95 protein-coding genes, 1 tRNA gene, 2 pseudogenes and 1 riboswitch are annotated in these 115,343 nt (G+C 57.3%); of the genes and pseudogenes, 52 read left to right on the top strand and 46 right to left on the bottom strand.

The features are described from left to right. Nucleotides 1-219: 219 nt before the first annotated feature. Together I9184_RS08770 and I9184_RS08775 are read right to left on the bottom strand one after the other, a co-directional pair. Complete coding sequence (locus I9184_RS08770; protein ID WP_209833858.1) at nt 220-921, bottom strand: GntR family transcriptional regulator; 702 nt, start codon at nt 919-921, stop codon at nt 220-222. A gap of 77 nt (nt 922-998) precedes the next feature. Beyond that, nucleotides 999-2,360, bottom strand: coding sequence for a formimidoylglutamate deiminase (locus tag I9184_RS08775; protein ID WP_209833860.1), 1,362 nt, complete (start codon nt 2,358-2,360; stop codon nt 999-1,001). Between the two features lie 82 nt (nt 2,361-2,442). Here I9184_RS08775 and hutI point away from each other — a divergent pair, with 82 nt between their 5' ends. The 13 genes from hutI (at nt 2,443) to I9184_RS08840 (ending at nt 16,766) form a co-directional block, all read left to right on the top strand. After that, nucleotides 2,443-3,654 carry an imidazolonepropionase gene (gene hutI, locus I9184_RS08780; protein WP_209833862.1) on the top strand — a complete coding sequence of 404 codons (1,212 nt, stop codon included), beginning with the start codon at nt 2,443-2,445 and terminating at the stop codon, nt 3,652-3,654. Then, nucleotides 3,651-5,189 carry a histidine ammonia-lyase gene (gene hutH / locus I9184_RS08785; protein WP_209833865.1) on the top strand — a complete coding sequence of 513 codons (1,539 nt, stop codon included), beginning with the start codon at nt 3,651-3,653 and terminating at the stop codon, nt 5,187-5,189. The genes hutI and hutH overlap by 4 nt, the downstream gene beginning before the upstream one ends. Then, on the top strand, nt 5,186-5,980 hold the full coding sequence (hutG, locus tag I9184_RS08790) for an N-formylglutamate deformylase (protein WP_171636190.1): 795 nt from the start codon (nt 5,186-5,188) through the stop codon (nt 5,978-5,980). Before hutH ends, hutG begins: the two co-directional genes overlap by 4 nt. Then, nucleotides 5,977-7,659, top strand: a complete 1,683-nt coding sequence (gene hutU, locus I9184_RS08795) for a urocanate hydratase (protein ID WP_171723807.1) — start codon at nt 5,977-5,979, stop codon at nt 7,657-7,659. The genes hutG and hutU overlap by 4 nt, the downstream gene beginning before the upstream one ends. A 142-nt stretch (nt 7,660-7,801) precedes the next feature. Then, on the top strand, nt 7,802-8,851 hold the full coding sequence (gene nadA / locus I9184_RS08800) for a quinolinate synthase NadA (RefSeq protein ID WP_171230399.1): 1,050 nt from the start codon (nt 7,802-7,804) through the stop codon (nt 8,849-8,851). Between the two features lie 6 nt (nt 8,852-8,857). After that, nucleotides 8,858-10,426, top strand: a complete 1,569-nt coding sequence (locus I9184_RS08805) for an L-aspartate oxidase (RefSeq protein ID WP_209833866.1) — start codon at nt 8,858-8,860, stop codon at nt 10,424-10,426. Further along, complete coding sequence (nadC, locus tag I9184_RS08810; protein WP_171723804.1) at nt 10,423-11,271, top strand: carboxylating nicotinate-nucleotide diphosphorylase; 849 nt, start codon at nt 10,423-10,425, stop codon at nt 11,269-11,271. Before I9184_RS08805 ends, nadC begins: the two co-directional genes overlap by 4 nt. A gap of 115 nt (nt 11,272-11,386) precedes the next feature. Beyond that, nucleotides 11,387-12,367 carry a biotin synthase BioB gene (bioB, locus tag I9184_RS08815; RefSeq protein ID WP_171636182.1) on the top strand — a complete coding sequence of 327 codons (981 nt, stop codon included), beginning with the start codon at nt 11,387-11,389 and terminating at the stop codon, nt 12,365-12,367. Then, a complete protein-coding gene (locus I9184_RS08820; RefSeq protein WP_209833868.1) occupies nt 12,364-13,497 on the top strand; it encodes an 8-amino-7-oxononanoate synthase in 1,134 nt (377 codons plus the stop codon). The genes bioB and I9184_RS08820 overlap by 4 nt, the downstream gene beginning before the upstream one ends. Beyond that, a complete protein-coding gene (gene bioD, locus I9184_RS08825; protein ID WP_171723802.1) occupies nt 13,494-14,114 on the top strand; it encodes a dethiobiotin synthase in 621 nt (206 codons plus the stop codon). Before I9184_RS08820 ends, bioD begins: the two co-directional genes overlap by 4 nt. Then, a complete protein-coding gene (gene bioA / locus I9184_RS08830) occupies nt 14,111-15,397 on the top strand; it encodes an adenosylmethionine--8-amino-7-oxononanoate transaminase (protein WP_209833870.1) in 1,287 nt (428 codons plus the stop codon). The genes bioD and bioA overlap by 4 nt, the downstream gene beginning before the upstream one ends. Further along, entirely contained in the window at nt 15,394-16,014 is a 621-nt protein-coding gene (locus I9184_RS08835; protein ID WP_209833872.1) for a DUF452 family protein, read from the top strand. Before bioA ends, I9184_RS08835 begins: the two co-directional genes overlap by 4 nt. Next, on the top strand, nt 16,011-16,766 hold the full coding sequence (locus I9184_RS08840; protein ID WP_171636172.1) for a methyltransferase: 756 nt from the start codon (nt 16,011-16,013) through the stop codon (nt 16,764-16,766). The genes I9184_RS08835 and I9184_RS08840 overlap by 4 nt, the downstream gene beginning before the upstream one ends. Nucleotides 16,767-16,770: 4 nt before the next feature. Here the strand turns inward: I9184_RS08840 and I9184_RS08845 are convergent, their stop codons facing one another. Continuing rightward, on the bottom strand, nt 16,771-17,544 hold the full coding sequence (locus tag I9184_RS08845) for a DeoR/GlpR family DNA-binding transcription regulator (protein WP_209833874.1): 774 nt from the start codon (nt 17,542-17,544) through the stop codon (nt 16,771-16,773). Between the two features lie 216 nt (nt 17,545-17,760). Between I9184_RS08845 and I9184_RS08850 the strand changes: the two genes are divergently transcribed. The 6 genes from I9184_RS08850 to I9184_RS08875 all read left to right on the top strand — a co-directional run bounded on the left by I9184_RS08850 (nt 17,761) and on the right by I9184_RS08875 (nt 26,172). Continuing rightward, complete coding sequence (locus I9184_RS08850) at nt 17,761-18,705, top strand: ABC transporter substrate-binding protein (protein ID WP_171636168.1); 945 nt, start codon at nt 17,761-17,763, stop codon at nt 18,703-18,705. A 74-nt stretch (nt 18,706-18,779) separates the two neighbouring features. After that, on the top strand, nt 18,780-19,802 hold the full coding sequence (locus I9184_RS08855; protein ID WP_171723798.1) for a betaine/proline/choline family ABC transporter ATP-binding protein: 1,023 nt from the start codon (nt 18,780-18,782) through the stop codon (nt 19,800-19,802). Further along, on the top strand, nt 19,799-21,790 hold the full coding sequence (locus tag I9184_RS08860; RefSeq protein WP_209833876.1) for an ABC transporter permease subunit: 1,992 nt from the start codon (nt 19,799-19,801) through the stop codon (nt 21,788-21,790). The genes I9184_RS08855 and I9184_RS08860 overlap by 4 nt, the downstream gene beginning before the upstream one ends. A gap of 1 nt (nt 21,791) precedes the next feature. Continuing rightward, nucleotides 21,792-22,673, top strand: coding sequence for a phosphotransferase (locus I9184_RS08865; protein WP_209833877.1), 882 nt, complete (start codon nt 21,792-21,794; stop codon nt 22,671-22,673). Nucleotides 22,674-22,681: 8 nt separating this feature from the next. Next, complete coding sequence (locus tag I9184_RS08870) at nt 22,682-25,126, top strand: FAD-dependent oxidoreductase (RefSeq protein ID WP_209833879.1); 2,445 nt, start codon at nt 22,682-22,684, stop codon at nt 25,124-25,126. Between the two features lie 266 nt (nt 25,127-25,392). After that, a complete protein-coding gene (locus I9184_RS08875; RefSeq protein ID WP_209833881.1) occupies nt 25,393-26,172 on the top strand; it encodes an inositol monophosphatase family protein in 780 nt (259 codons plus the stop codon). A 23-nt stretch (nt 26,173-26,195) separates the two neighbouring features. On the opposite strand, the gene I9184_RS08880 is transcribed toward I9184_RS08875, so the two are convergent. The 9 genes and pseudogenes from I9184_RS08880 to I9184_RS08915 form a co-directional block, all read right to left on the bottom strand. After that, the gene (locus I9184_RS08880) at nt 26,196-27,206 is read right to left on the bottom strand and encodes an iron ABC transporter permease (RefSeq protein WP_171636159.1); all 1,011 of its coding nucleotides are present in this window, start codon (nt 27,204-27,206) and stop codon (nt 26,196-26,198) included. 1 nt (nt 27,207) lies between these two features. After that, entirely contained in the window at nt 27,208-28,158 is a 951-nt protein-coding gene (locus I9184_RS08885) for an ABC transporter substrate-binding protein (RefSeq protein ID WP_245218055.1), read from the bottom strand. 16 nt (nt 28,159-28,174) lie between these two features. Continuing rightward, complete coding sequence (locus tag I9184_RS08890; RefSeq protein ID WP_209833883.1) at nt 28,175-28,948, bottom strand: ABC transporter ATP-binding protein; 774 nt, start codon at nt 28,946-28,948, stop codon at nt 28,175-28,177. After that, a complete protein-coding gene (locus tag I9184_RS08895) occupies nt 28,945-29,301 on the bottom strand; it encodes a DUF1636 domain-containing protein (RefSeq protein WP_171636155.1) in 357 nt (118 codons plus the stop codon). The genes I9184_RS08890 and I9184_RS08895 overlap by 4 nt, the downstream gene beginning before the upstream one ends. 97 nt (nt 29,302-29,398) lie before the next feature. After that, nucleotides 29,399-29,596: riboswitch (cobalamin riboswitch) on the bottom strand. 99 nt (nt 29,597-29,695) lie between these two features. Further along, complete coding sequence (locus I9184_RS08900; protein ID WP_209833885.1) at nt 29,696-30,361, bottom strand: D-lyxose/D-mannose family sugar isomerase; 666 nt, start codon at nt 30,359-30,361, stop codon at nt 29,696-29,698. A gap of 16 nt (nt 30,362-30,377) precedes the next feature. Next, complete coding sequence (locus I9184_RS08905; protein ID WP_209833887.1) at nt 30,378-31,304, bottom strand: carbohydrate kinase; 927 nt, start codon at nt 31,302-31,304, stop codon at nt 30,378-30,380. Nucleotides 31,305-31,335: 31 nt separating this feature from the next. Next, nucleotides 31,336-32,394 (bottom strand): ROK family protein, encoded by a 1,059-nt coding sequence (locus I9184_RS20875; RefSeq protein WP_245218070.1) that lies wholly within the window; start codon nt 32,392-32,394, stop codon nt 31,336-31,338. Further along, nucleotides 32,371-33,672 (bottom strand): annotated as a pseudogene (locus I9184_RS20880) (GH1 family beta-glucosidase); the annotation flags it as partial. The gene I9184_RS20875 and the pseudogene I9184_RS20880, both read right to left, overlap by 24 nt. Continuing rightward, nucleotides 33,669-34,706, bottom strand: coding sequence for a substrate-binding domain-containing protein (locus I9184_RS08915; RefSeq protein WP_171723790.1), 1,038 nt, complete (start codon nt 34,704-34,706; stop codon nt 33,669-33,671). The gene I9184_RS08915 and the pseudogene I9184_RS20880, both read right to left, overlap by 4 nt. Nucleotides 34,707-34,927: 221 nt before the next feature. Between I9184_RS08915 and I9184_RS08920 the strand changes: the two genes are divergently transcribed. The 14 genes from I9184_RS08920 (at nt 34,928) to I9184_RS08985 (ending at nt 52,278) form a co-directional block, all read left to right on the top strand. Continuing rightward, complete coding sequence (locus I9184_RS08920) at nt 34,928-36,286, top strand: ABC transporter substrate-binding protein (protein WP_209833891.1); 1,359 nt, start codon at nt 34,928-34,930, stop codon at nt 36,284-36,286. A 55-nt stretch (nt 36,287-36,341) separates the two neighbouring features. After that, the gene (locus I9184_RS08925) at nt 36,342-37,349 is read left to right on the top strand and encodes a sugar ABC transporter permease (protein ID WP_171723788.1); all 1,008 of its coding nucleotides are present in this window, start codon (nt 36,342-36,344) and stop codon (nt 37,347-37,349) included. A 3-nt stretch (nt 37,350-37,352) separates the two neighbouring features. Next, entirely contained in the window at nt 37,353-38,501 is a 1,149-nt protein-coding gene (locus I9184_RS08930) for a carbohydrate ABC transporter permease (protein WP_171636140.1), read from the top strand. A gap of 9 nt (nt 38,502-38,510) precedes the next feature. Further along, on the top strand, nt 38,511-40,166 hold the full coding sequence (locus I9184_RS08935) for an alpha-glucosidase (protein WP_209833892.1): 1,656 nt from the start codon (nt 38,511-38,513) through the stop codon (nt 40,164-40,166). A gap of 3 nt (nt 40,167-40,169) precedes the next feature. Continuing rightward, complete coding sequence (gene ugpC / locus I9184_RS08940; protein ID WP_209833894.1) at nt 40,170-41,252, top strand: sn-glycerol-3-phosphate ABC transporter ATP-binding protein UgpC; 1,083 nt, start codon at nt 40,170-40,172, stop codon at nt 41,250-41,252. 71 nt (nt 41,253-41,323) lie between these two features. Continuing rightward, nucleotides 41,324-42,073, top strand: coding sequence for a sugar phosphate isomerase/epimerase (locus tag I9184_RS08945; RefSeq protein ID WP_171636134.1), 750 nt, complete (start codon nt 41,324-41,326; stop codon nt 42,071-42,073). Further along, nucleotides 42,073-43,119 (top strand): LacI family transcriptional regulator, encoded by a 1,047-nt coding sequence (locus tag I9184_RS08950; protein WP_209833896.1) that lies wholly within the window; start codon nt 42,073-42,075, stop codon nt 43,117-43,119. Before I9184_RS08945 ends, I9184_RS08950 begins: the two co-directional genes overlap by 1 nt. A gap of 22 nt (nt 43,120-43,141) precedes the next feature. Continuing rightward, nucleotides 43,142-43,891 (top strand): basic amino acid ABC transporter substrate-binding protein, encoded by a 750-nt coding sequence (locus tag I9184_RS08955; protein ID WP_209833898.1) that lies wholly within the window; start codon nt 43,142-43,144, stop codon nt 43,889-43,891. 64 nt (nt 43,892-43,955) lie between these two features. Next, nucleotides 43,956-45,602 (top strand): amino acid ABC transporter permease, encoded by a 1,647-nt coding sequence (locus I9184_RS08960; protein ID WP_171636128.1) that lies wholly within the window; start codon nt 43,956-43,958, stop codon nt 45,600-45,602. Next, a complete protein-coding gene (locus I9184_RS08965) occupies nt 45,599-47,563 on the top strand; it encodes a beta-galactosidase (protein ID WP_209833900.1) in 1,965 nt (654 codons plus the stop codon). Before I9184_RS08960 ends, I9184_RS08965 begins: the two co-directional genes overlap by 4 nt. Nucleotides 47,564-47,723: 160 nt before the next feature. Further along, nucleotides 47,724-48,848: an extracellular solute-binding protein gene (locus I9184_RS08970; protein WP_171723781.1), complete on the top strand. Its 1,125-nt coding sequence runs from the start codon at nt 47,724-47,726 to the stop codon at nt 48,846-48,848. A 116-nt stretch (nt 48,849-48,964) separates the two neighbouring features. After that, nucleotides 48,965-50,077: an ABC transporter ATP-binding protein gene (locus I9184_RS08975; protein ID WP_171636122.1), complete on the top strand. Its 1,113-nt coding sequence runs from the start codon at nt 48,965-48,967 to the stop codon at nt 50,075-50,077. Between the two features lie 12 nt (nt 50,078-50,089). Then, nucleotides 50,090-51,010: an ABC transporter permease gene (locus I9184_RS08980; protein WP_209833901.1), complete on the top strand. Its 921-nt coding sequence runs from the start codon at nt 50,090-50,092 to the stop codon at nt 51,008-51,010. After that, the gene (locus I9184_RS08985) at nt 51,007-52,278 is read left to right on the top strand and encodes an ABC transporter permease (RefSeq protein ID WP_209833903.1); all 1,272 of its coding nucleotides are present in this window, start codon (nt 51,007-51,009) and stop codon (nt 52,276-52,278) included. The genes I9184_RS08980 and I9184_RS08985 overlap by 4 nt, the downstream gene beginning before the upstream one ends. Before the next feature lie 40 nt (nt 52,279-52,318). Here the strand turns inward: I9184_RS08985 and I9184_RS08990 are convergent, their stop codons facing one another. From I9184_RS08990 to I9184_RS09035, 10 genes are all read right to left on the bottom strand, one after another. After that, nucleotides 52,319-54,235, bottom strand: a complete 1,917-nt coding sequence (locus tag I9184_RS08990) for a beta-galactosidase (protein WP_171723779.1) — start codon at nt 54,233-54,235, stop codon at nt 52,319-52,321. Then, complete coding sequence (locus I9184_RS08995) at nt 54,232-55,092, bottom strand: SMP-30/gluconolactonase/LRE family protein (protein ID WP_209833905.1); 861 nt, start codon at nt 55,090-55,092, stop codon at nt 54,232-54,234. Before I9184_RS08995 ends, I9184_RS08990 begins: the two co-directional genes overlap by 4 nt. After that, entirely contained in the window at nt 55,089-55,694 is a 606-nt protein-coding gene (locus tag I9184_RS09000) for a 2-dehydro-3-deoxy-6-phosphogalactonate aldolase (RefSeq protein ID WP_209833907.1), read from the bottom strand. The genes I9184_RS08995 and I9184_RS09000 overlap by 4 nt, the downstream gene beginning before the upstream one ends. Then, nucleotides 55,691-56,584 (bottom strand): 2-dehydro-3-deoxygalactonokinase, encoded by an 894-nt coding sequence (locus tag I9184_RS09005; RefSeq protein WP_171636113.1) that lies wholly within the window; start codon nt 56,582-56,584, stop codon nt 55,691-55,693. The genes I9184_RS09000 and I9184_RS09005 overlap by 4 nt, the downstream gene beginning before the upstream one ends. 4 nt (nt 56,585-56,588) lie before the next feature. Continuing rightward, nucleotides 56,589-57,353, bottom strand: a complete 765-nt coding sequence (locus I9184_RS09010; RefSeq protein WP_171636111.1) for an SDR family oxidoreductase — start codon at nt 57,351-57,353, stop codon at nt 56,589-56,591. Continuing rightward, complete coding sequence (locus tag I9184_RS09015) at nt 57,353-59,059, bottom strand: IlvD/Edd family dehydratase (protein WP_209833908.1); 1,707 nt, start codon at nt 59,057-59,059, stop codon at nt 57,353-57,355. The genes I9184_RS09010 and I9184_RS09015 overlap by 1 nt, the downstream gene beginning before the upstream one ends. A gap of 58 nt (nt 59,060-59,117) precedes the next feature. Further along, complete coding sequence (locus I9184_RS09020; RefSeq protein WP_209833910.1) at nt 59,118-60,458, bottom strand: alpha-glucosidase/alpha-galactosidase; 1,341 nt, start codon at nt 60,456-60,458, stop codon at nt 59,118-59,120. After that, nucleotides 60,455-61,303, bottom strand: coding sequence for a carbohydrate ABC transporter permease (locus I9184_RS09025; RefSeq protein WP_170345350.1), 849 nt, complete (start codon nt 61,301-61,303; stop codon nt 60,455-60,457). Before I9184_RS09025 ends, I9184_RS09020 begins: the two co-directional genes overlap by 4 nt. Nucleotide 61,304: 1 nt before the next feature. Then, nucleotides 61,305-62,231, bottom strand: a complete 927-nt coding sequence (locus I9184_RS09030) for a sugar ABC transporter permease (RefSeq protein WP_171636104.1) — start codon at nt 62,229-62,231, stop codon at nt 61,305-61,307. A gap of 92 nt (nt 62,232-62,323) precedes the next feature. After that, on the bottom strand, nt 62,324-63,583 hold the full coding sequence (locus tag I9184_RS09035) for an ABC transporter substrate-binding protein (protein WP_171636102.1): 1,260 nt from the start codon (nt 63,581-63,583) through the stop codon (nt 62,324-62,326). 141 nt (nt 63,584-63,724) lie between these two features. Between I9184_RS09035 and I9184_RS09040 the strand changes: the two genes are divergently transcribed. The 3 genes from I9184_RS09040 to I9184_RS09050 all read left to right on the top strand — a co-directional run bounded on the left by I9184_RS09040 (nt 63,725) and on the right by I9184_RS09050 (nt 68,118). Next, nucleotides 63,725-64,531 (top strand): IclR family transcriptional regulator, encoded by an 807-nt coding sequence (locus I9184_RS09040; RefSeq protein ID WP_171723772.1) that lies wholly within the window; start codon nt 63,725-63,727, stop codon nt 64,529-64,531. Continuing rightward, on the top strand, nt 64,528-65,586 hold the full coding sequence (gene ugpC, locus I9184_RS09045) for a sn-glycerol-3-phosphate ABC transporter ATP-binding protein UgpC (RefSeq protein WP_209833912.1): 1,059 nt from the start codon (nt 64,528-64,530) through the stop codon (nt 65,584-65,586). The genes I9184_RS09040 and ugpC (I9184_RS09045) overlap by 4 nt, the downstream gene beginning before the upstream one ends. 318 nt (nt 65,587-65,904) lie before the next feature. Further along, on the top strand, nt 65,905-68,118 hold the full coding sequence (locus tag I9184_RS09050; protein WP_209833914.1) for an NADP-dependent isocitrate dehydrogenase: 2,214 nt from the start codon (nt 65,905-65,907) through the stop codon (nt 68,116-68,118). Between the two features lie 575 nt (nt 68,119-68,693). Here I9184_RS09050 and I9184_RS09055 read toward each other — a convergent pair. The 13 genes from I9184_RS09055 to I9184_RS09115 form a co-directional block, all read right to left on the bottom strand. Beyond that, nucleotides 68,694-69,656, bottom strand: coding sequence for a glycosyltransferase family 2 protein (locus tag I9184_RS09055; RefSeq protein ID WP_348539516.1), 963 nt, complete (start codon nt 69,654-69,656; stop codon nt 68,694-68,696). Nucleotides 69,657-69,921: 265 nt separating this feature from the next. After that, nucleotides 69,922-71,031 (bottom strand): transporter substrate-binding domain-containing protein, encoded by a 1,110-nt coding sequence (locus I9184_RS09060; RefSeq protein WP_171636092.1) that lies wholly within the window; start codon nt 71,029-71,031, stop codon nt 69,922-69,924. Nucleotides 71,032-71,075: 44 nt separating this feature from the next. After that, nucleotides 71,076-72,338 carry a transporter substrate-binding domain-containing protein gene (locus tag I9184_RS09065; RefSeq protein WP_171636090.1) on the bottom strand — a complete coding sequence of 421 codons (1,263 nt, stop codon included), beginning with the start codon at nt 72,336-72,338 and terminating at the stop codon, nt 71,076-71,078. Between the two features lie 21 nt (nt 72,339-72,359). Then, nucleotides 72,360-73,142: a protein phosphatase 2C domain-containing protein gene (locus I9184_RS09070; RefSeq protein WP_171723769.1), complete on the bottom strand. Its 783-nt coding sequence runs from the start codon at nt 73,140-73,142 to the stop codon at nt 72,360-72,362. A gap of 3 nt (nt 73,143-73,145) precedes the next feature. Further along, nucleotides 73,146-74,183: an FHA domain-containing protein gene (locus I9184_RS09075; protein ID WP_209833918.1), complete on the bottom strand. Its 1,038-nt coding sequence runs from the start codon at nt 74,181-74,183 to the stop codon at nt 73,146-73,148. A 201-nt stretch (nt 74,184-74,384) separates the two neighbouring features. Beyond that, nucleotides 74,385-76,571 carry a serine/threonine-protein kinase gene (locus I9184_RS09080; RefSeq protein ID WP_209833920.1) on the bottom strand — a complete coding sequence of 729 codons (2,187 nt, stop codon included), beginning with the start codon at nt 76,569-76,571 and terminating at the stop codon, nt 74,385-74,387. A 341-nt stretch (nt 76,572-76,912) separates the two neighbouring features. After that, the gene (locus I9184_RS09085) at nt 76,913-78,199 is read right to left on the bottom strand and encodes a dynamin family protein (RefSeq protein ID WP_209833922.1); all 1,287 of its coding nucleotides are present in this window, start codon (nt 78,197-78,199) and stop codon (nt 76,913-76,915) included. After that, complete coding sequence (locus I9184_RS09090) at nt 78,196-80,238, bottom strand: dynamin family protein (RefSeq protein WP_209833924.1); 2,043 nt, start codon at nt 80,236-80,238, stop codon at nt 78,196-78,198. The genes I9184_RS09085 and I9184_RS09090 overlap by 4 nt, the downstream gene beginning before the upstream one ends. Nucleotides 80,239-80,306: 68 nt before the next feature. Then, entirely contained in the window at nt 80,307-81,179 is an 873-nt protein-coding gene (locus I9184_RS09095) for a hypothetical protein (protein WP_209833926.1), read from the bottom strand. A gap of 23 nt (nt 81,180-81,202) precedes the next feature. Then, complete coding sequence (locus tag I9184_RS09100) at nt 81,203-81,604, bottom strand: hypothetical protein (protein WP_171636075.1); 402 nt, start codon at nt 81,602-81,604, stop codon at nt 81,203-81,205. Between the two features lie 52 nt (nt 81,605-81,656). After that, the gene (locus I9184_RS09105; RefSeq protein ID WP_209833928.1) at nt 81,657-83,408 is read right to left on the bottom strand and encodes a dynamin family protein; all 1,752 of its coding nucleotides are present in this window, start codon (nt 83,406-83,408) and stop codon (nt 81,657-81,659) included. Between the two features lie 8 nt (nt 83,409-83,416). Next, entirely contained in the window at nt 83,417-85,429 is a 2,013-nt protein-coding gene (locus tag I9184_RS09110; RefSeq protein WP_209833930.1) for a dynamin family protein, read from the bottom strand. 2 nt (nt 85,430-85,431) lie between these two features. Then, complete coding sequence (locus I9184_RS09115) at nt 85,432-86,025, bottom strand: hypothetical protein (protein WP_245218056.1); 594 nt, start codon at nt 86,023-86,025, stop codon at nt 85,432-85,434. A gap of 661 nt (nt 86,026-86,686) precedes the next feature. Here I9184_RS09115 and I9184_RS09120 point away from each other — a divergent pair. The 3 genes and pseudogenes from I9184_RS09120 (at nt 86,687) to I9184_RS09135 (ending at nt 89,103) form a co-directional block, all read left to right on the top strand. Next, nucleotides 86,687-86,771: transfer RNA gene (locus I9184_RS09120), tRNA-Leu, on the top strand. 129 nt (nt 86,772-86,900) lie between these two features. After that, nucleotides 86,901-87,911 (top strand): annotated as a pseudogene (locus I9184_RS20885) (IS30 family transposase). Between the two features lie 400 nt (nt 87,912-88,311). Then, complete coding sequence (locus tag I9184_RS09135; protein ID WP_209833936.1) at nt 88,312-89,103, top strand: inositol monophosphatase family protein; 792 nt, start codon at nt 88,312-88,314, stop codon at nt 89,101-89,103. Nucleotides 89,104-89,106: 3 nt separating this feature from the next. Here I9184_RS09135 and I9184_RS09140 read toward each other — a convergent pair whose 3' ends face one another. The 5 genes from I9184_RS09140 to I9184_RS09160 are packed head-to-tail and all read right to left on the bottom strand — an operon-like array spanning nt 89,107 to nt 94,506. Next, nucleotides 89,107-89,673: a histidine phosphatase family protein gene (locus I9184_RS09140; RefSeq protein WP_209833938.1), complete on the bottom strand. Its 567-nt coding sequence runs from the start codon at nt 89,671-89,673 to the stop codon at nt 89,107-89,109. After that, on the bottom strand, nt 89,674-90,744 hold the full coding sequence (locus I9184_RS09145; RefSeq protein WP_209833940.1) for an ABC transporter ATP-binding protein: 1,071 nt from the start codon (nt 90,742-90,744) through the stop codon (nt 89,674-89,676). It lies immediately after the preceding gene. Beyond that, a complete protein-coding gene (locus I9184_RS09150) occupies nt 90,741-92,957 on the bottom strand; it encodes an iron ABC transporter permease (RefSeq protein ID WP_209833942.1) in 2,217 nt (738 codons plus the stop codon). Before I9184_RS09150 ends, I9184_RS09145 begins: the two co-directional genes overlap by 4 nt. After that, nucleotides 92,958-93,983: an ABC transporter substrate-binding protein gene (locus I9184_RS09155; protein ID WP_209833944.1), complete on the bottom strand. Its 1,026-nt coding sequence runs from the start codon at nt 93,981-93,983 to the stop codon at nt 92,958-92,960. It lies immediately after the preceding gene. 58 nt (nt 93,984-94,041) lie between these two features. Then, nucleotides 94,042-94,506 carry an NUDIX hydrolase gene (locus I9184_RS09160; RefSeq protein WP_171120775.1) on the bottom strand — a complete coding sequence of 155 codons (465 nt, stop codon included), beginning with the start codon at nt 94,504-94,506 and terminating at the stop codon, nt 94,042-94,044. Between the two features lie 244 nt (nt 94,507-94,750). On the opposite strand from I9184_RS09160, the gene I9184_RS09165 reads away from it, so the two are divergent. From I9184_RS09165 to I9184_RS09190, 6 genes are read left to right on the top strand one after another with little or no spacing between them, the layout of a single operon-like run. Then, the gene (locus I9184_RS09165) at nt 94,751-95,560 is read left to right on the top strand and encodes a DeoR/GlpR family DNA-binding transcription regulator (protein WP_209833946.1); all 810 of its coding nucleotides are present in this window, start codon (nt 94,751-94,753) and stop codon (nt 95,558-95,560) included. Between the two features lie 58 nt (nt 95,561-95,618). Further along, entirely contained in the window at nt 95,619-96,593 is a 975-nt protein-coding gene (phnD, locus tag I9184_RS09170; RefSeq protein ID WP_171636055.1) for a phosphate/phosphite/phosphonate ABC transporter substrate-binding protein, read from the top strand. A gap of 60 nt (nt 96,594-96,653) precedes the next feature. Further along, nucleotides 96,654-97,448: a phosphonate ABC transporter ATP-binding protein gene (gene phnC / locus I9184_RS09175; protein ID WP_170651922.1), complete on the top strand. Its 795-nt coding sequence runs from the start codon at nt 96,654-96,656 to the stop codon at nt 97,446-97,448. Then, on the top strand, nt 97,445-98,260 hold the full coding sequence (gene phnE, locus I9184_RS09180; RefSeq protein ID WP_209833948.1) for a phosphonate ABC transporter, permease protein PhnE: 816 nt from the start codon (nt 97,445-97,447) through the stop codon (nt 98,258-98,260). The genes phnC and phnE (I9184_RS09180) overlap by 4 nt, the downstream gene beginning before the upstream one ends. Continuing rightward, entirely contained in the window at nt 98,260-99,075 is an 816-nt protein-coding gene (gene phnE / locus I9184_RS09185) for a phosphonate ABC transporter, permease protein PhnE (protein WP_171120783.1), read from the top strand. Before phnE (I9184_RS09180) ends, phnE (I9184_RS09185) begins: the two co-directional genes overlap by 1 nt. Further along, nucleotides 99,072-99,977 carry an HAD-IA family hydrolase gene (locus I9184_RS09190; RefSeq protein ID WP_245218057.1) on the top strand — a complete coding sequence of 302 codons (906 nt, stop codon included), beginning with the start codon at nt 99,072-99,074 and terminating at the stop codon, nt 99,975-99,977. Before phnE (I9184_RS09185) ends, I9184_RS09190 begins: the two co-directional genes overlap by 4 nt. Nucleotides 99,978-100,507: 530 nt before the next feature. Here I9184_RS09190 and I9184_RS09195 read toward each other — a convergent pair. Next, nucleotides 100,508-101,686: an acyl-CoA dehydrogenase family protein gene (locus I9184_RS09195; protein WP_209833952.1), complete on the bottom strand. Its 1,179-nt coding sequence runs from the start codon at nt 101,684-101,686 to the stop codon at nt 100,508-100,510. A 193-nt stretch (nt 101,687-101,879) separates the two neighbouring features. Further along, nucleotides 101,880-102,899 carry an AraC family transcriptional regulator gene (locus tag I9184_RS09200; protein ID WP_209834094.1) on the bottom strand — a complete coding sequence of 340 codons (1,020 nt, stop codon included), beginning with the start codon at nt 102,897-102,899 and terminating at the stop codon, nt 101,880-101,882. A 397-nt stretch (nt 102,900-103,296) separates the two neighbouring features. On the opposite strand from I9184_RS09200, the gene I9184_RS09205 reads away from it, so the two are divergent. From I9184_RS09205 to I9184_RS09230, 6 genes are read left to right on the top strand one after another with little or no spacing between them, the layout of a single operon-like run. Further along, the gene (locus I9184_RS09205) at nt 103,297-104,589 is read left to right on the top strand and encodes an amidohydrolase family protein (RefSeq protein ID WP_209833954.1); all 1,293 of its coding nucleotides are present in this window, start codon (nt 103,297-103,299) and stop codon (nt 104,587-104,589) included. A 48-nt stretch (nt 104,590-104,637) separates the two neighbouring features. Further along, on the top strand, nt 104,638-105,621 hold the full coding sequence (locus tag I9184_RS09210) for a BMP family protein (RefSeq protein WP_209833956.1): 984 nt from the start codon (nt 104,638-104,640) through the stop codon (nt 105,619-105,621). 16 nt (nt 105,622-105,637) lie between these two features. After that, nucleotides 105,638-106,996 carry an amidase gene (locus tag I9184_RS09215; protein ID WP_209833958.1) on the top strand — a complete coding sequence of 453 codons (1,359 nt, stop codon included), beginning with the start codon at nt 105,638-105,640 and terminating at the stop codon, nt 106,994-106,996. After that, the gene (locus I9184_RS09220; RefSeq protein WP_209833960.1) at nt 106,993-108,513 is read left to right on the top strand and encodes an ABC transporter ATP-binding protein; all 1,521 of its coding nucleotides are present in this window, start codon (nt 106,993-106,995) and stop codon (nt 108,511-108,513) included. The genes I9184_RS09215 and I9184_RS09220 overlap by 4 nt, the downstream gene beginning before the upstream one ends. Continuing rightward, complete coding sequence (locus I9184_RS09225) at nt 108,503-109,546, top strand: ABC transporter permease (protein WP_171636039.1); 1,044 nt, start codon at nt 108,503-108,505, stop codon at nt 109,544-109,546. Before I9184_RS09220 ends, I9184_RS09225 begins: the two co-directional genes overlap by 11 nt. Beyond that, a complete protein-coding gene (locus tag I9184_RS09230) occupies nt 109,543-110,484 on the top strand; it encodes an ABC transporter permease (RefSeq protein WP_171636037.1) in 942 nt (313 codons plus the stop codon). Before I9184_RS09225 ends, I9184_RS09230 begins: the two co-directional genes overlap by 4 nt. Before the next feature lie 256 nt (nt 110,485-110,740). On the opposite strand, the gene I9184_RS20890 is transcribed toward I9184_RS09230, so the two are convergent. From I9184_RS20890 to I9184_RS09250, 4 genes are all read right to left on the bottom strand, one after another. Beyond that, entirely contained in the window at nt 110,741-111,562 is an 822-nt protein-coding gene (locus I9184_RS20890; protein WP_245218058.1) for a hypothetical protein, read from the bottom strand. A gap of 156 nt (nt 111,563-111,718) precedes the next feature. After that, on the bottom strand, nt 111,719-112,609 hold the full coding sequence (locus tag I9184_RS09240; protein WP_245218059.1) for a cation diffusion facilitator family transporter: 891 nt from the start codon (nt 112,607-112,609) through the stop codon (nt 111,719-111,721). Nucleotides 112,610-112,773: 164 nt separating this feature from the next. Beyond that, nucleotides 112,774-113,682 carry a cytochrome c gene (locus I9184_RS09245; RefSeq protein WP_209833962.1) on the bottom strand — a complete coding sequence of 303 codons (909 nt, stop codon included), beginning with the start codon at nt 113,680-113,682 and terminating at the stop codon, nt 112,774-112,776. A 13-nt stretch (nt 113,683-113,695) separates the two neighbouring features. Next, the gene (locus I9184_RS09250; RefSeq protein ID WP_171636035.1) at nt 113,696-114,163 is read right to left on the bottom strand and encodes a cytochrome c; all 468 of its coding nucleotides are present in this window, start codon (nt 114,161-114,163) and stop codon (nt 113,696-113,698) included. A gap of 86 nt (nt 114,164-114,249) precedes the next feature. Here I9184_RS09250 and I9184_RS09255 point away from each other — a divergent pair, with 86 nt between their 5' ends. After that, a complete protein-coding gene (locus I9184_RS09255; protein WP_171723745.1) occupies nt 114,250-115,095 on the top strand; it encodes a LysR family transcriptional regulator in 846 nt (281 codons plus the stop codon). Nucleotides 115,096-115,343: the final 248 nt, after the last annotated feature.

Here is a 115,343-nt window from a genome sequence, read left to right on the forward strand (position 1 = left end):
TTCGACCTGACCACGCTGAGGTTCGAGACGACCTGCCGCCATATTTGCCATTCCAACGATTGCACAATTGTCTCTGCCTTGGTCGCTGAACAACGAGAGCCAAAACTCGGCCGCCTCGGAACCTGCGCGGGCAAAGGTGACTGCCACTACAGTCAGGAAGGTGGGATCGAAGTGATAAGGTTTTTGCTCCTATGTCAAAACCTGTTCGGTGCTCTGGCCTCAATACGTGGTGCGCATCTGGTATCCCTGATGGAAGGTCATGCGCACGAAAGTAACAGGATCGCTGCGAAACCATGTCGTGCGTTCTAGCTGAAACAACGGTGTGCCGGGCGGTACCGCCAGAAACTCCTGCAAATGCCCTGTTGCCGGGACGGCCGAGAAGGCAATTTCAGCGTTTGAAAACGGCACTTCGGACAGCAGCCATTCATTCGGCCCGGTGGTCAGGAAATCTTCGTCGAGAACCTGAGGCACGGTGCTGACGTTGATCCAGCGTTCCTCGAACTGAAACGGACGGTTGTCGGCGTGGTGCATGCATTGCAGATGGACGACCTGCGCACCTTCCGGGATGCTCAGCTTTGCCTGCAACCACGCGGGGCAATCGATTAGTGTTCGGCTTACCAGAGCATAGCGGTATTCGGCGTTCATTTCTTCGATGGCCTGTCGAACGACAGTGATCGGCAATTTCGCCTGCTTTACCGGTGTGGTCACAACACGCGTGCCACCCTTGCGTTTGCGGGTGACAATTCCCTGTTCGGCAAGTTCCCGCAGCGCCCGATTGACCGTCGCCCGTGCAACACCGAATTCGGCTGCCAGTTCCATCTCGGTGGGCAGCAGGCTGCCCTGTGGCCAGACACGGGTTTGAATGCGGTTCACGACTTCGTCCCGAATGTCCTGAAAGCCGAGAGGTTTTTGATCGGTCACGTGGTGTTCATCCAATTACGTACAAACATATTGTTATTATGAGGCCATTTTTGTCGGCCCGTAAAGGCGCAGCAAGCTCAAAGTCTCGGCATGAGATCAGCCATGGCCTGTCGATAGTCAGATACAATCCGATCCCGAGCAATATGGCGGCCCCGGCGTACCTGATGGCGGCCAGCCGACCACAAATCGGTCACTACGTGGTCCTTCGCGGCAAAGACCAACCCATCGAGCAACTGTTCAGGACGCAGGGCACAAAGCGCGGGATCCTGACTGTCAATAGCAACAAGATCCGCCAGCATCCCTTCTGCGATCTGCCCCGCCGTGCGCCGCAGGGCCTGCGCACCGCCCAAAGCCGAATTGCAATACAGTGTCTGTCCAACCGAACCCTCCCCTTCGACCAGGACATTGCGCGACAGATCTCGCAGGCGTTGGGAATATTCCAGCGTACGCAGTTCCTCTGTCATCGAAACCAACACGTTTGAATCCGACCCGACCCCGAAACGACCACCGGCTTCAAGAAAGACGGCTCCATTGAAGGGGCCATCCCCCAAATTGGCCTCGGTGATCGGGCAAAGCCCCGCGACCGCGCCCGTTGCGGCCATATCGCGGGTTTCCTTTTCCGTCATGTGAGTGGCGTGGATGAGGCACCAGCGATGGTTTACCGTTGCATTATTCAGCAGCCATTCCACCGGGCGGGCGCCCAGACCCTCGTGAACCTGTTCAACTTCCATGGGTTGTTCCGCGATGTGAATATGGACAGGTCCCGTCTTTTTTGCGTCCAGAACCCGGGCAAGATCTTGCGGTGATGTCGCGCGCAAGGAATGTGGGGCAATGCCTATCTGACAGTCATCCGGCAGATCGCCCAGTGCCGCCTGCGCCTGTTCGACCAACGCCAGATAGCGGTCCACATCATTGCCAAATCGTTGCTGTCCCGCTTCCAACGGTTGCTCGCCGACCCCTGCGTAAGAATAAAGTACAGGCAGATGCGTCAGTCCGATTCCCGTCTCGGCCGACGCAGCCATGATCCGCTGGGACAGCTCTGCGAGATTGTCATAAGGTGTGCCGTCTGGCTGGTGATGCAGATAATGGAATTCACCAACCGAGGCATAGCCGGCTTCCTGCATCTCCATATAGACCAGAGCGGCAATCGCCTGCACCTGTTCAGGCGTAAGGCGCGCAGTGAAACGATACATCAGTTCCCGCCACGTCCAGAAACTGTCGCGACCGGCCTTTCGATATTCGGTCATACCCGCCATCGCGCGCTGAAATGCGTGGCTGTGCAGATTGGCCAATGCGGGCAGCAAAGTGTCGACGCAAGTATCGCCTTCTTGCGCCGTCGCGCCCTGTTGCACCGACACCATCAGCCCTTGCCGGATTTCTACCCGCAGGTTCATAGCCCAACCGGTGCTCAGTAATGCGCGATTAGCGAAGATAGCCATTTTTCACCTCATTTTATGCATAGACATATAAATGATAGAAATGTACTAGAAAAGTAGGAAATGCACGGAGGGTGCGAGTCACATGCAGACGCAAACGCAGGTTTTGACGGATCTTGATGCCGCAACGATGACCGAAGGCGGCGCGCCATACGGTTTGGTCCCGGATGCCGCGATCGCGTTGCAGGACGGGCGCATCGCATGGGTCGGCCCTGTCGCGGATCTTCCTCCTCGTTTCGCCGACCAGCCAAGGGCTCGAATGGGTGGGCGCCTGGTTACGCCCGCCTTGATCGATTGCCACACCCATGTGGTTCACGGTGGCCATCGCGCCGCAGAGTTCGAAATGCGCCTGAACGGCGCGAGCTATGAAGAGGTCGCGCGCGCCGGGGGCGGGATCATCTCGACGGTCAAGGCCACGCGCGCAGCCGGAGTGGAGGAGTTGGTCGCACAGGCATTGCCGCGTGTGGATGCGATGCTGGCCGAAGGGGCATCGGTCATCGAAGTAAAGTCCGGCTACGGGTTGGATGACAAGACTGAATTGAACATGTTGCGCGCGGCTCGGGCGTTGCCCGATCATCGCCCCGTCCGTGTTCTGACCAGCTTTTTAGGTGCTCATGCGGTGCCTCGGGACTATGAGGGCAGGGCGTCGGACTACATTCATCAGGTCTGCATTCCCACGCTTCGCGCCGCTCATGCCGAGGGATTGGTCGATGCGGTCGATGCCTTCTGCGAAGGCATCGCCTTTCAACCCGAAGAGTTGATCCCGCTTTTTGATGCCGCGACAGCGCTTGGCCTGCCGATCAAGATCCACGCCGAACAATTGTCGAATTTGGGCGGCGCAAAACTGGCTGCCGGATACGGCGCGCTTTCGGCAGATCATATAGAATATCTTGACGAAGCAGGTGTTCTGGACATGGCGCAGGCCGGTACCGTCGGTGTTATTCTGCCGGGGGCCTTCTACACCTTGCGCGAAACACAGGCGCCACCGATTGACTTGTTGCGCCGGCATGCTGTGCCCATGGCGCTTGCCACGGATTGCAATCCCGGTTCGGCGCCGATGACCTCGCTGTTGCTGGCGATGAACATGGGATGCACCCTGTTTCGCATGACGCCAGAAGAGGCCCTGCAAGGCGTGACGGTTCACGCGGCCCGTGCTCTCGGGTTGGCTGATTGCGGTCAGATCTCAGTCGGGCGGTGCGCTGATCTGGCGGTTTGGAATGTCGAACACCCCGCGGAATTGGCCTATCGCATCGGCTTCAACCCTCTTCATACCCGCATATTCGGAGGTATATTTTGACGACCCTCACCCTTACCCCGGGCACCGTTACCCTGTCGCAACTGGAACTGGTCTTTCGCGAAGAGTGCGCTGTTCGGTTGGACCCCGCCTGCCGCCCGGCCGTCGAAGAAGCGCACAAGCGCATCGCCGATGCGGCGACGGGAGAGGCCGCCGTATATGGCGTGAACACAGGGTTCGGGAAACTGGCCAGCGTCAAAATCGCGGCCGAGGACACGGCAACCTTGCAGCGCAACCTGATCCTCAGCCATTGCTGCGGTGTTGGCCCTGCGATCCCGCGCGCCCTTGCCAGATTGATGATGGTTCTGAAATTGCTGAGCCTGGGGCGCGGAGCGTCGGGGGTTCGGCCAGAAGTGATCACCCTGCTGGAAGGGATGTTGTCACAAGGTGTGACCCCGGTGATCCCGGCGCAGGGTTCAGTTGGAGCTTCGGGTGATCTTGCGCCCTTGTCCCACATGGCTGCCGTCATGATGGGCGCTGGTGAGGCCGAATTCAGTGGCGATGTGATGCCCGGTGACGCTGCGCTGTCCAAAGCGGGTCTGCACCCGATCGAACTGGGCCCTAAAGAAGGGCTGGCGCTGATCAATGGCACCCAGTTTTCGACGGCCTTTGCGCTGTCCGGGCTGTTTGGCGCGTGGCAGGCGGCGCAAAGCGCGTTGGTTACCTCGGCGCTGACGACGGATGCGATCATGGGTTCGACCGCCCCGTTGCAACCGGAAATTCACACGTTGCGCGGGCATCGCGGGCAGATCGAGGCCGGCGTGACCATGCGGGCGCTGCTGGCCGGGTCGGTCATTCGTGAAAGCCATCGGGTTGGCGATACCCGGGTTCAGGACCCGTATTGTATCCGCTGCCAGCCTCAGGTGGTGGGGGCCGCGATGGATGTGCTGAGGCAGGCTGCAACAACGCTGGAAATCGAGGCCAACGCGGCGACGGACAATCCTCTGGTTCTTTCGGAAACCGGCCTGATCGTTTCGGGCGGGAATTTTCACGCCGAACCCGTTGGGTTTGCCGCAGACATGATTGCGCTCGCCGTGGCCGAGATCGGGGCAATTGCGCAACGCCGCATTGCGTTGATCGTCGATCCGGCACTCAGCTTTGATCTGCCGCCTTTTCTGACGCCCAATCCGGGCCTGAATTCGGGCTATATGATCGCTGAGGTGACGACCGCCGCACTGATGAGCGAAAACAAGCATCTGGCCAATCCATGCGTGACGGACTCGACGCCCACATCGGCCAATCAGGAAGATCACGTTTCGATGGCGGCCCATGGCGCGCGGCGATTGGGGCAGATGGTTGCCAATCTGGAACGCATTCTGGGGGTCGAACTACTGTGTGCCACACAAGGGGTCGAGTTCCGCGCGCCGCTGCCTACGAGCGAAACGTTGCAGGCCGTGATGGCACGGCTGCGTGCCGTGGTGCCGGCCTTGGGTGACGATCGCTATATGGCACCCGAGATCGAAGCAGCCTCGGCCCTGATTGCCAGTGGCGAGATTGCCCGTGGCACGGGCATCGCCATGCCGGAACTTGGCGCATGAGCGGCCCGGTCGAGATTTCGCGCGGTGACAGTCCGATCGTGCTGGGTCTGCCGCATACCGGCACCCATGTGCCGGCCACGATCGAGGCCAAGCTGAATGCGCGGGGCAAGGCTCTGGCGGATACGGATTGGCATGTTCATACCTTGTATGAAGGACTTCTGCCCGGTGCGACCACGGTTCGGGCGACCTTCCACCGATATGTGATCGACGCCAACCGGGATCCGTCGGGCGTGTCGCTTTATCCCGGCCAGAACACGACCTCTCTTGTGCCGCTGACGGATTTTGACGGCCAAGGCATCTGGGACATCCCGCCTTCCGAAAAGGATATCCTCGAACGACGGGAAGCTTTTCATGCACCGTATCATGCCGCCCTGAAGGCCGAGCTGGAACGCGTGAAGGCGGCCCATGGGGTTGCGGTGCTGTATGATTGCCACTCGATCCGCAGCCATATTCCTTTTCTGTTCGAAGGTACTCTGCCCGATATGAGCATCGGCACGAACAATGGGGCGACCTGCGCGCCGGAAATCGAAGCCATAGCGCATGAATTCGCGACGTCCTCGCCCTATACGGCTGTTCTGAATGGGCGGTTCAAGGGCGGATGGACAACGCGCTATTATGGCCGCCCCTCCGAAGGGGTTCACGCGATCCAGATGGAGCTGGCTCAGTCGACCTACCTGAAAACTGAAGCGCCGCCCTGGGCTTTTGACACCGACAAAGCCGACCGCCTGCGCCGGTGGCTCAAAGACATTCTTGACGCTATCCATGACACTGCATTGGAGCTTGCCCGATGACCGATCCTCGTAAAAATACCCGTGACATCTTTCCCCCGACAGGGCCCGAACTGAACGCCAAAAGCTGGATGACCGAAGCCCCGATGCGGATGCTGATGAACAATCTGCACCCGGATGTGGCCGAGAACCCGCATGAGCTGGTTGTCTATGGCGGGATCGGCCGTGCCGCGCGGACGTGGAAAGATTTTGATACCATCGTTGCCAGCCTCAAGGATCTGGAGGAAGATGAAACGCTGGTGGTGCAATCCGGCAAACCGGTCGCCATCGTTCGGACGCATGCCGATGCACCTCGGGTGCTGATCGCGAACTCAAACCTCGTGCCGCATTGGGCCAACTGGGACCACTTCAACGAGCTCGATAAGAAGGGCCTGATGATGTACGGCCAGATGACGGCCGGTTCGTGGATCTATATCGGGACGCAAGGCATCGTTCAGGGCACCTACGAAACCTTCGCCGAGGCGGGACGCCAACACTATGACGGGGACCTGACCGGCAAGTGGATTCTGACTGGCGGTCTGGGTGGCATGGGTGGCGCGCAACCCCTGGCGGCGGTCTTTGCGGGGGCGTGTTGCCTAGCCGTCGAGTGCAATCCAGACAGCATCGATTTCCGCCTGCGCACCAAGTATCTCGACGAAAAGGCCGAGACGCTGGACGAAGCGCTGGAAATGATCGACCGCTGGACCAGGGCGGGCGAGGCGAAATCGGTCGGATTGCTGGGCAATGCGGCCGAGATTTTCCCCGAGATCTACCGGCGGATGCAGGCGGGTGGGATGCGCCCCGATATCGTGACCGACCAGACCAGCGCCCATGATCCGGTCAACGGTTATCTGCCATTGGGCTGGAGCATGGCGCAGTGGAAAGACAAGAGGGAAAGCGACCCCAAGGCCGTGGAAAAGGCAGCGCGCGCGTCGATGAAGCAACACGTGGCCGCCATGGTCGATTTCTGGAACGCGGGTGTGCCAACCCTGGATTATGGTAACAACATCCGGCAGGTGGCGCAGGACGAAGGCTTGGAAAACGCCTTTGCCTTTCCCGGTTTCGTGCCCGCCTATATCCGCCCGTTGTTTTGCCGCGGCATTGGCCCGTTCCGCTGGTGCGCGCTGTCGGGTGATCCCGAGGATATCTACAAAACTGATGCAAAGATGAAGGAACTGTTCCCCGAAAACACCCATCTGCACAACTGGCTCGACATGGCGCAGGAGCGCATCGCCTTTCAGGGCCTTCCCGCGCGCATCTGCTGGATCGGACTGGGTGACCGCCACAAGGCTGGGCTGGCATTTAACGAGATGGTCAAAACCGGAGAGTTGAAGGCGCCGGTCGTCATCGGTCGTGACCACCTCGACAGCGGCTCGGTCGCGTCGCCGAACCGCGAAACCGAGGCGATGAAGGACGGCTCGGACGCGGTGTCGGATTGGCCGCTGCTGAACGCGCTGGTCAATACCGCATCGGGCGCGACATGGGTCTCGCTGCACCACGGAGGCGGCGTTGGCATGGGTTTCAGCCAACATGCGGGCGTCGTGATTTGTGCCGACGGCACCGATGCAGCGGCTAAACGCCTTGAACGGGTTCTGTGGAACGATCCGGCTTCTGGCGTCTGGCGACACGCAGATGCGGGTTATGAGGATGCCAAGGCATGCGCACGTGAGCACGGGCTGCGACTGCCGGGGATTCTGGGCTGATTTGCCATTCATCTTTGAATTTGTCTGCATGGCTTAGCGCTAACGTCTCATTTTCCGGTTTCGAACCGGGGATGTTTCCGCTAGGGCTAAGCCGTTAAGCAGCCCGCCAGGCTAACGACAACTGACAAAGGTGGCTCGCCCGTTGCTCGATATTGCACAAGTCCGCACTGTTCTTTCGGACGTCTATGACCTCGCCCCATCGGCCACGTTGGCCAATGAGATGAAAGACACGTTTGCCCGTATGGATCGTGTGATCAGCCCGCCGGATTGGGCGATCTATGCGCCCTATGTGCGGGCGATCAACGCGCTCAAGAAAGAGCGTAACGCCGTGATCCTTGGGCACAACTACATGACACCGGAAATCTATCATGGTGTGTCCGATTTCGTGGGTGACAGCCTGCAACTGGCGATCAAGGCCAGCGAGGTGGAAGAGGATGTGATCGTTCAGGCCGGGGTTCATTTCATGGCCGAGACATCGAAAATTCTGAGCCCCGGGAAAACTGTTCTGATGCCCGACATGGATGCCGGCTGTTCTTTGGCAGAATCGATTACTGCCGAAGGAATCGACGAAATGCGGGCCAAATACCCCGGTGCGCCGGTTGTGTCTTACGTGAACACCACTGCCGAGGTCAAAGCGGCCTCGGATATCTGCTGCACCTCGTCGAACGCCTTGCAGATCGTGAATGCCATGGAAAGCGACACGGTCATCATGACGCCGGATCAATATCTGGCTCAAAACGTGGCCAATGAAAGCCACAAGAACGTGGTGTATTGGCCCGGTTCCTGCATCGTGCATGAACAATACACCGCACAGGACTTGCGCGACTTCCGCGAATGGAACCCCGGAACGCGCCTGATTGCGCACCCGGAATGCCCGCCGGATGTGGTGGCCGAGGCGGATTATTCCGGTTCAACCAGCGGGATCATCAAATATGTGCATGATGAGAAACCCGAAAAGGCGATGCTGATCACCGAATGTTCGATGGCGTCGAACATCGCGGATGAACTGCCCGAGGTCGATTTCGTAGGGCCGTGCAATATGTGCCCGTACATGAAAAAGATCACGCTGGAAAAGATCCTCTATGCTCTGCACACGATGGAAGGCCAGGTCGAGGTCGCCGAAGACGTGGCAGAGAAGGCCCGCAAATCTGTACAGGCGATGATTGATCTGTCCCGCAAGCTCGGCATCTGATCGGCAATGACCGACATCACCACGGATCGCGTCATTATTGTCGGGGCCGGGATTGGCGCGCTTTATGCTGCGCTGAAACTGGCGCCGCGACCGGTGGTGATCATCTCGCCTGAACCTTTGGGCGAAGGTGCTAGTTCGGCATGGGCGCAGGGTGGCGTGGCGGCGGCGATGGACCTGGCCGACAGCCCGGAAAGCCACGCCGTTGATACCGTCAATGCCGGGGCAGGCACCGTCGAACCTGACGTTGCGGATTTGGTGACACGAGAGGCGCGGGACTATATTCTGGACCTGACCACTTTGGGCACACCATTTGATCGCACCGAGGGTGGCGGGTATGTCCTGTCCCGAGAAGCCGCGCACAGTTTTGCCCGCGTCGTGCGGGTAAAGGGCGATCAGGCAGGCAGTGAAATCATGGCCGCCCTGATCGAACGAGTGCGCGAAACTCCGTCGGTGCAGGTGTTGGAGGGGGTCCTTGCCGTTGCGCTGGAAGTGACGGAAGGGCGCGTGGCGGGCGTGGTTTTACAGGATGCCTCGGAAAGCGGGTCCGCGCCCGTGACGCTTCGCGCACCTGCCGTATTGTTGGCGGGTGGCGGTTCTGGCGGGCTTTATGCCCTGACGACCAATCCGGCCCGCATCCGGGGGCAGGTCATCGGAATGGCCGCACGGGCGGGGGCGCTGATCGCCGATGCCGAATTCGTGCAGTTCCACCCCACGGCCATGGACGTGGGTGAAGACCCGGCCCCGCTGGCGACCGAGGCCTTGCGCGGAGAAGGGGCAATACTGAAAAACAAGTACGGCGAGCTTTTCATGCAGGCCGTTCACCCTGATGCCGAGCTTGCCCCGCGCGACGTTGTGGCCCGGGCGATTTTTGCCGAGGTACAGGCCGGCAACTGCCCGATGCTGGACACCCGCAAGGCTTTGGGCGCGAAAATCAACGAACTTTTCCCGGCGGTTGCCGCATATTGCGCGCGCAACGGAATCGATCCGGTCCGGGACGCGATCCCGGTTGCTCCGGCAGCGCATTACCACATGGGCGGGATTGCCACAGGCACTGATGGCCGCGCGACGCTGGATCGGTTGTGGGTGTGCGGCGAGGCGTCTTCGACCGGCCTTCACGGCGCCAACCGGCTGGCCTCGAACGGTTTGCTCGAAGCGTTGGTGTTTGCACGCATCTGTGCCGAGGACATTGCGCGTTCGATTCCGGACACTTCCGCGTCGGAACCTGTGGCCCTTCAATTTGATCAAGCTGACATCCCCGATACGTCTGAAGCGGTCAGTATGTTGCGCACGACCATGTCGCGCGATGTTGGCGTGGTCCGGAACCGCGCCGGGTTATGCCGGGCATTGCGAAGGATTGCCACGCTCGAAGAGCAGCATGGCACATGCCCGTCCTTCAGAAACATGTGTGCCACATCAACCTTGATCGCCGCGGCGGCATTGCAGCGCGAAGAAAGCCGCGGCGCGCATGAGCGATCCGACTTTCCGGAAACTGCCGATGGCCCCGGCAAACGATCCCGGATGTATCTTAGCGACGCGCTGCACATTCGCGCCGAAGCCTGCAAGGAAATATCATGAGTTTTGCGACCCTGCCCGATCTGATCCTCGAACCCGTCATCCGCGCGGCGTTGATGGAGGATCTGGGAGCATACGGTGACGTGACCACCCGCGCCGTGATCCCGCCGAACGCGACCTATACGGCCCGGCTGAATGCGCGTGAGGATGCCGTCGTTTCGGGCATGCAGGTGGCGACGATTGCGTTCCGGCTGGTCGACCCGACGCTTGAGGTTGAGGCGCATGTCAAGGATGGCCAGCCCTGTCGGCGCGGCGACACGCTGATGACCATCAAAGGTTCTGCCGCCTCGATCCTTTCGGGTGAGCGGGTCGCGCTGAATTTTGCCGGTCGTCTGACCGGTATTGCCACAAAAACTGCCAGCTTTGTTCAGCAGACAAAGGGCACGAATGCCCGCATGACCTGTACCCGCAAAACCACGCCCGGACTTCGCATTGTCGAAAAACAGGCCGTGCTGCATGGCGGCGGTTTCAATCATCGCTACTCTTTGTCCGACGCGATCCTGATCAAGGACAACCACATTGCCGCTGCCGGGGGTGTGCGTCAGGTTCTTGAGGCCGCCAAAGCGCAAGCCAGCCACATGATGGCCGTCGAGATCGAAGTCGATCGACTGGACCAGCTGGCGGAAGTGCTCGAGGTTGGCGGCGCGTCCGTCGTATTGCTGGACAACATGGATGACGAGATGCTGCGCGAAGCGGTTGCCATGGTGGACGGGCGGATGAAGACCGAAGCCAGCGGTAATGTGACGTTGGACCGGGTTGCATCAATTGCGGCGACCGGGGTCGATTACATCTCGTCCGGGGCGCTGACGCATTCCGCCCGAACCGTTGATCTTGGTCTTGATTTCTGAAAAGCGCGGCATTTCCGCTTGATTTGGGATCGTTTGCGCCAACACGGTTGCGCCTACAGATTTTATCGATAATAAATCCTCGGCAACGCAAGCTGCAGGAAGTTTTATAGATAAAATGATCATCCCTCATTCCGGCTGGACCCGAAAGTCTGCGCAAGCTGTTCATGACCTCCCGTTGATGGACCTTCTGTTCCGGGCACAGACCGTGCACCGCGAGAACTTTGATCCGAACAAGATCCAGACCTCTAAGCTGTTGTCGATCAAAACCGGCGGGTGCGCCGAGGATTGCGCTTATTGCTCGCAATCGGCCCGCAACGGATCCACCCTGCCTGCATCGAAACTGATCGAGGTTCAGCGTGTACTGGCCGAGGCCAAAAAGGCCCGCGACGGTGGCGCGACCCGGTTCTGCATGGGGGCCGCCTGGCGCGAGCCCAAGCCGCGCGATATGCCTGCCCTGGTTGCCATGGTGGAAGGCGTCAAGGCGATGGGCATGGAAACCTGCATGACGCTGGGCATGCTGGATGACACCCAGGTCGTTCAGCTGCGCGATGCCGGGTTGGACTATTACAACCACAATATCGACACGTCCGAACGCTATTATTCCGAAGTGATCACAACCCGTACTTTCGCGGACCGGATCGACACGATGACCCGGGTGCAAGAAGCCGGGATCAAGGTCTGCTCGGGTGGTATTCTGGGGATGGGTGAACACACTGGCGACCGTATCGATATGTTGCTGACTTTGGCCAACATGACCCCGCCGCCGGATTCGGTGCCGATCAACATGCTGATGCCACAGGCGGATACCCCGCTGGCTGATGCGGAACCGGTTGATCCAATCGACTTTGTGCGGATCATCGCAACCGCTCGCATCCTGATGCCCAAAGCCTATGTTCGGTTGTCCGCCGGGCGCAGCGACATGAGCGACGAGATGCAGGCGATGTGCTTCTTCGCCGGAGCAAATTCCATCTTTGTCGGTGAAACTCTTTTGACGGCGGAAAACCCCGAAGAAGACACCGACTCGATCCTGTTTGCAAAACTGGGCCTTCAGGCCGAAACGGCTGAAGACCATAAACGCACGGAAGCCGCCGAATGAAAGCAGTCGAACGACTGGAATCCATGCTGGGTGCGCTGGAAGCCCGGCACCGCCGCCGGGTTTTGATCCCGGCGCGCGGGCTGGATTTTGCGTCCAACGACTATTTGGGCTTGGCCGGGTCAAGCCTGTTGCAAGAGGCCGCACAGGCCGCGCTGGCGCGCGGCGTGCCCGTGGGCTCGGGTGGCTCGCGGCTGCTGCGGGGAAATCACCCCGAGCATGAGGCGCTGGAACACGAAGCAACTGCGTTCTTTGGGGCCGAGGCCGCATTGTTCATGGGCGGGGGGTTTCAGGCCAATCAGGCAATCTTTTCCACCCTGCCGGCTGCCGGGGATCTGGTTTTGTATGACGAACTGGTTCACGCCAGCGCCCATGAGGGGATGCGCGCCAGCCGAGCGGATCTGCGCGCTTTCCGTCACAACGACGTCGCGGATGCGCGCAACGTTCTGACCGAATGGCGATCCGCTGGTGGGCAGGGTCAGGTATGGATTGCCGTTGAAAGCGTCTATTCCATGGAGGGCGATCTGGCTCCGCTGGAAGATTTGTCATGTCTGGCGCGTGAAGCCCAAGCTGTTCTGATCGTGGATGAGGCGCACGCAACCGGCGTTTTCGGGGCAAATGGCAAAGGTCTGGCGCATGATCTGAACGCTGACCTTTTGACCCTGCACACCTGCGGCAAGGGGCTTGGAGTTTCCGGCGGGCTGATCTGTGGCCCGCGGGCGATGATCGATACCCTCATCAACCGCGCACGGCCCTTTATCTTTGCAACGGCGCCGTCCCCTCTGAATGCTGCGCTGGTACGGGCCGTCCTGCGTGAACTGGCCGGGAATGACGATTTGGTCACTGCTGCACTCAAACGTCTGCGCCATGCACATGATGCAGCCCGTGAAACTGGGTTGCCTAACGCGGCCTTGAACAGCCAGATCATTCCCGTCGTTCTTGGGGACGAGGCCCGCACGATGGCGATGGCACAGGCTTTGCAACATCAGGGGTTTGACATTCGCGGCATTCGCCCGCCAACCGTTCCGAAAGGCACATCCCGTCTACGCGTCTCGATCACCGGGAATGTCAGTCCTGAGGACATTTCGGCCCTGTTTGCAACCATCTCCAGCCATCAGTCGGAGGCCGCATGAGCGCTCTGGTCATTGTCGGAACCGACACGGGCGTCGGAAAAACAGTTTTTTCGGCTGGCCTGACGGCGGCCCTGAACGCCACTTACTGGAAGCCGGTTCAATCGGGGCTCGAGGATGCAACGGACACGGAAACCGTCTGCACCTTGTCCGGCGTGGGCGTGTTGCCCGAGGCGTATCGCCTGAACATGCCCGCCTCACCCCATCTTTCTGCCGAAGATATGGGTATAGAGATCGATCTGTCCCGGCTAGCGCTGCCGCAGGTTGAGGGGCCGCTGGTTGTGGAAGGGGCAGGGGGGCTGATGGTGCCTCTGAACCGCAAATCCTACTATCTGGATCTGATTGCCCAATGGCAGGCCCCGGTCGTTCTGGTCGCGCGCACGGCGTTGGGAACGATCAACCATACTACGTTGTCCCTGATGGCACTCCGAGGCGCTGGGTGCGAAGTGGTCGGCGTTGCCTTTGTCGGAGATCCGGAGCCCGACGTGGAACAAACCATCGTCGAAATGAGCAAGGTGCGACACCTCGGACGCCTGCCTTATCTTGGAGACCTGACGCAGCAAAGCTTGTCAGATGCCTTCTCGTCCATAGACGTGGCGACCATACGGAGGTTTCTGTGACCCCGCTGGAGTTTGACGCCAACCACCTTTGGCATCCCTATACCAACGTGGCCGATCCCGGCGCGATGCATCTCATCGACCGGGCCGAGGGCGTGTATCTCTATCGGGAGGACGGCGCAAAGATGATAGACGCCATGTCGTCATGGTGGTGCGCCATCCACGGCCACAAGCATCCCGAAATTACGTCCGCCATGCAGTCCCAGCTGGACAAGATGCCTCATGTGATGTTCGGAGGGCTGACGCACCATCCGGCCATTGATCTGGGGCGCAGGATGGTCGACATGTTGCCCGAAGGGCTGGACCGCATTTTCTATTGCGACAGTGGGTCTGTTTCGGTCGAAGTGTCGATGAAGATGGCGGTGCAGTATCAAATGGCCCATGGCCGCACCCGCAAATTCGAATTTGCGACAATTCGGGGCGGCTATCACGGTGACACGTGGAAAGCGATGAGCGTCTGTGACCCTGTGACGGGTATGCACGGGCTGTTCCGGGGGGCTTTGTCGATCCAGCACTTCCTGCCGCGTCCCCAGGTTCGGTTGGGGGATGACTGGCCCGAAGATAGCGCGTTGAACGGATTGGAGGCGCTGGAACGACTGTTGGCCGAAAAGGGCGATCACCTCGCGGCCCTGATCCTTGAACCCGTGGTTCAAGGCGCCGGGGGCATGTATTTCTATCATCCCAAATGGCTGCGCGCGGCACGCGCCATGTGCGATGCCCATGACGTGCTGATCATTTTTGACGAGATCGCAACCGGATTTGGCCGAACCGGCAAGCTGTTCGCCGCCGATCATGCGGGCATAACCCCGGATATTATTTGTCTGGGTAAGGCATTGACCGGGGGGCATATATCGTTTGCTGCTACCGTGACCAGCAGGCAGGTGGCGTATGGCATTGGCAACAGTGAGGCCGGAGTGTTCATGCACGGCCCGACCTATATGGCCAACCCTCTGGCCTGTTCCGCAGGTTCGGCCAGCCTCAGACTTCTGGCCGAGGGGAACTGGCAACGCCAGGTGGCTGATATCGAACGCCAGATGCGGACCGAACTGGAGCCAGCGCGCAGTTTGCCGGGCGTTGCAGATGTCAGGGTTCTTGGCGCCATTGGCGTTATTGAAATGAAGGAAACGGTTGATCCTTCGGTCGCTCATCGGCTGGCCCCTGAAACCGGAGTGTGGCTGCGCCCCTTTGCGCGCAACATCTATTGTATGCCGCCTTACATTGTTTCACCTGATGAGCTCGGCCGGATCACCAGCGCGATGGTCGCTTTGGCCGGGGGGAAGCAATGAGACACCAGTGGCTGGCGCAATCGGATGACAGCAAGCTGACACTGGTCTTCGGGGGGTGGGCGCTGGGTTCTGCCCCGTTCCGCGGGCTGACCGGAGGCGGATCTGTTCTGCTGGTGGATGACTATACCCGGCTCGATGATCCCTTGCCCGATCTGGCCGGGTATGACCGAGTCGAAATGCTTGCGTTCTCTTTCGGCGTCGCATCCGCGGCCCATTGGTTGGCCAGCACAGGGTTTCGCCCTGACCGGCTGGTTGCCGTCAGCGGTACGTTGCATCCTGCCTGCGCAGGCCGGGGCATCGCGCCCGATATTGTCCGGGCCACGGCGGATCAGCTGTCTTCGGCAAGTTTCGTCAAGTTTTGCCGACGCGCCGGACTGTCTGCTGACATACCTGAACTGGACATCGAGCAGGCAAGAAAGGAACTTCACGCGGTAATCGAACGCGGCTCGGCGCCTGATCCCGGCTTTGATCGGGTTTGGATATCAGAGCGGGACCGGATCATTCCGTCCAATGCTCAAAGGATAGCCTGGGCCGCGACCCCGGATGTGGTCAAGGGCGTCGCTGCTCCGCATGTACCTTTCCAACCGGGGCAAAGCTGGGCGGAGTGGATGTCATGACCGCGCAATTGGCAGACAAGGTGCAGCGAAGCTTCAGCCGAAGCTTCCAGACTTACAACGATACAGCCAGCCAGCAGGCCTGGGTTGCCCGCAAGCTGGTTTCCGAGATGCGCCGGGTTGGCGCGCCGAACCGGTTTGATGTGGCGTTCGAGCTGGGATGCGGCACTGGCCATCTGACCCGGTTGCTGCGGCAGAACTTTGATCTTCCCGATCTTCACCTGAACGATATCGCGCCGCAGGCTCGGGCGACGGCAGATGCGGAAAATGCGGCTTTCGTTGACGGAGACGTCCGCCTGGTCGAATGGCCCGCAAAGCTGGATTTGGTCGCATCGGCCTCGATGATCCAATGGATGGAGGATCCGGCCGGTTTGCTGCAACAGGTTGCCGAGGCGCTTGAACCCGGAGGGTGGCTGGCGATTTCCGGGTTTGGTCCATTGCAATATCAAGAGCTTGCGCAAATCGGATCGACAGCCCGTGCACCGGGCCTATGCCTGCCTGACGCCCTTGCAACCGCCATAGATGGGCCGTTCAAGATTCTGACGGTAGGCCAAAGTGTTCGGCCATCCTATTTTGACACACCCAGAGATGTGCTAAAACATTTACGCAGTACAGGGGTAAATGGCCGGGCTCAGGGTGCATGGACCCGGTCCACCTTGGCCCGGTTCGAAGCTGACTACGTGCAAAAGTTCGGAGAAGACGGCAGGGTTCCTCTGACTTACCACCCGGTTTGGGTCATTGCCGAAAAGCGTTAGGCGCTTATTCGGCGACGACAAGGTCGATTTCATTTGCCGACAGCATCTGGCAGATGTCCTCGGGCGGGTTCACATCGGTAAAGAACAGATTGATCTTGTCGGCAGGTTCCAATGTGACCGGCGCGCGCTTTCCCAGCTTTTCGCCATCGGCCACGACAATGCGGACCTGTGCGTTTCGAATGGCGACGCGGGCCAGGTTTGCTTCTTGCAGGTCGTGCAGCATAAAGCCCGGGTCCGCATTGACCGCCCCGACTGAAAGAACGGCGAAACGGACGTTCAAACGTTTGATCAGGTCCTGAGCTTCAATACCAAATGCGCCCCCATCGTGCGACCGCAGCTCGCCACCAGCCATGAAGACCCGGTTGTTGTTTCGTGAAGCCAATGCCTGAGCAACAAAAACCGAGTTCGTCACGACAAAGAGGTCACTGTGGTTGCAAAGTGCCTGCGCCAAATAAGCGGTAGTAGAGCCGATATCGAGGAAAACGGAGTCTCCGTCACTGATGACCTCGGCAACCGCCTTCGCCAGCTTCTCTTTCGCGTCAACCTTCTTGTCCAGGCGGCTTTGCAGCGACGGTTCCAGAATGTCTTCGAGAAGATGAACCCCGCCATGGACCTTGCGCACGATGCCGCGCTCTTCCAGATTGCGGACGTTTCGCCGAATGGTTTCCAGGCTGACCCCAAGTTCATTCGCCAGAACACTTACGCGGCACGAACCGCCCGCGCGAAAAAGGGCGCGCAGGATTTCTTCTTCTCGTTGGTTTGTGGTCGGCAGGTTCATGTTTCGCGCTCTGATGGCATCGTCATAAGGGACGTTAAGTCATACCACAATACCCACATAAAGCAACGTTCTACCAAAGAGAAGCCGTTGAAACTTGCCTCGAGCAGGAATTTCTGTGGCTTTACGTGGTTTTTATTGACACAAAACCCCACGATGTGGTCGTCTATACTCAATACCACCGATTCATCAAAAAAATCACGACAGGGAGAAGGTGTTATGAATTGTAAAATGGGAATTTCCGCGCTGGCCCTCATGGCCGCCGGAGCCGCAACAACTGCTGGGGCTGTTGAGTCCACGGACCCAATCAAACTGACGCTGCACGACTGGTCGGGGCAGTTGATCAATACCAAGATCATGGGTTCGATCCTGGAAGAAGCCGGGTACAACGTTGAATATGTTCAGGCGGATTACATTGCTCAGTTCGCCGGTCTGAAAACGGGTGACTTGCATCTGGCAATGGAAATCTGGGAAACCACCGGGCGCGAAGCGCTGGACGAGGCAACCGGCACCGGCAAGGTTGTCAATGTCGGCGAAACCGGCCTGATGGCGATCGAAGAATGGTGGTATCCCAGCTACATGAAGGAACGGTGCCCGGGATTGCCGAATTGGGAGGCACTGAAAGACTGCGCCGAGGAATTCGCGACGGCGGAAACTGCTCCGAACGGGCGTTATGTCGGCGGCCCGGTGACCTGGGGTGGCTTCGATGACGAGCGTGTCGAAGCGCTTGAACTGGATTTCGAAGTCGTCCATGCGGGCACCGACGCGGCCCTGTTTGCAGAATTGGAATCCGCTTATCAAAGGCAGGATCCAATTGTTCTGTGGGTCTATGTCCCACATTGGGCGCCGGCGAAATACGAAGGCGAGTTTGTCGAGTTTCCGCCATTTACGCCAGAGTGTTACAGCGACCCTTCGGTTGGTGTGAACCCGAACATGGCCTATGATTGCGGCAAGCCGCGTGGCCCGATCTGGAAAGCAGCCTGGTCTGGCCTGCAAGAAAAATGGCCGGGCGCTTATGACATCATCGAAGCCTACAAAATCAACAATGATGAAATGAGCGCCATGGTTGGCAAGGCCGATCTGGACGGCGTGGAAATCGACAGCGTTGTTGCAGAGTGGATGGAGACCAACAAAGACCGCTGGTCTGGCTGGATCTCGAAGTAATCCACTGGCCAGAGCGGGCCTGCCGCTCTCTCGGACCGCTCTGGCCTTTTTCGCGAACGAACCGGACCACCCTGATGCCCCCCAAGACCAAACTGTCGTGCCGAAACGTCTGGAAGCTTTATGGCCCCAACGCAGATCGGTTGCTGCGGACAACCCCCGAACCTACGGCAGAAGAAATTCGCAAGGCAGGCGTGATCGGCGCAGTGCGCAACGCCAATATCGAGATCTCGGAAGGTGAGATTTTCGTCATCATGGGCCTGTCGGGGTCCGGCAAATCCACTCTGGTACGGTGCTTGTCCCGGTTGATCGAACCAACCGCCGGAGAAGTTCTGTTCGACGATGCTGACCTCTTGCGCGCCAGCGAGAATGAGCTGATCGAAATCCGGCGTCATAAGATGGGCATGGTGTTCCAGCATTTCGCGTTGCTGCCGCATCTGACCGTTTTGCAGAATGTGATGTTTCCGTTGACGATTCAGGCCACGCCCAGACCCGAAGCCGAGGCCAAGGCCCGCGAGGTGGTGGAACTGGTCGGTTTGAAGGGGCGCGAGGATTATTACCCGCGTGAGCTGTCCGGCGGCCAGCAACAGCGCGTCGGCATTGCCCGTTCCTTGGTGACCGAGCCTGATCTATGGTTTCTGGACGAGCCGTTCTCGGCCCTCGATCCGCTGATCCGGCGCGAGATGCAGGATGAATTCCTGCGGTTGCAGGAGCGGTTACACAAGACCATCGTTTTCATCACCCATGATTTCGAAGAGGCCGTTCGCCTGGCCGACCGCATCGCCATCATGAAGGACGGAGAGGTGATCCAGATCGCCACGCCGGAAGAGCTGGTGATGCACCCGGCCACCGACTATGTGGCTGAATTCACGAAACATATTCCCCGTTCAAAGGTCCTGACCGTCGGCGGTGTCATGACCTGCGGCGCTGTGGGCGAGGGCGATCCGATCTCTCAATCCACGCGCATCTCGGACGTGGCGGAACGGATTATCGCGGCAGATGCGCCGATCCCCGTCGTGGATGCAGAGGGCCAGCCCGTCGGAGCGATTGACCGCAAGGCCGTTGCGCATGTGCTGTTCGGCGGCGGAGACATGGCATGATCCGCCTGACCCGCAGCCAGATGGCCATTCTGCTGCTTGTTCTGGTCACCATCGTGCTTGGCTATTTCGGTCGTGATTTGAGCAAGGCGCTGGATGCGCGCTGGTTGACCAAGTTCCCTTCGGCCTGGGTGATCCCGTTCAAAACCTACATTTCCTCGGCGATGACATGGCTGATCGAGGATGCCGCCATCGGGCCAGTGTCCTTCACCGATGTCACCCGCGCCATCGCGTGGTTGATCGAGCAGCCCTATAATCTGGTATTGGCTCTGCTGGCCGACGGCTTTGTCAGCGGTCAGGGAAATGACGCGCAGGTCATCCTGCCTGCGATCAGCTGGATCGTGGTCATCACCGCCGTTGTCGCCTTGGGGCAATACTGCCGTGACTGGGGATTGGCCGCTCTGGTCGGGGCCTGCTTCGTCTATCTTGCAGTTTTCGGACAATGGGACAGCGCCATGGTGACGCTGGCCTCGGTCCTGATCGCGGTGCCGATTGGCGCGGGCGGAGGGTTGCTGTTGGGCATTCTCGCCTATCGCCATCCGCTTTTTGAAAAGATCATCTCACCAATCCTGGACCTGATGCAGACGATCCCGATCTTTGCCTATCTGGTGCCGATCCTGTTCATGTTTGGCTTTGGCCCGATCTCTGCCTTGGTTGCGACGATCATCTATGCGACCCCGCCGATGGTGCGGATCACAACGCTGGCGCTGAAAGGTGTGGATCCTGAGATTCTGGATTTCGGACGCATGGCGGGCACGACCCGGCGGCAGTTGATGTGGCGCGTGCTGGTGCCTTCGGCCAGCCACAGCCTGATGGTGGGCGTCAATCAGGTGATCATGCTGACTCTGAACATGGTCATCATCGCCTCGATGATCGGGGCTGGGGGGCTGGGCTTTGACGTCCTCGCCGCGCTGCGCCGTCTGGACATTGGGGCAGGGTTCGAAGCTGGCATCGCCATCGTGGTACTGGCCATCGCCGTCGACCGTCTGAGCCAGGCCTTTGCCGAACGGATGGGGCAGGTGCATCATGAGGTCCCCGGCTCGTGGATCGCACGTCATCGCCGGACGGTTCTGGTTGTGGTCCTGATGCTGCTGACCTGGGTGCTGGGACAGTTCTCGCCTCTGTTGCTGGAATATCCTGAAAATCAGACCATCACCACCGGCGCGTTCTGGGACAACACGGTCGAATACCTGAACGTCAACTATTTCGACACGTTCGAGGCCATCAAGGTTTTCTTCCTGACCTGGTTCATGATCCCGATCAAAACGGTTCTGCTGGGCATCCCGTGGCCATGGGCCATTGCAACGCTGACCCTGTTGGGCTGGCACGCGGGCGGCTGGCGTCTGGCACTGTTGTGCGGAGGAATGGCCTCTCTGATCCTTGTGTCGGGCCTGTGGTCCAAGGCGATGGTGACGGTCTATCTGTGCGGCGCATCTGTCACTCTGGCGACGCTGATCGGGGTGCCTCTGGGTGTTCTGGCGGCACTGAACAAACGCGCTGGGACGGCCATCAACCTGCTGATCGACACGCTACAAACCCTGCCCAGCTTTGTTTACCTGATCCCTGTCGTCATGCTGTTCCGGGTTGGCGATTTCACCGCCCTGATTGCCATCGTTCTATATGCGCTGGCCCCGGCGGTCCGTTATGCCGCCCATGGTGTGCGCTCGGTCAGTGAGGAACTGATCGAGGCGGGTCTGGTTTCGGGCTGCACCCGCAGACAACTGCTGCGCCATATCCGCCTGCCGATGGCGTTGCCTGAAATCCTGCTGGGCATCAATCAGACGATCATGCTGGCGCTGTCGATGCTGGTGATCACCGCCCTCGTCGGCACCCGCGATCTGGGGCAGGAGGTCTATATCGCCCTGACCAAGGCCGATACCGGCCGTGGTCTGGTGGCCGGCCTGTCGATTGCCTTCATCGCCATCATCGCCGATCGGTTGATCAATGCCAGTGCCCGTCAGGCCCGCATCCGCTTTGGACTGGAGAGTTGATATGAGCCATCCCGACCTGATGACCCGCATCCGCGCTCTGCCGATCTGGCAGGGAGAGATCGAGGCCGCTCCGTTGACCGGTGGCATAACCAATGTGAACTACAAGGTCACGGATGGCAGCGGGTCTTATGTGGTGCGTGTAGGCGACGACATCCCCCTGCATCAGGTGATGCGGTTCAATGAGCTGGCCGCCAGCAAAGCCGCCCATGCGGCGGGTTTGTCGCCAGCGGTTGTACACTCGTCAGGCGATCTGACGGTGCTAGAGTTCATCGAAAGCCGTACACTGACCGAGGAAGATGTCCGCAACCCGGATATGCTGCCGCGCGTGCTGGAATTGGTTAAGGCGTGCCATGCCGAGGTACCGAAGCACCTGCGCGGTCCATCGCTGGTGTTCTGGGTGTTCCACGTCATCCGCGACTATGCCGCGACACTCACTGAACGCGGCAGTGTCCATACAACGCTGATCCCTGACCTGATCGATGCAGGCGCTACGTTGGAACGCGAGGCCGGCCCGTATGACATGGTGTTTGGCCATAACGATCTGCTCTGTGGCAACTTTCTGAACGACGGCAACCGCCTTTGGCTGATCGATTTCGACTATGCCGGGTTCAATTCTCCGCTGTTCGATCTGGGCGGGCTGGCGTCGAACAATGGCCTGTCGCCTGAACAGGAAGACTGGGTGTTGGAGAGCTATTTTGAAGCCCCGGTCGCCGACGATCTGCGCCACCGCTATGCGGCGATGAAATGCGCCTCGCTGCTGCGGGAAACCATGTGGAGCATGGTGTCCGAGATCACCTCGGATATCGAATTCGACTACGCAGCCTATACGGCCGAAAACCTGGCGCGGTTCCGCGCAGCCCTAACCGATTTCAAAAACACCTGAGGACAGACATGACCGACCTTCCGAATACAGCCAAAGCCGTCATTATCGGTGGCGGGATCATCGGCTGCTCGACCGCCTATCACCTGGCCAAGCTGGGCTGGACCGACACGGTGCTGCTGGAGCGCAGGAAACTGACCTCGGGCACCACCTTCCACGCCGCAGGGCTGGTGGGACAGTTGCGTTCGAACGCCAATATCACGCAATTGCTGGGCTATTCCGTCGATCTGTACAACAAGATCGAAGAGGAAACAGGGCTTGGCACTGGCTGGAAGATGAACGGCGGCTTGCGTCTGGCCTGCAACGAAGAGCGCTGGACCGAGGTGAAACGCCAGGCCACTACGGCGCATTCCTTTGGTCTGGACATGCAGCTTCTGACCCCATCCGAGGCGCAGGAGCTGTGGCCCTTGATGGATGTCTCTGACGTGATCGGCGCGGCTTACCTGCCGACAGACGGTCAGGCGAACCCGTCAGATATCACGCAGGCATTGGCCAAGGGCGCCCGCATGGCCGGGGCGAAGATATTCGAAGATACCAAAGTCACCGATATCGAGATCGAAGATGGCAAAATTCGTGCGGTAATCACCGAACACGGTCGGATCGAGTGTGAAAAAGTGATCTGCTGCGCCGGGCAATGGTCCCGCACCTTTGCCAGCCGCTTTGGCGTCAACGTTCCTTTGGTTCCGATGGAGCACCAGTACATGGTGACAGAACCTTTCGACGTGCCCGGCAATCTGCCCACTTTGCGCGATCCCGACCGGCTGACTTACTACAAGGAAGAAGTCGGAGGTCTGGTCATGGGCGGCTATGAGCCGAACCCGATCCCCTGGGCCACCAAGGGTATTCCGCAAGGTTTCCACTATACCCTTCTCGACAGCAACTTCGATCATTTCGAACAGCTGATGGAACTTGCGCTGGGGCGCGTGCCCGCGTTGGAGAACGCTGGCGTCAAGACGCTGACCAACGGGCCGGAAAGCTTCACGCCCGACGGCAATTTCATCATCGGCGAAGCGCCCGAGTTGAGGAATTTTTTCGTCGGTGCGGGCTTCAATGCCTTTGGCATCGCGGCTGGCGGTGGTGCGGGCATGGCGCTGGCGGAATGGGTGCACAAGGGTGAGCCGCCCTTCGATTTGTGGTCTGCCGATATCCGCCGCTTTGGCCGCCCGCATTTCGACACCGACTGGGTTCGCACACGTACCGTCGAGGCATATGGCAAACACTACACGATGGGTTGGCCGCATGAGGAACATGACTCGGGCCGCCCCTGCCGAAAGTCGCCGCTTTATGACACGCTGAAAAAGCAGGGCGCGTGTTTTGGCGAGAAACTGGGCTGGGAACGCCCCAACTGGTACGCGGACGCGTCAAAGGGCGAGGTGCCCAAGGATGAATACAGCTTTGGCTGCCAGAATTGGTTCGATGCTGTCGGGCGCGAACATAAAGCGGCACGCGAAGCGGCTGTGTTGTTCGATCAGACCTCTTTCGCCAAATTCGCCCTCAAGGGCCCGGATGCTTTGGCGGCGATGAACTGGATCTGTGCCAATGATGTGGACAAGCCGGTTGGTGCGCTTGTCTATACCCAAATGCTGAACGACAAGGGCGGGATCGAGTGTGACCTGACTGTTGGGCGCGTAGCCCATGATGAGTTCTATATTGTCACCGGCACCGGCTATGCCACGCATGACTTCGACTGGATCAACCGCAGCATTTCCGAGGGCATGAATTGCCAGCTGTTCGATATCACCTCATCGAATGCGGTTCTGTCATTGATGGGGCCAAAATCGCGTGAGATTCTGGCGACGGTGACGCGCGATGACGTCTCGAACAGCGGATTCAAGTTTGGCACGATCCGCACCATCGGGATCGCGGGGTGCCCGGTCAAGGCGCTGCGCGTGACTTATGTGGGTGAGCTGGGCTGGGAACTGCACCTGCCGGTGGAATATGCACAGACCGTGTATGACGCCTTGACGGAGGCAGGGCGCCCGCATGGTTTGATCAATGCGGGCTACAGGGCGATTGAATCGCTGCGTCTTGAAAAAGGCTATCGCGCCTGGGGCTCGGATATCGGGCCAGATCATACGCCGTTCGAAAGCGGCTTGGGCTGGGCCGTGAAACTCCGGAAAAATATTGATTTCAAAGGGCGCGCCGCATCTGAGGCGCAAAAAACCGGCGGCGTAAAGAAGATGCTGGCATGTTTCACGGTTGACCCCGAGGTTGTACTCTTGGGGCGTGAAACGATCTATCGGAATGGCGAAAGGGTCGGATGGCTGACTTCGGGCGGCTATGGTTACACCGTCGGAAAGTCGATCGGCTACGGTTACATCCGAAACGCCAACGGTGTCGACGCACAATACGTCACATCAGGGACATATGAATTGGATGTCGCCACTCAGAGGGTTCCTTGCGAAGTGACGCTGCAACCGCTTTACGACCCGCAGATGAGCCGGGTGAAGACCTGACCCGAGGGTGCAAGAGCTGATCAACAGACACACGCACAGCGATCGGAACACACGGGGAAAGCATGCAAACAGGGCAAATCCGCCCCGAATGTGCGAAAGTTCGTCGAATCTGACGGGTTTCGATCCATAAGCCATTGATAAAGTTTCAGTATTGTCACACCTCATGCCCATCTGAAAACTGAACTGCAAGACTTCTCATTCAGCTTTCAGGGTAAACAACCTTTCATCCGTCGGAGATTGGATGACTTCAGCCGAAAGGACCGGAAATGGTAACCCCAGATGCGTTGACTGAGCATGCGATGAAGATTGCTGATATTGCCTCGGAATCCGCGATGCATTTTTTTCGGGGGTCTTTGGGCATTGAATTCAAACAGGATGAAAGCCCGGTGACGCAGGCCGACAAGGCAGTTGAGGCAGAAGTACGTACCTACCTGAAACAGCATTTTCCCGGACACGGCATCTTTGGCGAAGAGCACGGGCAAGAAGCAGGCGACGGGCGTCATATGTGGGTGATTGACCCGATTGACGGAACCCGTTCGTTTCTGTCCGGCCATCCTTTGTTCGGGTTCCTTTTGGCGCACCTTGTGGATGGGCGCCCTCGGTTGGGGCTGGTCGGAATGCCGGCCTTGCATGAGACCTATTTGGGTGTGGTTGGTAACGGGGCCAGCCTGAACGGGCGGCCGATAGAGGTGTCGCACACCACGCGTCTGGATCATTCAGTTTTGTATGTGAATGAAGGCGACAAGATTTTTTGCGACCATCCTGACCTGTTCAACCGGTTGATGAATGCAGGGCAGACGCGCCGATTTGCCTATGATTGTTACCCCCATGCCTTGCTTGCTTCGGGCCATGTCGATGCTGTGGTGGATTACGATCTGCAACCTTATGACTATCTGGCGCTTTCACCTCTGATCACGGCTGCTGGCGGAGTGATGACCGATTGGCACGGGCATGCGTTGGCCCTCGATTCAGATGGCGCGGTCGTTTCCGCCGCAACCCCTGAACTGCATGCTGAACTGCTTGACCTCATCAATGCTGAGAAATGACAGTGTTGCGCAACCTTGGAAAACTAGCTTCCGCGATCAGATTTGAACAAATACAAAAAGACAAAAAGTGATCCTATTGACGTTGTGACGATTCCGACGGGCAACTCCTGCGGGGCCAGAAGAAGGCGTGACAAGATATCGGACAATGTCAGCAGAATCGCGCCCACGATCGCCGAGACAATCAGCAGGTTTCGGTGCAGAGTACCGGCGATGCCGCGTGCAATATGAGGCACCATCAGCCCGACAAAGCCGATGACACCGGCAACTGAAACGAAACTGGCCGTCGCCAAAGCGGCAACGAAAAACATGCTGAACCGCAGACCTTGAACGGGAATACCCAGTGACGAGGCTGTGAAATCCCCGGTCAGCAGCGCGTCAAGCCACCGACTGCGATAAAGTGAATAGCTCAGGATCAGGCCCAGTCCGATCAGGACAAGCGGGAATGTTTCCCATCTTGCCAGTCCCAGGCCGCCAAGCATCCAGAATATCACCGAATGAGCCGCGCGATTGTCGCCAGAGAAAATAAGGTAGTTGGTGATTGCGGAAAACAGAAAGGACACCGCCAGGCCAGCCAGGATCAGTTTTTCGGGTGCGCTCGTACGCAAGCCCTGAACCAGCGCCAGAACAATGCCGGACGCGATCAGGCCACCGCAAAATGCTGCCAGCGGCAACGTCCAGATTCCCAGGACATCCCCTGTGACGGTGATCACCAGAACGGCGCCGGCAGCAGCACCCGAGGACAGACCGAACAGAAACGGATCTGCCAGATCGTTTCGCGTCGTTGTTTGCAGAACGACACCAACGACGCCCAGCCCCGCACCAATCACGGCGGCAAACAGGGCGCGGGGCAGGCGAAGGTCGAAGACGATCCGGTGCAAGGGCGACATGTCTCCTTCCACCATACCGGTTCCGAGGCCGATGGCCGAAAAGACTTCGCGCACGGGGATTGGGGTGGTCCCATAGACGATCGACAACAGCAAAAGGGCGGTCAGAACAACCGCCCCCAGCACTATCAAACGGCCCAATTGGACCATATCAGTTGGTCTCCGGGTGCATCGCCTGTGCCATCTTCTCGATCGCCTCGATATTTGCCGGGCCGGGAGTCAGCTCTTCGTAACGCAGGCCAATCCAGCGCTCGTTCTTTACCGCGTCCGTTTGTGACATCACCGGGTGATCCTTGAGGAACTGGAAAGTGTCCTCTGCGCCGTTGCCGGACTGATAGTCGAGCAGCACCAGAAATTCCGGGTTAGCCGCTGCCACAGCTTCCCACGACGTGCGGCCCCAGCTGGTATCCAGATCATGAGTTGCGTTCTCACCGCCAGCGGCTGCGATCATCGCATCGGGAATGGCGAACTTGCCGGCGGTAAACGGAGCATCGGCCGGTCCGTCCAACAGGAATACCCGCGGCTTTTCCAGATCGGCTGTTTTTGCTTGAATGGCGGACAACTTGTCCTTCCAGCCGGCAACCAGCGCCTCGGCCTTGTCTTCGACCTGCATGACCTTGCCCAGGCGCAGAACGTCATCAAACAACAGGTTCATGCTGGATTCGGGGCGATCCTCGTCCAGATGCACGCAGCTTTCGGTCAGGATCATGGTCTTGATACCAAAGGGTTCCAGCGTGTCGGGCGTGACATCTCCGCCGGGTTTCATGCCATAGTACCAACCGGCAAAAAACAGATCAGGTTCGACGGCCACAAGGTTTTCAATCGTCGGGTACTTGGGGGCAAGCTCTGGGATGTCGCCGCGCTGAGCATCAAAGTCAGGGCTGGTTTTGTACCAGCCCGAAATCCCGGTAAGTCCCACGATCTTGTCCTGAAGGCCGAGTGCAAAGGCCATATCCGCCATGTTCATATCATGCACGACCAGACGTTCCGGCGCCGAGTCAAAAACCAGCGGTTCGCCGCAATTGTCCACGGTGACGGCTTCCGCTGCCACGCCACCTGCGAAGCCAGCGAAGACAACCACCGGCCAGAGTTTCTGCATCATATGTAAGCTCCTGTTATTATGACAATTTCCGTTTTCGGATGTCCAGTGCGGGGATCATGCGGCCTTCGTGCTGAAAGCACAGATAATCCACGCCGAATGTCTCACTTACCCGGTCTGGGGTCAGAACTTCGCCAACAGGCCCGAACCCCGTCAGGCGCGTGGCTTTCATCAACGCCACATGGGTGGCGAATTCCGGGATCATGACCAGATCATGGACGATCATGACGACCGTTACCCCCAGATCAGCGACCAGAGACAGCATGTGCCCCTTGGCATCGGGGTCCAGATGGTTGGTTGGCTCGTCCAGAAACAGCAAGGACGGGTTCTGGGCCAGCGCGCGCGCGATGTGCGCGCGCTGACGTTCTCCGCCGGACAGTTGACCCATCGTTTTGTTGGCAAAATGCAACAGCTCGGTCGTCGTCAGCACCCGTTCAAGATCAGCCCTGTGCTGAGTCACCGAACGTTCGCCCTGAATCGGGATTTGCCCCAGCGCAACGTAGTCTTGCAGGCGCATCCGCCCGTCGGGCATTTCCTGCTGCCCGACCACAGCAATGGAGCGGGCACGTTGGCGGGCGGACAGGGTCCGAAGGCTTTGTCCTTCTATCCAAACATCGCCCAACGCAATCCGTTCAATCCCGCACAGCAGTTTCAGCAGAGTGGTTTTGCCGGCGCCGTTCGGCCCGGCGATTGCCAGAATTGATCCTTCTTCCAGACGAAAGGACACATCCTGCAACAGGATGTCGCCATTGAGCGCGTAGTATTCCAAATTCTCTGCAATCAGAAAACTCATGATGACCCCCCGAAAGGCAACGCGGGAATTCGCGATAAGGTCTTTGCGAAAAGGGCAGGGGGGCGGTCCGAGGCACTGGTCCAGCCGTCGTCGCTGTCGCCGAACTGGATCGCAAATTCGACCAAGGCAGACAGATCGCGGGATGTCGTGATATCGCCAAACAGGTACTGCGCTTTGCCCGGGGCCTGAAATCCGACGGTCATGGCCCGTTCACAACCTGCCATGCAGGCCACCATTCGGGTTTCAAAACCGTCAGGCAACCGGGCATCCAGCGCGTCTTGCGCGGCTTCGGCAGACATCGTCCCCTGACATGTTGAACAGATCAGAACGTAGTGATCAGAATAGCAGGTCATTGCCTTCTCCGTCGTTTGCCAGATGCAGACAGAGGGCACATACCCGGATATTACGCAAACGCGCCATCAAGCCTCCTTCCGAGACGCCCCGCCTCGGGTTGGTTCATAGTGTGATGGCAGGTCTCCTGACTTGCGGGTCGTTGCTTGGCCGACCTTCCCAACCCTTTTGGGTCAGTGGTGAAGTGGCGTCGCTCACCGCTTACAGTTGCGGGGGCAGTCACGGACTTGGCACATTCCAGCGCCGCACCGTGTTCCCATTTTCATCCCTTACGGAACCATCCCGCTCAGCTAGTCCGGCTACGCCTGACTTGTCAAGCGGCAGGCGAAAGGGTGGTGGACGGAATTGCAACGGTTGAGCCAGCGATCCTGGTGCGCCAGCCCGGACCGAACGGTGTCAATAGTCTGATACAAGAAGAAAATCCGGTTCGGTATCTTCCTCAACCTTTGAAAACCGTGGGATTGGCTTTTCAAACACATTGTCCGTACGGTCGTCATTCACGGTCGATACCTCGCCAATAAGGCAATCGCCGCGCTCGGCCCAGAAAGCGTGCCAGATGCCGGGCATCAGAGTTACGCTTTGCCCCGGCTTCAGCCGCAAGTGCTCTTCGGGTTGCAAGGTTACAGGGCAGGCATCGCTTGGGACCGTCACCGGGTTGTCGCGGTCGACGCCACCGTTTGGATCTGACGCATGGATTTCCAGAACGAGATCGCCGCCGCCCCGGTTGATGATGTCTTCTGCCTTGATGATATGCCGGTGCATCGGAGAAAGCTGATTTTCTCTCGAGATCAACAGTTTTTCCGCATAGAGCATCCCGCGCCCGGATTTCAGATCCTTCGCCTCACCATTGCGCAAAGTGAATAGAAACAGTCCAAGTTCATCAAAACGGCCCTGGGCGTAATCGGTAATGTCCCATCCCAGCCCGCGGCTGCGGATCGTTTCGGCCAGAGGGCTGCGCATTTTCTCGGGCGACCAATCCGCAAAGGGTGGCAACACGGCACCGAAGGACTGAATGAACGCCTGTGCCCGGGTCTTGATACGGTTGATTTCGGATCGTTTCATCATGCCGTCCCACAGATCAAAGTTCGTGCGCCCAGGGGGGTTCTGCCCCGGCTCGGGAAACGGTCACGGCCGCCACGTCAGCGCCCAGTTCCATGGCTGCTTGCAGGCTTTCAACCGTCAATCCGCGCAGACCTGACTTGGTCAGATGCCCTGCGCGGCTGAGCTCGGTCAGAACGCCGGCGTTGAACGTGTCACCTGCGCCGATCGTATCGACCACTTCAACGGGTTTCACGGGAACCGAAACTTCGGAACCATCCGCCAGGTAACCGTGCGCCCCGTCACTGCCGCGCGTGACGATGACAACGGAAGGACCCGCCTGCAACAGCACAGACGCTTTTGCGGCTTCGGATTCAGCGCCCGGAATGATCCAATCCAGGTCCTCGTCTGAAACCTTTACGATATCCGCACGCGAGATCATGCGGTTCAAACGCGTCCGAAACCGGGTTTGATCCTTGATGAAATCCGGGCGAATATTCGGGTCCAGCATCACCGCACGGTCGGAACCGTGGCGGTCCAGAAGGGCGGCATATGCATCTGCGCAAGGTTCACACGCAAGGCTGATTCCGCCGAGATACAGGGCAGAGACAGCGGGAAGCTGATCTGGCATGTCCTCGGGCAGCAACATCCGGCCTGCGGTGTTTTCATCAACAAAGCTGTAAGACGCGTGTTTATCCGAGAGCTGCACAAAGGCAAGCGTGGTAGGGCGGTCCGAGATGATGACATGTGTCGTGTCCACATGGCTCGCTTTCAGCGCATCGATCAGTTGCTGGCCGAACATGTCCGATGACAAACCTGTCAGCATCCCAACCGGAACACCCAGACGTCCCATCGCGACGGCTGTGTTCAGAACTGCACCACCAGTATGTGGCACAAAACCAATTGCGCCCGATGCGGTCGGTTCTGAAATCATATCTATCAGCGCTTCACCACAGCACAGGATCATGTCTTGGTCCTTCTTGGTACAGAGAATTCGGTCAGTCTGGTTGCTGTCTCAGCGCGTTCTTGCAGAAGTTGTTTGCGCCGATGATCCCGAACTCTGCCTGTTCAGACACGTAAAGGTTCAGGGAACGGCGCAAATCGCTGAAGCGGCCGCCGCCGTTGAACGCATCCTTGAAGTTGTCGCTGAATAGCCAGCGGTTTTTCTCGGCAACGCCGCCGACGAGGAAAACGCCTCCCTCTGGCATCAAGGTGACCGCCAGATCACCCATCAAAGCACCCAGATGGGTGGTAAAAATCTGCGCTGCTTTTTCGGCGACCAGATCGGTGCCGTTGCGGGCATCGTTCAGAATGTCCTTTGCAGAGCGCGCCTGAGTCCGCGCCTGACCGGCTGCCAATTCAACCGCCTGATACAGGATCGGCAGGCCGGTTCCGCTCAGGAACATTTCTGCTTCAAGCGCCAGGCTGTCGCCAAAGAAACAGCCCGGTGCGATGCGACGTGCCGCCTCAAAGATATCAACTTCGTCGCGATGGCGCGGGTACAGGCCCACGTGCCCGCCTTCGCCGGAGACCGTGTGATACCTGCCTTCGGAAAAAAGCAAAGCACCAACGCCAAGCCCGGTTCCGGGCCCTACAACCAGCCGTGTGCCTGCGGGCGGCGTCGCCTGACCCTGCAAGACCGCAACATCCGACCGAGTCACCTCGGCCACTGACCACGCCGCAGCGGTGAAATCATTTATGACAAAAGTGCGCTCTGCTCCTGTTGCTTTCGTCAGCTCGGTTTCCGAAAGATCCAGGTTCGCGTTGGTCAACTGAATCGTTCCGTCCCTGACCGGCCCGGCTCCGGCTGCTACGACGGCCTGTGGGTTGGTTCCGATCTCGTCCCTGAGGTCATGGAACGCCTCGAGCAGATCTTCCAATGTCCCCGTCGGGTGTTTCCGAAGATCTGCCAATTCTCCGTTCGTAACAACGCCCAGACGTGTGTTCGTACCGCCGATATCCGCAACCAGGTTCCAATGCTCATGCACGGCACCGAATGGTTGCGCTAACGGCTGAGAGACACTCTGACCCCCGGACAGGGCGGATTTCAGCGCCATGAAAGACGCTTTGGGCGTTCTCGCAAGTGTTTCGAAATCCACGTCCACCAGTCCAAACCTCTTCTCGTACCCGAAGGCCCATTCATAATTGTCCAGCAGCGACCAGACAAAATAGCCATCCACCGGAACACCTTGTGCCAAAGCGTCCAGTACGGCCGCAAGGTGCTTGTCGAGATAATCGATACGATCATCGTCCTGCACGCGCTCCTCACTCGCCATACCGTTTTCGGTGATATAGATTGGCAGGGCGCCCGTATAGTCTTTCCTTGCTCTGACAAGAAAGTGGGTTAGGGCAGAGGGATCGATTTCCCATCCCATCTGCGTTTTGGGTAACGGTCCGGTAACCTCTTGCAGGCTGGGCCAAGCGGTGTCCGCCGGGGCTATCAACTTTCGGGTATAGTAGTTCAACCCGCACCAATCGACTTGTGTGCCGATGGTTTCAAAGTCGTTCTGCCAGCCCTTGGGCAAGTGCGGCTCCAACCCCTCCAGGGCTATTTGGGGATATTCCTTGTTGAAAACACCGCCAAGGAAGAACCGGTTGTAGATCGCATCGTAGCGATCTGCCGCAAGCCGCGCATCTGCGCTGTCATCCGCGGGCTCGGACCATTCGAGGTTGAACACGGCACCCAGATTGCTCATCCCAAGACTGCGCATGGTCTGAATGGCCCGCCCGTGGGCCAACAAAACGTGATGCATCGCCCGGGCCGCGGCGCGGATATCGCGCAGACCGGGCGCATGGTGGCCTTCAAAATGGCTCAGCCAACTGACGCACCAGGGTTCGTTGATCGGCGCGGCACTGAACATCCGGTCTCCGATCCGACCCATGATGACCTGTGTATAATCCGCGAACCAATCCGCGATGTCGCGATTGCACCATCCCCCCTGATCCGCAAGCGCTGACGGCAATTCCCAATGATAAAGCGTCACACAGGGGCGGATACCGCGCTCCAGCAGGGCGTCCGCCAATCGGTCATAATAATCCAACCCTGCCTGATTGACCTGACCACGCCCGTCGGGCAGTACGCGTGCCCAGCTGGTTGAAAAACGATAACAGTCAAACCCGGCCTCGCGCACCAGATCGAAATCCTGCTCGAACCGGTTCAGGTGATCGCATGCGACGTCTCCGTTTTCCCCGCGCACCACGTTGCCTGGCGACGCCGCAAAGGTATCCCAATGAGTTCGCCCCGCCCCGCCCTGTGCGTGGCCTTCAATCTGGTACGCAGAAGTGGCAACACCAAAGAGAAAATCTTTGGGAAAGTCAGCGCGTGCGTATTTCATGGTTGCACCCTGTTGGGTGCAGGGCCGGTTGACCTACCAACGACCAGCTCGGCCTCCAGCAGCCTGGTTTTGACGGGATCATTCGGGGATTTGATGCGCTGGATCAACATGTCAGCCGCCATTTCACCCGCCTGACGGACGGATGAGCGTGTTGCCGTGAAAATCGGAACATCCTGCCCGTTCTTCAAATAGGACAGGTCGTCGTCATGGGCGATCACTGACACATCCGTACCCATCTCAAGCCCGTTTTCGGACAGCGCACGCCGTACGCCGATGGCAGAGATCATCGATGAACACAAAATAGCGGTCGGAGGGGAATCGAGGCGCAACATGTTCTGCGTTTCGTGATGGCCGTAAACCTCTGTCATTTCAGCGCTGCGCATCAGATTTGCATCGGGCGCAAGCCCGGCCTGACCAAGCGCCTCAAGATATCCGTCGCGGCGGCGTTGGGCAAAATCCATATCTTCCAGACCGTTGATCAGAGCGATACGGCGATGGCCAAGGTCAATCAGAAAGCGCGTGGCGCGCATGAACGAACTTTTGTTGTTCACGTCGATCCAGTCATACTGAGCGTCGACGCCGGTCGAGCGTCCGTGCACGATGAATGGGACGCCCATGCGGGTCAGGACTTCGATCCGTGGTTCGTTTACTTTAGGGCCTTGCAGCACGACTCCGTCCACCGCGCCGCGCTTAAAAAGACTCCGATACGCTTCTTCAATCGAAGTGTCGTCGGCATTGGTGAACATCATGTCATAGCCATGTTCAGCGTATTTCTTTGCGGCGCCGGCGACGAAATCTCCGAAGATCGGGTTGACCATTTCATGCCGGGACGAGCTGGGAATGACGTGGCCGATCACCATCGATCGTCCGGTCGCAAGCCCTTTGGCGCGACTGTTCGGCCGGTACCCGTGTTTGCGTGCCGCGGCTTGAACGCGCGCACGTGTGTCCTCGCTCACTTCGGGGTACCCGTTCAGCGCCCGGCTGACCGTAGTTTGCGAAAGGCCCAGAACTTCCGAGAGCTGCTTCAGGTTCATTTTACGATTCAAAGCGCCTTAAAGTGAGTGGCTCTTTTTTGTTTTGTGAGCAAATACGGCATCCGTCAACTTGTTTTGCGTTAAAAGCAAAAAAATATAATTTATTTTGGCGCTGGGAAGCAAAATATTGACAGGGTGCCGATGTTAGCGGATAACACACGTCATCCAAAGCGCTTTGAAAGCGAGTCTTTGAGTACATGAAAGCTTGGGAGGAGGATTTGATGAAACACGGGCTTTACGCAGGTGCGGCGGCACTCGCCCTGATGGCCGGATCAGTTCAGGCAGAGGGTGAGATGATCCACGTCGTCGGCGAGGGCAGTTTTGACTGGGATGGGTTTCAGGCCTTTGCCGAAGCGAATGATCTGTCCGGCGAAAGCCTGACCATTTTCGGCCCCTGGCTGGCTGGCGAGGGCAAGTCCTTCGAAAACCTCGTGGCCTATTTCGATGAGGCAACAGGCGCGAATTCCAGCTATGTGGGTTCGGATTCTCTGGAACAGCAGATCCTGATTGATGCGGCCGCAGGCTCGGCGCCGAATCTGACTGTTTTCCCGCAGCCTGGTTTGGCGGCAAACCTCGCAAAACAGGGCTATCTGACGCCATTGGCCGAAGGCACTGCGGACTGGATCAAGGAAAACTTCGCCGCGGGACAATCCTGGGTCGATCTGGGTACGTTTGAGGACGCGGAAGGGTCTGACGATTTTTACGGGTTCTTCTTCAATGTGAACGTCAAATCGCTGGTTTGGTACGTGCCCGAAAACTTCGAAGACTTTGGGTATGAAGTGCCCGAAACCATGGAAGAATTCAAGGCTCTGATGGATCAGATGGTCGAGGACGGCGAGACGCCTTTGTGCGTCGGTCTGGCCTCGGGCGGCGCAACGGGTTGGCCTGCGACGGACTGGGTCGAGGATCTTATGCTGCGTACGCAACCACCTGAAGTCTATGACCAATGGGTTTCGAACGAAATGAAGTTCGATGATCCCCGCGTCATAGCCGCGATTGAGGAATATGGCAGCTTTACCCGGAATGACGACTATGTCGTAGGTGACGCAGACGACACGGCGGCAATCGATTTCCGTGACAGCCCCAAAGGTCTTTTCGATAGCCCGCCCGCTTGCATGATGCATCGTCAGGCTTCGTTTATTCCCGCCTATTTTCCGGAAGGCACCGAATTGGGGGTGGATGCTGATTTCTTCTACTTCCCGGCTTATGCCGAAAAAGACCTGGGGACACCGGTACTTGGGGCAGGGACATTGTTCACAATCACCAACCCAAACCCTGCTGCCGAAGCCTTTCTGGAGTTCCTCAAGACACCTTTCGCCCATGAGATCATGATGTCGCAGGACGGTTTCCTGACGCCACATCTGGGTGCGGACCCGGCGAACTATTCGAATGATTCACAGCGGGGACAGGGTGAAATTCTGACCAACGCAACGACCTTCCGCTTTGACGGGTCCGACCTGATGCCCGGTGCAGTCGGGGCAGGTACGTTCTGGACCGGGATGGTCGATTACTCGTCGGGTGCAAAAGATGCAGCCACCGTGGCACGTGAAATCCAGGCCTCCTGGGACGCAATCAAGTGACCAACTCATGGGGCGGTCCTGAGGCCGCCCCGTTTGCCAAACGGATGGGCGTATCATGACACCCGCATTACAAGGCCTGCTGACGATCGCCATCGGCGTGTCGGGTTGCGTGGGCTACTTCTATCTTTCCAACCAGTTTCTGGACAAAGTCCTGTTTCCGCCGCGCGGGCCAAAGGCGGGCCGAAACATCAACCGTGCGAACTTGATCCGCCCGTGGTTGTTTCTGTTCCCGGCGCTTGCTGCATTGGGGCTGTATCTGGCGTATCCGGTGGTTGAAACCTTGCGCCTTTCGCTTACGGAACGCGTGCCCGGTGGCGGATACCGTTGGGTTGGCCTGGACAACTATACCCAAATGGCGGCGGAGCCGAAGTTTTGGGAAGCCATGCGCAACAACATGTTCTGGCTGATCGTCGTGCCGGCCATGTCAACGGCTTTTGGTCTTCTCGTGGCGCAACTGACCGACCGCATCCGCTGGGGCAACTTTGCCAAATCCCTGATTTTCATGCCGATGGCCATTTCATTTGTTGGTGCATCGGTGATCTGGAAACTGGTTTATGATGCGCGACCAGCGGAACAGGACCAGATAGGCATCCTGAACGCGCTGTACATCTTCTTCGGCGGAACCGAACCCAACACTTGGTTAACAATCCCCTTCTGGAACAGTTTCTTTCTGATGGTTGTCCTGATCTGGATACAGACGGGTTTCGCGATGGTCATCCTGTCGGCGGCCTTGCGCGGTATTCCCGAAGAAACCATCGAGGCGGCCATTTTGGATGGGGCCAATCCCTTTCAGATCTTCTTCAAGATCAAGGTACCGCAGATCAAAACCACGATCCTTGTTGTTTGGACGACGATCACGATCACCGTTCTCAAAGTGTTCGACATCGTCTTTGCCATGACGAACGGCCAGTGGGAGACGCAGGTGCTGGCAAACTACATGTACGACAAGCTTTTCCGGGCCAATGACTGGGGCGTCGGATCCGCCTCGGCCATGGTGATCATGTTGCTTGTTACGCCGATCCTCGTCTGGAACGTGCGCAACGCGCGCAAGGAGATGGAGTAAGCCATGAGCGATATCGCCGGAACCAAACCAGCGCTCAGATGGGTGGTGCATCTGTCAGTCATCTTCCTGGTGGCTCTTTGGGTCATTCCTACGCTTGGCTTGTTGATTTCGTCCTTTCGGACGGCAGATCAGATTTCGTCCAGCGGCTGGTGGCGGTCGCTGTTTCCCTCTGAACAAAACCTGACGCTTCGCAGTGCCGCGCCCGAGACGCAGGTGCTGGAAAACGGACTGTATGTCATTCAGGGGGCGTTGTTCGGCGAAGATGAGCAAGCAACGATTTCCAGATGGGGGATCAGTTCGCGCGAGGTTGATGCATTTGAACCGGGCCAAACAGCCGAGCTGCGCCGAGGTGGTACGATCACGGTGGATGCGGCGGGCAACTATCGTATGGAAAACACCGAGGAATTCACCGGGAAACGTGGTGCGCGCATCTTCGTAACAGCGGAACTGCCACCCGAGTTCACTTTGGAAAACTACCGAAAGGTTCTTCTAGATCAAAGCAGTACGGACAGCATGGCCAAGGCGTTCTTCAACACGCTGACGGTGACCATCCCTGCAACAATCATCCCGATTCTGGTTGCCGCCTTTGCGGCTTATGCGCTGGCGTGGATGGAGTTTCCCGGGCGCGCCCTGCTGATTGCGGCCGTTGTTGGCCTTTTGGTCGTTCCGCTTCAATTGGCCTTGATCCCGTTGCTGAAATTTCACCTCAATATCGGGATCGGCAAAGGCTATCTGGGAGTCTGGCTTGCGCATACAGGGTTTGGGATGCCCCTGGCGATTTACCTGCTGCGCAACTACATGGCCGGATTGCCGCGTGATCTGATCGAAAACGCCCGCGTCGATGGCGCCACAGAGTTTCAGATCTTTACCAAACTGATCCTGCCACTCAGCTTCCCGGCGCTGGCGTCTTTCGCGATTTTCCAGTTCCTGTGGACATGGAATGACCTGCTTGTTGCCAAGGTTTTCCTGATCGACGCGACCGGCCAGACAACCGTGATGACGAACCGCATCGTCGAACTGCTGGGTACACGTGGCGGCAATTGGGAAATCCTTGCGACCGCTGCCTTTGTCTCGATCTTCGTGCCGCTGGTCGTCTTCTTCGCAATGCAAAAATACCTGGTCCGGGGCCTGCTGGCCGGATCTGTCAAATAGAGGCGTCTGATGAACGTGCAGAACAACCCTGAACAATGCGAAGCAACGAAACTGTCTTCGGACTGGTGGCGCGGTGGTGTGATCTATCAGATCTACCCACGCAGTTTTCAGGACAGCAACGGGGATGGGATCGGTGATTTGAAGGGCATCACTGCGCGACTGGATTACATCGCCTCGCTGGGCGTTGATGCAATCTGGATCTCGCCGTTTTTCAAATCGCCGATGAAGGATTTTGGTTACGACGTCAGCGATTATCGCGACGTCGACCCCATGTTCGGAACGCTTGAGGACTTCAAAGAGCTTCTGGATCAGGCGCATGCCAAAGGGTTGAAGATCATGATCGATCTGGTTCTGTCGCACACGTCGGACCAGCACCCTTGGTTCAGCGAAAGCCGCAGCAGCCGTGAAAACCCGAAATCCGATTGGTATGTGTGGGCTGACCCCAAGCCGGATGGCACGCCACCAAACAACTGGCTTTCGATCTTCGGCGGCTCGGCCTGGCAATGGGATGCCCGACGGCTGCAATATTATCTGCACAACTTCCTGACATCGCAGCCGGATCTGAATTTCCACTGCCCGGATGTTCAGGATGCGTTGCTGGACGTGGCGCGGTTCTGGCTTGATCTGGGAGTGGATGGCTTTCGGCTGGATACCATCAATTTCTATTTCCACGACAAGGCGCTGCGCGACAATCCTGCGCTGCCGATGGATCAACGCAACGCCACGATCGCACCGGCCGTGAACCCCTACAACCATCAGGACCACCTGTTTTCAAAAAGCCAGCCCGAGAACATCGCCTTCCTCGAAAGACTGCGGGCCTTGACGGACGAATATGAAGGCCGGGCTTGTCTGGGCGAGGTCGGAGATGCGCAGCGTGGGCTCGAGATCATGGGCGAATACACATCCGGGGATAAGCGGATGCACATGTGCTATGCCTTCGAGTTCCTGGAAAAACGTGCATTGACGGCCACTTACACCAAGCACGTTTTCGACCAGTTGGAAGCGAAGGCAGGTGACGCATGGCCATGTTGGGCATTTTCCAACCACGACGTGCAGCGTCACGTCTCGCGCTGGAATCTGGATGACGCGGCAGCCCGCCAGCACGCGGTTCTCATGATGTGCCTGCGCGGCTCTGCCTGCCTCTATCAGGGCGAGGAGTTGGGCCTGCACGAAGCGGATGTGCCGTTCGCGAAACTGCAAGACCCCTATGGCATCGAGTTCTGGCCCGAATACAAAGGCCGCGACGGCTGCCGCACACCGATGGTATGGGCAGCACAAGATGAACAATCGGGTTTCAGCACCGCAGAGCCCTGGCTGCCGGTAAGCGCACAGCAGGCCGGGCAGGCGGTGGACCGATTGGAGGCGGATCCAGGCTCGATGTTGAACCACTACCGTCGCGCCATTGCCTTGCGGCATGCGCATCCTGCTTTGGCAACGGGGGCGCAGACCGGCATGACGGAAACGGGTTCGATTCTGTCTTTTGTGCGTGAGGATTCTCATGAGCAGATATTCTGCGCGTTCAATCTGGGCACGGATTCTGCCGCGTTGAAGCTGCCCGAAGGCAGTTGGCAGGTCATGGGTCAGGACCTGGGCGGTGTCGAAGGAAGCGGCAACGTTGTCCTGAACGCGGCGCAGTTCATCCTGATGTACAGAAAAAAGGGATAAAGCATGTCTGAGCTCAACCTAACGGATGTCGCCAAGTCCTATGGCCCTGTCGATGTTTTGAAGAACATCAACCTCGACATCGAACAAGGCGAACTGATCGTTTTTGTCGGTCCTTCCGGATGCGGCAAGTCCACCCTGCTGCGGATGATCGCCGGGTTGGAGAAGATTACAGGCGGCACGCTGGAAATCGAAGGGCAGGTCATGAACGATGTTCCGCCTGCACAGCGGGGCATCGCGATGGTGTTTCAAAGCTATGCCTTGTATCCCCACATGACCGTTCGCGAGAACATGGCCTTTGCCCTGAAAATCGCGAAGATGCCCACGGCCGAGATTGATGCTGCCGTAGATCGTGCCGCTCGAATCCTTCAGCTGGAACCATTCCTGGACCGCCTGCCAAAAGCTCTTTCCGGGGGGCAGCGTCAACGGGTTGCCATCGGGCGCGCGATCGTACGTGACCCAAAGGTGTATCTGTTCGACGAACCCCTCTCGAACCTCGACGCGGCACTTCGGGTGGCCACGCGGATCGAGATCGCGCGTCTGAAAGAGGCCATGCCTGACAGCACCATGATCTACGTGACCCACGATCAGGTCGAGGCGATGACACTGGCCAGTCGGATCGTGGTATTGGCCAACAAGGGCATCGCGCAGGTCGGGACACCGCTTGAACTGTATGAGGCGCCTGACAACGAGTTTGTTGCGCAGTTCATCGGTTCGCCTTCCATGAACCTGCTGTCCGGCACAATCACCGGAACCGGCGAAACGACCACCGTTGAACTGTCATCAGGCGGGATTGCAAGATCCGCGGTTCCAACCGAAGACAGTGACCTGGGGAAAAAGGTCAATATCGGGGTGCGCCCCGAAGATTTGGCGATGACGGAAGACTCCGCGATTCTGTCCGGCAAGGTGGATTTCACCGAAGCCCTGGGCGAAGTCACGCTGCTGTATTTTGAGAAAACCGATGGTGCGGATGCAGTCATTGCAAAGCTTCCGGGGGTTCAGCGGAACCTGCGCGGCCAGACGGTCTCGGTCACGGCCTCACCGGGCAAGGTGCATCTGTTCCACAATGGATTGTCCATGCGCAAATAGCAGCGAAACGCAGTTCTTGACAGAATTGCGTTTTGTGTTTCACCATAATTGAAACGTTTCAATGGTGAAAAATGCGGGTATCGGCGCAGCTTTACACGGTTCGGCAATACGGTGACCTCTCGGACCAACTGAAGTTGGTTTCCGCTTGCGGGTTTTCGGATATCGAAACTACCGGTCTGCATGATATGACACCGCAAGAGATGGCACGCATCGTCCATCAATCAGGTCTTAACCTTCGTTCTGCACATTTTGATTGGGAGGAGTTCCACGAGCGTTTCGACGAGATCGTTGAAGTACTGCACCTTTTGGAATGCCAGGTGGCGGTCATGCCTTGGCTGGCGCCACAGGCGCGGCCCGGCACTGTCGAGGGATGGAAGGCAGTGTCGGGCCAGTTGTCCGATTGGGCAGATCAACTTGGAGATCACGGCGTCAGTTTGGCCTATCACAACCACGACTTTGATCTGTTCGGCGCGCCGGGAAAAACACCTCTTGAACTGATTCTGGCGCAAGAAAACATCTATTGGCAGCCCGATATCGGTTGGATTGTCGCGGCCGGTCAGGACGTGGCTGACCTGCTGGTGCGCCATGCGGATCGCATCCTGTCGGTTCATGCAAAGGACGTGGATCCGCAGGGCGGATCAGGCGACAGGCGCTGGCGCAATCCGGGTGAGGGTGTTGTCGATTGGGACGCCACGATACGAGCCCTTTCAAGCACCAAGTGCACCGACCTTTTCGTCGAGCATGATGAAACCGCCGATCACAGGCGCACCTTGCAAATGGGGCGGTTGTTTTTGACTGAACGGCTTGGGGGTATCGGCTGATGGCGCGGGCAACGATCAAATCGATCGCCCGTATGACAGGCTATTCAGTAGGCACGGTTTCAAACGCCCTGCGCGGCGCTTCGTCGGTTAAACGGGAAACGCGGGAAGAGATCCAAAAGGCGGCGTCCGAGCTTGGGTATCGGGTCAATCTGGACGGCCTGAAGCTGCGCACCAATAAATCCTACAGGATTGCGGTATTGGTCAGCGTTTCGGGCAGTGCCGCTGAAGAGTGGGAGGGTGTGGAGTTCACCCGGATCCTGGCCGGAATATCCGACGCGGTTCAAGGGTCACGCTATGAGTTGAGTGTCTTCAGTGTACGAGATGTTGAAGCCGCATTGCAGACCCTGCATTCCATTGTACAGGAAGGGTTGGCAGACGGCGTAATCTTTTCGGGAACTCGGGTGAATGACCCGCGTATCGCCTATCTGCAAGATGAGGGATTTCCGTTTGTCACATACGGGATGAGTGACAGTGCCCAACCACATCCTTACGTGGATCTCGACAGTCAGGCTGCTGCTTTTGATGCAACGTCTCGGCTGCTGGCATTGGGGCACAGGCGGATAGCGCTTATCAACCCGCCGGATGACCTGATCTATGCCCGTCAACGACTTCAGGGATACTCTGATGCTTTGTCGGCCGGTGGCATGGAGTTTGACCCGGCCCTTGTTCTTCCCGGCCCGACCACGGCGAAGACCGGGCAAAGGGCCTTTGCGGCGCTTATGCGAATGCGCAACCGGCCAAACGCCATCATTTGCGCCAACGAGGCTTTGACCCTTGGCGCATTATCCGCCGCCGCCGATATTGGCGTTCAGGTCGGCAGGGATGTCGTCGTCATTTCAAACGACGATCTGAAACTCAGCCAGTATTTCGTCCCCCCGCCCAGCACCTATTATTTGCCAATCGGCGAGACCAGCCGCCTGCTGGGTGAATTCATGCTAAAAACACTGGACGGCGTTGAACCGTCGGAAACGCAAAAAAAGATCAGGGCCACATTGATCGAGCGGCAACCTGACACCCCGGCGCCGGGTATGGCGCAGACCAACTGAGCCAACAGAGGAGAAACCGAACATGTTCAAAAACCTATTTGCCGTTGCAACGCTTGCAATGCTGACAGCGCCTGCGGCCTTTGCCGCCGATCTGGAAGGTCGCGTTCTCAAGATCGGAACGGATGCGACCTATCCCCCGATGGAAACCGTCGACGAAACAACTGGCGAAATCGTAGGCTTTGATGTCGATGTGATGAATGCAATCTGTGAAAAGATCAATTGCGTTCCGAATTTCGTAAACACCGCCTGGGATGGCATCTTTGCGGCGCTTCAACAGGGTGAGTTCGACCTGGTCATCTCGGGCGTATCGATCACGCCCGAACGTGAAGAAACTATGGACTTTTCCGAACCGTACATCGTTGTCAGTCAGGCCATTTTGCTGCAAGTCGACAACGCGGATTTGACGCTTGAGGATTTCAAAGCGGGTGGCCAGAAACTGGCGGCACAAACCGCGACGACCAACGCCCAACTGGCGGAAGAGCTTGTAGGGCGCGAGAATGTCAGCCTCTACGACAATTTCTCGGCGGCTATCCTGGCGCTTCAGAACGCAGATGTACAAGGGGTGATCATCGATGGCACCTCTGCCGCGGCCTACGAGCAGGAGTTTGCCGGAGAACTGACCGTAGGCATCACAGGCCTGCAATCCGATCCGTTGGGTATCGTGTTTCAGGAAGGTGACCCGACAGTGGATGCAATCAATGCCGGTCTTGCCGCTATTCAGGAAGACGGCACGCTGGACGCGCTGAAGGCCAAATACTGGGGCACAAACTGATCCTCCAAGCCCTTCTGGGCCCGGCGGCAGTCGTTGCCGGGCCATGTTTCAGCGGAGAAGTTCCATGTCGCGTCTCAGCACGATCCGCCCGAGCAATCTTGTATTGCTCGCAGCCGCTCCCTTCATCGTCTATCTGTTCGCCACGTCCTCGAAATATCTGCGATCTCTGATTGCAATTCTGGGGATCGGCAACAATGCAGGGCCGATTTTCGTCGGCTTTCTGCTGATCGTCTCGGTTGCAATCCTTGGATATCTCTGCGCCCGGTATGCACGTTTTGCCAATCACGCCCCCGGCTGGTTGCGCGCTTCGGCCCTTGCGGCGCTGCCCGCGTCAATTGCGCTTTTGGTCATAAGCTTTTTATCTCCACAGCTTTTGATGCCCTTCGCGGAATCCGTTTTCTTTCATGCGCTCAGCGAGAACACATCAACCCTGATCGACCGGTCCAGTCAGACGTGGGTGTTGTATCCCGAAGTCGTGACCCAGATTCAAACAGGACTGCAAGTTCTTCTGGCCGCATACACAGCTGTTGTCGCCTTGAGCCTGCTGTCGGTGCGGTTGCAACCCCCTTGGCGCGGGCGCGTTCTTTTGGGGCTGGAATGCCTTACAGGTGCGGTTTTGTTCTATCTGATGTTCATGGCCCACTGGCAGTTCGCGACGGGCGTTGCCATTACGTTTCGCGCAGCCATCTTCGCCTATATCTTCTCGGCCATTCTGGGCTTGATCTGGGTGGGGCTGCAATCGTTCAAACCACGGGCGCGCACCACGATTCTGTATGGTTCCATCAGCCTGTCATTGCTTGCGATATCAGCCTTTTTCTTCATGCAGCCGCAGGTCAGTTACGTTCTGGTCGGAAGCACCGAAGGGCGCATTGCCATTGTGCGCGGCACACCACAGGCGCAGGCTGACATCATCCGGTTTGGAGAGTTCGACGGTGCCGGCGAACAACAATACCGCATACGCAGCGCCACTGATGCAGCGGCCGCCCTGGAGCAGATTGAAACCGTCGACAGCGTTTCCGGAGCGTTTGTTCCCGTGGATGCTCATTCACAAGGCTATCCAGTTCTGTGGCAGACCAGTTTCTTGCCTGACAAATACCGGAATCCCGCTCTGGCTTTTGCTGTTTTCGGCTTTCTGCTGCTGACGCTGACCATTGGCGGCGCACAGCACAAGCTGCATCCCTTGGCGGTCGGGGCCGAATTTTTCGTGGACACGATACGCGGCATTCCGATGTTGGTGATCATTCTTTACATTGGCCTGCCCTTGGCGGGCGCGGTCAAGGATGCCACGGGGGGCGGCATTGATATGACCAACATGACACGCGGGATCATCGCGATTTCGGTCGGGTATTCGGCCTATATGGCGGAAATATTCCGATCTGGGATCGAGGCCATCCCGAAAGGGCAACTGGAAGCAGGCAGTTCGCTGGGCTTGTCGCGCTGGCAGACGGCGCGGCTGATCGTTCTGCCGCAAGCCCTGCGGATCGTCACCCCGCCATTGGGCAACGAATTCATCGCGATGATCAAGGATACCTCGTTGCTGTCCATCCTGTCCGTCCGCGACATGACCCAAAGGATGCGAGAGTTTCAGGCAGCAAGCTTTCTGCCCTTTGCGCCGTTCAATACGGCAGCAATTCTGTATGTGGTACTCACCCTCTGTTGCGCAAGCTTCCTGAAATGGATCGAACGGCGCACGGCAAAGGACAACCGATGAGCAAACTGGAGCTTGGGGTTTGCTACTACCCCGAACAATGGGACCCGTCCCAGTGGCGCAGTGACGCCGCGCGGATGGTCGAGATGGGCTTGGATTGGGTTCGAATCGCCGAGTTCACCTGGGGTCTGATTGAACCGGAACGCGGCCGGTTTCATTGGAACTGGTTGGATGACGTCATCGAGCTTCTGGGGCGGGCCGGCCTGCGGGTCATGATGTCGACTCCAACGGCTGCGCCTCCCAAATGGCTGATTGATGAGCACCCCGAAATTCTGCCGGTTGGCCCGGACGGCCGGGTCAGGGGTTATGGTTCCCGCAGACATTATTGTTTTTCCAGTGACGTGTACCTGGCCGAGGCGCAAAGGATCGCCACGGAATATGCCGCCAGGTATGGCCAGAACCCGCATGTCCATGCCTGGCAGATCGACAATGAATACAATGACCACGACACCGTTCTCAGCTATTCCGATGCCGCACGGGCGGGCTTTCGGCGCTGGCTGGCAAAACGATACGGCACAATTGACGCATTGAACGAGGCCTGGGGGACTGTGTTCTGGGGGAGCCTTTATTCCGGCTTTGACCAGATTGAACTGCCCAATGGTCTGGTCGCTACACCCAACCCCACCCATGCCCTTGATTTCAGGCGCTATTCCTCGGACCGGGTGCGGTTGTTCAACAAGACACAGGTGGACGTGCTGCGCGAACATGCGCCGGGTCGAGATATCACGCACAACTTCATGGCCGGCAGTTTCGAATTCGATCACCACGCAGTGGCCGCCGATCTGGATATCGTCGGCTTTGACAGCTACCCGCTGGGTAATCTGATGGGCTCAACCCTGTCAGAGAAGGAAAAGCGCCGTTATCTGCGAACCGGCGCGCCTGATTATCAGGGATTTCATTGTGACCTGTATCGCAGTCAGGGGCGGGGGCGGGTATGGGTGTTGGAACAGCAGCCGGGGCCGGTGGACTGGGCGGCACAAAACCCTTCCCCAGCCGAAGGGATGGTTCGGCTTTGGACCTGGGCCGCATATGCACACGGCGCGCAAGCTGTGATGTTCTTTCGATGGCGACAGGCAAAGTTCGCGCAGGAGCAATACCATACAGCCTTGCTGCGCTCGGATGGCAGTGTGGATCAAGCCGCGCTCGAACTGGCTCAAATTGTGAAGGATCGTGAAAACCTTCCGCCGACGACGCGCGGAAAAGCCTCGGTGGCGATGATGCTGGATTACGCTTCGATCTGGGCGGCCGATATTCTGCCGCATGATGATGACTTCCCCAATTCCCATATCTTCCGTGAATGGTACACTGCCTTGCGCAGTCTGGGGGTGGACATTGATTTTGTGGGTCCCCAGGATGGTTTGGAAGGTTACGCCCTGATCGTGCTGCCGCAAAGCATGATCGTGACCCCGGATCTGGCCGCAAGACTTGAGGCTTCGGGGGCAAAGCTTTTGATTGGTGCCCGGTCCGGCAGCAAGACGGCTCAAATGCAGACGCCTTCAAATCTGGCGCCGGGTGCGTTGGCGGATCTGACCGGCGTCCGTGTCGTCCGTGTCGAATCGCTGCCGGATATTGCAAGAGAATCCGTGCTGTTGCAGAACGGTCAGCTTTTTGACTTTGCCGGTTGGCGCGAAATCATCGAGACCGAGGCAAATGTCCTGGCGCGCTTCAAAAGTGCCTATTGCGACGCCAGCCCAGCGGTTGTCCGGTCGGATCGTGCGACATATCTGGCCATGGTGCCCTGCGGTGCGCTCTTGCACGAGATTATGCGCGATGTCTTGGAATGGGCAGGGCTGAAGCCTCTGGACTGCGATCCAGACTTACGTGTAACCCGCTTCGGTACGTTGCATTTTGCCTTCAATTTTGGTGACATGTCCAAACCCCTGCCTGGTGGTGGATCACGACGAATTTTGATCGGCTCTGATCCGGTCGGCGCGCACGAATTCACAGTCTGGCAGGTAAACTAACGCCCTGAGATTCAACCAAAACGTGTCAAAAACAAAAACTGGATATAAGATTTCCGCAAACTGTCACTTTTGGACTGACGAACGGGCACAGAAAGTCCTATGAATATGTCCTATGAATATAAAGACAAAAATAAACTCATCCAACAACGGGAGATCACCTATGGCTAAACATTCGTCACTTTCGAGACGCTCTGTGTTGAAAGGCGCAGGTGCTGCGGCACTTGCGGCACCCCTTTACAGCAAGAGCGCTCTGGCGTCGTCGGGCGAAATCAACATTCTGATGTGGTCGGACTACCTGCCGCCCAGTTTCATCGAAGAGTTTGAGACTCTGACCGGAATCAAGGTGAACTATACCGGCATCGGCTCGAACGAAGAGATCATCAACAAGATGAAGGCCACCAAGGGCCAGGGTTTTGATATCGTTTCACCGACCAACAACCGGTCGTTGCAGTGGGAACCGCTGGAGCTGCTCCAGCCCTTCGACATGAACAAGGTTCCGATCGATCTGGTGAACCCGGCCATGGCAAAGATTGGTACTGATGCGTGGAACTTTGGCGATTCAGGTGCGCACTGGCTTCCGCATATCTGGGGTACAGAAGGTATTGCTTATCGTACTGACCTGTGGCTGCCGGATGGTGATGCGCCGTCCTATGGCGACGTGTGGTCGGAAGCGAACGCTGGCAAAACCATGGGCCGCGCGCATTCCATGATGCTGGGCGCCGGTCTTTACATGGAACGCGCTGGCGAGATGGAGCCGGGTTCGGTCTGGGCGGCATATGGTGATGAAGACACCATGCGCAAGGTTTGGGGCCAGATCACCGACTGGTGTATTGCACGCAAGGACCGCATCAAGCTGATCTGGAACGACGCCGATACACAGAAGAACGGTCTTCTGAACGAAGGCGTTGTCGTTGGCCAAACCTGGGACGGCCCACCCCTTGCACTGAAATCCGCAGGTGAGCCGGTGCACTATCAGGCACCCGTCGAAGGTGCGATGGCTTGGGTGGATGGTATGTCCATGCCGACTGGTGCCGCGAATATCGATCAGGTTTACGCCTTTATCGACTTTGCCTATCAGGCCAAGCCGGCCGGTGTCGCCATTGACAGTCATGGCTACAACTCGCCGGTATTAGGGGCCGACCAGTATTCCGGCGACACCTACAAGAAGAACTTTGCCGAGGCCTATCCGGGCGACTCGCTGGCCAACCTCAATCCGTGGCCTGCAGAAGCGCCGTGGTATGCTGAAACCCGGACCGAGTTCGTCAACAAGTTCAAAAGCGCTTAAGCGTTCCGAACCTTCGCCCTCCGCATCCTGCGGGGGGCACCCATCTGCGCGCCGTCCCGGCGTGGCGGACGCTAATACTGTGTGGTGACAACACGCACCTCAGGGAGAAACCAAAAATGAGTGCAGGGGTCGGAGTCGATCTGGAAAACCTGTGGATCCGTTTCGGTGACTTCGTCGCCGTGCGCGATGCAAACGTCAACATCAACGGGGGAGATTTCTTTTCTTTCCTCGGGCCATCGGGCTGCGGAAAAACAACTATTCTGAGGGCAGTGTCCGGCTTTCTTGAACCAAGCGAAGGCAACGTCCTGATTGGTGGCAACAATATGCGTGGCATCGGGCCCAACAAGCGCCCGACGGCGCTGATCTTTCAGAACCTCGCATTGTTCCCGCTGATGAAGGTCTGGGAAAACATCACGTTTTCCATGGAAATCAAAGGGGCCAGTGCTGCCGAACGCCGCAGGCGCGCCGATGAGCTTCTGGACATGATTGCGTTACCGGGGCAAGGGGACAAACTGCCAAGTGAACTGTCAGGTGGTCAACGTCAGCGTGTTGCTATTGCCCGTGCTCTGTGCGCCGAACCGGACGTGCTGTTGCTGGATGAGCCTCTGTCGGCACTTGACCTGAAGCTGCGCCAGCACATGCGGACCGAGTTGCGTGAAATTCAACAGCGTGTCGGCATTACTTTCATCTACATCACGCACGATCAGGGTGAAGCGCTGACCATGTCGGACAATATCGCCGTCATGCGTGCCGGTGTGATTGATCAAATTGCCGACGGGAAGACGATTTACAACGATCCCAACACGGCTTTTGCGGCTTCATTCGTTGGCGAAAACAATGTGTTCCGCGGTAAAATCAAGCAAGTGATGGGCAAGGAAGCTTTGATCTCGACCAACCGTTCGGGGGATCTGGTGGCAAGGATTTCGACGGCCAATCAGGGCAAGATGAAAGAAGGTGATGACGCGATGATGTTCATCCGCCCCGAGGCCTTTGCAATTGCCCCCGATGGCGCAACGGGCGATCACTTCGTCACCGCCCGGGTCAATCATGAAGAGTTCGAAGGCAACGTCTTCAACATCTTCACCGAAGGCGAAGGCGGAAAGGAAATCAAGGTCTCGATCCCCAACCATGGGCAATCCTTCGAGGACCACACCGGACAGAACATCACGCTGGAATACGAGACGCATAATGCCGTCGTCGTTCCCGCGGGTGAGCTGGCTGCGGAATAAGGGGAACAGTTCATGCCCCGATTTCTGAAAGAATTCTTCAATCGCAACGGCACCGGTATGGGCTTGGCGATCCTGGGTCTGGTTTTGTTCTGGACAATCGGCCTTATTATCCTGCCGCAGCTGTCGATGCTGGATTTCTCGTTCCGTCCAAACCTGCCCCCACCAGAAATTGGCGGGCCGAAGGACGTCTATACGCTGGAGAACTACAAGTACCTGATATACGGCCCCGAAGGTGGCAGTCAGGATTACAACACGGTTGACCTGCGGGTGTTCTTCCGCACCCTCGTGGCGGCCGTTTGCGTCACGATTTTCAACCTGATCATCTGCTATCCGATCGCCTATTATCTGGGGCAGTCCGAAGGCAGCCATATCCGCATCTTCGCGATCATGCTGATCATCCCTTACTGGATCAACGAAATCCTGCGCGCCTTTGCGTTGCGTATTATCTTCGGTGAAACCGGTGTTCTGAACACGTTGTTCGTGGGGCTGGGGGTCTGGGATACGCCGTTCGACTTCATCCGAAACGATATCGCACTCTATGCCGGGCTGGGCTATGCCTATATTCTGCTGATGATCTTCCCAATGTATAACGTCATAGAAAGCCTGGACAAAAATCAGATCGAAGCCGCGCGCGACCTTGGCGCGTCGTGGTGGCGGATACATTGGCGTGTGGTCATTCCTTATGCCAAGCCAGGGATCAGTTCGGGCTGTACGATGGTGTTCATGCTGTCTGCGGGCGCGCTGGCGGCACCGCAAATCCTGGGCGGGCCGTCGTCGCTGTGGTTCACACAGCTGATCTATCAGCAGTTCAACGATAACAACGACTGGCCGCAAGGGGCTGCTTATGCGATCGTCCTGCTGGTGACCTGTATCCTGTTCGTGCTGGCCATGATGCGCCTGTTCAAAGTGAACATGGGGGATATCGGGAAATGAACAATTCCTTTCTCCGCATAAGCATCTGGGTCTATCTGGCGATCTTCTTCCTGTATCTGCTTGGCCCGCTTGTGATCATGTCGATCACCGCGTTCAACTCGTCCGGCTTCCCGCGGATGAGCCCGTGGGAATGCCTGACCTTCCAGTGGTTTGGCGAGTTGTTTCAGGATCAGCGCATCCTGAACGGTATCAAGAACTCACTGATCATCGGGATCGGCACGGTCATCCTGTCAGTGGCCATGGGTCTGGCGGGCGCATTGATGCTGACCCAGATCTGGCCAAAGCTGCGGGCGACTTACTATACGATCATTATCGCTCCGATCCTGATCCCGGGTGTTGTTCTGGGTATCTCGACGCTGGTGTTCTGGGATCGTATCAACCGGATGCTGGGACTGGGGGCGGACAGCTTCCTGTCAAATGGCATTTTTCTGACGGTGATCGGCCAATCCACCTTTATCGCCAGCTACTGCATGCTGGTGTTGGTGGCACGCTTGCAGCGCTACGACGTGGCCCTGACCGAGGCGGCACTGGACCTTGGGGCCAGCCACGCCCAGGCCTTCCGCAAAATCCTGTTGCCGTTCATGCGTCCGGCGATTGCATCGGCAGCGGTGTTGGCGTTCCTCGCATCGTTCGAAAACTACAACACCACCACCTTTACCTTCGGTGAATACCCGACGTTGACGATCGAGCTGGCCCAAAAAGTCCGGTATGGCATCACACCCGCAATCTCGGCGCTGGCCTTCATCATCGTGGCGCTGACAGTGTTCTTCGCTCTGCTGAACGAAGCCAAGCTGAAACGTCAGGAACTGGTGGCAGCGGCGCGCAAGAACGCGACGGTTGAGGAGCTGGCCGGCAAGATCAAACTGCCCAGCTTCTTTTCCGGCAACATGGCAGCGGTTCTGTTGGTTGTATTTGCCGTCGCAACGATCACAGTTGTCGGCACTGCGGCCACCTACAATCCGGCGCAGTGTATCGCCGATATTCGCGAGCAGAAGCAGCTGGAAGCGGAACAGCGTATTCAGGAGTTGCGTAAACAGCGTGAAGAACGCCGCAAGCAACGCGAAGCTGAAGAAGCGGAACAGGGCGGTGCGCAATCCACCCCGAAACCGACGAACAACAGCGGCTTTGGCAATGTTTTCGCTCCGAACTCTTTAGGGGGCGAGGAAAGCGAAGGCGCTGATAGTGGGCCTGAATCCGAAAACGCTCCGTCCAATAACAGTGGTTTCGGCGGGGTGTTTGACCCCAATAGCCTGCAAAACGACGAATAGCGGCGCAGGTTCGTAGCCTCGGCATCCGCCCGGACTGACCTCAGGTTTGTTCGGGCGGATTGCGTTTCAGGATTTTGACGTCACAACCTTCGACGGTGAGCCCGTTCCAATCCACCGGTCCTGCGTTGTAGTTGATCAGGAAGGCATGATCGGCCGTCTCGCGCAGTCGCAGGCCTTGCGGCATCCTGCGCAATGTCAAATCGGCTTCTTCCGCCGCCATGGCTATAACGCGGTCCCAAAGGTCTGCATCGGGGAAGCCGGCCAAGTACCAGATTCCGTCCCCTGCCTTGAGAGCAGGTGTTCCGTCTTCGAAACTCAGCAAGTCTTTGGCCGTTCCTGACAATCGGTCGATCCAATGCCGCGCCGCGCCGCCACCCTTGACCGCGCGTTCAACCGTGGGCGGCAGAGTTTCGACCAGATCAACATCGCAATCGATCCTTCTCAGACCGGGTCTGCCCTTTTCAGGAATTTGAAAATCGCGGGTGATCGCGCCGCCGCGCGGTCCCAGAATGGCAAGATCGCATCTCTCTGCCAAACGTTGTTCCAAATCAGGATCCATTGTGGCCAAACCGGGGGCAAAGATCACCGAGTAATCACCGGGAATGTCCTTCGCCGAAACAAAGTCTACCGAAAGACCGGCCCGTCGCAGCGCACGGTAAGCCGAAAAAACCAATCGGAAATAATCAAATCCCGCGCCTTGTGGTTGTGTGGTCCACGCCCAGTCCGAGGCGTAATCAAACAGAATGGCCACTTTGGCCTGTATCTGTTGCACCGCGCCCAACGTGTTCAGGTCATCTGCGGTCTGGCGGGCCTCTGCCAGTGCAGCAGCAGGGTGATTGTTCGATGTCAGCAAGCCCGCATGCATTTGCTCTTGCGCAAACGGGGCTTGCCGCCATCGGAAATAACTCACCACCTCGGCACCATGAGCCACGGCTTCCACGGACCAAAGACGCACCATTCCGGGCAGGGGCGCCGGATTATACGGTGCCCAATTCACCGGGCCGGGTTGTTGTTCCATCACCCACCAACGGCCGCGCCCAACCGCCCGGTAGAGATCATGGTGAAACGCCTGCATGTCCGGATCACCCTGTTGCAAAAAGGCGGTCTTGTGCGCGTCGTCGGCATCCAGCCGGTCCGACAGAAAACCGATCGGATAACTGTCCCAAGTGGCGATATCCAGATCCGCGCCAACCTTGAAATGGTCGAAGTCCAGAATACGGCCCATGTAATTGTGCAAAAGCGGCGCATCAGTCAACGGGCGCAGCGCATCCACCTGTGCTTTGTTGAAAGCCGCGACCTGATCCGAACTGAAGCGCCGGAATGCCAGTACATGAGCCGGGTTCGGCTCGGTCACCGTTTGATTGGGCAGGTCGATTTCGCTGAAGTTGCGATATTCCATCGACCAGAACACATTGCCCCACGCCTGGTTCAGCGTTTCAATTGTTCCGTACCGTTCGGCCAGCCAATGGCGAAATGCCTGTTGAGCAGCTGCGCTGTAGCTGAGAGTGGTGTCGTGACACCCGTATTCATTGTCAATCTGCCACGCGACGACATGCGGGTTCCTACCGAACCGTTCACCCAATATGCGTGCGATGCGGGTAGATTCGTCGATATAGCCTTGATGGCTAAAGCAGTAATGCCGCCGTGATCCGAACTTGCGCGGGTTGCCGTTTTCATCGGCGGCCAGCATATCCGGGTGTTTGTCCAGCATCCAGCGCGGCGGTGTTGCGGTTGGCGTGCCCAGCACGACCTTCAATCCGGCTGCTCCGAGTGTCTCAATCGCGCGATCTAGCCATTCGAATTGAAAAACGCCGGATTGCGGCTCGATGCGGCTCCACGCGAACTCGCCAATACGCACCCATGTAAGGCCTGTTTCGACCATTTGCGCGGCATCGTCTGCCCACATCGCCTCTGGCCAATGTTCAGGATAATAACAAACGCCCAGTTCCGGCTTCATAAGATGACCTTGTGTTCTGCCTGACCCTGACCTGCATTTCGCGCGGCAAAGGTCATGCCGTTGGTCGGTTGGCTGTCTATTGTTTCTGCGTTCAATCCCTGACGGGCCGTTGTGCAGAAAAGCGTATTCAGTTCATCGCCCCCGAAAGCGGGACATGACGTATGGGATGCGTCAAATGCAACGGCCTTCAGAAACATGCCGTCGGCCTTGTATACCGCAATTCGGCTGGCACCCCATTGTGCAATCCAGATATTCCCCTGGGCATCGATGACCGCGCCATCCGGGTTCAGACCTTCTTTGCGCAAATCCAGAAAAACTGCGCTGTCGCCTTCCGGCCACCCGGTTTCGGCGTTCAGACGCCAGCGCCTGACTTGTTTCGTTGCGGTGTCGCAGAAATAGGCCACCGAACGATCGGGGGCAAAACAGATCGCGTTGGAGATTGTCACATCCGAAACCACTCGTCTCAACTCGCCTTTCCAGAAGCGATAGATTGATCCGGCCCCGGGTTCCGCCTGCTTGCCCATTGTGCCGATCCAAAACCCACCCCACGGATCGGCGCGGCCATCGTTTGAACGGGTCACGGGGTTGTCGGCTTCCAGAGGCGTGATCAAGTTCCGCTTTCCGGATTGCAAATCGAGACGCCACAGCCCCGTTTCCGACGCCATAAGAAGCGTATCGCGATCCACCCAGCCCGCGGCCGAAACATGTTCATCGAAGCTCCAGCTTTTGGGCATTCCCCGCTCGCGGGTCATCAGACGTTTGCCTATGATATCGAACCAGAAAAGCTGACGTCTTTCAGGATGCCACAACGGGCCTTCGCCCAACTCGCAGGGGCGGTCGTCAAAGATAGTGCTCATCCGGCGGCCTCGTCATAGGCCGTGACGATATGCCGGGCGCGCTCGGCGATTTCGGCGACATCCATTCCGGGTTTGTAAAGTGCAGAGCCTATCCCAAAGCCATCTGCGCCCGCTTTGATCCATTGCCCGAAATTCTCGGGTCCGGCACCGCCAACGGCAAAAACAAGCGAGCCTATGGGCAAAACCGGACGTAAGGCGGCCAAACCCGCCGGACCAGCCATCACCCCCGGGAACAGCTTCAAACCGGTGGCCCCGGCCTTGAGGGCTGCAAAGGCTTCGGTTGGGGTGTAAACCCCCGGCCAGCTTTGCAGGCCCAACGCGACGGAACGCTTGATGACCTCGGCGTCATAGTTGGGCGATACGATCAACTTGCCTCCGGCGGCCGACACAGCGTCCACCTGACCGACTGTCAAAACAGTGCCCGCGCCGATCAGGGCCTGGTTTCCAAACGCATCAACCAAAGTGCCGATACTGTCGAGCGGATCCGGAGAATTGAGCGGCACTTCGATCCGGTCGATGCCGGCATCGATAATGGCGCGGCCAACGGCTTTGGCTTCGTGCGGTTGCAAGCCACGCAATATGGCGATGATGGGACGGCTCATGCGGTTTGCCTTGTCAGGTTTCGGGCCAGCGCAAGCCCGGCCAGAGTTGCCTCGGTGGCGTTTGCGGTTTCCACGAATGCGCCTTGCCGTTGCAAGGCTGTTGCATATGTCTGCGACACGCCTTCTGCTCCGATAATGGCCAGTTGCTGCCCTAGCCAATAGGGCCGTGTCGCGGCCAGTTCGGCCCCGATCAACAATCCGGAAAGGCGCGCGCGTGCGGTGGCTTTGGCCTGACCTTGCAGCAAGTCCGCCGCTCGCAAGTTAAAAAGACGCGCAGCCAATTGTTCGGGCTTTGATAACGTATCCGCAACCGCCTCGGCGAAAGCGTCTTCGTCCCAGCCCGGGCCTACAGAGTGCCGCAGCACGGACTGACCACATAGCAGGTCGAACAACTCACCCGTCATGAAGGTACGAAAGCTTACAACCTCGCCAGCGCTTACCTGAACCCATTTCGTGTGGGTTCCGGGCAGGCAGATAACGCCGTCCCAACTCTGGCGCGCGCCCAGAAATCCGGCAATCTGGGTTTCCTCACCCCGCATCACATCCGGCGGAGTTGTTTGTTTCAGACCGGGTATGACAAAGGCCCGAATGCGCGGGTCTGATCCGGGTACGCGGATAGGGACATCCGGCAAGGGGTCCGACGGCACGGTCGAATAAGGGGCTTCCACCCAGCCCTGTCGTGCGCCGACCATTCCGCAAGCGACCACATCCACCGGCGCGCCGGGCAACCAGTTTTCGATCAAATCCAGCAGGGCGGCTTGAAACCCGTCAGGCCCGACATGCGCCATGCCCTTGTCGGATTGCGCATGGTCCAGCGCAGTCGAACCCTGCATGGCCCAGGCCCGTAAATGAGATGTTCCCCAGTCGACGGCGATCCATTCAGTGTTCATAACATTACCCCGAAACCACAACGCCGCCATCAACAGCCATACATTGCCCGGTCATCGCATGGCTGGCCTTGGACGCCAGAAAAAGTGTTGGTGCTATCATATCCTCGGGCTTCAGGTGCTCTTTCAGACATTGCCGGTCCAAATGCGCCGCCAGATCCTCGGGCGTGGCCCATTTATCCAACTGTTTTTGCGTCAGAACCCAGCCGGGGGCCAGAGCGTTGACGCGGATTTTCCTCGGCCCCAGTTCTCGTGCCAATGACCGTGTCATCCCCGTGATCCCGGCATTCGAGGTCGTATAGATCGGATAGCCAGCATTGCCCATCATGTAACTGATCGAGCTGAAATTGATGATCGACCCGCCATCTTTCATTTGCCGGGCGGCTTCCTGACACGCGAAATAATAGGCTTTCAGGTTCACCTCGATCATCCAGTCCCAGAATTCCGTCGTGGTTTCCTCAAGCGTATGACGTTGGTCGTTGGCTGCATTGTTCACCAAGACGTTCAAAGGACCATGAGCCTCGGCAGCCTTGGCCATCGTCGCGTGCAGTAGTTCGGTATCCGTCATGTCGCCTTGCAGGAACAGCGGCGCGCGGCCGTGCTTGTCGCGCATCTCTTCGACAAAACCGCTGGCATCCGACCGACCAATGAAGGCCACATTGGCCCCCTGTGCCATGAATCCATCTGTCAGCGCCGCACCGACGCCCGAGCCGCCGCCGGTGATATAGACGGAGGCCCCGTTGAGATCGTGGAATGTAGCTGGTTGGGTCATCAGTGGCTCTCTCTGGTCACGAGGCGCGTGTCTTTGCCAACAAGGAAATCCAGATCCGCCCCCTGATCCGCTTGCAGCACGTGGTCGATGTAAAGTTTTGCATATCCGCGTGTGTAGTGCGGATCATCCGGTTGCCACGCGGCGCGGCGGGCGTTCAGTTCGTTTTCGTCCACAAGCAGTTCCAGTTCGCCGCTGCTGGCTGAAACACGGATGCGGTCTCCGCTTTTGACCAGCGCCAGCGTGCCACCCGCCTGTGCTTCGGGGCTGACATGCAAAATGACGGTGCCATAAGCTGTTCCCGACATGCGGGCATCCGAGATCCGGATCATGTCTCGCACACCCTCTTTCACCAATTTCGCCGGAATTGGCATGTTGCCGACCTCGGGCATGCCCGGATACCCCTTGGGGCCACACCCTTTGAGCACCAGAATGCTCTTGGCCGTGACCGGCAGGTCTTCACGGTCTATATTGGCCTTCAGGTCTTCGATGTTGTCGAACACAAAAGCCTCGCCCTCGGTTTCAAGAAGCGCGTCAGTGGCCGCCGAAGGCTTGACGATTGCCCCATTCGGCGCAAGGTTGCCGCGCAGAACTCGCAGGCCCGCAGCGGGCTTTACAGGATCATCGAAGGGACGGATGACGTCCGAGTTGTAACACTCGGCCCCTTCGTAATGTGCTGAGATATCCTTGTTCAGAACCGTCTTTGCCGGGCGCAGGAACGATTTGAGTTCATTCAGTACAACCGGCATGCCGCCTGCGTAGCAGAAGTCTTCCATCAGGTATTTGCCCGACGGCATGCAGTTGACCAGCAGCGGTATTTCGGATCCGATTTCAAAGTCTTTCAGGGTCAGGTCAACCCCGACACGTCCCGCCAGCGCCAGCAGGTGAACCACAGCGTTGGTCGAGCCTCCTACGGCGGCATTGGCGAGGATGGCGTTCTCAAACGCCTCTTTGGTCAGGATGTCCGAGGGCTTGAGGTCTTCTTCCACCATCTCGACGATGCGCCGGCCGGTCATGTGCGCCAGCGCCATGCGGCGGGCGTCGACCGCCGGAAGCGCGGCATTGGTGGGCAGGCTCATGCCCATCGCCTCGACCAGCGATGCCATGGTGGACGCCGTGCCCATGGTCATGCAGACACCAGCGCTGCGCGACATGCCGGATTCAGCGTTCATGAAATCCTGCAAGGTCATTTCGCCGGCCCGAACGGCCTCGGAAAATTTCCAGACATCGGTGCCGGATCCGATATCCTGTCCACGGTATTTACCGTTCAGCATCGGGCCTGAACTGACGACGATCGAAGGCAGATCGACTGACGCCGCCCCCATCAGTTGCCCCGGCGTGGTCTTGTCGCAGCCGCCCAACAGAACGACTCCGTCAATACCATAGGCGCGGATCGATTCTTCGACATCCATGGCCAGCAGGTTGCGGAACAGCATCGCGGTGGGTTTCATCTGGGTTTCACCCAGCGACATGACGGGGAATTCTACCGGAAAGCCTCCCGCCTCCCATACGCCGCGTTTTACGCCCTCGGCCAGGTCGCGCAGGCCCGAGTTGCAGGGGGTCAGTTCCGACCAGGTGTTGCAGATGCCAATTATGGGTCGTCCGTCAAAAGCGTGGTCGGGAAAGCCCTGGTTTTTCATCCACGACCGGTGGATGAAGCCATCCTTGTCGAGTTTTCCATACCAATGCTGTGAGCGGCGTTTTATCATGTCTGGCTTTGTTTTTCTTGGCTGAAGTTGGAACTGAGTATTTGCAAAATGATGAAGATCAGGCGGCGCGGGCCGGTCGGCACCAGTCGGGCAGCCAATCGTTATGGGCCGTCAGCAGATCCGTGACAAGGTTTCGGATCTGGCGCAGGTCCAGTTCGGCGGCGGTGTGCGGATCCATCATCGCGGCGTGATAAATATATTCGGGGTTCTGTTCTGTCAGGGCCCGAACAGTCAGTTCCTGTACGTTGATCTGGGTGCGCATCAGGGCAATCAACTGCGGCGGGATGTCGGTCACGACAGAAGGCTGTACGCCGTTGCTGTCGACCAGGCAGGGGGTTTCGACCGCCGCGCCCATGGGCAGTTGCGGGATCTGGCCGGTATTGGGCAGGTTGCCATAGGCCATGTAGGGCGTGTTCGTTGCGATCGCGTTCATCAGGTCGGCGGCGAATTCGTGGCTGCGCGTGACATCGATATTGCGCCCGTCGGTCAGGGTCTTGGCCTGTTCCTTCCACATCTCGACCTGCTCGACGCAGCGGGTGGGGTATTCGTCCAGCGGGATCGAGAATTCCTCGATCAGGTCCTGTCGCCCGTCCTTGATGAACCACGGCACGTATTCGGCCAGGTGTTCCGAGCTTTCCGTGCAGAAATAGCCCAGATGATCCATCACCTCGTACCGCACCTTGTTGGGGCAGCGCGGCATCAGCAGCGGTGCCTTCGGGAATTTCCCCGCGTGATAGCCCCGTCGCAGTGCCGGATACAGGTCGCGGCCCTGATGTTCCAGTTTCAGAAAGAATGCGACGTGATTGATGCCCGCGACTTTGTAGCGGAACTCATCCTTTGGCAGATCCAGATCGTGGGCCAGTTCCTCGACCGTATTTTGAACCGAGTGGCAAAGGCCCACATGTTTCAGGGAAGGGAAGCGTTCGGCCAGTGCCCAGGTGTTGATGGCCATCGGATTTACATATTGCAGCAATGTCGCGTTCGGACAGAGTTGCATCATGTCCCCTGCGACATCCCAAAGCACCGGAACCGTGCGCAGGCCTCGCATGATTCCTCCGACGCCCAGCGTATCAGCGATGGTTTGACGCAAGCCATACTGCTTGGGGATCTCGAAATCGGTGATCGTACAGGGCTTGTACCCCCCGACCTGAAAGGCGGTGATGACGAAATCGGCCCCGTCCAGCGCCGCACGGCGGTCGGTATGGGTCGAGACAGTCGCCCCGGCCCCGACCGAGCGGATCATGGAGCGCGCAACAGCTTCGCTTTCCGCAAGGCGCTGGGGGTCGATATCCATAAGCGCAAAGTGACTGTCGGCCAGCGCAGGGGTCAACAGAGCATCTCCAATGATGTTCTGCATGAAAATTGTGGACCCGGCACCGATAAAGGTAATTTTGGTCATTTCACAGCTCCGAGGGTCAAACCCGCAATGAAGTGTTTCTGCATCAGGAAGAACATGGCCACCGGTGGCAGAGCTGCCACAATGGAGCCCGCGCTCATCAATTGATAAGCGGCGCGGAATTGTGCGTTGAAACTGGTGATTCCGGCAGTTACAGGCTGGCTTTCCGCGCCTTGCGTCAGGACGACGGCCCAGAAATAGTCGTTCCAGATGAAGGTGAAGATCAGCACGCTGAGCGCGGCGATCGCGGGCTTCATCAGCGGCAGGACCACGTACCAGAAGATGCGCCATTCGCTGATGCCTTCGACCCGTGCTGCCTCGATCAGTTCAAAGGGCAGGGCGCGGATGAAGTTGCGCATGAACAGGGTGCAGAACCCGGTCTGGAAGGCGATGTGAAACAGGACCAGCCCGGTCTTGGTGTTGTAGAGCCCAAGTTGCAGGGTCAGATCCCGAACCGGCACCATCAAGATCTGAAAGGGCACGAAATTCCCGGCCACGAACATGAAGAAGATCCAGAGGTTCGACTTGAACTTGTAAATGCCAAGCGCGAAGCCGGTCATGCAGCTGAGCGCCACCGCTCCGATCACGGTAGGGACGGTGATCATGAATGAATTCAGCAGGTATCGCGGCATGTCCGAATTAAAGAACACCTGACCATAGTTAAAGGCGCCTTCAAAGCTGGACGGCATTCCCCAGTAATTCGCGTTGGTGAAGTCAGCAGCGGGTTTTACCGAGAAAAGAGCAACCGCCAGCAGGGGACCCAGCCACAACAGAAGGGCCAATGGAAGCATGGCTTGATACGTGATCTGCGCCGCGCGGGGTTGTTTTTCGATGGGTTTGGGAAACATCTCAGCGCCCCTTCTCTTCACGGTACATCGACCACAGGAAGTAGGCGATGAAGCACAACATGATCAGGAAAAGGATCACGGCGATGGCCGCGCCATAACCCATGCGGAAGCCATATTCGGACAGGGCGACCTCGAACATGTAATAGGCCAGCACGCGGGAGGATCCGAAAGGTCCGCCTTGTGTCATGATCGAGATCAGGTCGAATGACCGTAATGCGCCGATGATGGTCACGACAAACGCGATAAAGGTTGCGGGCCGTAATTGTGGGATGATGATGTGCCAAAGCATCTTCCAACCCTTGGCCCCGTCCAGGCGTCCCGCTTCGATCTGTTCCGGGTCCACAGCGTTCAGGCCGGTGAGGTACAGGATCATGCAATAGGCGGTTTGTGGCCAGAGGCCGGCGAAGATGATGCCGTAGGTCACAAAGCGCTCATCGCCAAGCACGTTCAGGGGACCAAGGCCGAAGAGGTCGAGGAATTCGTTCAGCAACCCGAAGGTCGGATCGTAGAACCAGGTGAACACCAGCCCCACCACGACCTGAGAAATCACGAAAGGAAAGAAAAACAGGGACTTATACAGGCGGATGCCCCAAACTGTCTGATTCAGGAACAGGGCGATGAACAAACCTGCCGGAATCGCGGCCAAGTACAGGATCAGCCAGATCAGATTGTTCTTCATCGAGATGTAGAAAGCATCCCGGTCTACCCATTCCCAGTAGAGGTCTTCGTAGTTGCGAAAGCCGACGTATTCCGCAGCGCCCAGGCCGTCCCACTCGTAAAGCGACAGGTTGAAGGACTGGAATACCGGGATAATCACATAGACCAAGAAGAACAGCATCCCGGGGGCCAGAAACAGCCAGGGTGCGATGCGTTGTTGATTGCGATGGAACCAGCTTTCCTGTTCTGAGGCGTCGGCTGCAACTGTCATTGGAAACTCGGGTCTGTTGGAGCAAGGCGGGTCGGAACCCGCCCTACGATTCAAAGGAGCGTGGGCCGGGCTTTGGCCCGACCCTTGCCTGATCAGTTATCGTAAATACGCTCGCGCGCGCGTTCGAGTTTGGCCAGTATCCGGTCCAAGTTGTCGGGTTTGACCATGAATTCCTGGAAACCTTCCATGGACACTTTGGCCATTTCCGCAGGCGCGTCGCGGTCCCAGAACTGGGCTACCCCACCGGGGCTGTTGGACGAAAGCATTTCAAAGCCCTGTTGCAGGAACTTGTCGTCATCCACAGCGGATTGCGCGTTGACCGGCAATTGGCCGAGATTCGCGCCGTTGTTGATTTCGGTCTGTTCATCAGCAGAGACCACAAAACGCAGGAATTCGCGCGCAGCTTCCTTGTTCGAAGCATTGGTCGGGATGTGGAACGTGTCTGTCGGAGCGTCTTCGGCCAGCTCAACATCGGGATTGATCGCGACGAACTGGTAGAAATCCAGCTGGTCATCTGTCAGGCCCGCATCGCGCAACGGTGCCACTGCGAAGTTGCCCATCAGATAGGCTGCTGCCTCACCATTGACCATGAAGGGCAGCGCTTCCTGCCAGCTGTAGGTCTGGTGGTTGTCGATGAATGCGCCCATGTCGATCAACTGTTTCCAGTTGGCGAAGGTCTGCTTGACCCGGTCGTCTTCCCAGCTGACTTCGCCATTGGCCAATTGCTGATGAAAATCAAAGCCGTTTGTGCGCATGTTCAAGTAGTCAAACCAGCCACCAGCGGTCCAAAGGAACTTGGTGCCGATCGTGTAGCAGGCGCGTCCTGAATCGACGATTTTCTGGCAGTTGGACAGTTCTTCTTCCCAAGTAGTCGGCTCGCTCAGGCCCAGCTCGTCAAAGATGTCTTTGCGATAGTAGACACCCCACTGATAATAGGTATACGGCACACCCCATTGCTTGCCGTCGATTGTCAAAGCGCCCTTGGTCGAAGCGAGATTGTCGGCGATCTCGGGCTCGGCCCACAAATCTGAAACGTCCTCGAACAGACCCGCCTCGACATATGGTTTCATACGGTTGGCCGCGTACCACGTGGCCACGTCCGGGGTGTCAGCCGTCAGGAAGTTCCGGATCTGCGTTTTATAGGCTTCGCGGTCGATGACGGTTGTTTCGATTTCCAACCCCGGATGCTGTGCCCCGAACCGTTCGATCATCGCCTCCATCGTCGCGCGTGGCGCCGGGTTCGATGTGTCCAGAAAGATCCGCAGCTCTCCGGTGAGTTCCGCAGCTGCTGGTGCCGCCATCGCGACACCAAGCGCCAGCGCAGCCGTCGTGCGCTTGAAAGTTGAATACATAGTTTCCTCCCTGTTTCTCTCCCACAAGGTTCCAAATAGTGAAACCGTGTTTTATATATTGAAAACTACACATCGACTCGGTTACTGTTGTCAAGACCCTCGTGAGGATGGCGAGGGATAATCGGAGGAGAATGATGGCCCGTGTCAGGTGACGGAACTATAGGCAAAGCATGTGATGTGCTGGATCACGTAGCATCGTTCGAGCGCCCCGTTCGATTCGCTGAACTTTTGGAAAGCAGCGATTTTCCAAAGGCGACCCTGTATCGATTTCTGCAATCCCTCACCAACCAGGGAATGCTGTCTTATAACCGCGACAGGCAGACCTATGCGCCCGGAATGCGGCTGGTCCGGTTGGCCCATGCGGCATGGACGCAAAGCTCATTGGCCCCGATAGCGCGGCCTTTTCTGGATGCCCTCAGTCAAGAAACCGGTGAAACCGTGCATCTGGCGCAGCTTGATTCCAGTCAGGTTCTTTACGTCGACAAACGCAACGCCGCACAACCAATCGAGATGTACTCTCAGGCTGGTAAAGTTGGCCCGGCCTACTGCACAGGGGTCGGCAAGGCGATGCTGGCATTTTTGGACGAAGATGCGTTGAACAGGGCGGCGTCGCAGCAAAGCTATCACCGCTTCACCGACAAAACGCTGACATCCGAAAAGATGTTGCGGGCTGATCTTGACAGAATTCGCAGCCGGGGATTTGCCATCGATGATGAAGAGCACGAGCCTGGCATCATATGCATCGCCTGCCCAGTTCTGACGTCGAACGGTCGGATGCTTGGGGCAATTTCGATAACCGGGTCCACCGAACGAATGGATTTCGATCAACTCGAAGCCTGGGTGCCGCGCCTGCGGCGCGTGGCTGAACAAATCGGAACCGAGGCACAAGCCTGGCGGTTTCCCGAAACAGGCCCTAGTTCCAAAAACGACAGGATGCTGATGACATGACAGGTGTAACTCTGAATCGGGCAATCAAACGGTACGGTCAGACACAGGTCATTCATGGGATCGACCTGCAAATCGAAGATGGTGAGTTCTGCGTTTTTGTAGGGCCTTCAGGGTGCGGAAAATCCACGTTGTTGCGGATGATTGCAGGGCTGGAAGAAACCTCGGAAGGTGAGATTCACATCGGATCGCGCGAGGTGACACATATGGATCCAGCCAAGCGCGGCGTGGCGATGGTGTTTCAGACTTATGCGCTCTACCCGCACATGTCAGTGGCGGAAAACATGGGATTTGGTCTGCGCATGAATGGTGTCCCAAAAGCCGAGATCGACCAGAAGGTGCAGGAGGCTTCGAGCATCCTGAAGCTTGATCCTTACCTCAAGCGCAAACCCAAGGCCCTGTCCGGGGGGCAACGGCAAAGGGTTGCGATCGGGCGGGCGATTGTACGCGGGCCCGAGGTTTTTCTGTTTGACGAACCCCTGTCCAACTTGGACGCTGAATTGCGTGTCGAGATGCGCGTCGAAATCGCGCGTCTGCATCAGGAAATCGGTGCAACCATGATCTATGTGACCCATGATCAGGTCGAAGCCATGACGATGGCCGACAAGATTGTGGTGCTGCGCGATGGCCGGATCGAACAGGTCGGCGCCCCGATGGATCTGTACCGTGATCCCGACAACCGGTTTGTTGCAGGTTTCATCGGCTCGCCCGCGATGAACTTTCTTGATTGCGATTATACTGACGGCCATGTCACCCATCCCGCTTTGGGCCAGCCATTGCCGGTCTCGGCAACTGTTCCTGCCGGAACGGGCAAGGTGACGTTGGGGATGCGCCCTGAACATATTCACATCGACCGGTCTGCCGACACCTGCACTGTGGACCTGACCGAAGCGCTTGGGGGTGTATCCTACTCGTATTTGCTGACGCCAAATGGGGACAAACTGGTTGTGGAAGAGCGGGATGACCAGCGCAGCAAAACCGGTGACCGGATTGGCATATCCATTCAACCTGACCGTGCCATGGTATTTGATCCCGAGACAGGGCAGAGATTTCGGTAATCCTTGGCCGCAACCCGAAAAAATTCGTGGGACCAGCCGGGCAGCTTCATGGAAAACATGTGGCGTGACCTGAAGGGAAACGCCAAAGACAGCCGGGTGAAACGTTGAGCTGATGACATCAAAAGCCATCCAAGCCCAGCCCGTGGCAAAACGCGCGGGCACAGATGATTGATTCCCAGCGTAACGTGATTTAAGGGAGGCCCTGTCAAAACAGAGTCACCCAGGGGCGGTATCGTGATCGCGCCCCTCCCGCGCCACGCTGAAGTGGCTTCAACTCTTGGATCGCACGCCCCGAAAGGCTTAAAAAGGTAAAAGAATATGGCAGATAAATCGAACTTCGACATATTGTATACCATTGTAGACGAAGCGCCCGAACTGGCCAGCGCCTCGTTCCTGCCCATCATTCGCAAGTTCGCTTCGGCTGCTGGCGTCAGCGTGGGCACCAAGGACATTTCACTGGCCGGGCGCATTCTGGCAGCCTTCCCCGAAAACCTGACGGATGAGCAGCGTGTCTCGGACGATCTGGCAGCATTGGGTGAGCTGGTAAAAACCCCGGACGCCAATGTGATCAAGCTGCCGAACATCTCGGCATCGGTTCCGCAACTGGTGGCCGCCATAGAAGAGTTGCAGTCGCAAGGCTATGATATCCCGGCCTATCCCGAAGAACCTTCGACCGACGAAGAAAAGGCGATCCGTGCGCGTTATGATGCCATCAAAGGCTCGGCCGTGAACCCGGTTCTGCGTGAAGGTAACAGTGACCGCCGTGCGGCGCGGGCTGTCAAAAACTATGCCCGCAACAACCCGCATTCCATGGGCGAATGGACCTCGGACAGCAAAACCAAAGTCTCGTCCATGTCGGGCAACGATTTTTACGCCAATGAGAAATCGTCCACCATCACCGCTGCCCAAGCGGGCGATGCAAGGATCGAGTTTGTCAGCAAAGACGGCAGTGTGACTGTCCTTAAGAACGCGTGGCCGCTGGACGAAGGCACCGTGGCTGATGCGACCTTCATGTCGGTCAAAGCACTGTCATCCTTTCTTGCAGAGGCCATCGAGGACACCAAGAAAGACGGCACAATGTTCTCGTTGCACCTGAAAGCCACGATGATGAAGGTCTCGGACCCGATCATCTTTGGCTATGCGGTCAAGGCCTGGTTGGCGCCGGTTTTCGACAAATTCGGTGCGGAACTGGATGCGCTGGGTGTGAATCCGAACTCGGGTCTTGGCGATTTGCTTGAGCGGGTACAATACAATGCCGAGATCGTCGCCGCAATAAACGCGATCAAGTCTGATCGTCCATCCATGTATATGGTGGATAGCGACAAGGGCATCACCAACCTGCATGTTCCTTCCGATGTGATCATTGATGCTTCGATGCCAGCGGTGATCCGCGCGGGCGGCAAGGGTTGGGATGAGACCGGTGCCAAGGGTGATACAAATTGCGTCATCCCCGACCGGTGCTATGCAACTGTTTATGATGAAAGCATCAAGTTCTTCAAAGCCAATGGTGCATTGAATCCCGCCACTGCCGGTGCGGTCGCAAATGTTGGCCTTATGGCGCAGAAGGCCGAGGAATACGGCAGCCACCCGACCACCTTCGAGGCGCCCGCCGACGGCTCAATGCGCATCGTTCTGGCCAATGGCGAGGCCCTGCTTTCGCACGAGGTCGAAAAGGGTGACATCTGGCGGGCCTGCACCGTCAAGAAGGCGCCGATCGAGAACTGGATACAGTTGGCGATGGACCGTCAGCGCCTGACCGGATCCGAGGCGATCTTCTGGCTGGATGCGAACCGTGCCCACGACGCAGAGCTGATCAAATATGTCGAACCGGCGCTCGAGGCTGCGGGCGTGGCTGACAAGTTCCAGATCATGGCCCCGCGCGAGGCAACGCGCCAGACGCTGGAAACCATCACCGCCGGAAAGGACAGCATCGCCATCACCGGCAACGTGCTGCGTGACTATCTGACCGACCTGTTCCCGATTCTCGAACTGGGCACCTCGGCCAAGATGCTGTCGATCGTCAAGCTTATGAATGGCGGCGGCCTGTTCGAAACCGGGGCAGGGGGCTCGGCACCGAAACACGTGCAGCAATTGGTCGAGGAAAATCACCTGCGCTGGGATTCGATGGGTGAATTCTGCGCGCTTGGGGAATCCCTGAACTTCCTGGCCGACGCCAAAGGAAACGCGAAGGCAGGTGTTCTTGGCGCTGCGGCAGAGGCCGCAACTCAGGGCATTTTGGACAACAACCGGTCGCCAAGTCGAAAAGTCGGCGAACCGGACAACCGCGACAGCCACTACTGGTTCGCGCGCTACTGGGCCCAAGCCTTGGCTGCCCAATCTGACGATGCCGATCTGGCAGCTGAAATGGCACCACTTGCAAAAGCGCTGGCAGAGAAAGAAGAGCAGATCTTGTCGGAACTGGCCGCAGTCCAAGGACCGTCGGTGGATTTGGGCGGGTACTATCACACTGACCCGGTCAAAACCGCCGCTGTGATGCGCCCCAGCGCTACGCTGAACGCAATCATCGGCTGATCGCCGTCGAACAGGCGGGCGAGTTTCGTCCGACATCAAGACACGAAGGGACCGCCTTTGCGCGGTCCTTTTCATGGAACGCGGGATTGCCCAAAGACCCGCCCCGAACCTTACGCCTGACGATCTGTAGCTTGCTGTGGCTGCGCCGTTAAAACCAACCTTGTCAGGTTCTATGAACGACTTGCGCAATGTGTGCCCGGTAAACATCTGCGCATCACGTTGGGTTCCAGCGCTTGGGCCGTCCGGACACCAGGCGCAAATTTCGATCGCTTTCCTGAAACTGCGAACAGGGCGGTCAGCAAGGATCGAAAGATCCTGATTTTTGGAAAAATTTAAGACTTACGGGATTCCCCCAATAGCGCCGGTTTTCAGTCCGCGTTAGATATTTGGGGACAAAGAATTTCACTGGTGAGGCCTTAGGGCTATATCACTCACTCAGAAAAATGGCCAGCATTTGGGGTGCTGGCCATTTGCGTATCTGGTTCACCAAATCCTTGAACAAACCAGCCTGTTCAGACGCTTACGCGCGAACAGGCCGTTCATTTGACTAGCATTGAACTGGGGGTTGATTTTAATCAGCCAAATCGACGGGTTTGAGCCTCGACAAGCGATGGCTTGATTTGGTCAACGCCTGACGCAGCTACACCTTTGTGCTGCAAATATGACAGACGACGTGCTTCCCTCCGGGCAAGAGCCAGAGATTCCAGAATCAAAGCGCAGACGATGGACAGCATTGTCGCAACAAAACCGGATACTGCGACGACGACAGACGGAATTCTATCGACAAGCCCTGTTTCCAAAAATTCCCGGAATACGGATGCAAACACAAAGAGCGAAGGCAAAAACATCAACACGGCCAATGACAGGAAAAACGCAACGGGCTTTTCATCCTTGATCAACAAGCCGATCATTTTGAGAATCCGCCACCCGTCGGAAAACGTCGCCAACTTAGAGTTCGAATCCGGCAGGCGTGACGAATACCTTGTTTGAACCTCACCGATTGGCATGCGCATCTGCATCGCATGAACTGTTAGCTCTGTTTCAATCTCGAACCCGTTTGATACTGCGGGGAAGCTTTTGACAAAGCGTCTGCTGAAAACGCGGTAACCCGAAAGCAGGTCGTTGATTTTGCTGTTGAAGAAGAATTTCACAAGCCAACTGAACAACGCGTTGCCAAATTTGTGGCCGCGCCGATAGGCTTCAGTTTCTTCATTCACACGGGCGCCGTTGACCATATCCAGATTCTGCGAAACGAGCATGTCGATCAATTCCGGCGCCGCCGCGCTGTCATAGGTCGCATCCCCGTCAGCCATAACGTAGACATCCGCATCAACGTCGGCAAACATTCGACGGACCACGTTGCCTTTGCCCTGGTATGTTTCGGAATAGACCCGCGCGCCTGCCTCAAGCGCGACCTTGACGGAGTCGTCGGTGGAATTGTTGTCATATACGTAAATCGTTGCGTCGGGCAGGGCCGCGCGGAATTGCCGAACGGTTTCACCTATGGCAACGGCCTCGTTGTAGCAGGGCAAGATCACTGCAACGTCCAAATCCGATCTGGTCGCGGACGACGGTGAGTTATTCTGAATATTGAAGGCGCCCTGTATCATATGCAAATCACGCTCTTTCATTGGCATCAATTGAATGATGATCGTGCTTGGGGTTGAAGGTGCTGCGTATTTGAGGCTGTTATGAAGCAGATAAGAGGCCAAAATTTGTCATTCTGAAAAACCTCGTGTTTGACGCTGACAAAAAAGGGGCCGATTGAAGAACCGGCCCCAAAGTTTCAGCTGAACCGAGGGATCAGTTCGACGCTGCCATCAGTTTTTCGTTGTGCTCGCGCAGCGTGTCGGAGACGATCGCATACCATTCCCCGGTTTCGCGCATCTCGTTCAGGCCTTTGTTCAGCATCGCCAGGTATTGCTTGCCGAACGGATTGCTGCGGTGGCTGATAAAGCGCAGCGAGGAAAGCGAGGTCACGTACGGGTTCTCAACCAGGTCGTTTTGGTTCAGGCCCATTTCAACCATTGTGTCCGAGAACAGCTGAACTTCAAAGGTTGCAACATCTGCGGTGCCGGTCAGGACCGCGTCAAGGCATTCGCGTGCGGTGATCGGCTGCATCAGCGTCATGGTTTCACCGTTGTGCAGACCTTCCTGTTCCAGATCATGGATGAACCAGCCATCCATACGGCAGATCGTGGCGCCCTTCAGCTCTTCAAAGGTTGTCGCATTCGCATACTGGCTTTCCGGAATGGTGTAGAACCCGACGACAATGTCGTAGACCGGAACAGATGAATCGAACTGGGTGCAGCGCACCTCGGTTTCCCAGGACCATTCGTAGGTGCGGTTGGTGCAATCCGGCATGTTCCACGCCATGGACACGTCAAAGGCGCCAAGAGGCAGAAGAGTTTCCAAGTGCGAGTTCCAATCATCCACGAAGCTTACGGAATAGTCGCGCGCGTTGCCGCCACGCTGCAAAGCCGTGGTGCCCAGACGGGTGATTGCTCCGCCGCCGTTCAGCGATTCATCGGCGAAAGGTGCCCAGCCATTGCCGGTCACCAGCTTGATCGGTGGCTGGTAGACGCTCGAACGTTTGACGCTGGCCGCGCGTTGTTCTTCAGCTGCGATGATTTCCTGCGCGCTCTGACCATTGGGCAGGCTACCGTCCTCACAGGGAAGGGCCAGAACCAGACCTGGCTCCAGAGCGTTGGGGTTGGTGATTTCGTTCCGGTTCGCGTTGAAGATCGGCTGATAGTTCGACGTGCCGTAGGCTGCGATTGCAATGGTCGCCATGGTGTCGCCGTCTTGGACGGTATAGTTGGTGCAAGCTTCCTGTGCTGCAGCGGCACCTGCGCTCAGAGCGGTAATAGCAGTTGCTGAAAGCGCTACCTTTTTCATCTTCTCGTTAAACATGTCCACTTCCTCCAGACTTTAGTTTGTCAGGCCAGATCGGGGCCTTATCCATTTTCCATTTGATGACGCAGGGCGGTTGACACGATGTCGCGCCATTCGCCCGATTGCTGCATGATTGCCAGACCCTGATTCAGCGTCTCAAGGATCGCTTCCCCATCAGGATTATCTTTGTGGGTCATGACGTTGAGCGACTTGATGGCCGCAAGGTTGGGGTTTTCGATAATCCGGTGCTTGTACCCAAGCCGTTCAATTGCCTCGGCTGCCAGATGTGCCTCGATGGCGACGATATCTGCGGTGCCTTCCATCAAAGCGTGAAAGCAATCATCCGGTGACGTTGGCCGCAGAAGTTTGATGACCGGTTCGTACAGGCTTACAGCGTCCATGTGAGACAAAGACCAACCCTCTGGCCGGCAGATCGTTGCACCGGCAAAATCGGCATAGGTCAATGTCTCCTCATAGCCGGAACCTTCGCGGGCGAAGAACGTATCCACGACCTCGTAGAACGGGTTTGAGAAATTGTAGGTCTCGCACCGATTGCGATCATCTTCCGACAGCGCAACGGCCTCTTCGCAATTGGGGCGCGACCAGGGGAAGGTGGCGTCAAATGCGAGTGTCGGCATCAACAGGTCCAGATGCGAAGACCAGTCATTCACGAACTGAATCTTGTAGGCCTGTTCGGGAGCGGCTCGAAACATCGCTGTCTCAACCAGATGGGTATAGAGCCCCCGATTGGGCAGAGATTCATCGGTGAACGGAGCGTAGTTACCGCCAGTGATCAACAGCAATTGACGGTCCCGGATTTCGGGCCGTTCACCCGTTCCGGCATTTCGGATCAAAGCGGCAGCTTCGGCACGGGCGGCTTCAATCTCTTCCTTGGCAGCAGCGCGTGCTGCAACGACCGCCTCTTCACTCGCGTTCTTTGCCTCGGCTTCCGCTGCGGCAACGCGGGCTTCCGCTTCGGCCACGGCTTTCTCGGCACGTTCTTCTGCGGCTTTTACCAGCTCTGCCGCCATTTCGGCGGCCAGCCGCTCTGCCTCGGTGTCAGCAAGCGCCGGAGCACGCCCGACATCTTCCAGACAGGGCAGTTCCAGAACGTCGCCGACGCGGATGATATTGGGGTTGGAACCGATAACATCCCGGTTCGCGTCGAAAATGATGCGAAAGTCCTCGGTCGCATACACTTCGATTGCCAATTCCCGTAAGCTATCGCCGCGTTGAATTTCATAACTTGAACACGCCTCTTGCGCAGATGCCGCGCCCGTGGCGGCAGCAAGGGCAAGGCTTGATATGAGTAAGTGCTTTATCATGGGTCCTGTTGCTTTGCCTGTTTAGGTTCTTGTGAGTTTCGCCACTGCGATAGAAAGATTGTCCTGATCCGGGTCACCCTTGGCCTGCACAGCCGTCAGCAATGCTTCGGCAATGTCTTGAGCCAGCCCCTGTTGATGATCCCGCAGAATGGCTTGAATTTCGGTGTCGCTGATGTACTGCAACCCATCACTTCCAAGGATCAGGACATCGGCGGGCGACACGATCAATGGATCTTCCGGGCAATCCACTTTGGGAATGGCCCCGCCTGTAACCACGGACGTTAATTGATTGCTGTCCATGTCCCGGGCCACCGCTTCGGTGATCTCGCCCGAAGCCACTTTCGACGCAATCACGGGTGCCATCGAGTGGTCTTCGTTGACCTGCGTCAACGCTCCGTCCCGAAACAGGTAAAGAGGGCTGTCGCCGATCGAAATCCAGAACACACGCCGCCCCAGAAGAAGGACACCCAACATGGTTGATCCCATGTTGAAGCCATGACCCCTGGCCTCGGTGTAGTTGGCGATCGCGGCATTGGCTTGCATGGCGGCCAAAGGAAGCGCATCTATCGCGGATCCTTCGTTCAGGGTTTCTGCCTCAAGTTCTGCGTCCAGCGCGTCGCGCCATGCAGCCACTACCATTTCCGAAGCTATTTCACCCGCCTCATGGCCGCCCATACCGTCCGCAATCACAACATAGCCCGCGTCCGACGCGTCAAACATGCGGGCTGCAATCGCGTCTTCCTGCGTTTCCCGCTGACCCTGGTTCAGGATCAGCGCAACATCATATGCCGGAGTTGCCAGCATTTATCAGGAATCCCGCCAATCAAAACCGTCGTCGCAGAAAGCCATGAACCGGATCGAGGTTTCGCTGATGCGGATCAGGTCTCCGTTGGACAGGGCCACGGTGCTGAGAACAGGTTTGCCGTTCAGACGTACAAGATTGGCCTTGCCGCCATGGCCCAAGTAACACTTCCGGTCTTCGGGGTCATAGGCGATGACTGCATGGTTCGAGCGCGAAATGCCGGTATCGCCAAAATCCAACTGAATGGCCTGGTCATCGTTGCGCCCGATTTGCATCAGGCCTTCGGTCAGCGTAATGCTTGAACCTCGTCCCGGACCGGCTGTTACAACCAGCCAGCCCACCGGGAATGTCTCTTGCGCCGCTTCTGCTTTTGCGACGGGTTCGGAGGATTCGATCAGGTCCTGAACATGCGTGTCGGCGCGCTCAAATCCCAGAAATGTCGTTTTGACCCGTGAACGGCGATCCTCGACCGGGGCAGGGGCTGTTTCAACCTGCTCAATCACCGGCTCAACCGTGTCTTCGACCTGCTTCTCTTCTGGGGCCGGAGCTTCGGCAACCTCAACCTCGCCGACTTCTGGCTCGGTAGGTTCGGACACGACCTCGGCCGTTGCTTCCTCTGGCGAAGTCTCGGCGGGTGTTTCCGTCACATGCAGGGTGACAACCTGCTCGACCTCAACCAGTTCTTCGACATTCTCTTCCACCAGAACGTTTTTCAGAGCGTCGCCCTCTTCCAAGTTGTCTTCTTCCGAACTGTCTTCGGCAAAGATCGACTCCTCGGGTTCGGCCACTGCCTCCGGCTCGGCCTCGTCAAACTCGGGCATCTTTTCTTCGGGGATCAGTTCATCCGTTTCCTCATAGGATTCGGATGTCATGTTTCCACCGGCCAATGCGGCGCGCAAAGCGTTGAAATCCGCAATAGGTTCCTGCTTTTCTTCTTCGCTTACAGCACCGTCTACTGTGGCCGGTTTCTCGGCAACGTCTTCTTCTTTGGATTTGCCGGCACCTTCGAGAAGCCGGCTCAGAGGGCTTTTGTATTTGAACATGGTGTCGACACCTTCAAGTTAGTGACGCAGATAAGCCGCGTCGTAAGCTGCTACTGTTCCCTGCACGTCAGCGCAGAGCCACTCAATGGATACCCATGGGAACTGGTACATTCTGCGGCGGGCCGGTTCCCGCCAGGGTGGCACACCTTGATACCACCCTCAGCAAACACACACTGGCAGATCACTATCGAACCGGTCAGATTACTCCTGTGCAAGTTGCATGATTGCGGCCGTCTCGGCCCCATTGCGCAACACTGTCAGATTTGCCTCAGGCTGCTCGCTTGAAACGAGTGCGGCCAGCATCTCATCAAGGCTTTCCGAGCCGTCAAATGTGATGCCGGAATGGCTTTCATTCAGAAGGACATCGTCTTTTTGCAGGCTTACTGCCGCGTCAGCCGGAACTGCGTTCACCGTGGTTTGCCATCCGCTATTGCCATCGGCGCTCACGGTAAAGGTGTAACCATTTTCTAAACCAACGGATCGTATGGCGGGAAGGGCCAACAAACCATTTTGCGCCCGGGTCTGACCCAGCGGGCGATAGCGGGCAGCAACCCTTGTGTACCCATCGGCATCAACCTTCAGGTTATCCAGAACCTGCGCCGCAAAAGGTACATCCTGGCGGACCGGGCTGCCATTCAGGGTATAGATGACAGCGCCACGCTGTACCCAATCGCCGATCACGCTCATGTCCTGATTGGCGTCCACCCCCGTAACTGCAATGGTGGCTCCGGTAGAGCCGCGGCGGCGGGATGTCTGGAAGGGGATATCGACATCCCAATGCGCAAACGCCACCTGCTGTTCCGCCGGAACACCGGCGTTGGCGATTGCATCAGTCGCAGGTGTCTCGATCTCAGACACTGCTGCAATATCAGTCACTTCTTCCGACTGTGCCGGAATTTCGGAACGTTCAGTGTCTACGGAGGCTGTTTCTGTGGCAGCTGGCTCCGCAGGTACTGGTTGTGCCTGCTCGACAGGCTCTTCCGGTTTGGGTTCGGGTGCAACGACCACTTCGGGTTCGGGATCGGTGGCCTCTGTGACAGAAGGATCGGTAACGGGCGCCTCTGTCTCAGCGGACTGTATGTCTGCCATGGGCTGCGCGACCGGTGTTTCTGCCTGGTCTTCTGTCTTGTCGCCGGACATCACAAAGAAACCACCTGCAGCCAACGCAACTGCAACAACAGCCGCGCCTGCAATCAGCTTGCCGCTGCCGCCGGACCCGCTCTGAACCACTGTATCGACAGCGACCGGGGTTTCCTCTTTCTTTGAGATTTTGGCCAGATCGCCATCTTTTTTGTCTTCGTTGCCAAGAACGATGTCCGAGTTTCCGGCCAGCAGGGCCGTAACTACGGCTTCGGCGTTCTCGCTTTCGGCCTTGATCCGGGCCTTTTCTTCCTCTTTGTCTTTGCGATCCATGCCGACAATCACGGACACGGGACGATAGGCGAATGTGTCAAACATGACACCAGGGCCGCGGAACATGCGCAACCAATCCAATGCAGATTGAAGACGATCCGTGGCGTGAACTTCCATCGCCTTGTCAATCGCCTCGAGGAACCCGTCTGGGTATCCTTCGAAACGACCGGTCAATGGCGTGTAGGGGTCATCCTGCCCGTTGTTGAACGCGTTCAGGCGGCTCTGGCCGTCGATGGGGCGTTCACCGCTGATGGCGTGATAAAGCGTGGCGGCCAGAACATAAAGGTCGCTGCTGGGCCCTTGATCCGCGCCCCGCACATAGAATTCGTGCGGAGAGTATCCATCCTTGATCACGCGCAGGGTCAGCAATGCTGCCGATTTGTTCGCCGCTTGCTCGCGTGCGGCGCCAAAATCGATCAGGACGGGGTCTCCGTTTTCATCAATCAGAATGTTGTCCGGCGAAATGTCCCGATGCAACATGCCGCTCTGGTGAATGAAAGACACCGCGGACAACATTTTTTCGGTGACCTGAACGATGAAATCAGGGCCGCCGTCATTCTCCGGGTTTTCCACGTAATCCAGCAGGTCGCACCCACGGATGAGATCCATTGCGATATATGCGGTGTCATTGTCTTCGAACACCTGATGCACATCTACGATATTGGGATGTACCAGACGCGCATGATTGCGTGCCTCCTGAATAAAGAGGTCAATGATCGAGCGCAGGTCGTCCTTGAAGGACGGGTCGTTTGGTTCGACCAGATCACCGTTGCGGCGGCACAGCGCTCCGGGGAAGCACTCTTTGATCACGACGTCGCGCTCCAGGCTGTCGCGCGCCAGGTAAGTGATCCCAAATCCGCCGTTGCTGAGATAGCGGAGGATTTCATACTGCCCGCGCAACAGCTTTGCGCCTGGCTGCAATCCTTCAATTTTCGGTTCGTCGTGCGTCGCGCCGACAGCCTGGTTGTGGCTCATTTCAATCCGCCCGTTCTATTCATTTTGCGGCTTAGAAAAACCGGGCCGACAGCCCACGAACTCACAACCAAAAACAACCGCAGGACACTTGAGAACGGTTAGACGTTTCAAATTTGACTTTATTGGGGCCGCCTGATGGCTTCACTATGGATCGTTTTTCGCGTGATGGCATATGTTGTGCTTAATGGTATATGCGGATCTATATATAGACAATGAGTATGGGCTGATTGAAAACTTAAACCCGAAATCAAGCGTGTTGGTCCACGAATTCGAAACAATAAAGGGCCGATTCCTCGGCCCTTCGAATCGCTGCAATGCAGCTCAATCTTGACGGGAAAGCGTCAGGTTCCGGTTTTCGGCTGCGCCGCTGCGACCGTGCTGCCAGCCCATGCAAGGTTGTCGCCCAGCTGCGCCAGAATGCTGATTGCGTCCTTCAATGGTGCGTCCCCGCTTTCGAATTGCAGCAACAGAAGCAAATCTGTCGCCTTTTCAAATTCAGCGGGAATCCAATCAGCTTCGGGGTCGATTTCGCCACCTTGTTCCAGCCGTTCCGCAAAATCTTCGACGATCTCCTGACAGCTGCTCAGAAACGCGGCCGGTTCGATATCAGAGGTTTCACGTAGATCTTCATAGATGCTTGCTATTGCGGCCAGCCAGTCCTCGAGAATGGGGTTGTTCAACGGGGGCAGGGCAGACCCAAGCGTTGACTGCATCGATGTGGTGTCATTCGAAACAGGTTCTGGCTCTGCGCCCTTCAGCGCCTCAAGATAGGGCAGGAAGTCCTGCTGCAAATCTTTCCGCGCAGCCTCGAGATCGCCACGGCGCCGGTCGGATGCCGCTTCCAGCACGTGTTCCGCAAGGTTCTGCCCGCCGCAGGTTTCCCAAAGCGCAAAGTCGGGCTCTGGCTCCTGCGCCATGGCACGCACGGCGACCGGTGTGCCAATTGGGACAACGGCGCGGAACATTCCTTCTTTTTCCTTGTTCAGACGCGCAAGGACGCGGTCCAGGGCACCCTGCACCGGTGGCAGATCAGCATGTGTTACGGCCAGCAGGCTGTTGGCCCGAAGCTCCGGGGGCACCTGAGACCACAAGTGACGCTCGGTCTCGCGCCAGGCATTGGTTCCATTTGTGCACCAGATGGCACAATCGACGAATTTCAGCAGATCCAAAGTCGGCTTGTAGGTATCATCCAGAGCACCCGAGCCCGGAAGATCAAACAGCGATATTTCCTTGAGAGCCGGAGTATTGATACCGACCGATATGAAATCGGGCTCTTCCTGGGCCGCTTTTTCCAGCACTATGCCGGAGTATGTCTTTGGTTCCCTGTTCCACCAACCGACAGTCGTTTCGGGCGCATCCGCGTAGGCGACGATCACAAGCGGCAATTTCAGATGCTGCGGGCCGGTTGGCAGAATGTCCGCGCCAGCCAGCATGTTCGCCAGACTTGACTTGCCTGCGCCGAATTCCCCGGCGAAACCGATATTGACCGCGTTTGACAGACGTTCAGCGTGGGACAGAGCCCGCGCACGCATATCCTCCAACGCCTCGTCAGGCGTCAGGTTTTCAGTTGCGGTCAGGAAGCGCTCCAGTTGGCGTACTTCCTTTTCAGTTCCGGGAAATTCAATCATTCCGCAGCCTCTGCTTGTCTTTCATCCGCATCGGGTGTTCCAAAAACCGTCTCCAGCTCAGCTGCAATGCGACGTGCTTTGTCGAAGGCACCTTGCGCTTCCGCCTGGGCGTTCAGTTCTCCTGAGTTGGAACGGTGCTCAAGATGACCGGCCAGAAGGGCCATATAGTGGTCCAGAACCGTATTCAGCCGTTCCAACAGATCGTCGCGGGTCGTGTCGATCAGGTCATCCCCGATCAGCTCGAACTCCTGCACGATCAGCCGTTCTGCACGCGCCACAACGCTATTGCGCGAGATCAGACGCGACAGCCAGTTTACACGCAATTCAACGGTAATGCCACGGGTCAGGGCGGTGGTGTCCGGCCGGAACCAACGTACAGCACTGGTGTTCATGCGATTGTCGACCGGCTCTTGCCATCCCGGCAGTGCCCGCAAAGCGGCATTGCAATGCATGTCGATCGCGTAAAGCTCGCTGAGCATGCGCTGCCGAACAACTTGCGATGCCCCCTGTACCAGTTCACGCATACGCTCGCGCAATGGCGTAAAATTAAGCTCGGTCTCTCCGCCTTTTGCCAGCAGAGGCGACTGGCCGTCCGGCCCGCGCACAACGATAGCCACCGATTCCGAGACAGTGTCATCCATGACCCCGCGCAGATTCGACAGGACATCATCCATGTCACGCGTGATCTCTTGCGTTTTTTCAGCAATCAGTTTCCGCAGGTCGCCAAGTGTCTTGTCGCTTTCATCGGTATTTCGGACATCCAAGCCGTCTTCATCTTGCAGCGCCCGCAAACGAACCTGAGAGCGCTCAAGCTCCCCGCGTGCGAAGCTGTCGAGATGTTGCCAGGCCATACGCAACTGTTCGTTGATCGGTCCGTCCGTCAAAGCCTGAGTGACATGACGGCGCAGATCGGGCAGGCCGGACGCAATCATTGCGGCAAAGCGCAGAACCGCTTCGCGGCTGATCGGTCCCGGGCCTTGTTTGATCTCGGCCACACCGTTGAGATATTGCTGCATCTGTTCCGGGTGGGCGCGCAGCCATGCCAGAACGTGGTCGTGGTTCACTCCGGTTTCATCACCGGTCAGAGCATAGTGCGCCCATTGCGCGCTGCCCATCAGGACATCGATGTTCGAGTTGCCGAGCGCCTTTTCCAACCCCTCCAAAACATCCAGACGAACCTTGGCCGCGTCTTCGGCCCCGCCGCCCAGTTCATCCACACGGTTGATGAAGACGACGATCTGCCCAAGTTCCAGCGCTTGCATCAACCGGAACAGTTTCAGATCCGCGCGCGACAATGCCTGATGCGCGGACAGAACCACCACAAAGAAATCGGATTCCTTCAGATACTGTCGTGAAATTTCTTCACGGATCAGCAGGGGGTCATTTACACCGGGCGTGTCGGTGACCGTCAGTGGAAACGGAAAATGGCCCAAGTCAAAATAAACCTCGGCCTTGCGAGTGATGTCGCTGTAAAGGCCGCGATCGCTTCCGGGGTCCAAAGCCCCGTCCTCGGACGGATCATCCCCGGCACAGACATATCTGGCGAGGTCATCTGACGTCAGTTCGTCCAGATCGTGCTGTTGGCCCAGCAGCTGTTCATAGCTGTCACCCAGACGCCGACGCGCCCGGACCTTCATGGCCTCGACCTGTTCTTCGATCATTTCGCGCTTATAGCTGTCCTCGTCATCGGGAAACATGTTGCGCAGTTCTTCACCTTCGGCGATCAGAGATTGCCATTGGTAATTGTCGAAGAAGTGGAATTCGGCACCTTGGGTTCTGCGGGAAGGGTGCCCGAAATGCATGTCGGTTATAACAGTTGTCCAGGGGTTTACATCCGAAGGCAAATACTCTGCCTGACCGGTGAAGCCGTTGATCAGACGCGATTTTCCAGCCTTGATTTGCCCGACAAACGCAATTGACGGTTTCAGATTGCTAAGATCACCAATGATGCGCGAAATGAATTGGCGCGTTTCATCATTGCTTGCCCCGTTCATTTCTTCTGCTATGCGAATAAGTTCGCGGCGATGTGCTTCACTCATTACTCATTACCCTGATTACAATAATAAACAGATTGAAGTAGTCGAAAATTTGAATTCAACGGAGGCAATCATTTCTCGACCTCCTGCAAAGAGGTCCACAGGTTGACGACCGCCCCCAGTTTGCGGGCTTCGTGGATGGCGACCGCGATCTGACCTTGGTCACTCAAGACGGCCAGACCAGCCCCTTTCCCGCCCGATGGCCGCATGACAATCAGTTGCGGGTCTTCACTCTCATGCTGAGAGTCGCCATCCCAGCCGGCAAGATCAGCCACAAAACGGGCCAGCGTGTCCTGGTCGGGATGCATCGGCTCAGATGGCTTGCAAACGCCTTCCAAAAGAGGTGCGGCTTCGTCCGAATTGTCCACGAACACACGACCCGAGGCGAAGCGGCTCGACACTTCAAAAAAACGTTGGGCAAGTGTTTCCGCTGCATCGGGTGTTGCCTCGGCGGATGGAAAGTCATCAACAGGTTTCTCAGCACTCGGGACGACGGAAACAATCGGCTCGGACGGAAGCTCAATGGCAGCGCAGGCTTTCTCGATTTCACTGAAGGTGATACCCACGTCATCCACTTCAAGCGCTGTGTCCGGTCTGCCCGACGTCAGTTCAAGCGGAGCAGGCGAACCGGAGATGCCGGAGACCAATCCGGCCAGTTTCTCGATCAGTTCGGCGCGTGATTCCGTTTCAAAGTCAGGAACCTCACCTGCCGGAACCTTAAAAACATCCGTGATCCGGGAGCTGTTCACCTCGATTGCCAGACAATCCCCGTTTGCGGCGGTAAATTCCAACCGGCGCGGCAATACTGTGCCGCGGATTGCCCGCAATACCGCAGAACGGCGCGCGGCCGCTGTTTCCCCAGCGATCCGCACGGTCGGAGACAGCCGTGCGACCGAGGTCCGCCTGATATCTTCAAGCAGGTCGAGAATGTCCGTGTCCATCATGCCGTGACCCCCTCTGGTCCCGTTCAAACCGCAGCCGCGACCGGCCCCAGACTGAGATGTGATTTGGTAAGCGCCAGTCCGACATTCGCACTGTTGCGACAGATATAGCAGACCACATGATCAGGATATTCCTTGGTCCGCAGAAAGATGTTCAGCCTGTCCTTGGAAAAAACGGCGACTTCCCCGAAGCCAGCGTTTTCTTCGTCCGCACTGCCGGCCTGACGCAAGAGCGCTTCAAAGGCTGCAACCCCGCGCCCCTGAAACAGATTGGCCACAGCCACCGCCAAAACATCCAACGAATCCGCGCAATCGGAATCAGAAACAGAGCTGCCCAAAAGCATCCCCGTCTCCATGTCGATATACCCGGCTGCTATACAGTCGGGTATCGTTTCCATGGCGGAGTTCAGTGCGGTTTGAATAGACATCTAATCCATTGTTTTCATTTATGAGTTTCTCATTACTTCGATTCGGACACCCTTACAACACATGCCATTCAGCACCGCTGTTTTCTTTGGCTTTCGGAATGGATCGAAGTGCCTCTTTGGTTTGCCTTTCGTTGTGTTCAATGGCGATCTGATCGAACTCGGCCAGAAAGGCCTTGAATACGTTCTTCAGCCCTGCTGCATCCTGCGGCAAGTCTTCATTTCTTGAAACCTCGTGCCACATATCCGACGCGCTGAGAGGCGATCCGACCGCAACTTCGGGCAGGTCACCCAGCGTGGCAACACTTCTTTCGACTGCGTCAACCTGTTCGGTGGTGGCAGCTTTGATCAAACCGCTGGTTTCGGGTTCCGGCTCATAGTCATCCGCAGTGTTGCCGGTTTGCGCGGCCATCAATGCCGTAATCGAGGATACAGAAACTTCTATGCCGCGATCTTCAGCCAAATCGGCCTGCTCGGATTCCTCTTCTGCGCCATCCGGCACGATCGGGGTCTCTTGCATCGAAGTGTTCAGCGAGGCAAGCACGTCATCGGAATTGTCAACAGCCGCAAGAGGTGCGGGGCTGATTTCCGCAACATCCAGAGCGCCCGTGTCGTCATCCAATGCGTCCTCCAGATCGGCGTCAACGGACAGCTCGAATTCGTCTTCGTCATCCTCAAGGCCCGCGACATTCGTCAATTCCAGCGGGTCGTTCGAGGTGTCTTTGAAAAAGGAACGCAGATCATCGCTTGTGTCGGGTTCAACGGGCAGCGGAACCGGCTCGGATGTCATCTCTGCGCGCAGCCGTTCAGCCTCTTCGGCATCGATCCGAACCCGCTCGGCCTCATCCGAGCGCCGCTCGACCCGGGCAGGTCGTACCGGGAAGCTGGTTACAACTGTTTCGCCTACAGCGTTCGATTGCCCGGCGGCCTCCAACGGGTTCACCAACCTCAAGGGTGTGGCTTCGTCTTTGGCTGTCGGCTCGTTTGATGAACGGGCAGGGCGCAAAGGTTTGACTTTGGGTGCGTCGGCTTGGCTCTTGTCGATCTGGTATCGAGCCAGCTGATCGGCACGGTTGTCCATAATCTGTTCCGTGATCTCCAGGAAACTGTCGATCATCTTGCCGCCGCCGCTGCGCGACCACATCTCGGCATCGCCTGTCTTGTCCCGGGCCGTGATCGCGTCGCGGGCCGAAAACAAAATGGACCGATTGAACAGGTGACCAGCTTCGCGGTTAACGCGGCGCAGTACTTTTTGACGGTCTTTGAGGCTCAGGGCATCTGCCCGCGTCACCAAAAGCAAAGAGTTGTGTTGCAACCTCTCGGGTAGGGAAACCCATGTCGCGCGTTCGGTTTCGCGCCAGGCTTGTGTCGCGTGGGTACACCACAAAACGCCGTTTGCCTGACCCACCGCGCGTTGCCACACATCCGTCGAGATCTTGGGGTCCGAAATGCCGGGTGTGTCAATCAGGTCGACAGCTTCCAGAATATCGGCCTCAAGGAAGATGCGGATGAACTGTGCGTCATTGACGCCAACGGTTTCAAGCTGATCCAGTTCGATCAGTTCAGTACTTCCGTCATGGCGTTTTATATAGGGCGCCTGATTGCCCCAGCTAAACCAGACCGGTGGCAACTGGGTTGCCGTCACCTGCGTCGGCAAGGTCTGCGTTCGCAGCAAAAAGTTCATCAACGTGGATTTGCCGGCGCTGAACTCGCCCATCAGGGCGAAAACCGGTTTGCGACGGGACCACTGCTCGATGCGTTCCCATGCCTTCGGAGAAACAAAGCGTGTTTGTGTATCTTTTGCCATTTTTCTACTTATGCCGCTTCGTTGCTTAGATCTTTCAGTATGTCACCCAGAATCTCGTCCTTGGATTTCTGTGGCTGCAAACCCGCCATCGCCGCCGCAGTCTGACCCGGGTTCTTGTCGGCAGAAGACGAGATGCTCAGCAGAGTTTCCTTCTGCTCGCGCAGGAAATCCGTTAGGATCGCGCGAACGTTTTCCAGAACCGCCGCGATCTGGTTTTCCTCGATATCCTTGGTGATCGAATTTGCCTCGGACGCGATCAACCGCGTGTAATCCGCCGCATATGCCTCAAACCCCTTTCGGCGTTGCCACCAACGTCGCCACCAGGTGCTTTGCAAGTCCAGTGCGATCGTCCGGCCGATGCCGAGAGGCGGTGGAACACGGGGAACAATGGGCGCTTCGATGCTGAATTCGCCCAGATGGTTGCCGAGTATCTTATGATAAAGCGCTTCAACATCCGCAGCAGCGGTTGCGTACAACGCCCCGGCATCTTTTCGCATGGCGCGGGCGAAACTGAAATAGGCAGCTTTTTGCAACGTCCGCAAACCTGCTGGATCGTATTGCCATGTGCCTTGTTCGCCATTTTTTTCAAGATGCGCGATCAGAGAGTCCGTCGCGCGTTTGACGAAATTGTCCTCGGCTGACTTCAGACGCTCCAACACCTTGTCGCGCAGCGCATTTGTCAACTCGGCGGCTTTCTTTTCGTATTCGGCTGACACCGTGTTAACCGCCTCTTCGGGCGATACGCCGTCAAGATCCCGTGCAACGCCTTCACCTTCGGAAAGATTCCTGGCAACCGCAGTCGCGCGGATCTGACTGGCAATGTTTCGCGCCCGATGGCGGACGCGGTCCATCAGTCGCGCTCCGGCACCTTCTGCAATGCGCTCATTCATGGCCAGTAGCAGATCGGGCAGACCGGACAGCGCCCAGATTTTATCGAGCGAGGCCGCCTGATCACCGAAACCGGCGGCCAGGTAGAACGTATTCAAAGCCTGGCGCGACTCTTCTGTCAGAATATCCGGGTTCCCGGTCAACGCCGCTTCGGCCCACAGCGCACTGCCAAAAACGACGCTGGTATTTGTGTCGATATTGTTCTGTTTCAGCGTGTCCTGAATGCGGTCACGGATCTCTGGCACCTGGCTCACAGGATCGGACAGCTCGTCGATCCGGTTGACGAACAGGATGATCTGCCGGTTCTCGAACTGCGCGATAATGCGCATCAGGGCCATGTCCATTGTCGTCAGGGCCTGGCTTGCCGCCAATACCACAACGCAGACTTCGGATCCGCGCAGGCTGCGCAGAGTGATTTGTTCGCGCACCATGAACGTATCGTTCACACCCGGTGTGTCGCACAGTTTCAGCGCGATGGGGTATTGCGGAATGTCCATATACAGCTCGGCTGATTTGGTGACATCAGCAAACCGGCCTGTTTTGGGATCAATATCGGGATCGTCTTCATCGCCCAGGCAGACATAACGCTGAATCAGTTCCTCATCGAAATGATCATACTGATGGCTTTGACCCAGGATCAGGTCGAAATGTTTGCCAAGACGTTCCTCTGACTTGGCCTTCATCTCACCAATCTGGCGGCGGATGTCTTCCATCTCGTCATCTGCGCCGGCGCGATTGGCCAATTCGCCAAGACGACCGCCACCGACCATCAGGTTGTCCCATTCTTCCTGCTCGAAGAACGTGAACTTGGCCTTTGTGTCACCGGGCGGGCGCGTGTTGATGTTCAACGTCGTAACCACCGACGTCCAAGGGTTGACGTCTGACGGAAGCAGGCCGGGGTGCCCGGCAAGAATATTGACGATCGAGGATTTTCCGGCCTTGACCTGGCCCACCATCGTGACACTAGCGGTAAAGTTCTCCATCCGGGTCTTGAGGGTCGCCAGCCGTGCCGAGGAGCGCGCATCAGCCACCTCAGTCAGTTGATCAATCTGAGCCGTCAGTGAAGCCATGGTCGCCGTCATCGGTGCCAGTGCTTCGTTGCCCACAGACAAAAGGTGATCGTTGCGCGCCATACTTAACCTCCGGTTCCCGTTGCAGCAATTTCGGGTTCGTGAGCGACACGCCCCGCCGGAATGCTTGTCAGAGTGTCGATCCGCGCGATCAGGTCCAATGCATTGCCCAGAATTTCAGCTTCGGCCCGAGGTGAAATGGTCTCGTACGATTTGGAATCTGCCAGAACTTCGATCGAGCTGAAGCGGTCGCCGTTCTTGAGGCACGCAACACGGCGCCCGGTCGGGAAACCTTCGGATTTTGCGGCGGGCAACGGCATGCGTGCGTTCGCAAGCAGGTAATGTTCACCGGAATGCGTTCGAAGCGAAATGCCAAAGCCTGTATTCGGATGGTCGCGATTCAGAGTTTTGAGCTCACCAAGGAAACTCTCACGAGCGAAGAAGACGGCTTCTTGCTCGGCGGCAGCGGAGGGATTCAAATCGGTCACAGCAGAAAGCCTTGTATTGGAGTTGAGCAAAAAAACTCGTACCGGCGCCAAAGTGGCAAAAAGACTCATTAACTCCTGATAAACAACAAGTACCTTCAAGGCGGTGTTATTTTGGCGCGAATAAGATTTTTTAGCGGTTGAATTGTGGCGGCAATGTGGTCGATCTCTCATAAGAATGCCTCAACCGACGCGAGTATCTCGATGAGGCAGATCAGACCGAGAAACGTCCGGCAAGCTTGTATGCATGCATAGTCGGCGCAGCCAAATGACGCGAAGGTGACGTCTTTTCAGGTGCATTCGAAAGATTTGGAGGTCGAAAACCTTTTGATTTTATACTTTCGAATAAAAACAGATATTTATGTTTCGTTGCTTTACCGAAAACACCGGATCTGGAGGATGTAACCATGTTCCGTGTCAGATCCAGTAACACAGTCTGCGACAGTTTTCCGGATCAGACTGCATCAACTCTGGTCCGTTGTGCCTTGATTCTCCATCAAGTCTGGCGGCACAAGTTCCGACTTGTAGTTCTGGCGTCTATTCAACGTTAGCGCGTTTTTAATGGCTTGATTGTGCCAGGCGTCAACCTGAGAACCAAAAGTCGAAAAGCAGTGTCATATAGCTGCTTGCAAACCGGTTGCAGGTAGGGTTTCAGACGCCTCTGGTTTCGCGACCGTTGCGTTGCTTGCGGTATCAACCAGGCCGAAAACAGGTTGCAGTTTTCAACCAGGCAGCCCGGCAAGTCACAAACTTTCTATTCCTCGAATTTTCCCTCTCGCACTCCGATGCAAGCTTTGTTATTGACCGCTTCATTCCAGCGCAAACGCGCTTGGTTGCGGGTGTGGCGAAATTGGTAGACGCACCAGATTTAGGTTCTGGCGCCGCAAGGCGTGGGGGTTCAAGTCCCTCCACCCGCACCATATGAATTTACCATAATCATCATTATACGAATTATAATTGCGCCCGGGTGCGCGCTACTTCCAAGTGCGACGCCTATTAGAAACCAATGGGTTATCTAATGAGGAGGTCATGGCGTGAGGACAGTGTATTTGCAACTCAGCATCGAAGAGCGCCGTAGAATTGAGCGCTGGAGGCAGGCGGAAGTTCCTGTTCGAGAAATGGCACGTGTGTTGAAGTGCTCGAAAGCCACCATCCATCGAGAGATCAAGCGAAACTTCTTCTCGGATCCTTGTCTGCCGAAATGCGATAGCTACTACGGCGCGTCTGCGCATCGGAAAGCTGCGGATCGGCGCGTCCGGCAACGTAAACTGATCCGCCATCCCGAGTTGCGCAAGCGTGTCGTCGAGCGGCTAAAGAATGGCTGGACGCCTGAGCAGATCGGCAACCGAATGATCTATGAAGGCGCAAAGCTACGCGTCTGTCAGGAAACGATCTACCGCTACATCAATTCCAGAGAAGGCATGGCCGACGAGCTCTGGTGGTATCTGCACGAGCATCGAATGTTTCGTCGGCCACGCCGCGCCAGAAAGCGCCAGCCCCCCAAGTTTGACTGTGATGTCAGCATCCTGTTTCGCCCGGATGACGTGGCGCATCGACGTCAGTACGGTCACTGGGAGGGAGATTTGATGCTGTTCAAACAGGCTCTTGGCTAGTCAAATGTCACGTCACTGGTCGAACGCGTCAGCCGGTTTACGGTGCTGCTGAAGAACCCGAACAAGCGCACGAGGCCCGTGATGGGCAAGATCATGAAGGCGGTGGGCAACCTGCCCCAACTGGCACGGAAATCCATCACCTTCGATCGCGGCGCCGAGTTTGTCTCGTGGCCCCATTTGCAGGCCGAGATCGGAACGCAGACTTGGTTTTGCAAGCCGTCCTCACCCTTGCAGAAAGGCACGGACGAAAACACCAACCGCCGCGTTCGAAGATGGCCGCCAAGGAAGCGGGACATTACGGCCCTCACTGATCATGACTTGAAGGTGATCAGTGACCGCCTCAATGCGACGCCCAGAAAATGCCTGGGCTGGAAGACGCCCGCCGAGGTGTTCCGGGAAAAGATGATGGAAGAAATGGGCCGAGCCCCCTACCCTCAAAGGCAATAGGAGTCGCAGTTCAGGTATCGCTCACAGTCTTCGGATGTCGGAGTACGTAAGAGTGAGATCGAGCGACTGAGTCTCGTCTCACCTTGATTTCAACACCTCAAGATTCTTGCGCTTTTTGAATGTTTCGACGGTTCAAGCGCTTCAAGTCCACGTCAAACGGAAAGCCAGCAAACCTCTTCGCAACCTGGAAGCCGGCGCAGAGTGTCTTACTTGAGCATAGTTGATCGGTAGAATCCCCTGCTCCGGCACTCTGGGCGCGAGGGAGATGGAATACACCAGCAACTGAAAGTTTGCGGAGTCAACAATGCCCCTGAAATAAACAAAAAGACTATCTGTCTTGCCTGGCCTTGGCTTGCCTGCAATGTTGCTGGGCAACTCTCCAACCGAAAAAGGAGCTCCTATGTCTCGACTTTCAGACCGCAGAGACTTTGCCACCGAAATCTGCGAGCAGGCTGGGGTAATGGCCAAAAAGTTCTTTGCAGATCGGGTCAATCTTGTCGTTGATCAAAAAGGCGCTCAGGACTGGGTCAGCGAGGCGGACAGGAGCGTCGAAACCTTCATTCGTCAAAAGATCTCGGAGGCTTGGCCCAAAGATGGCATTTACGGTGAAGAACATGGCGCGGTAGCGGGAGAGAGTGGCTTTGACTGGGTTATTGACCCAATTGATGGAACCACGAATTTCGTGAACGGTATTCCAGCGTGGACCATTGTTCTGGCTGGTGTCACCAACGGCCAAACGGAGATTGGCGTGATCCATGATCCAAGCGTGGATGAGACTTTTGTCGCAACGCGCGGAGAAACAGCAACACTTAACGGATCACCGATATGGGTCGCTTCAGGAGTGCCTTTGCGCGACGGAACCGTGGCCGTAGGATACTCGAACCGGATTGAAAGCCGTCATGTTTTACCCGTGATCGAGAATCTGATCGAGCACGGGGCGATGTTTCACAGAAATGCCAGCGGAGCGCTTTCGTTGGCCTACGTCGCTGCCGGACGCCTTTTGGGTTACGTCGAGGAACACATGAATGCTTGGGATTGTCTGGCTGGGCAATTGCTGGTCGCGGAAGCGGGCGGCGTTGTCGAGGATCAGAACGCCGATGCGATGATCCGAGACGGTGGGCGCGTGATCGCAGGCACGCCAGATGTGTTCGAGACGTTGCGTGAGATCGCAGAAAACGCATGGAGCGCTTAACGTCTAAGTCAAAGAGACCCAACCTGAATCAGGTTTGAGTGTCGCTAGATCAGCCTGCCAGAAATGGCCTTGTGAGGGCTGGTCATACTTGCGGTCTATCAAACAATCCGAAAGTGCGCACCAAAGCAATGTGCCTACTGCCCCGTGTGTCGTGATTGCAAGATCCCCGGCATCATGCGTCTGGATTATCTCTGTTACTGCGCGATGAATGCGTCTCTGCGCCTCGACAGCTGTTTCCCAACCGCGATAGCTCGTATCCGGCTGCGCAAAGAAAGCATCGGCGGCGGCCTCGAAATCGTCCCGAGGCAAGTAACCGGTTGCGCTGCGGTCGTTCTCACCAAGACCCCAGTTGCAATTCACGGGTAACGCTTGTGGTGCAGCAAGAATCTCACCTGTTTCGCGGGCCTTCCGCTCGCCACTGGTCCATATCTGCGTCACGTTGGATAAGACTTCACTGGATGCAAATTCGGTAGCGCGTTTGCGGCCCACAGCGTTCAATCCCCACTCAGTTATCGGGACGGCCGGATCGACAGAGACCTCGGGGTGCGAGATGATAATGAGTTTCGGCATTTAATCCGGCAAAAGAACGGGGCCTTTGTCAGCAAAGCCCATTTTGGTTTTTGTGCCGGGATCAAGCGGCGTATCGACGTCATCGTGTACAGCAAAAACCTGACCGAATTCACCCGTCAGCGTATATTCCATCCGAACGCCAACATAGGTCGCCTTGGCCACCGTGGCTGGGATGCCTTGGTCTGAACCGATGACCAGACGCGAGGGGCGCACAGCGATGGTTGCAGGTCCTTCGGACAATCCGCGACGTGGTAGCGTGTGGCGGTAACCTTCTATTTCTATCGTTGCCGCGTCGCCGTTGATTTCGACGATTTGGCACTCCAAAAGATTTGCCTCGCCTATGAAATCGGCAACAAATCGGTCGTTCGGGGCATCGTAAAGCTGGCGGGGTGTGCCCATTTGGGCGATTGCTGCGTTGCGCATGACGACAATCTCATCCGAGACCGCCAGTGCTTCCTCCTGATCGTGGGTCACGTAGACAACTGTCAAACCAAGTTCTTGCTGGATTGCCCGAATATCCTCTCGCACCTGACGGCGAAGCTTGGCATCGAGGTTGGACAACGGCTCGTCGAACAGCAGAACCTGCGGCTCAAGAACCAGCGCGCGGGCGACTGCAACACGCTGTTGTTGACCCCCCGACAGTTCAGAGGGAAGACGGTTGTCGAACCCCTGAAGACCAACAAGTTCCAATCCATTCAGAGCGCGGCTGCGGGCTTCATCCTTTGCAAAGCCCGAGAAGGTGAGGCCATACATCACGTTTTCCAGCACGCTCATGTGAGGGAAAAGCGCGTATGACTGGAACACCATGGATACGTCACGGTCGGTGGCAGGCAATTTGGTCACGTCCCGATCTCCGATCAGGATCTTGCCCGAGCTTGCCATTTCCAACCCGGCAATCATGCGCAGAGTCGTTGTTTTCCCACAGCCTGACGGGCCGAGCAGTGTGACGAGCTTTCCCGCCTCAACGTTCAGGTTGATGTTGTCGACAGCGACGACATCCTTGCCGAACACTTTCGACACGTTCTCAAAGCGTACTGGGGCAGCCTTGGAACCGATTTTGGTGTCGGTCATGGCGATGTCTCCGTTCCGTGCTGCGTGCGTCGGCCAATTTGGACCCGACCGACGAGAAGTTGCAATAAGCCGACCGCCGCGAGCATCACGAAGATCAGCGTCGTCGAATAGGCGATCGCAAGGCCATAGTCGTTGTTCTCGACCCGACCGATGATGTAGCTGGTCGCCATGTCATATTCTGCACTGACCAGAAAGATGACAGCCGAGATCGCCGTCATGGCGCGCACAAAGCTGTATACAAGCGCGGCAAGTATCGCAGGGCGCAACAGCGGCAGAATGATGTTTCGGAACGTCTGCCACGAGTTCGCACCAAGGGTCAGCGAGGATTCATCAAGGCTGCGGTCAAGCTGCGACATGCTCGCGATCCCCGCACGAACGCCGACCGGCATATTGCGGAAGATGAAGCTGACCACGAGAATGACACCCGTACCCGTGATTTCAATCGGCGGAACGTTGAAGGCCAGGATGTAGCTGACGCCGATCACTGTCCCGGGGATGGCGAAGGACAGCATTGTTCCAAATTCGAAAGCGTTCTTGCCTGCAAAACTTTGTCTTGTCAGCAGATAGGCGGTCACCAGGCCAACGGCGGCAGTCAACGGGGCAGCAATGGCCGCGATGGTTATGGTGGTCCAGAAACTGTCCCAAGCTGCCCCGGTCCAGCGAATACCCTCTTCTTCGAAGCGGACCGAGAATGCAGTGATATAGTGTTTGATCGTCAGCGAGTTATCGACGCCCCACAGCTCGACAACACTGCCGTAAATGATCATCGCGTAGACAACAATTGTGAACAGCGCCCAACCCAGAGCGACGAGCAGTACCGGAACAGAAAGGCCAGTGGGCATCAGTGGATGGACGCCGGCATCCCCTTTGCCGGTGACGGTTGTGTAGCTTTTCTTCCCCAGCCAGACACGCTGCGCGTAAAAGGCGGAAAGAGTAAAGAACAGCAGCACCATGGCCAGAACCGCAGCCCTGCCTTGATCGTACTGAGCGCCGACGATGGCAAAGAATATCTCGGTCGAAAGCACGTCGAAATTCCCGCCCAATACAAGCGGGTTTCCGAAATCGGCCATGCTTTCGATGAAGCCCAGAAGAAATGCGTTCGCAAGACCAGGCCGCATCAGGGGCAAGGAAACCGTCTTGAATGTCTGCCATCTGCTGGCGCGGAGCGTTTGCGCCGCTTCTTCCATCGACGGAGAGACGCCTTCAACCACACCAATCAGAACAAGAAACGCAATTGGTGTAAACGCGAGTGTCTGCGCAATCAGGATGCCCGGCATTCCATACAGCCAGCGTGTCGGTTGCGTGCCGAACAGTTCGGCAAAGAACCGGGTGACAGAGCCGGACAGGCCAAAAAGCAGGATCAGCGCCAGGCCGATCACGAATGGCGGGGTGATTATTGGCAGAACGGTCAGAGCCCGCAGCGCGCGCTTGTAGCGAAAGCCTGAGCGCGTCACGACAAGTGCAAAGCAAAGACCCAGGACCGTGGTGATGACGCCAACGAGGATGGCAAGGAACAGTGAATTCCAGGCGGCGCCACAACGCGCGCCCTGAAAACAACCCAGACCCCACAGTCGATCATCGAAAAACTTCGAGAAGAAGACCGCGATGGAATACGCGCCGTCTTCGGTGATGAAGGCAGCGAAAAGCATCTTCGCGATGGGAAAAAAGACAAACACGGAGACAATTGTAATAACGCCTCCGATGGCGCTTACGACAAAGACGTCACCGTTAATGGCACCCCTTGCCGCAATCCCCTGAGTAAGCAGGAACAGAAAGCTCGAGGCGCATATCATCGCGCCATAGCCCATGCCGAACTGACGGTCGCCAAGCTCGCCAAACATCGCCTCCAACCAATGAAAGTTGAAACCTCTGATGCCAATGCTGAACCCCTGAGCGATCAGCCAGCCAAAGCCAAGCGCCCCTGACAGGATCAGTATGCGGGCGTAAACTGGATCAGATTTGGTGCGCTTCAACACCAGAAGCGGCAGGGCCAGTGCGATCAAAAGCGGCGCGAGCCAAAGTTTTTCACCCTGCCCAATCAGAAACGCAGCGGGGGCGTAATCCTCATCGAATGGATAGCCGTCCAAAAGCCACCCGAACGACCAAAGGCCACCGTCGACCATATACCAAGGCAACAGGCAGAATCCGACCCACCCGGCCGTGATCCAAAAGATCAGAACCGGATGGGTCGTTTTTGAAGTCCGGTCAGTCATTTACTGCGGCAGAGTGGAAACTTCCTCGTCCCATTTCTGCAACAGACGCTTCCGTTCGTCCGAGGACCCATACTTTTTGAAGTCATAGTCAATCAGCTTGATCTGACTCATGTCTGGCGCGCTCTCCGAAGTTTTTGCGTTCTTGTTCGATGGCACCTGGAACGCGTTGACCTGCAAAGCAAGGTTCTGAGCTTCGGGCGAAAGAGCCCAATCATAGAACTTCTTCGCTTCTTCTTCGTTGCGGGCTCCGTCAATAATCGACATCGAGCCAATCTCGTATCCCGTACCTTCGCATGGCGCGACGACCTTGATCGGGAACCCGGAAACGGCCTGTTTCACGGCGTCATGCATGAAGACGATACCAATTGTGTTCTCGCCACGACCGGCGGCCTTGATCGGCGCCGATCCGGATTTGGTGTACTGATTGATGTTCGAATGCAGGCCCTTCATGAACTCAAAGCCTTCATCCTCGCCGAAGATCTGCACCATCGACGCCAGCGTGGTGTAGGCCGTACCTGATGAGTTCGGATTCGCCATCTGAACGTGGCCCTTGTATTCGGGCTTCAGCAGGTCTTTCCAACAGGCCGGTTCGGGCAGGTTGTTTGCAGCGATAAGATCGGCATTGTAGCCGTAGCCAAGTGCGCCCGAATAGATGCCGATCGTTCTGTTACCCGCACTTTCTGCCTGGGATATCGCCCAATCATGAAGCTGATCGCGCATTGGCGAAATGTATTCCATCGTCAGGCCCTCTTCGGCGGCCTGCAAATGCGGATCACCCGTACCGCCCCACCAAACGTCCCCTTTCGGATTCGAGCTTTCGGCGCGTATTTGTGCAAAGGTTTCCCCTGACGACTTCCGGGTCATGTTGACGTCGATGCCCGTCGCATCTTCAAAGCTGCGCGCCATCAGTTGGCACCAGTCTTCTTGCGCCGAACAATAAAATGTCAGTTTGTCGGCCTGTGCCGCCGACAGTGACGCAGCCAGGGCGATCACCGATCCAACCGTGGTGGATATCAATTTCCTCATTTTCTTCCTCCCTTTGAGCTTGATGCGTCCGGGTTTCCCGGTTCTTTCATGCCCTTCCTCATGCAGCCTGTCGAAGTTTCTTTATGACAATTTTGACTTCTGGATTGTCTGTCAGATTGTTCAGCAAATCTGACAGGTCGCTTTCTTGAACCAACTTTGCGGCCTTTGCCGGTGAAAACCAGTGACGCGTACGTTCACCTTTTTCCTTCCAGCGTCGCTTCAGCTTTTCGACGACCATCGGATAAAGGGTGACGCGGCAGCGAACGCTGCTTTGCCCCTCGTATCGTTTATCATAGAAAAAATGACCGATTGGCCGTTTCGATATGGTGCCGACGGCGCCAGCTTCTTCTTGCGCTTCGATTTCAGCAGCTTGCCATGGTTTTTTGCCGTCCATTAGCCAGCCCTTCGGGATAACCCACCGGCCGGTGTCCCGCGAAGTGACCATAAGAACGCGCAACTTGCCAGTCTTGTCCCAGCGCATCGGAAGCGCCGCAATCTGATCTGCCGTTTCGCTGTCGCTCATGCCGCCTCTCAATGCCACACGATCAAGAACCAAAAGGAAGCTGTTTTGTTGGCAAGTTGGCCGGTCAACGCTTTGCCTTGGCTCGTATTCTGAATTTTATCAGCCTGTGCATCTTTGCTTTGCGCTTCGAAATACTTGTGTTCGCTAGAATTCTCACAACCTTCCGAGGGTTATGCAACAAAAAATATTGCAATATGACCGAAAGCCCACAAAAGTGGGTTTCGAAACCTAGTCGGGTCGTCGGATGTCCAAAACTAAAACGCGCGGCAAAATGTCTGAAAAGAACCACAGCCGGGTAAAGAAATCCGACCGGCGCCAGCAGATATTGCTGGAGCTGAAGCTGCGCCCGCACGTTCGCATCAACGAACTGGCGCAGCGTTTCAACGTCTCCACCGAGACGGTTCGCAGAGATTTCGATGCTCTGTCGAATGATGGCTTGATAGCGCGGGCACACGGGGGGGCATCGGCCGCCGCGCAAGGGCACTATCCGGGTCTGGATGAACGAACAAACGCACAGGTTGAGGAGCGCGAACGCATAGGTGCCACAGCGGCAGAACTGATCCAGAGCGGTGAAACGGTCATGATCGATTCCGGCTCGACCACAATCGAAATGGCACGTGCACTGGCTTATATTGGCACATCTTGCACCGTAATCACCAATTCCATTCCCGTAGCCATGACCCTTGGCCATGGGGCTGCACAAGTGCTGTTATGCCCGGGGGAATACTTGGCAACTGAGTCTGCAACGATCGGAACCGAGACGCTGGAGTTTCTGTCCCGTTTCAACGTCGACAGGTGCATGATTGGTTCCTCGGGGTTTTCGACCGATGGACCTTCAGAAACAGTGCGCGGCTTTGCGGCAATAAAGAAGGCAATGCTGTCGCGCGCCGATAAACGTCACCTTCTTGTTGATTCCGGGAAATTCGGCCGGAAAGGCCTGTCTCAAGTGGGGGGCCTTGACGACCTGCATTCAATAATCACCGACAAAAAACCAACAGGAGAATTGCATAACGCCATTGAAAGCGCCCGGGTCGACGTTCTCGTCGCCGGGTAGATATGAAATGACTGATTAACGGCGGATAAAAAGCACCGCACTTGACTGGGAGGAAAACATGAAGATCGATATCAAACTATTGCTTGGGGCATCTGCAATCGCGCTCATGTCGATAAGTGGAACGGCGTCGGCGCAGGATTGTCCACGCGGTGACTTGGACGAGCGTTTTTGTGATGCCGACGGGGATTTGATCGCGGATATCCCCACAGATCCCTCCGAGCAGATAGATCCTGACACTTTGATTTTTGCCTATACGCCGGTTGAAGATCCCGCCGTATACAAAACCGCGTGGTCAGATTTTCTTGACCATTTGAAAGCGGAAACTGGCAAGGACGTCGTCTTTTTCCCTGTTCAAAACAACGCGGCCCAGATCGAGGCGATGCGTTCGGGGCGTTTGCACATTGCAGGCTTCAACACCGGTTCCAACCCACTGGCGGTAAACTGCGCCGGGTTCCGCCCCTTCACGATCATGGCTTCGAAGGACGGAAATTTTGGTTACGAGATGGAGATCATCACCTATCCAGGTTCGGGCATCGAAAAGGTCGAAGACATCAAGGGGAAACAACTGGCTTTCACATCGCCTACATCCAACTCGGGATTCAAAGCGCCCTCGGCGATCCTGAAAAGCGATTTTGATCTTCTGCCCGAACGCGATTTCGAACCTGTCTACTCGGGCAAGCACGACAACTCGATCCTGGGTGTCGCCAACAAGGATTACCTGGCGGCATCCATCGCGAATTCGGTAAAATCCCGGATGATCTCGCGCGATGTGATCAAGGAAGATGATGTCGTTACGATCTACAAGTCGCAGACCTTCCCGACCACAGGGTTTGGCACCGTTTACAACCTGACGCCCGAGTTGCAGGAAAAAATCCGCAATGCGTTTTTTAGTTTCGAATGGGAAGGCACGACACTGGAGGCGGAGTTCTCAAAATCGAACGAAGGCCAATTCCTCGAGATGACCTATCAGGAATTCTGGGACGTCATTCGTAAAATTGACGCGGCAAATGGCGTCTCTTACGCCTGCCAGTAACTTTTGGCTCATCCGGCGGGCCTGAAAGGGCCCGCTGTTCACCCTAATCTGGGGCATTTCATGCTGCGTCTTCAAAAGCTGACGAAAACATACAAGACCGGAGATCAGGCGCTGAAGGCCATCGATCTTGAGGTTCCAAAAGGACAGGTTCTGGCGTTGATCGGGCCCTCGGGCGCTGGCAAATCGACCATGATCCGTTGCATCAACCGCTTGGTTGAACCTTCAAGCGGCGGTGTCCTTCTGGATGAGGTTGACCTGACCAAGCTCGGATCGGGCGCGCTTCGGAAAGCGCGCCGCGAAATGGGTATGATCTTTCAGGAATATGCGTTGGTCGAACGCCTCACGGTGATGGAAAACGTATTGTCCGGCAGGCTGGGATACGTGGGATTCTGGCGCAGTTTCCTGCGGCGGTATCCGCAGTCGGATGTGGACGAAGCCTTCCGCTTGCTCGATCGGGTCGGGTTGTTACACATGGCTGACAAGCGGGCAGATGAGCTATCTGGTGGTCAACGCCAAAGGGTGGGCATTTGTCGAGCATTGATTCAAAACCCGAAACTGTTGCTGGTTGATGAGCCAACCGCGTCGCTGGACCCAAAGACCAGCCGTCAAATCATGCGGCTGATCACCGAGTTATGTCAGGAACGCGGATTGGCGGCCATCATCAATATCCATGATGTGGCGCTCGCTCAGATGTTTGTTCCCCGTGTTGTGGGACTCCGATTTGGCGAAATTGTGTATGATGGGCTTCCCACCGGCCTTACCCCTGAGAAGCTGACCGAGATCTATGGGGAAGAGGACTGGGAGGCAACCATCGAAAAAGTGGACGAAGATGAAGATGTCGAGGCCGCAGAATGAGCCATCGAGAATTGGACGACATGCTGGGAAAAGGCTGGCGTAAGCCTGCCTTTGTCAAGAACCCAGTGCTCCGCTGGGCATTGCTCTTTGGATTTCTCGCCTACCTGATCGCAGCCTTTATGACCATCGAAGTCGATTGGGGTCGTGTCTATGAAGGGCTGGATCGCGGTTGGGCGTTTGTGCTTGCATTCACCAGCCCAGACTTTATTTCACGGTGGTCAGATATTTGGAGCGGCCTTCTGGAAAGTATCGTGATGACCGTGGCCGCGTCGGTCGTGGGTATCCTGATATCGATCCCGATCGGGCTGGGGGCTGCCCGTAACATCGCGCCATTGCCAATCTATATGATTTGCCGAGGTATTGTTGCGATAAGCCGGGCATTGCAAGAGATCATCGTTGCCATATTGCTTGTGGCGATCTTCGGCTTTGGCCCGTTGGCCGGATTTCTGACGCTTTCCTTCGCCACCATAGGGTTTCTTTCGAAACTTCTGGCCGAAGATATCGAAGCCATGGACAAGGTTCAGGCCGAGGCGATCAAGGCCTCTGGAGCGCGTTGGCCACAATGGATCAACTATGGAGTTCAGCCGCAAGTAATGCCGCGACTTGTGGGCCTTTCCATGTATCGGATCGACATCAACTTCCGGGAAAGCGCGATCCTCGGGCTTGTGGGGGCTGGTGGAATTGGTGCGACTTTGAACACCGCATTCGACCGCTATGAATACGACACCGCGGCGGCCATTCTCATTCTGATTATCGGCATCGTGATGGCTCTCGAATACCTTTCGGGAATTATTCGAGCGAGGGTTCAATAATGCCGATACTTGAACGCGACGATGCGCAAATCTGGCGTCGCCGGACAACCGGTCAGAGCTTGGTTCGTTGGTTCGGCTGGCTGTTGGGCGTGGCGATCTTTGTTTACTGCTGGCAGCTGATCTCGGAATCGACCACTTGGTTTTTCGTCTGGGACGCGCCCCGCATCGCCAATGATATCTGGACACGGGCAACGCCCCCTAAATGGGAGTACATCACCCAACTGGGCCGCCCGATTTGGGACACGCTAAATATCGCCACATTGGGAACAATCATTGCCCTGTGCATGGCAGTGCCCGTCGCCTTTTTGGCGGCCCGTAACACAACGCCATCGGCCTTGTTCATCCGGCCGATTGCCCTGTTGGTCATTGTCTCGACTCGCTCTATCAACTCGTTGATCTGGGCGCTTCTTCTGATCGCAATTATTGGTCCCGGAGTTTTCGCCGGTGTCATAGCAATCGCCATTCGTTCAATCGGGTTTTGCGCAAAGCTTCTTTACGAAGCGATTGAGGAGATTGATCACACGCAGGTCGAAGCAATCACGGCAACCGGTGCTTCACGCTGGCAGGTCATGGCCTATGGGATCGTACCGCAAATCCTGCCCGCGTTTGCAGGCATTGCCGTTTTTCGATGGGATATCAACATCCGCGAATCCACGGTGCTCGGGCTGGTTGGAGCCGGAGGTATCGGGTTGCAATTGTCGGCTTCGCTCAACGTTCTGGCTTGGCCACAAGTCAGCCTGATCCTGATTGTCATTCTCGTCGCGGTTATGATCAGCGAATGGGTTTCGGCGAAAGTACGAGGGGCCATCATTTGACCGGTTTCTCTATGCAAGAAGCTTTTGACGCCTACGAGGCTGTGCGACATCGCCTGCCGCAAACCAGATCTACCGAATTGAGCTATCGCCAGGCGGACACGCTGGAGGACATAGCTCATGAGTTTGACGTGTTCCTCCTCGATGCTTTCGGGGTTCTCAATATTGGTGATACGGCGATCCCGGATACGCCAGATCGGGTCAGGTCGCTGACAGCCGCCGGCAAACGTGTTCTGGTCGTGTCGAATGCCGCCGGGTTTCCCCACGCAACTCTTATGGAGAAGTACAACAGGCTTGGTTACGATTTTGCACCACAAGACGTGATCACCAGCCGGGCCACGTTGTTGTCTGAACTGAACGGCCAAAGTGATTTGCATTGGGGATTGATGGCGGCCCCCAGTGCCGGCCTTCGCGATCTGGAGGGGCTGAAACTGTCCTACCTGGAGGATGACCCGAAGCCCTACGAAACCGTCGACGGGTTCTTGTTGATCGGGTCAGCGGTTTGGAATGAAGCGCGACAAGCCATGTTGGAGGCCACTTTGCAAGAGCGTCCCCGCCCGGTATTGGTCGGCAACCCTGACATTGTCGCTCCGCGCGAGTACGGTTTTTCCAAGGAACCCGGTCTTTACGCGCACCGGCTGGCAGACCGGACAGGCGTCGCCCCTCAGTTCTTTGGAAAGCCTTTCGCCAATATCTATGATATTGCTTTCCAACGTCTCGGACACATCGACAAGTCCCGGGTTCTGATGGTTGGCGACAGCCTTCACACCGACATACTGGGCGCACGAGAAGCAGGCATAGCTTCCGCACTCATCTCGGGATACGGTTTCTTCGCAGGGCATGATGTTGAAGCAGCGATCATGAAGGCAGGGATAGCACCGAACTTTGTTTTAAACCGGCCTTGATGTCAGGGCGTTCCGCTTAGATACGTTTTCCTGTTAACTCGAACATCCGGTGAATCTGCGTTGCGAACATGCCGCCGAAGTGCATGAAGCGCCGCGTGTGAACGGCGGCTTTGGAAAACCATCCTCAACAACTGAGCTCTGAGCTCATGTCCGGCTTGGGCCGCATTCCGACCTGTGCAAAGCCGGCTTTAAGCGCATGGCCGTCGTCGGCTTAACGGAGCATGTCTGCCTTGAAAGGCTTCCGGTTCGTCAGATTGCAATGTTCCGTAATCGCGATTGGCATGTTTCGGGCTGGATGGAGAGGTCGGGATTATTGATGCGCCCGACTCCCCCGCCCCCACCTTTCACCGTCCCACATGTCAGTGTCGTCAGAAAGCAAAGCTTCATACGCTTTGCGCGACCTTGTTCATGGCGAGTTAGCACCACGGTCAACCATTCAGGCAACCGGCCGCAATAATGCGGTACCTTTTGATCTTGCTGATGTCTGCGCAGAATCTCAGATTTGCGCCCATCGAACCGGTGCGGGACATTCAGTCGGTCTCGCCAAAACCTTTCGGTACCGGCAGATCACGCAGAGTTGCCGCGCGTTTTTGCAAGGCCCGCCCGATGACCACACGGCTGATTTCTGTCGTCCCGTCCACGATCCGCAGCATTTGCGCGAGGCGGGACAAGCGATCCAGGCCGTAGGGTTGCAACAGCCCTGCACCACCCAGGACCTGCGTGCAGGTGTTCGCAGCCTTCACGGCGGCATCTGGCACAAACCGTTTGGCATGAGCGGCCATCAAGGGGCCTTCGGGCGTGCCAAGGGAGTCTGCCGCCTTTCGGTAGAGAAGCTTTGAGGCTTCAAGGTCGGTTGCTACCTCGCCCAGCATCCACTGGATCCCGTCCAGATCAAGGTTCCTGCCGCCAAACATCTTGCGGTTCTTGGAATAGGACAACGCCGTATCCAACGCAGATTGCATCAATCCACAGCATCCTGAGGCAATCGAAACACGGGCAATGTCGATGGCCATGAGCGCGCCTTGAAGACCCTGACCAATGGGTAGGATGATGTTGGTTTCATCGACCACGACCTTGTCCATGTACATTTCGGCCAGGGGCAGGAAGTTGTAGGACGGGGTATCGTAAAGCGGCCCAAAGCTGAGGCCCGGTGCGTCGGCGGGAATGGCGATCATCGCCATGTCCTTGTGGCCGGGTGTGTCGCTGGTCTTGACCACAGTGAAATAGATGTCCGCCTCGGTCGCGAGGCTGACCCATGCCTTCGCGCCGCTGATCGTCCATGTGCCGTCGTCATTGACCACGGCGCGTGAATACATGTTTGTTGCGTCCGATCCGGATTGTGGTTCGGTCAGTGCAAAGTTCGCCAGCTTGCGACCAGATGTCAGGTCCCGCGCCCACTTTTCCTTGAAGGCATCTGTGCCATAACCGCAGCCCGCGAAGGTGCAGATGTTATGCATCGACAGGGCAAAGGCATAGGCACCATCGCCCCGTCCCAGTTGTTCATAGACCTGAATGCCTTGCGCCAGCGGCAAGCCCTGACCGCCAAACTCTTCGGGGGCGTAGAGGCCTGCCAGGCCAGCGGCTCCGGCCTTGTCCGAAGCATCGCGCGGCCACTTCTTCGCGGCGTTCCAGGCATCCACATTGGGCAGGATCACCTGCACGGCGTGGTCGCGTGCGGCTTGGAGTATGGTGTCGAGTTTGTCTGACATTGGCGGATCCTTTCACGACGGTCATTCTCAGATGGCGCCACAACCGGGAAGCCATGGATGAGCGGAATGATGAGTTTTTGAGGGCAAAACTTCCGAAAAGAAGTTTTTCTACAGCAAGATCTAGCGATCCTGCCCGCTGGGGACCATCTCGTGCAATGACAGATCATTGTCCAAAAGTGACAAATCGGGCGCCCTACATTTGCACCCTGCGGTATGAGCTTGGCGTGCTTCCGGTCCAGCGCTGAAAGGCCCGGTGGAAATTGGCCGCCGACGAAAATCCGACATCATGTGCGATGGCTTCAACGCTTTTGCGCCCCGCCTGAAGATCACGGATAGCGATATCACGCCGCAGGGCATCCTTGATGGCCTGAAACGATGTACCATCCGCATGCAGCCTGCGGATCAGGGTGCGGGGGGTCATGTGCATCGCGGATGCCGTCTGGGTCAGGGTTGCCGCGTCCCATCCCGATTGGACCAGATAGGTGCGCACCCGCAGCGATTGGGTGTGCTCTCGCGAACTGGTAAAGATCCAGTCTCGGGGCGCGTTTTGCAAAAATCTGTCAAGGTCATTTGTGCTGAGCGCCTGCACTGGACCCAACGCATTCGGATCGAACGAAATCGCGGTGGCACCTTGGCCGAACCGTAGCGGTGCCGGAAAGATGACCGCGTAATCCTGATCAAAGTCCGGGCGCTCAAACACGAAATCGACAGCCTTGACCGGAACTTCGTGCCCCGCCAGCCAAGACATGAGCCCGTGGGCAAGTTTAAGTATCAGCATGTGCCCGAACCGCTGAACTTGAGCCGCGCCCCGTGGCTTCAGCGTAAGCACCAACATGTTATCGGCGTCATCCAGATCAAACTGGTAGTCATCCAGCAACAAGTTCCAGAAGGTCGAAAAGCGATAAAGTGCCGATGAAAGAGACGTGGCTTCCCGGACTGTCGTCAAAAGATGTTGCAGGGCTCTCGGCCGGATTGGGCGGCTCCAAAGCCCCATCATCTCATCACCGGTCTCAACTGCGGCAAGTTGATAGAGACACACGATTTGATCCAGCGTAACGCGACCATGAGGGTGACGCGTATCCGCGACCAAACCCGACCGGGCGAGAAGCGATGCCATCTGAACCTCGGGACATAGCGTACGCAATGCCGTCAGCCAGTCATCGATAAACTGGCTGGAAACCGTGGAAAGGATCGTTGGCGCGACATTGGTCATGACGTGCAAGGAGGTATCACCAATTCCGGTCGAGATGAAACACGGCGAATGTAGGTTGCGGATTGGCAATGTCTTCACCAATCAACGCTCCGGTTGAGCTTATTTCAGTGGGCTGTCGCCCCTGTTCGCGGCACCGGTCATCGAATACTGCTGTGCGGTGGCGGGCAGAGCTTTTGTTTGCATCGGCAAGCAATCTTGCGGATGTATTGGGCGCTCTTTTGGCTCGGGGCGTTCATTGCCCCAAATCCCGGGCTTTAGACGGCCAAAGTTTAATCAGTCGGGCTTTGATAATGAGCAGCTGAGAAGCCGTCACAGGCACCAATTCCAAAACATCGCAAAAATAAATAGCAATTTTTTTGAATACTTTTACCATGTGGTCAAATTAGGGGGCAGATGAATGTTTGACATCATCATCAGAAAGGCCAGCTTGCCGGATGGCCGCGAACCGGTGGATATTGCGATCAACGGCGACCGTGTTGCAGAAATTGCCGCTGACATCATGGGTGAGGCGCGCGAAGAAATTGATGCAACGGGCCGCCTGGTTTCACCTCCGTTCGTCGACCCGCACTTCCATATGGACGCCACCCTTAGCCTCGGGTCGCCACGTATGAATGTTTCGGGCACGCTTTTGGAGGGCATCGCGCTTTGGGGAGAACTGAAGCCCCTTCTGACGCCCGAAGCGGTGATCGAGCGGGCCATGCGATATTGCGATCTGGCCGTGTCGCAGGGATTGCTGGCCATCCGTTCGCATGTGGATGTTTCGTCAACTCCGTTGGTGGGTGTCGAAGCTTTGCTGGAAGTGCGCAAGCTTGTTGCCCCCTATATTGACCTGCAATTGGTGGCATTCCCGCAAGATGGCCTCTATCGATCAGAACATGCCGAAAAGAACCTGATCCGGGCGCTCGATTTGGGGGTCGATGTGGTGGGCGGTATCCCGCATTTTGAACGCACGATGTCGGAAGGCGCTCGATCGGTCACGAGGCTGGCCGAGATTGCCGCAGATCGCGACCTGATGCTGGACCTGCACTGTGATGAAAGTGACGATCCGATGTCGCGCCATGTGGAAACCCTCGCCTATGAGACCACACGCCTTGGGCTCGGGGGTCGTGTGACTGCAAGCCACGTCACGGCGATGCATTCATACGACAATTACTATGCCTCGAAGCTTGTTCCGCTGATCGCGGAAAGCGGCATGAACGTCGTACCGAACCCGCTTATCAATATCACGCTGCAAGGCCGCTCGGACACTTATCCGCGCCGCCGTGGCCTGACCCGCGTACCAGAATTGCGTGCAGCAGGTGTGAACGTTTCCTTCGGGCAGGATTGCACTATGGATCCATGGTATTCTCTTGGGTCCGCCGACATGCTGGAAGTGGCCCATATGGGCGTGCATGCGGTGCCGATGACATCCCGCGAAGCGATGGAATGGGCTTTCACATCCGTTACCCAGAACGGTGCCAAGACCATGGGTCTGCCTGACCCGACAATTCGCAAAGGCGGCCCAGCCAACATGGTTGTGCTGCAAGCGCGTGACCCGATTGAAGCTGTTCGTATGAAAGCCACACGTCTTGCCGTCATCAAAAACGGCAAGGTGCTGGCGCGTACCGAACCAAGACTGGCCGCGCTTTCCTTGCCCAGCCGCCCCTCGACCCTGGATCCCGCGGATTACGCGCCCAGGCCCAATATTTAGGAAGCCCAAGAACAAGAATAGTTGCCACCAACAGAAGAGGATACTCCGATGAAACTCACCACTACACGTCGTCAACTGATGGTCGGCGCCGCGGCCATGCTGGCCCTGCCGGCTTATATCCGCCGCGCCAATGCACAATCTGCAACCCGCGTCGCTGGCGTGCATATGTCTCCGGTCGAAAATGCATGGAACAGCCGGATCCACGTGGCGATGCAGGAAGCCGCCGAGGCTGGCCTGATCGAATATGAGTTTTCAGAGGGTGTGGCTCCGACCGACTATCCCCGTGCGATGCGCGAATACGCCGAAGGCGGCGCGCAAATCATTTGGGGCGAGTCTTACGCGGTGGAACGCGAAGCACGCGAAGTGGCGGGTGATTACCCCGATACCGCGTTTTTGATGGGGTCCTCCGGCGGACCGGAGGGCGACAATTTTGGCGTCTTCGGCACCCGCAACCACGAGGCGGCCTATCTGGCCGGAATGCTTGCCGGCCAAATGTCAGAAAGCAATGTTTTTGGTTCCGTCGGCGGTTATCCGATCCCCGAGGTGAACCTCCTGATCAATGCTTTCCGGATGGGCGTCAGTGAAGTGAACCCTGACGCCACTTTCCTTAACGGTTTCATCGGAGCATGGTTTGATCCGGCTCGCGCGCAGGAAGCCGCGATTGCCCAGATCGACGCGGGCGCGGACATCCTGTTTGGTGAACGCATTGGCACCGCTGACGCCGCTCAGGCGCGCGGCGTGAAGGCCATCGGTTCACTGATAGATTATACACCGCGCTATCCCGGCACGGTCTTTGCCAACGCGATATGGAACTATGGGCCAACCATCGAAGCCATCGTGGCGGATGTTCAGGCCGGCAATCCCACCGGGCGCAATTATACCGAATATTCCTTCATGGCTCATGGCGGCAATGAGCTGATCTATGTCGCCGACGAAGTGCCTGCCGACGCCGTCCCTGCGATGGAGGCCAAACAGGCCGCGATCCAATCCGGCGAATGGGACGTTCCGATCGACGAAAGCGAGCCCTCCTGATCGCGGCGGCTTTGACGTGACCGATGCCACGGCTCTTGCTGCTGCCGTTTCTGCGGGGCAGATCACTGCCACCGATGCGATGGAAGCAAGCCTTTCCGCCTGCCACGCGCAGGCGGATCTGGGCGCCGTGGTGTTCCTGGACGAAGATATGGCCCGCGCCGGCGCGAGGGCGGCAGATGCAGCGCCATCTGATCGACGGGGGCCCTTTCACGGGGTTCCGTTCCTGGTCAAAGACCTCGGCGGTTCCGCCCAGGGACTGCCCGCTGCTGCCGGGTCTGCGGCAATCCGCGCGCAAGGGCGAAAATCCGAAAGTGACAGCTGCCTGTTGCAGGATTTGCGCCAGACCGGCCTGATCCCTTTTGGCGTCTCGGCAACACCGCCATTCGGCCTTTCCCTGACATGCGAACCAGATGGCATGGCTGCGGCCCGCAACCCGTGGAATCCCGCGTTGACGCCCGGTGGCTCATCTGGCGGCGCCGCGGCTGCGGTTGCAGGCGGCATCGTCGCCATTGCTCATGCCACGGATGCGGCCGGATCTATCAGAGTCCCAGCCGCGTGCTGCGGCTTGACCGGGCTCAAGCCGTCTCGTGGTGCGGTGCCCGGGGGCCCTGATTTCGCCAATCACCTGATGGGGATAGCGTCAGAACTGGTTCTGGCGCGGTCCCTACGCGATGTGGAAACCGCCTTTCAAGCCGTAGCCCAGCCCATGACCCCGGTACATCCGGCGGACCACCCCCGCATTGCATTGGCACTGCCCGAGCGTTGCGGAACTGACCAGTGCAAAGCCGCCAAGGATGCGGCTGACGCTCTGCGCGATGCAGGCTGCGAGGTGCATGACATTTGTACCCCGGACGAGATGGGGGCCGAGGCTCATGCAATTGCCCGAACGATACTGGCTGTTTCGCTGGCCGAGTGGCTCATTGCGCTCAGGATATCTGATGACCAGGTTCCACCGCTTGCCGCCGCCATGGCTGCCGAGGGCCGTGCCACATCCGCCACCGCGCTTTTTGCGACCTCAAGACAGCTTGCGCGCCTGGCATATCGTGCTCGCAAGATTTTCAGTTCTGTGGATGCTGTCCTGATGCCGGTCCTATCGCTTGCGCCGCCTGTTATCGGCACTTTGGACCTTTCTGGCGCCTCCGCGGATGAACACATGGCGCGGTTGGAGGCCTTTGCCCCAAACGCAGCACTTGCCAATGTCGCGGGCTTGCCGGCTTTGGCATTGCCCTTTGGCATGGCAAATGGCCTGCCAATCGGTGTGCAACTGATGGGACCACCCGGCTCGGATCTTGCGTTGCTGAAACTTGGCGCTCTGATCGAGGCGCGTGCGCCCGAACTTACCTTTCCGTCTCCAATCGCAGGCCTGCCCACATGAACAAGGTTCTGGAACTTCACGGCATTACAAAGCGTTTTGGAACGCTTACCGCCAATGATGATGTGACCCTGTCATTGGCCCAGGGTGAAATCCTTGCATTGTTGGGTGAAAATGGCGCGGGTAAGACGACGCTGATGAACATCCTGTTCGGCCATTACGCAGCCGACGAAGGCTCTGTCAGGGTGTTTGGCAAAGCGTTGCCTCCGGGTCTGCCCCGCGCAGCGATCGAGGTGGGTGTGGGCATGGTACACCAGCACTTTACGCTTGCGGGCAACCTCACGGTTCTTGAAAACGTCATGCTTGGTTCAGAACCCCTGACACGCGCACGGTCCGCGCGTGGCGAGGCGCGCGCAAAGTTGTTGCAGATCGCGGATCGGTTTGGTCTGCCCGTGAACCCCGACGACAGGATCAAGTCCCTTTCCGTGGGTGAACGTCAACGCGTCGAAATTCTGAAAGCGCTGTACCGAGACGCGCGCATACTGATCCTGGATGAACCCACGGCCGTTCTGGCCCGGCCCGAAGCAATGCGCCTGTTCGAGACGCTGCGCGACATGACGAAAGAGGGTCTGTCGCTTATTTTCATCAGTCACAAACTGCATGAGGTCATGGCGGCCTCTGACCGTGTGGCCGTTCTTCGTGGCGGTAGGTTGGTCGCGGAACGCAGGACCTCTGAAACCACCCCCGGAGAGTTGGCGGAATTGATGGTTGGCCGCAAAGTGGAACGGCCCGTTCGTCAAGACCACGAGATTGGCGCGCCGGTTCTGGTCGCAAACGATGTGCGCGTGGAAAAAGACGGTGAATTGCGGCTGGATGACGTGTCTTTCACTGTCCACGCTGGCGAGATCCTTGGTATCGTCGGCGTATCAGGCAATGGTCAGGCCTCGCTTGGCGGGCTGTTGTCTGGACTGATCCACCCTGGCGCCGGGAAGTTGACACTGCTGAACAAGGATATCGGCCATCTGGGCCCGCGCGGCATGATCCAGGCTGGCGCAGGCAGGGTACCGGAAGACCGCCATACAGAAGGTGTCGTGGGTGAATTGAGCCTGTGGGAAAATGCAGTTCTTGAACGTCTGCGCACACTAGAGTTTTCGCGCCGAGGCTTTGTCCGACAACGCGCTGCCCGAGAATACACCGCAGGGCTTATCGAACGATTTGATATCCGAGGGGCCAGTCCCGACACGCGCACACGGCTGCTGTCTGGCGGCAACATGCAAAAGCTGATCCTGGGGCGAGTCCTGACCAACGGACCGCGTTTCGTGCTCGCCAACCAGCCGACGCGGGGCCTTGATGAAGGGGCAATTGCCGCAGTTCATGCCGAGCTTCTGGCCGCACGGGCCGAGGGTGCTGCGATCCTGCTAATTTCGGAGGAACTGGAAGAAGCCGTAGCTCTTTCAGACCGGATACAGGCAATCGTAAAGGGTCGATTGTCGAAACCGATATCCGCTGATGAGGCTGACCCGCAACGCCTTGGCCTGATGATGGCAGGTGTCTGGAAGGAAGATGATGATGCGGCTTGAACGACGCACATATGTACCGCTGTACCTTGTGGTCATTGCGCCGCTGGCCGCGATCTTTACCGCGTTGTTATTGGCTGCGGGTCTAATCGCAGCGGCAGGTGTGAACCCGCTGACTGCCTATGGTGAAATGCTGACCGGCGCGCTTGGTTCGCGCCTTTCGATCACCGAGATGCTGACCCGCGCCACGCCGCTGATATTTACCGGGCTTGCCGCGGCCGTCGCCTTTCGGGCGCGTCTTTGGAACATCGGCGGCGAGGGGCAGTTCTTCGTCGGCGCGCTGATTACCGCGTGGATCGGGCATTCTCTCGGGGTTTCCGGATGGATCGGGATTCCGATTTTGATGCTGGCGGGCATGGCGGCGGGTGCGGCCCTGTTGGCGGGCCCCGCTTATTTGCGCCTGCGTTTCGGGGTGGATGAGGTGGTGACGACCCTACTGCTCAACTTCATTGTGATCCTTTTCGTCGGCCTCATGATCGAGGGTCCGATGCGCGATCCGATGGCCTTTGGCTGGCCTTCCTCAGTGCCCGTGAGCGGAGAGTACCGCCTGCCGGATCTTATTCCCCGCACGCGCCTTCATATCGGGTTGCTTTTTGCCATCGCGGCAGCAGGTGTTGTTTGGCTGATCCTGGCCCGCACGGTTTTTGGTGCTGAAACACGCGCCGCAGGCTTGAACGCCAGTGCCGCCGCCTTTGCCGGAATTTCCCTTCCAAAAACGATCATGGGTGTGGCCCTGCTGTCAGGCGCTTTGGCAGGGCTGGCAGGTTCCGTCGAAGTCATGGGTGTTACAGCCGGGGTCACGACAACCATGAGCCCCGGATTCGGCTATGCCGGCATCGTCGTCGCAATGCTGGCCGCTTTGCATCCGGCGGGTGTGGTCGCCGCCGCGGTTTTCGTCGCCACCGTTTTTGTCGGGGCCGATGCCATGAGCCGCGCAACCGGCGTTCCCAGCTTCATTGCCGACGTGATCGTGGCGCTCTGCCTGCTCACCATGATCGTGGCCCTTCTTTTCACAACTTACCGGGTGCGCCGATGAGTGATGCAATTGACCTGCTGCTGAATACCAGCCTCTGGGCGTCCGTGCTGCGCATTGCAACGCCGCTTATTTTCGGAGTCCTCGGCGCGTTGCTCTGTGAACGTTCGGGTGTTCTCAATCTAGGGATCGAGGGGATCATGACCATGGGCGCGATGAGCGGTTGGCTTGCCGTCTACATGGGCGCGCCTTTGCTGGTTGGCCTGATGATAGCGGCACTTTGCGGCGCAATGTTAGGATTGCTGCACGCCATGCTAACGGTCCCGCTTGGATTGTCGCAACATGTCTCGGGGCTTGGCATCACGCTGTTTGCATCCGCGCTGGCCTACTACCTTTACCGGTTGCTTGTCGAAGTGGGCGATCTGCCCCCGACGATAGAACCTTTCCAGCCACTCGATGTTCCGGGTGTTTCCGATATCCCCATTTTGGGTCCGATCCTGTTTTCCCAGGCTCTGCCGACCTACCTCGCTCTGTTTGCGGTGGCTGTGATGGCCTACGCCCTTGCCCGGACACCGCTGGGGCTGGCCATTCGCATGACCGGTGAAAACCCGCACGCGGTTGAGGCGCAGGGGCTGAACCCCATTCGCATTCGCATTGGTGCAGTGGTTGTCGGATCAGCGTTGATGGCAGTGGGTGGCGCGTTCCTGACGACAACGGCGTTCAACAGTTTTTTCCCGGGCATGGTTCAAGGACGCGGGTGGATCTGCATCGCACTGGTTGTGTTCGCAAGTTGGCGGCCTGGCAAGGCGTTGATCGGTGCCGTGCTGTTTGCTTTTTTCGATGCATACCAGTTGCGGCTGCAAACGGCGATTGAAGGCGTGCCATATCAACTCTTCCTGATGGCGCCCTATGTGCTTTCCATCGTCGCGCTCGTTCTTGTGGCCCGCAGGGCCGAGGTGCCTGCCGCGCTGATGGCACCCTATCGGCGCGGTGAACGTTAGGATCAGGGTTCACAACCAGTGGATGACTGGTCGTTGCAAGCGCGAAAGGGGCAGGACATACATGAGACGTCGCTTATGGCGGGTTGCGACATTGGTGCCCGTGCCTTTCGTGTTGGGCGGAATGTTGCGTCAACACCTTGGGCAAGAAGCCATTGATCGCAATGCAGTACGCCAATAACCGCTGGCAATGACGATTAGAAAAGGCGGCTTCTGACGATGAGAAGCCGCCTTTTGTCTTTCGTTCTGACGTAGTTGCCTAGTTGCCTGCCGACTGCAATCTCCGACGGTCAGCGGCGGTTGCATTTCTCTCAACGACAGTCCGGTTGTATGGGTCTTTCAACTCATAACGGCCAAACTCGATCTCTTCTTTCCAGCCATTGGCATAGTTCACTTCGATATTGTTGCCCTGACGTTCAACTTTCGTCGGGCGGCTTCCCGTAGTACCTCCTTGGCCGGACGAGCGCACGTTGTCGATGGAGATACCATCTGCCAATGACCGGAGCCTTGAGACATCGGCGCCTGTCGCCAGCCGTTCTTCCACAGTGCGGTTCTGAGCATTCTTCCTTTCATACCGACCGTTTTCGATTTCTTCCTTGGTTCCATCGGCATAGCGCACTTCGATGCCGTTGGCGTTCGTCTCAACCTTCGTTATGCCGGCAGAGCGCGATGACCCGCCGCCTGACCGGGATTGATCCTTTTTGCCGCTGCCTCGATTTGAACGCTTCGAGTCATCATCGTCGTCATCGTCATCGTCATCGTCGTCGCGACCACCTTTGCCGGATCCGGAATTGTCGTCCCGATCGTCGTCGCGGTCATCGTCCCTGTCGTCGTCGCGATCACCACCGCGACCACTGTTGCCCGACCCCGAGTTGTCGTCCCGTTCGCCGCCGCGATCATCCCCCCGGTCATCATCGCCACCATCTCCATCTTTTCCGCTGCCGCTTTTGGCAAAGGCATAGGCTGGTTCAAGGTGCAGGCGACCTTCCGTGTCAAACTTCGGCACGTAAGGCGTCGCGGCAATCAACGAAGCCAGTGCTGCTGTGCTGAGAAGCTGGCCCAGTTTTCCTTGAAGTTTCATTTTTTCGCCTCCGGTTATGTTCGACCCAACTCATGGTGTCGGTGACAGGTTATCCGGGGCTTTGCTTCCCGACATCGGGCTTAGGTCTGATGAATTGCGGGCCGAACGTCCCCGCCAAAACCACGACTTCGGTCGTAGTCGATTGCACCAAGTGGTTTAAGAAACCTGGTTCGGTTGTGCTCCGTTACCCTTCAGCTCGTCATCGGGTTCGAGATGAATGACAAAAACAGAACCCGGATAAAGACGTTCCAATGCGTGTTCGATTTCATTGCAGATGTCATGGGCTGCGCTGACCGGCATTGCGCCGTCCACAACAAGGTGAAACTCGACGAAGATGACATTCGCGGATCTGCGCCCCTTGAGGTCGTGATATTCCAGCGCAGCGCCCAGATTGTTTTCAATGGTGCTGGAAACAACCTGCAAGTCATGTTCAGAAAGGCTCACATCCATCAGGCCGTCAACGGACGCACGAATGACTTTCCAACCTTCCCACAGGATGTTCAGCGCGACCAGAATTGCAAGGATCGGGTCAAGGACAAGCCAGCCGGTGACAAGTGCAAGTGTGAGCCCCGCGATGACACCAACTGACGTCATGACATCTGTAAAAATGTGCCGCGAGCTTGCCTCCAATGCAGGTGAACCTTCGCGCCTGCCGACTTTAAGCAACAGGTAGGCCCATGCGCCATTCACGCCCGTTGCAATGACATTGACGGCGATTCCAAGAAAAGGCGCATCCTCAAGATGTGGATTGGGAAGGGCCAGCACGGCCTCTCTGATGATCAAGAACGCCGCCAACACAATCAATGCGCCCTCGACGACAGCGGAAAGATACTCGGCTTTCTTGTGGCCAAAAGGGTGGTTTTCATCAGGGGGCTTGTTTGCGACCCGAACCGCAAAATAAGCCAGCAGGGCCGTTGCGACGTTGACGGTGGATTCCATCGCGTCCGACAACAACGCCACCGAACCTGTCAGCCACCAGGCCAACAGCTTCAGGGCCAGTACCGCCAGGGATATCGGAATGGACCAAAGCGCGATCTTTTGTGTCATTTGGCCACGACCCTCAATCAATCCTGAACAGAAACGCGGGCGTGTGCTGCGTTCCGGTGCCCAGAACGTAAAACAGGAGTTTCGCGAAAAGGGAATAGGCCTTGCGGCTTCGTGCTGACGGCTGGCAAGGACATCTGGCATCGGCCGCATGGCGCCAAAGAGGGTTACTCTGACGGCGAGTCTGTCGGTGACGCGGGCACGGCCTTGAGATAGGCCGCAATCGCCAGACGGTCGTCATCCGTAAGGCGGGATGTGTTTTCGATGACTTCGACCATCTCACCACCCGCGCTATCATAATCCGGCGTGAAACCGGATTTCAGATACTCGGCAATATCAGCCTCGGACCAATCCAGTTGGGCAGAAGTCAGCCCGGGGATGCGTCCCTTTCCGCTGGGGTTTGGTGCACCTGTCAGCCAGAGATCGCGTTTCAGGCCCCCTAGCCCGTTACGCGGCGTGTGACATTCTGCGCAATGTCCCAACGCCTCTACCAGGTATCGGCCTTGAATTTGCAGGTCAGTCAGATCGCCTTCCACAACCCAGCCCGGTTTCAAATACAACAGCTTCCACCCGCCCAGCCCGCGTCGAATATTGAAAGGAAAGCCAACCTCGTGCGCTGCGCTTTGGCTTGGAACCGCCGGCAGAGTGCCGAGGAAGGCATGCAGTGAAACAACGTCCTCGGCTGACATGTTGGCGTAGGACGTATAGGGAAATGCGGGGAAATAGTGCTGTCCTTCGGGCCCGGTCCCGTGGAGCAGGGCATTGGCCAGATCCGATGCGGACCACGATCCGATGCCGGCAACCGGATCACTGGATATGTTGGGGGCTATGAACGTGCCGAAATCCGACGCAAACCGACGACCGCCAGCGAGTACCAGCTTTTCCTCACCCGTTGCGTTCGGAGCAGAATGACAGGACGCGCATCCAGCCGCGTAAAACACTGCCTCACCTCGACTGAGATCAGGGACAATCCCGTTCAGTTGTGTCTGGTCAACTGTTTTCGGACGGGTCAGCACCAAACCGACCAGCCCGACCAGTACAGCGATACCTGCGGCGAAAATGAACAAACGCCGCATGGGCAGCGCTCCTTTAGTCTTTCGGTGCCCTGTAAGCCTTATGACATGCCGAGCATGATCCGCCCAGATCACCCATCGCCGCCTTAAGGGCATCGACATCCTGGCCTGCCGCCGCCTGCATCGCAACGGCGGCTTCCGCCATGGCCTGACCTTTTGCGCTTACATCCGGAAAGTTCTCCCAGATGGCTGGCAAGGCCCGGGTGGACGGGTCGGACGCATTGTCGGATCCGGCAGGCCACATCGCAGATTGATCGATCTGCGTCAGAACAACCAGGTTATTTGCGGCCCGTGTTGCTGCCTCGGCATCATATTCAATCTCTCCCTTGGCCATGCCGCCCAACGTGCCAAGATTGAAGGCATAGAGCTGCATGATTGAGGTCCGAGCCTTCACCGCAGGATTTTCGCTTTCATGGGCGATGGCTGATCCAATAACGGCTACCGACAACAAACCTGCCGCAACGGCCGGGATTTTCTTGATCATTGTGCGTCTCCCTGTTCAATGCGTCGAATACTAGCCTGAACATTTTTTCTTGTAATTGTTTGTTATTTGTTGTTCCTTGTTAATTTATGCACAACCAAAACTGGGATGATCTTCGATACGCGCTGGCCGTAAGGAAACACGGATCACTGAATGCGGCTGCCGGGGCGCTTGGTGTCACTCATGCAACGGTGCTGCGCAGAGTCGCCGCGCTTGAAGACCGTTTTGGATGCGTGATCTTTCAAAAACACCCGTCAGGGTACACTGCCCTACCCGAGGCCAGAGCTATTCTTTCGGCGATGGAAAGCGTTGAAGAGGCCGTACTTTCCGTAGAGCGGGCAATTGTGGGGGCAAACCGGTCCCCTGCGGGTCAGGTCCGCATTGCGTCTACGGACAGCCTTTGTCAGTTTGTATTGCCCCAAATTCTGACTGAGATATCGCGGCTTTATCCCGATTTGGAGCTGACTTTGTTAAGCGGCAACAGCCATCATGATCTGTCAAGGTTGACCGCGGACATCGCAGTGCGACCCTCGATCAAACTTGAAGAAGGGCTTGTCAGCGAACGTGCGGGAACATTGTCATTCGGCGTTTTTGACGACGGTTCCCCAAACCGAAAATGGATGAGGCTTGATGGAGCGTTGAGCCGCTCGCTTCCCGCCAAATGGCTGGCCGAACATGTCAGCGCCGATGAAATGACCAACGGGGCAGACAGCTTTTTGGTGCTTCAACAGATGGCAGCATCCGGGGTGGGCAAAACGATCCTGCCCTCGTTTATTGGGAACGCGGATCCTAGGCTTCATCGGTCGTCAGAAATTGATCCCAGAATAGATGTCCCGCTGTGGGTGGCGGCTCTGGACGAGATAGCGCGCACTCCGAGATTTGCCATCGTGCAAAGAGCTTTGGTTGAACGCCTTTCCATTGTTCTGCCGGGGTGACAAATCAAAAATCTCGCCCGTAGGTATGGCTCCTCCGAGGACGGCTTTGGGCCGATGCGCTGATCGTCTGGACGGAGTTTTGAGCGAGCTCCGTGTACTTCCTGCAAGGCCACGCGCGCTTTCTGTCTGCCGCCTGCGCGATTGCGCGACCGAGGGTTCTGACATGATCCGAGTTCCGAATCCGAACGCTGGTGAGTTCAGACCAAGGTCGGTGGCGCGGTCAGGGATAGTCGTTCATAGTTGAACAC

Source organism: Ruegeria sp. HKCCE3926, assembly GCF_017872515.1.
Taxonomy (GTDB): Bacteria; Pseudomonadota; Alphaproteobacteria; order Rhodobacterales; family Rhodobacteraceae; genus Ruegeria.

Coding starts and splice junctions, on each gene's coding strand:
- I9184_RS08775 (WP_209833860.1), bottom strand. CDS start 2,360: ATGGCTATCTTCGCTAATCGCGCATTACTGAGCACCGGTTGGGCTATG.
- hutI (WP_209833862.1), top strand. CDS start 2,443: ATGCAGACGCAAACGCAGGTTTTGACGGATCTTGATGCCGCAACGATG.
- hutG (WP_171636190.1), top strand. CDS start 5,186: ATGAGCGGCCCGGTCGAGATTTCGCGCGGTGACAGTCCGATCGTGCTG.
- hutU (WP_171723807.1), top strand. CDS start 5,977: ATGACCGATCCTCGTAAAAATACCCGTGACATCTTTCCCCCGACAGGG.
- I9184_RS08805 (WP_209833866.1), top strand. CDS start 8,858: ATGACCGACATCACCACGGATCGCGTCATTATTGTCGGGGCCGGGATT.
- nadC (WP_171723804.1), top strand. CDS start 10,423: ATGAGTTTTGCGACCCTGCCCGATCTGATCCTCGAACCCGTCATCCGC.
- bioB (WP_171636182.1), top strand. CDS start 11,387: ATGATCATCCCTCATTCCGGCTGGACCCGAAAGTCTGCGCAAGCTGTT.
- I9184_RS08820 (WP_209833868.1), top strand. CDS start 12,364: ATGAAAGCAGTCGAACGACTGGAATCCATGCTGGGTGCGCTGGAAGCC.
- bioD (WP_171723802.1), top strand. CDS start 13,494: ATGAGCGCTCTGGTCATTGTCGGAACCGACACGGGCGTCGGAAAAACA.
- I9184_RS08835 (WP_209833872.1), top strand. CDS start 15,394: ATGAGACACCAGTGGCTGGCGCAATCGGATGACAGCAAGCTGACACTG.
- I9184_RS08840 (WP_171636172.1), top strand. CDS start 16,011: ATGACCGCGCAATTGGCAGACAAGGTGCAGCGAAGCTTCAGCCGAAGC.
- I9184_RS08845 (WP_209833874.1), bottom strand. CDS start 17,544: ATGAACCTGCCGACCACAAACCAACGAGAAGAAGAAATCCTGCGCGCC.
- I9184_RS08850 (WP_171636168.1), top strand. CDS start 17,761: ATGAATTGTAAAATGGGAATTTCCGCGCTGGCCCTCATGGCCGCCGGA.
- I9184_RS08855 (WP_171723798.1), top strand. CDS start 18,780: ATGCCCCCCAAGACCAAACTGTCGTGCCGAAACGTCTGGAAGCTTTAT.
- I9184_RS08860 (WP_209833876.1), top strand. CDS start 19,799: ATGATCCGCCTGACCCGCAGCCAGATGGCCATTCTGCTGCTTGTTCTG.
- I9184_RS08865 (WP_209833877.1), top strand. CDS start 21,792: ATGAGCCATCCCGACCTGATGACCCGCATCCGCGCTCTGCCGATCTGG.
- I9184_RS08870 (WP_209833879.1), top strand. CDS start 22,682: ATGACCGACCTTCCGAATACAGCCAAAGCCGTCATTATCGGTGGCGGG.
- I9184_RS08875 (WP_209833881.1), top strand. CDS start 25,393: ATGGTAACCCCAGATGCGTTGACTGAGCATGCGATGAAGATTGCTGAT.
- I9184_RS08880 (WP_171636159.1), bottom strand. CDS start 27,206: ATGGTCCAATTGGGCCGTTTGATAGTGCTGGGGGCGGTTGTTCTGACC.
- I9184_RS08885 (WP_245218055.1), bottom strand. CDS start 28,158: ATGATGCAGAAACTCTGGCCGGTGGTTGTCTTCGCTGGCTTCGCAGGT.
- I9184_RS08890 (WP_209833883.1), bottom strand. CDS start 28,948: ATGAGTTTTCTGATTGCAGAGAATTTGGAATACTACGCGCTCAATGGC.
- I9184_RS08895 (WP_171636155.1), bottom strand. CDS start 29,301: ATGACCTGCTATTCTGATCACTACGTTCTGATCTGTTCAACATGTCAG.
- I9184_RS08900 (WP_209833885.1), bottom strand. CDS start 30,361: ATGAAACGATCCGAAATCAACCGTATCAAGACCCGGGCACAGGCGTTC.
- I9184_RS08905 (WP_209833887.1), bottom strand. CDS start 31,304: ATGATCCTGTGCTGTGGTGAAGCGCTGATAGATATGATTTCAGAACCG.
- I9184_RS20875 (WP_245218070.1), bottom strand. CDS start 32,394: ATGGCGCTGAAATCCGCCCTGTCCGGGGGTCAGAGTGTCTCTCAGCCG.
- I9184_RS08915 (WP_171723790.1), bottom strand. CDS start 34,706: ATGAACCTGAAGCAGCTCTCGGAAGTTCTGGGCCTTTCGCAAACTACG.
- I9184_RS08920 (WP_209833891.1), top strand. CDS start 34,928: ATGAAACACGGGCTTTACGCAGGTGCGGCGGCACTCGCCCTGATGGCC.
- I9184_RS08925 (WP_171723788.1), top strand. CDS start 36,342: ATGACACCCGCATTACAAGGCCTGCTGACGATCGCCATCGGCGTGTCG.
- I9184_RS08930 (WP_171636140.1), top strand. CDS start 37,353: ATGAGCGATATCGCCGGAACCAAACCAGCGCTCAGATGGGTGGTGCAT.
- I9184_RS08935 (WP_209833892.1), top strand. CDS start 38,511: ATGAACGTGCAGAACAACCCTGAACAATGCGAAGCAACGAAACTGTCT.
- ugpC (WP_209833894.1), top strand. CDS start 40,170: ATGTCTGAGCTCAACCTAACGGATGTCGCCAAGTCCTATGGCCCTGTC.
- I9184_RS08945 (WP_171636134.1), top strand. CDS start 41,324: ATGCGGGTATCGGCGCAGCTTTACACGGTTCGGCAATACGGTGACCTC.
- I9184_RS08950 (WP_209833896.1), top strand. CDS start 42,073: ATGGCGCGGGCAACGATCAAATCGATCGCCCGTATGACAGGCTATTCA.
- I9184_RS08955 (WP_209833898.1), top strand. CDS start 43,142: ATGTTCAAAAACCTATTTGCCGTTGCAACGCTTGCAATGCTGACAGCG.
- I9184_RS08960 (WP_171636128.1), top strand. CDS start 43,956: ATGTCGCGTCTCAGCACGATCCGCCCGAGCAATCTTGTATTGCTCGCA.
- I9184_RS08965 (WP_209833900.1), top strand. CDS start 45,599: ATGAGCAAACTGGAGCTTGGGGTTTGCTACTACCCCGAACAATGGGAC.
- I9184_RS08970 (WP_171723781.1), top strand. CDS start 47,724: ATGGCTAAACATTCGTCACTTTCGAGACGCTCTGTGTTGAAAGGCGCA.
- I9184_RS08975 (WP_171636122.1), top strand. CDS start 48,965: ATGAGTGCAGGGGTCGGAGTCGATCTGGAAAACCTGTGGATCCGTTTC.
- I9184_RS08980 (WP_209833901.1), top strand. CDS start 50,090: ATGCCCCGATTTCTGAAAGAATTCTTCAATCGCAACGGCACCGGTATG.
- I9184_RS08985 (WP_209833903.1), top strand. CDS start 51,007: ATGAACAATTCCTTTCTCCGCATAAGCATCTGGGTCTATCTGGCGATC.
- I9184_RS08990 (WP_171723779.1), bottom strand. CDS start 54,235: ATGAAGCCGGAACTGGGCGTTTGTTATTATCCTGAACATTGGCCAGAG.
- I9184_RS08995 (WP_209833905.1), bottom strand. CDS start 55,092: ATGAGCACTATCTTTGACGACCGCCCCTGCGAGTTGGGCGAAGGCCCG.
- I9184_RS09000 (WP_209833907.1), bottom strand. CDS start 55,694: ATGAGCCGTCCCATCATCGCCATATTGCGTGGCTTGCAACCGCACGAA.
- I9184_RS09005 (WP_171636113.1), bottom strand. CDS start 56,584: ATGAACACTGAATGGATCGCCGTCGACTGGGGAACATCTCATTTACGG.
- I9184_RS09010 (WP_171636111.1), bottom strand. CDS start 57,353: ATGACCCAACCAGCTACATTCCACGATCTCAACGGGGCCTCCGTCTAT.
- I9184_RS09015 (WP_209833908.1), bottom strand. CDS start 59,059: ATGATAAAACGCCGCTCACAGCATTGGTATGGAAAACTCGACAAGGAT.
- I9184_RS09020 (WP_209833910.1), bottom strand. CDS start 60,458: ATGACCAAAATTACCTTTATCGGTGCCGGGTCCACAATTTTCATGCAG.
- I9184_RS09025 (WP_170345350.1), bottom strand. CDS start 61,303: ATGTTTCCCAAACCCATCGAAAAACAACCCCGCGCGGCGCAGATCACG.
- I9184_RS09030 (WP_171636104.1), bottom strand. CDS start 62,231: ATGACAGTTGCAGCCGACGCCTCAGAACAGGAAAGCTGGTTCCATCGC.
- I9184_RS09035 (WP_171636102.1), bottom strand. CDS start 63,583: ATGTATTCAACTTTCAAGCGCACGACGGCTGCGCTGGCGCTTGGTGTC.
- ugpC (WP_209833912.1), top strand. CDS start 64,528: ATGACAGGTGTAACTCTGAATCGGGCAATCAAACGGTACGGTCAGACA.
- I9184_RS09050 (WP_209833914.1), top strand. CDS start 65,905: ATGGCAGATAAATCGAACTTCGACATATTGTATACCATTGTAGACGAA.
- I9184_RS09060 (WP_171636092.1), bottom strand. CDS start 71,031: ATGTTTAACGAGAAGATGAAAAAGGTAGCGCTTTCAGCAACTGCTATT.
- I9184_RS09065 (WP_171636090.1), bottom strand. CDS start 72,338: ATGATAAAGCACTTACTCATATCAAGCCTTGCCCTTGCTGCCGCCACG.
- I9184_RS09070 (WP_171723769.1), bottom strand. CDS start 73,142: ATGCTGGCAACTCCGGCATATGATGTTGCGCTGATCCTGAACCAGGGT.
- I9184_RS09075 (WP_209833918.1), bottom strand. CDS start 74,183: ATGTTCAAATACAAAAGCCCTCTGAGCCGGCTTCTCGAAGGTGCCGGC.
- I9184_RS09080 (WP_209833920.1), bottom strand. CDS start 76,571: ATGAGCCACAACCAGGCTGTCGGCGCGACGCACGACGAACCGAAAATT.
- I9184_RS09085 (WP_209833922.1), bottom strand. CDS start 78,199: ATGATTGAATTTCCCGGAACTGAAAAGGAAGTACGCCAACTGGAGCGC.
- I9184_RS09090 (WP_209833924.1), bottom strand. CDS start 80,238: ATGAGTGAAGCACATCGCCGCGAACTTATTCGCATAGCAGAAGAAATG.
- I9184_RS09095 (WP_209833926.1), bottom strand. CDS start 81,179: ATGATGGACACGGACATTCTCGACCTGCTTGAAGATATCAGGCGGACC.
- I9184_RS09100 (WP_171636075.1), bottom strand. CDS start 81,604: ATGTCTATTCAAACCGCACTGAACTCCGCCATGGAAACGATACCCGAC.
- I9184_RS09105 (WP_209833928.1), bottom strand. CDS start 83,408: ATGGCAAAAGATACACAAACACGCTTTGTTTCTCCGAAGGCATGGGAA.
- I9184_RS09110 (WP_209833930.1), bottom strand. CDS start 85,429: ATGGCGCGCAACGATCACCTTTTGTCTGTGGGCAACGAAGCACTGGCA.
- I9184_RS09115 (WP_245218056.1), bottom strand. CDS start 86,025: ATGAGAGATCGACCACATTGCCGCCACAATTCAACCGCTAAAAAATCT.
- I9184_RS09135 (WP_209833936.1), top strand. CDS start 88,312: ATGTCTCGACTTTCAGACCGCAGAGACTTTGCCACCGAAATCTGCGAG.
- I9184_RS09140 (WP_209833938.1), bottom strand. CDS start 89,673: ATGCCGAAACTCATTATCATCTCGCACCCCGAGGTCTCTGTCGATCCG.
- I9184_RS09145 (WP_209833940.1), bottom strand. CDS start 90,744: ATGACCGACACCAAAATCGGTTCCAAGGCTGCCCCAGTACGCTTTGAG.
- I9184_RS09150 (WP_209833942.1), bottom strand. CDS start 92,957: ATGACTGACCGGACTTCAAAAACGACCCATCCGGTTCTGATCTTTTGG.
- I9184_RS09155 (WP_209833944.1), bottom strand. CDS start 93,983: ATGAGGAAATTGATATCCACCACGGTTGGATCGGTGATCGCCCTGGCT.
- I9184_RS09160 (WP_171120775.1), bottom strand. CDS start 94,506: ATGAGCGACAGCGAAACGGCAGATCAGATTGCGGCGCTTCCGATGCGC.
- I9184_RS09165 (WP_209833946.1), top strand. CDS start 94,751: ATGTCCAAAACTAAAACGCGCGGCAAAATGTCTGAAAAGAACCACAGC.
- phnD (WP_171636055.1), top strand. CDS start 95,619: ATGAAGATCGATATCAAACTATTGCTTGGGGCATCTGCAATCGCGCTC.
- phnC (WP_170651922.1), top strand. CDS start 96,654: ATGCTGCGTCTTCAAAAGCTGACGAAAACATACAAGACCGGAGATCAG.
- phnE (WP_209833948.1), top strand. CDS start 97,445: ATGAGCCATCGAGAATTGGACGACATGCTGGGAAAAGGCTGGCGTAAG.
- phnE (WP_171120783.1), top strand. CDS start 98,260: ATGCCGATACTTGAACGCGACGATGCGCAAATCTGGCGTCGCCGGACA.
- I9184_RS09195 (WP_209833952.1), bottom strand. CDS start 101,686: ATGTCAGACAAACTCGACACCATACTCCAAGCCGCACGCGACCACGCC.
- I9184_RS09200 (WP_209834094.1), bottom strand. CDS start 102,899: ATGACCAATGTCGCGCCAACGATCCTTTCCACGGTTTCCAGCCAGTTT.
- I9184_RS09205 (WP_209833954.1), top strand. CDS start 103,297: ATGTTTGACATCATCATCAGAAAGGCCAGCTTGCCGGATGGCCGCGAA.
- I9184_RS09210 (WP_209833956.1), top strand. CDS start 104,638: ATGAAACTCACCACTACACGTCGTCAACTGATGGTCGGCGCCGCGGCC.
- I9184_RS09220 (WP_209833960.1), top strand. CDS start 106,993: ATGAACAAGGTTCTGGAACTTCACGGCATTACAAAGCGTTTTGGAACG.
- I9184_RS09225 (WP_171636039.1), top strand. CDS start 108,503: ATGCGGCTTGAACGACGCACATATGTACCGCTGTACCTTGTGGTCATT.
- I9184_RS09230 (WP_171636037.1), top strand. CDS start 109,543: ATGAGTGATGCAATTGACCTGCTGCTGAATACCAGCCTCTGGGCGTCC.
- I9184_RS20890 (WP_245218058.1), bottom strand. CDS start 111,562: ATGAAACTTCAAGGAAAACTGGGCCAGCTTCTCAGCACAGCAGCACTG.
- I9184_RS09240 (WP_245218059.1), bottom strand. CDS start 112,609: ATGACACAAAAGATCGCGCTTTGGTCCATTCCGATATCCCTGGCGGTA.
- I9184_RS09245 (WP_209833962.1), bottom strand. CDS start 113,682: ATGCGGCGTTTGTTCATTTTCGCCGCAGGTATCGCTGTACTGGTCGGG.
- I9184_RS09250 (WP_171636035.1), bottom strand. CDS start 114,163: ATGATCAAGAAAATCCCGGCCGTTGCGGCAGGTTTGTTGTCGGTAGCC.
- I9184_RS09255 (WP_171723745.1), top strand. CDS start 114,250: ATGCACAACCAAAACTGGGATGATCTTCGATACGCGCTGGCCGTAAGG.